This is a genomic window from Pseudomonas saudiphocaensis, assembly GCF_000756775.1.
GTDB lineage: Bacteria > Pseudomonadota > Gammaproteobacteria > Pseudomonadales > Pseudomonadaceae > Stutzerimonas > Stutzerimonas saudiphocaensis.
The window spans coordinates 964176-1077838 of record NZ_CCSF01000001.1 but is presented as its reverse complement, the minus strand read 5'-3'; the positions used below and the strand labels follow the sequence as shown (position 1 = coordinate 1077838).

The following is a 113663-nucleotide window of genomic DNA, read 5'->3' as shown; positions in this document are numbered from 1 at the left end:
ACAGATTCCGGTGGGCAAGAAACAGCGCTTGCGTATCGAGCGTTTGGCCAACGACGGGCGTGGCATTGCCTTTATTGAAGGGCGGACCTGGTTCGTCGAGGGCGCCTTGCCTGGCGAAGAGATCGAGGCGCGCGTGCTGGTGGCGCGCAGCAAGGTGGTCGAGGCGCGCAGCGAGCGGGTCCTGATTGCCAGCGAGCAGCGCCGTATCGAGCCCTGTGCTCATGCTCGCACCTGTGGCGGCTGCAATCTGCAGCACCTGCCGGCTGAAGATCAGCTGGCACTCAAGGAGCGCAGCTTGGCCGATCAGCTCTCGCGGCAAGGGCTGCAGCCGAAGAGCTGGGCACCGGCGCTGACTGGCCCGGAGTTTGGTTATCGTCGGCGCGCTCGGCTGGCGGTGCGCTGGAATGTTGCTGCACGCCGGCTGGACGTAGGCTTTCGGGCCGCAGCCAGCCAGGACATCGTTTCGATCCAGGAATGCCTGGTGCTGGTACAGCCTTTGCAAACGCTGCTGCCGGGCTTGTTGAAGACTCTGCACGAACTGGAAAAACCTCAGGTGCTGGGCCATGTGGAGTTGTTCAGCGGCTTTGCCGAGGCCGTGCTGATTCGGCATACGGCAGCGCTGGCCGATGCGGACCGGGAGCGACTGGCGATCTTCGCGCGGGAGCAGGGCGTTCAGCTTTGGTTGCAGGGCGATGGGCAACCTCAGCCGTTGGAGCCGGATACGGCGCTGGGCTACCGGCTGCCTACGTGGGACCTGGAGCTGGAGTGGCGGCCGGGTGACTTCGTTCAGGTCAACGCTCCGGTCAACGAGGCGATGATCGCCCAGGCCCTGGCTTGGCTGGCGCCACAGGGCGGCGAGCGCGTGCTGGATCTATTCTGCGGACTGGGAAATTTTGCTCTGCCGCTGGCCCGCCTTGGCGCCGACGTTGTTGCGGTCGAAGGTGTTGCGGAAATGGTCGAGCGAGCCCGCACCAATGCGGTGCGTAATGGCCTTGGGACAGCGCACTTTTATCAGGCCGATCTGTCGAAGCCGCTGGTACAGGCCGAATGGGCCAGGGGCGGTTTTGCCGCGGTACTGCTGGACCCACCGCGTGATGGTGCATACGAGCTGGTCGGGCAAATGTCGACTTTAGGCGCACGGCGCGTGGCCTATGTTTCGTGCAACCCTGCAACGTTGGCACGAGATGCGGCCGAGCTGGTTCGTCAGGGTTATCAGCTGGAAAAGGTCGGCGTGCTGGACATGTTTCCGCAGACGGCACACGTAGAGGCCATGGCGTTTTTTACCAAGCCTGGGTAGTAACGATTCCGCTTTAAAGCTGGCGTGTTCGATGCAGTAGATGCAGTAATTGCATAGAGGGAAGATAACAATGGTTCAGGTCAGAGCGCTTCAGCCGATCAATACCGACGGCAGCATCAATCTCGAAAGCTGGCTCGATCATGTGCAGGGCATGCTCCCGGCGCTCGACCGTGACGCACTCAAGAAAGCCTGCGACTACGCCCGTGAGGCCGAACAGCAGGCCAACGCGGCACAGAACCTGTGGAGCGAAGGCACGTCCAGCTACCAGACCGGGCTTGAAATCGCCCTGATTCTTGCCGACCTCAAGCTTGATCAGGAAAGTCTGGTGGCCGGCGTCATCTATCGCGGCGTGCGCGAGGGCAAGATCCAGCTGGCCGATGTGCATCGTCAATTCGGCCCGGTGGTCGCCAAGCTTATAGCCGGGGTGCTGCGCATGGCGGCGATCAGCACCAGTCTGAACCCTCGCGAGTCGCTGGTGCTCGGCCCCAAGACCCAGGTGGAAAACCTGCGCAAGATGCTGGTGGCCATGGTCGATGACGTGCGCGTCGCGCTGATCAAGCTGGCCGAGCGCACTTGCGCCATCCGGGCGGTGAAGAACGCCGATGACGATAAGCGCCACCGCGTCGCCCGCGAGGTATTCGATATCTACGCGCCGCTGGCCCATCGGCTGGGCATCGGCCATATCAAGTGGGAGCTGGAGGACCTGTCCTTCCGCTACCTCGAGCCTGAGCAGTACAAGCAGATCGCGCAGTTGCTGCATGAGCGGCGCGTGGATCGCGAGCAGTACATCGACAACGTGGTGCAACAGCTGCAGGACGAGCTGACCGCAGCCGGAATCGAACCCGAGATCGACGGGCGTGCCAAACATATCTATTCCATCTGGCGAAAGATGCAGAAGAAAGGCCTGCAGTTCAGCCAGATCTACGACGTCCGTGCGGTGCGCGTCCTGGTGCCCCAAGTGCGTGATTGCTATACCGCGCTGGGCATCGTGCATACGCTATGGCGGCACATCCCCAAAGAGTTCGACGATTACATCGCCAACCCCAAGGAAAACGGCTACCGCTCGCTGCACACCGCCGTGATCGGCCCTGAGGGCAAGGTGCTGGAAGTGCAGATTCGCACCAAGGCCATGCACGAGGAAGCCGAGCTGGGCGTCTGCGCGCACTGGCGCTACAAGGGCACCGACGTCAACTCCGGCTCCGATCATTACGAAGAAAAGATCGCCTGGCTACGCCAGGTGCTTGAATGGCACGAGGAACTGGGCGACATCGGCGGGCTGGCCGATCAGCTGCGCGTTGATATCGAGCCGGACCGGGTCTACGTCTTTACCCCCGACGGCCATGCCATCGATTTGCCCAAGGGCGCCACGCCGCTGGATTTTGCCTATCGCGTGCATACCGAGATCGGCCACAACTGCCGGGGCGCCAAGGTCAACGGGCGCATCGTGCCGCTCAACTACACGCTGCAGACCGGCGAGCAGGTAGAAATCATCACCAGCAAGCAGGGCTCGCCGAGCCGTGACTGGCTGAACCCCAACCTGGGCTATATCACCAGCTCGCGCTCGCGGGCGAAGATCGTCCACTGGTTCAAGCTGCAGGCCCGCGATCAGAACGTCGCCGCCGGCAAGGCGATGCTCGAGCGCGAGCTGGCACGTCTGGACCTGCCTCCGGTGGATTTCGACAAGCTGGCGGAAAAGGCCAACCTGAAAGTCGCCGAAGACATGTTCGCCGCCCTGGGTGCCGGCGACCTGCGTCTGGCCTATCTGGTCAATCTGGCGCAGCAACTGGTGGAGCCGGAACGCGGCTACGATCAGCTGGAACTGATTCCCCGGCGCTCAACGCCCTACAAGCCGGGCAAGCGCGGCGACGTGCAGATTCAGGGTGTCGGCAACCTGCTGACGCAGATGGCCGGTTGCTGCCAGCCGCTGCCGGGTGACCCTATCGTGGGCTACATCACCGTTGGCCGTGGTGTCAGTATCCACCGCCAGGATTGCGCATCGGTACTGCAGCTTGAGGGCCGCGAGCCGGAGCGGATTATTCAGGTCAGCTGGGGTCCGATTCCGGAGAAAACCTATCCGGTGGATATCGTCATCCGCGCCTACGACCGCGCCGGGCTGCTGCGTGACATCTCCCAGGTGCTGCTCAACGAGCGGATCAACGTCCTCTCGACCAACACCCGATCCAACAAGGAAGACAGCACCGCGCAGATGTTGCTGACCATCGAAATTCCTGGGCTGAACGCGCTCGGGCGGCTTCTAAGCCGGATCTCGCAGTTGCCGAATATTATCGAGGCCAAGCGCCAGCGCGCCTCCTGACCTGCTGCGCTCGGCCATACTGCCTTTCGCCTTGTCTGGCCATCGCTCGCGACGGTCAGGCATTTGCACAGAACGCCTGATTTATAGGGTGGATGTCGCTTTTTACATCCACCGGAACGCCGTTACGATTGCCCCGGTCCGAGGAATCCCATGTACCAACTCAACGACCTCCTGCACCTGATGGCGCGGCTGCGTGACCCGCAGCATGGTTGCCCCTGGGACCTGCAGCAGGATTACGCCAGCATCGTCCCGCATACCATCGAAGAGGCCTACGAGGTGGCGGATGCCATCGAGAACGGTGATTTCGAGCATCTGCCGGGAGAGCTGGGCGATCTGCTGTTTCAGGTGGTGTACTACAGCCAGCTGGCGCGGGAGGAGGGGCGCTTCGAATTTGCCCAGGTGGTGGATAGCATTACCCGCAAGCTGGTGCGTCGGCATCCCCATGTCTTTCCCGACGGCGACCTGTATGGCTCGACCGATATTCCGCGCCTCGACGAAGCGGCGGTCAAGCGTCGCTGGGAAGAGATCAAGGCCGAGGAGCGTGCCGAGAAGGCCGCCGCGCCGGAACAGTTGTCGCTGCTCGATGACGTGCCTTCGGCACTGCCGGCGCTGAGTCGCGCGGTGAAGCTGCAGAAGCGCACCGCCCAGGTTGGTTTCGACTGGCCGGAGGCCTTGCCTGTGGTCGACAAGGTGCGCGAGGAGCTGGATGAAGTGCTGGTGGCCATGAGTGAGAACGATGAGCAGGCCATCGCCGAGGAAATTGGGGACCTGCTGTTCGTCACGGTCAATTTGGCCAGGCATCTGAAAGTCGACCCGGAAAACGCCCTGCGCGCAGCCAACCGCAAGTTCGAACGACGCTTCCGTTACATCGAGCAGGCCCTGCGCGACGCCGGGCGGCCTATCGAAGCCTGCGACCTCGAAGAGCTTGATGCGCTTTGGGATGCGGCCAAGAAAGCCGAACAGTCGCCTTCCTGCAGCTAGCGCGCTGAACCCCGGAGGGTGGATGTTGCCTTGCACATCCACGACAATTCCCGAAAGACGAGCGAGCAGGGTGGATGTCGCTTTTTACATCCACCACCATCCGCTCGGTGAAGCACCACCCGGTGGATCGATAAAGCGTGATCCACCCTACGCCCATTTGATGAAGAGACGAACCGACACATGAGTCTTTCCCTTCGCGATCAGCTGCTCAAAGCCGGGCTGGTCAATGAGAAGCAGGTCAAACAGGCCGGCAAGCAACAAAAGAAACAGCAGCGTCTGGTGAACAAGGGCCAGGCCGAAAAGGATGATTCGCAGCGCGAAGCGGCCCTCAAGGCGCAGGCCGAGAAGCTGGCACGTGATCAGGAACTCAACCGTCAGCAGCAGGAAAAGGCTGAGCAGAAGGCGCGCGCCGCACAGATCAAACAACTGATCGAAACCAGCCGTTTGCCGAAGTTGACCACCGACGATTACTACAACTTCGTCGACGACAAGAAGGTCAAGCGCCTGTCGGTGAACAAGCTGATGCGCGACAAGCTCTCCAGCGGCTCGCTGGCCATCGTCCGCCACGGAGGTGGTTACGAGGTGATTCCGCGTGAGGCCGCGCTGAAGATTCAGGAGCGCGATCCGCGTCGTATTGTCCAGCTCAACACCCAGACCGAAGCGCCGGACGCTGACGATCCCTACGCGGCCTACCAGATCCCCGATGACCTGATGTGGTGAGTCGCCGACGGAAGGACGGATAGAAAGCCCGACGCTGGGCCTCTACAGATAGGCCTGACCGGGTCGAATCCGGTTGGATCCCGATTCAGCAGTGGAGGGTCAACGACATGGGGAATGCTTTTAGCCGTCATTCCGAGATACTCGACAGAATTAGCCTGCAGGCCAATGGCGTGCCGGGTGACCCGGAAGAACCCGGCGTGCCAGACCAGCCCGCCGAGCCGGGCGTGCCAACGGTGCCGGATCAACCGCCGCCCGCGCCGGTGGCCTGATTGGGTGTGGCAGCGAGCTTGCTCGCGATCTGAGCGCTTCTGATCGCAAGCAAGCTCGCTCCTACAAAGAAGCATCGCCTATGGCGGAGCTCTCGGCTCGTCGCAGCAGCTCTATCACTTCCTCGTCACTGGTCTGTTCGAAATTCTCGTAATGCCGGCCGACGCCAATAAATGGCTCGGGCATGGCCAGACAGATCAGCTCGTCCACATCGTTTTGCAAAGCCTCGATGACATCACGCGGGCCCACGGGGACTGCCAGCACGATCCGCCTTGGTTGGGCCTGATGCAGGCCCTTCAATGCTGCCCGCATGGTCGCGCCGGTGGCGATACCGTCGTCTATGACGATCACGCAGCGGCCGGCCAGTGAAGGTGCCGGTCGATCACCGCAATAATGCTGGCGTCGCCGCTCCAGCTCGGCCAACTGGCGCTGCATTTCTTCCTCGAACCAGCCCGGCGGCGGATTAATCTGTTGCAGCAAGGCCTGGTTGATTACCGTTTGCGGGTTGGCGCCGTCGATCACTGCGCCCAGGGCCAGCTCCTCGTCGCCCGGCGCGCCGATCTTGCGCACCAGCACAACATCCAGGGGGGCGGTGAGCAGGGTGGCTGCTTCGAAAGCAATCGGCACTCCACCACGCGGGAGGGCAAGTACCACTGGCTGTTCGCTTTTCAGGTGCAGCAGGGCTTTGGCCAGCTCCTGGCCGGCATGGGCACGGTCGCGGAACAGATTCGATTCAGAAACGAACATGCGCATGGCTCATTCTCCGAATGTAGGTGTCGGGCACGGCGGCTCGTTGCTGCAGCGCAGCCAGATCAGGAAAACGCCGTGGTTTCGTCAGCCGAACATCGTCGAACTGCTTGGCTGAATGACCCTAGCCTATTAGGGCTGTTCATTCAGCTCGACGGAAGGGAGATGTAAACCGGGCCACCGAACTGAAACGAGCGACCGAGCCTCTAACAGGTAGACGTCGAAGTCGGCGGACTGTTTCCGTCCGAAGGCGCTTTTTAGAGAGGGGCTGCCCATGACCACCTGGATCATCGCTTACAACAAAGACGGTAATACAGCGACCTTGAAAACCGAGTCTGACCATCAGCCGGATATCGATGAGGCGGTAGAGCTGGTAACTCAAATGGCACGCCGCGAATTTGGTGAAGGGGATGTGGAACACGAGCATGACCCCGATCTGGAAAGTACGCCTGCAACCCGGTTGGCCGAGCGCTACGGCATTACCATTACGGGCATTTCCGAAGCCTGAGTCGAACCAGTCCAATACGCCCTCAGCGTACCTGCCAGATACCACCCTGACCTGTCACATAAACACGCTGGGCGGAGTCAGCCTCTATATCCATCATCCCGGTGAAGCTGCCGAAGGCCGGCAGCAGGCTGACCCGCTCGCCAATACAGAAGCAGGGCAGGCGCAGGCGCTGCCGGCCGCGTCCGTGCAGGCGAAAGGCCGGGTGTAGATGGCCGGCCAAAACGTGATGTGTTGGGTGCGGTTCGGGTTCGTGCTGCAGCGCGAAGGGGCCGAGCAGCAATGGTTCGGAGACCACCCTGATGCCCAATTCCACGGGTGGATCGCCTGCACGCCGGTCGTGGTTGCCGCGTATCAGGATAACTTCCAACTGTGGATTTCGGGCGCGCCAGGCGAGCAACTGTTCGTGGGTCGCAGTCGTCTGGGATTCCGGTGCATGGAGAAAATCTCCGAGGAAGATCAGGCGCTGGCTGGGGTACTGTTCCAACAGTCCATCGAGGCGCTGCAGATTCGCCTGGGTGGTTCCCTTTGGCACCGGCTGGCCAAGTCGGCGATAGGCAGCGGCCTTGCCGAAATGAATATCGGCGACCAGCAGCGCCCGCTGGGCCGGCCAGTAGATGGCCTTTTCGGCGAGTAGCCAGAGCTCGGTTTGTTTCAGTTCGATGGAGAGGTGAGGAGTCATCATCATTCTGGGTTAAGCAACTGGCCGGCCTCCAATTCGTATGGAGCCAAAATCGAGGCACCATACTTGTGTAGTAGCGGGCCATGCCCGCGAACAAGGCTGGCCACAGATACCACGCCTGAGTTGCAAAAGCTTTGCGAGCAAGCTCGCTCCTACCGGGGCTGGGCGTCTGGCTTGTTCAACGGCCCGTCTCTTTTCGTGGCTTCGGTGTGCCGTCCTTGCGCGGGCGGGGTTTGCGTGCCGGGCGGGTTTCCTTTTCGACGGCGATGGCAGCGTTCCGTTCGGGCTGATAGCCGCCAGGGCCGGCGGCCTTGTCCAGCTCGGCGACCATGCGCCGGATACGGTCGGCGAGCCTCTCCGAGCTCATGCTTTCGCGAAAGCGTTCCACCATCAGCGGAAAGGCAAGTGGAGCGGTGCGTTTGACCTGGTGGACGTCCAGCTGCCGCCGTTGCAGGCGCGCCAAGGTCTGCTCCAGCCGGCCGACCTCCAGCTCCTGCCGCAGTACTTCTTCTTCGGCCTGGGTCAACAACAGGTTGGCCGGGTCGTATTGGCGGAAGACATCGAAGAACAAACCGCTGGAGGCTTGCAGCTGCCGTGCGCTTTTCTGCGCACCGGGATAGCCGGAAAATACCAACCCGGCGATACGGGCGATTTCGCGAAAGCGTCGTCGCGCCAGCTCACCGGCATTGAGGCTGGCCAGCACGTCGTGCAGCAGGTTGTCCGCACTGAACAGGTCGGTCGTAAGCCAGCTCAGCCAGTCCACTTCGGTTGCCGATAGCAGTTCCAGGCCGTAGTCGTTTACCGCGATGGAAAAGGTCAGCGGCTGGTGCTGGCCCATGCGCCAGGCCAGCAGGCTGGCCAACCCCAGATGTACGTGGCGGCCGGCGAAGGGGTAGAGGAACAGGTGCCAGCCCTCGCGGGACTTCATCACTTCGGCCAGCAATGTGGTTTCGCTGGGCAGGGCCGACCAGCTCATCTGCACCTGCAGCAGTGGTTGCACCAGGCGCAGCTCGGCGCTGTCGAAGTGGCCTCGGGAGGCAGCGCCCAATTGCTCCACCACCGCATCGGCAAGTTCGCTGGATAGCGGCATGCGTCCGCCATTCCAGCGTGGAACTGCGGCCTTCTTGCTGGTAGCGCGGTTGACGTAGACGGTCATGTTCTCCACCCGCACCAGCTCCAGCAGGCGTCCGGCAAAAAGAAAGCAGTCACCGGGCCGCAGCCGCGCAATAAAGCCCTCTTCCACGGAACCCAGCGAGCGCCCGCTGCCCCCTCTGGCCCAGAACTTCACCGTCAGGCTGGCATCGCTGACGATGGTGCCGATAATCATGCGGTGGCGCATCGCAACGCGGCGGCTGGGCACTTTCCATAAGCCGTTCTCGTCGGGTTCGACGCGCTGATAGTCCGGGTAGGCGGTAAGCGACTCGCCGCCGTGGCGGACGAAGGCCAGCGCCCATTGCCATTGGTTCTCGGAGAGGTCGCGATAGGACCAGGTCTGGCGGATTTCGGCAAGCAGCTCCGGCGGGCGAAAGCCACCGCTCAGGGCCATGCTGACCAGGTGCTGGACCAGCACATCCAATGGTTGCTGCGGCGCCTCACGGGCCTCGACACGCCGCTCGGCAACGGCTACCTGAGCAGCCGCGGCCTCGATCACCTCCAGGCTGTGGGTTGGGACCAGTGTCACTCGGGAAGTACGCCCTGGCGCGTGGCCGGAGCGGCCGGCACGTTGCATCAGCCGTGCGACGCCCTTGGGCGAGCCGATCTGCAGCACCCGTTCCACCGGCAGAAAGTCCACGCCCAGATCCAGGCTGGAGGTGCAGACCACCGCTTTCAGCGCACCCTGTTTCAGCCCCAGTTCGACCCAGTCGCGCACCTCGCGCGCCAGCGAGCCGTGATGCAGCGCGATCAGCCCGGCCCAGTCCGGTCGAGCTTCGAGCAGCGCCTGATACCAGCGTTCGGCCTGGGAACGGGTATTGGTGAATACCAGCGAGGTGGCTGCCGATTCAATTTCCTCGACCACCTGCGGCAGCATGCGCAGCCCAAGATGGCCAGCCCAGGGGAATCGCTCGATGCTGGGCGGCAGGAGGCTGTCGACGACCAACGGCTTGTCGATACGGCCTTGCACCAGCCGGCCCTTGGCCGGGTACAGCAGCACATCCCGCGCATGCTCCAGGTTGCCCAGCGTGGCGGACAACCCCCAGACGATCAGCTCCGGCATCCAGTGACGAAGCCGTGCCAGCGCCAGCTGCAGTTGCACGCCGCGCTTGTTGCCCAACAGCTCGTGCCATTCATCGACGATGACCATGCGCAACTGGCCGAAGGCCTGCTGCGCGTCCGCTCGGGTCAGCAACAGCGTCAGACTTTCCGGCGTGGTCACCAGTGCACTGGGCAAGCGCCGTCCCTGACGTGCCCGCTCGGCACTGCCGGTATCACCGGTGCGCAGGCCGATGCTGCAATTGATACCCAGCTCATCCACTGGCGCCTGCAACGCGCGCGCGGTGTCGGCGGCCAGGGCCCGCATGGGCGTAATCCAGAGCACCGTCAACGGGGCAGGCTTGTCGTTACCGGTGCTGTGGCTGGCGAAGCGTTGCATGGCGCCGAGCCAGACCGCGTATGTCTTGCCCGAGCCAGTAGTGGCATGCAGCAGCCCGGATTCGCCCTGGCTTACCGCTTGCCAAACTTCCTGCTGGAAGGGAAAGGGCTGCCAGCCGCGGCGAGCGAACCAGTCTTGCGCCAGCGTGGCGTGGTGAGGTGGAGCCTCGTTCATGGGGCTTTCCGTCAGATGGACGAAGGCCTGCCGGTGGCCCATGAATCGATCGGGGCAGACTTCCGGCAGGCGTTATCCGTTCTGACAGCAGCGCGTTGGAGTCGATCTTGCGAAGGGGGCCTCAGATGGCGACCAGCCCGCGTACGCCCTCGGCTTCCATATTCCGACCGAGGCCCTGCTGGATCACTTCGCCACGGCTCATCACCAGGTACTGGTCCGCCAGCTCTGCGGCGAAGTCATAGAACTGTTCCACCAGCAGGATGGCCATGTCGCCGCGTTCGGCAAGCTTCTTGATCACCGCGCCGATCTCCTTGATGACCGAGGGCTGGATGCCTTCGGTGGGCTCGTCGAGGATCAGCAGGCGTGGGCGGCTGGCCAGCGCACGGCCAATGGCCAGCTGTTGCTGCTGGCCGCCGGAAAGGTCGCCACCGCGACGGTGTTTCATTTGCTCCAGCACGGGGAACAGCTCGTAGATGAATGACGGTACCTCGCGTGCTTCGCGCGCACTGAAGCGCGACAGGCCCATCAGCAGGTTTTCTTCCACGGTCAGCCGACCGAAGACATCCCGACCCTGGGGCACGTAGGCGATGCCGGCGTGCACGCGCTGGTGCGGCTTCAGCGTCGTGATTGGCTTGCCTTCCCAGCTAACGCTGCCTTCCTTGGCGGGGATCAGGCCCATCAGGCACTTGAGCAATGTGGTTTTACCCACGCCGTTGCGCCCGAGCAGGCAGGTCACTTCGCCGATCTTCGCCTCGAACGACAGGCCGCGCAGGATATGGCTACCGCTGTAGTACTGATGCAGTTGCTGGACTTGCAGCATGGGAATGTCCTTCTGATTCTCGGTGGGCGCCTTTTTCGGTGGATAAGCCTGCGGCGTTTCCCACCCTGTGTTCGGCTGGGTAGGGTGGATGGCCGAAGCCATCCCCCTCGGGCTCAACGCCCCAGATACACTTCGATCACCCGTTCATCGGCCTGGACCTTCTCCAGCGATCCTTCGGCCAGCACGCTGCCCTGGTGCAGCACGGTGACGTGGTCGGCAATGGAGCCGACGAAGCCCATGTCGTGTTCCACCACCACCAGCGAATGCTTGCGGGCCAGCGACTTGAACAGCTCGGCGGTGAATTCGGTTTCGGCGTCGGTCATGCCGGCCACCGGCTCGTCGAGCAGCAGCAGATGGGGCTGCTGCACCAGCAGCATGCCGATCTCCAGGAACTGCTTCTGGCCGTGGGAAAGCAGCCCCGCTGGGCGATGCCGTGAGTTTTCCAGGCGGATGGTGGTCAGCACTTCGGCGATGTGGTCTTTCTGCTCGCCGGAGAGCCTGGCCTTCAGGCTGGCCCACACCGATTTGTCGGTCTTCTGCGCCAGCTCCAGGTTATCGAACACCGAGAGGGCTTCGAACACCGTCGGTTTCTGGAACTTGCGCCCGATCCCGGCCTGGGCGATCTCGACTTCGCTCATGCGCGTCAGGTCGTACTGTTCGCCGAACCACGCTTTGCCGGTGTCGGGTCGGGTCTTGCCGGTGATCACGTCCATCATGGTGGTCTTGCCGGCGCCGTTGGGGCCGATGATGCAGCGCAGTTCACCAGCACCGATGTAGAGGTTCAGATCGGTCAGGGCGCGAAAGCCGTCGAAGCTGACGTTGATGCCTTCGAGGGTAAGGATGGTGCCGTGCCGTACGTTGACGGTCTTGCCGATCACCTGGCCCTTGTCCAGCGGCAGATCGGCCTGGTAGGTGGCAGCGTTCATTGTTCTTTCTCCTTGCGCAGCAGGCCGATCACACCCTTGGGCAGGTACAGGGTGACAACGATGAACAGTGCACCGAGCGCGAACAGCCAGTACTCGGGGAAGGCCACGGTGAACCAGCTTTTCATGCCGTTGACCAGACCGGCGCCCAGCAGCGGCCCGATCAGCGTGCCGCGCCCGCCCAAGGCGACCCAGACTGCGGCCTCGATGGACTGGGTGGGTGCCATCTCGCTGGGGTTGATGATTCCCACCTGTGGCACGTAAAGCGCGCCGGCCAGGCCGCAGAGCACGGCGGACAGCGTCCAGATGAACAGCTTGTAGCCACGCGGATCGTAGCCGCAGAACATCAGGCGGTTTTCCGCATCGCGCAGGGCGGTCAGCACCCGGCCGAACTTGCTGCGTGCCAGACACCAGCCGAGGTACAGGCTGCCCACCAGCAGCGCCACGGTAGCGAGGAACAGCGCGGCGCGGGTCGCCGGTGCGGAGATGGAAAAGCCGAGGATGGTCTTGAAGTCGGTGAAGCCGTTGTTGCCACCGAACCCGGTCTCGTTACGGAAGAACAACAGCATGCCGGCGAAGGTCAGCGCCTGGGTCATGATCGAGAAGTACACGCCCTTGATCCGCGAGCGGAAGGCGAAGAAACCGAACACGAACGCCAGCAGACCCGGCACCAGCACCACCAGGCACAGCGCCCAGAGGAAGCTGGACGTGCCGTACCAGTACCAGGGCAGCTCGTTCCAGGCGAGGAAGCTCATGAACGCGGGCAGGCTGTCGCCGGCCGACTGGCGCATCAGGTACATGCCCATGGCGTAGCCGCCGAGGGCGAAGAACAGGCCGTGACCCAGCGACAGCAGCCCGGCATAACCCCAGACCAGATCCAGCGCCAGGGCGACGATGGCGTAGCAGAGGATCTTGCCTACCAGTGTCAGCGTATAGGCCGAAACATGCAGGGCATTGTCCGCCGGCAGCAGGTGTAGCAGCGGCAGGGCGACAAGGACGGCCAGCACCACGCCGAGGATGACGACAGTGACTTTCGGGCCGGCTTTTTGCGCAGCGGTGATGGTAAGTGGCTGGTTCAATCGATGACCCTCCCCTTGAGGGCGAAGAGTCCCTGCGGACGCTTCTGGATGAAAAGGATGATCAAGGCCAAGATCAGGATCTTGCCCAGTACGGCGCCGATCTGCGGTTCGAGAATCTTGTTGGCAATGCCGAGGCCGAAGGCCGCGAAGATACTGCCGGCCAGTTGACCGACACCGCCGAGCACCACCACCAGGAAGGAGTCGATGATGTAGCTCTGGCCGAGGTCGGGGCCGACGTTGCCGATCTGGCTCAGGGCCACGCCGCCCAGGCCGGCAATGCCCGAGCCCAGGCCGAATGCGAGCATGTCCACCCGGCCGGTCGGCACGCCGCAGCAGGCGGCCATGTTGCGGTTCTGGGTGACGGCGCGCACGTTCAGGCCCAGGCGCGTCTTGTTCAGCAGCAGCCAGGTCAGTAGCACCACGAACAGCGCGAAGCCAATGATCACCATGCGGTTATAGGGCAGCACCAGGTTGGGCAGCACCTGCCAGCCGCCGGACAGCCAGGCGGGGTTGGCCACTTCCACGTTCTGCGCGCCGAAGGTCACGCGAACCAGCTGGATCAGGATGAGGCTGATACCCCAGGTGGCCAGCAGGGTTTCCAGCGGGCGGCCGTAGAGATGGCGGATTACCGTGCGCTCCAGCGCCATGCCGATGGCTGCTGTGACGAGAAAGGCCACGGGCAAAGCCACCAGCGGGTAAAACGCCAGCGCTTCGGGGGCCAGCCGTGCCATCAGCACCTGCACCATGTAGGTGGTGTAGGCGCCAAGCATCAGCATCTCGCCGTGGGCCATGTTGATCACGCCCAGCAGGCCGAAGGTGATGGCCAGGCCGAGGGCGGCCAGCAGCAGGATAGAGCCCAGCGACAGGCCGCTGAAGGCCTGGCCGAGCAGTTCGCCAAAGAGCAGCTTGCGCTTGATCTGCGTGAGGCTGGTTTCGGCGGCCTCGCGCACCTGCGCATCGGTTTCGTTTTCGCTGGCCAGCAGGTTCTCCAGGCGAACACGGGCCATGGGGGCGCCGGTTTCGCCGAGCAGACGCACCGCCGCCAGGCGGATGGCCGGATCGCTCGCGGTCAGCTGCAGGCTGGCCAGTGCCAGGGTCAGTGCTTCGCTGACAGCTGTGTCTTCTTCGGCTTCCAGGCGTTGCTCCAGCAGCGTCAGCTGTTCGGCCGAGGCACTGCGCTGCAGGCGCCGGGCAGCCTCAAGGCGTTCGGCGGGGTTGTCGGCGAACAACTGGTGACTGGCCAGAGCTGTATTCAGCAAACCGCGCAAACGGTTATTCAGGCGCAGGGCCTTCGGCGTGCCGACGGGTTCGGCAGTGTCTTCAAGAGAGCGATAGTCGCTGTTGTCTTTGGTAAAGGGCGTCTTGTTCTGGTCGATGACGACGCGGTTGGCGCGCAGCGCTTCGAGCAAGGGCAGGCGTTGCGGTGCGGGTGCGGCGGCCCAGTCTTCCAGCAGTTTCGCCTGTTTGGCCGGGCTCGCCTGGGCGAAGTCAGCCGCGTCTCCCGCATGGGCGGCCCAAGGAAGTGCGAAAAGAAGTAGCAGCAATATTCGGTGCAGGGCAGTGGTCATCTGTACATTCCCATGTGAGGGCCGCGTGCTCTCTTGACGGAGCTTGCGGTGTGAAAAGGTGGATGAAAAAAGCGTCGACTCCGCGTCCCGATCCACCCTATGAAAGGTCGAGTTAGCGCAGGGTGGATGACGCTTTACCCATCCACCGCAACCGTTACGATCAGTTCGACTTCACCGCGTAGTCCGGCTTGGCGTCATTGCCCGGGATGTAGGGGCTCCACGGTTGGGCGCGGACCGGGCTCTCGGTCTCCCAGACCACAGAGAACTGGCCGTCCTCCTGGACCTCTCCGATCATCACCGGCTTGTGCAGGTGGTGGTTGGTCTTGTCCATGGTCAGGGTGTAACCGCTCGGCGCGGCGAAGGTCTGGCCGTAGATGGCTTCGCGGACCTTGTCGACCTCGGTGGTGCCGGCCTGCTCGACCGCCTGTGCCCACATGTGGATACCAACGTAGGTGGCTTCCATCGGGTCGTTGGTCACCACCTTGTCGGCGCCCGGCAGGTTCTTGGCCTTGGCGTAGGCCTTCCACTTGCTGACGAACTCGGTGTTGACCGGGTTCTCCACCGACTGGAAGTAGTTCCAGGCGGCCAGGTGGCCCACCAGCGGCTTGGTGTCGATGCCGCGCAGCTCTTCTTCACCCACGGAGAAGGCCACCACAGGCACTTCGGTGGCGTCCAGGCCCTGGTTGGCCAGTTCCTTGTAGAAGGGCACGTTGGAGTCGCCGTTGATGGTCGAGACCACGGCGGTCTTGCCGCCGGCGGAGAATTTTTTGATGTCGGCAACGATGGTCTGGTAGTCGCTGTGGCCGAACGGCGTGTACACCTCTTCGATGCTGGATTCCGGCACGCCCTTGCTGATCAGGAAGGCGCGCAGGATCTTGTTGGTGGTGCGTGGGTAGACGTAGTCGGTGCCCAGCAGGAAGAAGCGCTCGGCGCTGCCGCCGTCCTCGCTCATCAGGTATTCCACTGCCGGGATGGCCTGCTGGTTTGGCGCGGCGCCGGTGTAGAAGACGTTGGGCGACAGCTCCTCGCCTTCGTACTGCACGGGGTAGAACAGCAGGCCGTTCAGCTCTTCGTAGACCGGCAGCACGGATTTACGCGACACCGAGGTCCAGCAACCGAAGGTCACAGCCACCTTGTCCTGGGTTAGCAGCTGACGGCCGCGTTCGGCGAACAGCGGCCAGTTGGAGGCCGGATCGACCACCACCGGCTCGAGCTGCTTGCCGAGCACGCCACCCTTGGCGTTGATCTCGTCGATGGTCATCAGCGCCATGTCCTTGAGCGACGTCTCGGAGATGGCCATGGTGCCGGACAGCGAATGCAGGATGCCGACCTTGATGGTCTCGGCGGCCTGTAGCGTGAAGGGGAACAGGCCGGTCAGCATCAGGGCGCTGGCAGCGAGGCTGGACTTCAGTAGGGGACGACGTTTCATGGTGGGCGGCTCCTTGGCTGTCCGTAGTAGCAATGAGTTGGTCCATCGGGACGCCAGGACTAATGGCAGCATCCGTGCCAATTTGCTGGAAGCCTTGTGGGGCAAGGGTTTGAGAGGGATTTGGCGAGTGCGGTGCGAGGAGCGGCACACGGGAAAGGGAAGAAAATAGGGCGGCGAAACCGTCCTGGAGCAGCGCTCTGCTCGCTCATGGTGCGCGAGCAGAGGCGGGAGGGGTTAGGTGTGACTTAGCTTGCCAGCATCCACGCACCGGCCACGGCCGAGACGAGACCGGCGACACGAACCAGCGATGCGGCGGCAAGTGGCAGGCTGCGCGCCAGGCCGTAGCCGGCTGCATGCAGGGCGGCGGTGGCGAGAATAAAGCCGGCGGCATAGGCCCAGGGGCTGGCGAGGTCGGGCAGTTCCAGTCCGTGGGCCATGCCATGGGCGAGGGCAAACAGCGTGGTCAGGCCCAGTGCCAGCGGCAGCACCGGGCGTACCGCGAGGGCGACCAGCAGGCCGAGCGCCAGCACCGAACCGGCAATGCCCGTTTCCATGAGAGGCAGCTCGATGCCGGCAAAGCCCAGCAGGCTGCCGAGCAGCATGGCCGCTACGAAGCTCAGTGGCAGGGCCAGGCGTGCGCTGCCTTGTTGCTGAGCTGCCCACAGCCCGACGGCCAGCATGGCCAGCAGATGGTCCAGTCCGAGGACCGGGTGCGCGATACCGGACACCAGGCCGGAATGCTCGTGGCCCGGGTGAGCGAAGGCCAGGGCCGGTGCGAGCAGCAGAGTCGTTACGGCGAGAGGCGTGCGAAGGTTCATCAGTGGATCTCCTGTATTGAATGGCGGTATCAGGCAGCGCGCAGCATTCCCTGTGTCTCGATGAAGGCGATGATCTCGTCCAGGCCCTGGCCGACCTTCTGGTTGCTGAATACGAAGGGCTTGTCGCCGCGCATCTTGCGAGTATCGCGCTCCATCACTTCCAGCGAGGCGCCGACCATGGGTGCCAGGTCGATCTTGTTGATCACCAGCAGGTCGGACTTGCAGATTCCAGGACCGCCCTTGCGCGGCAGCTTGTCGCCGGCGGAAACGTCGATCACGTAGAGGGTCAGGTCGGACAGTTCGGGACTGAAGGTGGCCGACAGGTTGTCGCCGCCGGACTCGACGATGATCAGGTCCAGCCCGGGAAAGCGGCGATTGAGCTGTTCCACGGCTTCCAGATTGATGGAGGCGTCTTCGCGGATCGCCGTGTGCGGACAGCCGCCGGTTTCCACACCGATGATGCGCTCGGGGGCCAGAGCCTCGTTGCGTACCAGAAACTGGGCATCTTCCTGGGTGTAGATATCGTTGGTCACCACGGCCAGGTTGTAGCGCTCACGCAGGGCCAGGCAGAGCGCGAGGGTTAGCGCGGTCTTGCCGGAGCCGACCGGGCCGCCGATGCCGACGCGCAGGGGTTGGGTATTCATGGTGTTCTCCTGTGTAAGGCGGTGCGCTCGCCTTGATTGATACGAAAGAGGGAGCAGAGGCTCATGATCTGAACAGCCGGCTGTACTGGCGCTCGTGGGCCATGCTGGTCAGCGCCAGGCCGAAGGGGGCGCTGCCCCAGTGTTGCGGGCTGAGGGCCTGTGCCTCGCGCTGGGCCCGCTGCAGTGTCGGCAGGAGTTCGGAGGTCAGCCGCTGTGCAGCCTGCTGCCCCAGTGGCAGGGTCTTCATCAGCACCGCCAGCTGGTTTTCCAGCCACGCCCAGAGCCAGGCGCCGAGAGCATCGGCCGGTGCAATGGCCCATGCCCGTGCTGCCAGCGCCCAGCCCAGGGCAAGGCCGGGTTCTTCGATGCGGTCGAACAGGTCACGGGCGTCTTTATCCAGCTCCGGCAGGTTTTGCAGGAGCTGTTGGAGCGAATAGCCCATCTGGCGGTTTTCCAGGTGCAGTTCACGCGTCTCGCGACTGGCGCGGTGGCAGCCGACCAGACGCAGCAGCTCCGTCCAGTTTTCTGCGGCTGCGGCTTCGCAGTGCGCCAGCAGCAACGGCATTTCGAAACGCGCCAGATTCAGCAGCATCTGGTCGGCCAGCCAGCGCCGGGCACTGGCTTCATCGCCAACCAGCCCCCGCTCCACTGCCATCTCCAGCCCTTGGGAATAGCTGTAGCCGCCGATGGGCAGTTGCGGGCTGGCCAGGCGCAGCAGGGCGAAGGCTGCCTGGTTCACTTGCGCGCACCGAACTGATGCAGGCGCGGCGCGTAGCTGAATTCGGCCTCGCCGGCATGTGAATGATGGTGGCCACCGCCATAGGCGCCATGCTCTGGCTGAAAACCGGCTTCGATGGTCTCGACGCTGGCGCCGAGCTGCAGCAGCATGTCCTTGAGCACGTAGTCGTCCAGCAGGCGCAGCCAGCCGTCGCCTAGTTGCAGGGCGACGTGGCGATTGCCCAGGTGATAGGCCGCACGCATCAGCTCGAAGCTGTTGGCGCAGGTGACGTGCAGCAGTTTTTCCGCGCGAGCCCGCACGATGACGATGCGACCGTCATTGGCCAGCAGGGTGTCGCCGTCTCGCAGGGGAGGCTGACCGCGTTCGAGAAACAGGCCGACTTCTTCGCCGCTGGTGGTGAAGCAACGCAGGCGCGATTTGCTACGCGCCTCGTAGGTCAGCTCCAGCTCGGCGTCGCCAGCGGATTGAGAGGTACTACGTTGATGAATGACCAGCATAGGGATTTCCGCTTTCAGGATGCGGACAGGCAGAGCAAGGGCCTTGCCAACCCAAGGCTGTTACCGGTGCGAGCGGATTTGCAGGTCTGGTGAGCGATAAACGCGCATGACCGTCGCCCCCTCTTGGTGCGCCATCATGCGGTGTGCTTATCATTGGTGCGTGTGTTGCCTGGCGCCCGCGTTGTGAATTTCGAGCGGCAAGAGAACGGCCAGGCGTCCTGTCGTTCCAATCAAGGGTCTGCCGTCGCTTCATCGCGGGTTGCGCTGAAACGGCAACAGACCCTATTGAGCCGTAAGTTGCCTTAAGGCAGGAGGTTGCAATGGCCACAGGGTGGGCGAAGGAAGGTGCTGTGCAAGAGCAGATCGACAGCACCATCGAAGATGCGGTGCAGCGCGCCCGCAGTCGTCTGGCGCAAGGTGAAAGCCTGACGCATTGCGAAGAATGTGAAGCGCCGATTCCTGAAGCGCGGCGCAAGGCGGTGCCGGGCGTGCGCCTGTGCGTGCAATGTCAGACCGAACAGGATCGGCAGGAGGCGAGCTTTACCGGCTACAACCGTCGGGGCAGCAAGGACAGCCAGCTACGCTGAGATGCAGGGTGGCACTGAAAGCGCAGCGTGAGGTCCAAGCGCAGGTCATAAAACGGAAACAGGGAAAGGCTGATGACCATATTTGAAGCACTGCGCCAAAGCCATGAAATCCAGCGTGATCTGGCAGATAAGCTCCTGCAGACCTCCGGCGATTCCGCGGAACGCCGCGATATCTTCGAACAGTTCAAGACCGAGCTTTTAGCCCACGAAACGGCTGAGGAGCGCCATTTCTACGTCCCGCTGATGCAGGACGACCTGGGGGTGGACCTGTCGCGCCATGCTATCGCTGAGCACCATGAGATGGATGAGATGGTCGAGGAGTTGGAGTCGATGGAGTTCAGCAGCTCGGCCTGGCTGCGACTTGCGAAAAAGCTCTGCGAAACCGTTGAGCACCATCTGGAGGAAGAGGAGCACAAGTTCTTCCAGATGGCGGGCAAGCTGCTCGACGACAACCAGAAGGAGCAACTGGCCAAGACCTATCTGGAAGAGTACGCCGGGCTGAAGGAGCGCGTCTGAGGCAATGACGCCCTGCGTCGCGCAGGATCACGCGCAGGGCGAAGCACCTGGAACAGACGCTCAATAGTCAGAATAGAAAGTACCGCTGCGCCATCGGCAGCACCTCGGCCGGCTCGCACCAGAGCAGCTGGCCGTCGGCGCGCACCTGATAGTTCTGCGGGTCGACTTCGATGGTCGGCGTGTAGTCGTTATGGATCAGGTCCTTCTTCTGCACCGAGCGGCAGCCCTTTACCACACCAATCTTCTTTTTCAGCCCCAACTGCTCGGGCACCCCGGCATCGAACGCCGCCTGGCTGATGAAGGTAAAGCTCGACGCATGCAGCGAGCCGCCGAAACTGGCGAACATCGGCCGGTAGTGCACCGGCTGAGGCGTTGGGATCGAGGCATTGGCATCGCCCATCAGGCTCGCCGCAATAGCGCCGCCCTTGAGGATCAATGAAGGCTTTACGCCAAAGAAGGCCGGGCGCCAGAGCACCAAATCGGCCCATTTGCCTACTTCCAGGGAACCCACTTCATGGCTGATGCCGTGGGTGATCGCCGGGTTGATGGTGTATTTGGCGACGTAGCGTTTGGCGCGGAAATTGTCGTTGCCGGCGCCGTCTCCCGGCAGGGGGCCGCGCTGTTTCTTCATCTTGTCGGCGGTCTGCCAGGTGCGAGTGATGACTTCGCCGACACGGCCCATGGCCTGGCTGTCGGAGCTGATCATGGAGAATGCACCGAGGTCGTGCAGGATGTCTTCGGCAGCAATGGTTTCACGGCGAATGCGTGATTCGGCGAAAGCCACGTCCTCGGCAATGCTCGGGTCCAGGTGGTGGCAAACCATCAGCATGTCCAGATGTTCGTCGATGGTGTTGCGGGTAAACGGCCGGGTCGGGTTGGTCGAAGAGGGCAGCACGTTGGCGAAGCCGCAGGCTTTGATGATGTCCGGCGCGTGGCCGCCCCCTGCGCCCTCGGTGTGGTAGGTGTGGATGGTGCGCCCCTTGAAAGCCCCGAGGGTCGTTTCGACGAAGCCGGACTCGTTCAGGGTGTCGGTGTGGATGGCCACCTGCACGTCGTAGTCATCGGCCACGCTCAGACAGTTGTCGATGGCTGCCGGGGTGGTGCCCCAGTCTTCGTGGAGCTTGAGGCCGATGGCGCCGGCCCGGATCTGCTCGATCAGCGGTTCGGGCAGCGACGCATTGCCCTTGCCGGTGAAGCCGATGTTCATGGGGAAGGCGTCGGCGGCCTTGAGCATCATCGCCATATGCCAAGGCCCGGGCGTCACCGTGGTGGCGTTGGTGCCGGTGGCCGGGCCCGTGCCGCCACCGATCATGGTGGTCACGCCGCTCATCAGGGCTTCTTCGATCTGTTGCGGGCAGATGAAGTGAATATGCGAGTCGATCCCGCCGGCGGTGAGAATCATGCCTTCACCGGCGATGACCTCGGTGCTGGCGCCGATGGCGATGGTCACATCCGGCTGGATGTCAGGATTGCCGGCCTTGCCGATGGCGGCGATCCGACCGTCCTTGAGGCCCACGTCAGCCTTGACGATGCCCCAGTGGTCGAGGATCAGTGCGTTGGTGATCAGCGTATCGACCACCTCCGCCGCGCACAGCTGGCCTTGGCCCATGCCGTCGCGGATCACCTTGCCGCCGCCGAATTTCACTTCCTCGCCGTAGGTGGTGAAGTCCTGCTCGACCTCGATCCACAGGTCGGTGTCGGCCAGGCGTACCTTGTCTCCGACGGTGGGGCCGAACATGTCGGCGTAGGCGGCGCGGGAAATCTTCATCGGTGTCGTCTCGCGTAGGGTGGATGGCCGAAGCCATCTACCGATCGGTTTCATGGTGGAAAAGCCTGCGGCGTTTTCCACCCTACAAAATCGCGGTGTCAGAGGGTGCCCATCACCCGCCCGGCAAAGCCGAACACGCGTCGCTGGCCGGCCAGCTCCACCAGTTCAACCTCGCGGCTCTGCCCCGGTTCGAAGCGCACCGCGGTGCCGGCCGGGATGTTCAAGCGCATGCCGCGTGCGGCTGGCCGGTCGAAGGCGAGCGCGTCATTGGTCTCGAAGAAGTGGTAGTGCGAGCCGACCTGAATTGGGCGGTCGCCGCGGTTGGCCACGGACAGGGTGAGGGTGCGGCGACCGGCATTGAGCTCGATCTCGCCGTCCTGGATCTGGTATTCGCCGGGAATCATGGCGTGCTGCGCTCCGGGTTGAGGATCAGTTGCATGAAGGTCAGGTCCAGCCAGCGACCGAACTTGAAACCTACCTGGCGTAGGTGGCCCGCGTGGAAAAAGCCCAGTTGCTGGTGCATGTGGATCGAGGCACGGTTCTCGCTCTCGATCGCGCCGACCATCACGTGGAGATTCGCAGCACGCGCCCGCCCGAGGAGTTCGAGCATCAGGCTTCGGCCAATGCCCACGCCGCGCTGGCTGTCGCAGACGTACACCGAGTGCTCGACGGTATGGCGATAGCCCTCATGGGGGCGCCACGGGCCGTAGCTGGCATAGCCCGCGACCTGGCCGCCGTCGTCGATGGCCACCAGTACCGGGTTCCCCTGCCGCTGGCGTTCCTCCAGCCAGGCGCGGCGGTTGGCCAGATCGACAGGGTTGTTGTTCCAGATGGCGGTGCTGTTGAGTACGGCGTCGTTGTAGATGTCGAGAATGCCAGCGAGGTCGTTCTCTTGAGCGTCACGTATCTGCACGGTCTGATCCTTCAATGCGGTGGGTAGAAAGGCGCAATGACATCGACCTGTTTTCAAGCAATTGGTTGATGAACGGTGACCAGTTTGGTGCCGTCCGCAAAGGTGGCCTCGACCTGGATGTCCGGAATCATCTCCGGCACCCCCTCCATGACCTGCTCGCGGGTCAGCAGCGTGGTGCCGTAGTGCATCAGCCCGGCGACCGTCTGACCGTCGCGGGCACCCTCCAGCAATGCAGCGGAGAGGTAGGCCATCGCTTCCGGGTAATTGAGCTTCAGACCCCGCGCCAGGCGGCGTTCGGCCAGCAGGCCGGCGGTAAAGATCAGCAGTTTGTCCTTCTCTCGGGGTGTCAGGTCCATAACGGCTCCGTTCGTTGGGCGTGGCGTTTGGCTCGGTCGGCGTTACGGCGCGGCGGTACGCATCCGCGGCTGACGGCTTGGCTTATCCGCCACGGGCAGTGATCAGGTATTCCATATTCGCGGCGGCATCGCCTCGCGTTCCAGCAGCTCGGGGCGCAGCAGTTGCCACAGTGCAATCAGCCAGCTGCGCGCATGCAGGGCTTCGTTCGCCAGGCAACGTCCGACCAGGAGGCCAGGCAGTTGGGTCAGGTCGCCCCGCACGCGTCCGGGCAGCTCGCGGCAGCGTTCCAGCAGGTCGGCGTCGATTTCCCCGGTGGCAATAAGCGTGGCGAACACCGGGTACCCGTTTAGACCAATCGGTGAATCCAGTAGGCCGTCCGCGCCGCTGATGCGTTGGCGCTCGTGCCAGAGCAGCTTGCCGTCACGGCGGATATCCAGTTGCGCCTGGAAATAGCCATCGTCGAACCGCTCGGTGGCGGCAGGGCGCCCCAGCGCGACCATGTCCCAGTAGAACAGCCGGGCATCGGCTTCCAGGTCGATGCAGGTTTTGAGCTCGGCCTGCGCGGCGGAATAGACGATGGTTTCCTGCGGCAGCCATTCCAGCGTGCCGCCGGCTTCGACGTGAAGGTTCAAGGTCTGGCTGGCGGGCCCACTGGAGCGGTACCACTTGGCAGCACCGGGACTGGTGAGTTGCACCCAGGCATTGCGGCCGGCGTGTGCGCTGATATCCAGGCGATCGCCGCCGGCGATCCCGCCCGGCGGATGGACGATGATGTGCTGGCACACCTCCGGTCCTTCGGCGTAAAGGTGCTTCTGCACCCGCAGCGGCCCGCTGTGGCGGCGCTGCACCGGGCGAGTGCAGTCACCGAAGCGCGCATAGCCGAGTTCAAGCTCGGCGTGCCACTCTGGGGTGAAGGGTGAGATCAGTGCGGTCATCGCAAACAGAGTTCTTCGATAGATGAACCGCCATTCAGCAATAGTCGTGCCTTGTGGGCTTTCTACCCTGGATGGTTGCCGTGCCTTATTTCAAGCCAGGGCTGGACGATTTCGGAATTGAGCGGTTGCACCAGGGTGGTGCTGAATGCGTGCAGCTTCGTGATTGCGCACCGGAGTGGTGCGGTCATGTGCCGTACTGTAGCTGCGTCGTAGGACCTACCTTGTTCGGCCGGCGCTGGTGGGATGCGGTCTGGTTGTAACGGTTGGCCGAATAAATTCGGCCCTACGTCGGGGCGAGCGGCTGTCTTGTAGGGCCGAACTTGTTCGGCCATGGAACTGCGGGCGTGCCGTCAGCCCAATAGCTGCTTGAGCGTTTCCAGCGTATCGGCCTCGTCCACCGGCTTGTCCTGACGCCAGCGCAGCATGCGCGGGAAACGTACGGCGATGCCGCTCTTGTGCCGGCTGCTGGCGGCGATGCCTTCGAAGCCCAGCTCGAATACCAGCGTCGGCGTCACGCTGCGTACCGGGCCGAATTTCTCCACGGTGGTCTTGCGGATGATGGCGTCTACCTTGCGCATTTCCTCGTCGGTCAGGCCTGAATAAGCCTTGGCGAAGGGCACCAGCCTGCGCTCGGGATCGCCTGGCTCTCCAGCCCATACGGCGAATGTGTAATCAGTATAGAGGCTGGCACGGCGGCCGTGGCCGCGCTGGGCGTAGATCAGCACGGCATCCACGGCGTAGGGGTCGATTTTCCATTTCCACCAGAGGCCGACGTCCTTGGTGCGGCCAACACCATACTGCGCGGCGCGGGCCTTGATCATCATCCCTTCGACGCCGTAGGCGCGGGAGGACTCGCGTTGACGGGCCAGATCCTGCCAGTCCGTTCCGCTAACCACAGGCGAAATCATCAGTCGCGGGTCGCTGCATTGCCTGACCACCTCTTCGAGCTGCTGCCGACGTTCGTGGAGCGGTTGCTGCCGCCAATCCTCACCCTGCCATTCCAGCAGGTCGTAGGCGAGCACGGAGACGGGGGCGTCCTGCAGCACCTTGGCGGTAAGGTTCTTGCGGCCTATGCGCTGTTGCAGCAGGGCGAAGGGCTGCACGCCATAACCTTCCGAGGCGGGCGCGGGAGTATCAATGCCCGGCAGGGCAGCGGCTGGCTGCTTGGGCGGGTGCTTCCAGACCAGGATTTCGCCATCGATCACGGTGCCGTCCGGCAGGCAACCGGCCAGCTCGCACAGCTCGGGAAAGCGCTCGCTGATCAGCTCCTCGCCCCGTGACCAGATCCAGATCTGCCCATCGCGCTTGACCAGCTGCGCGCGGATGCCGTCCCACTTCCATTCGATCAGCCAGTTCTTCGGGGCGCCAAGTAGCGTCTGGAATTCCTCGGCTGGCGCCTGCAGTGGATGGGCAAGGAAGAACGGGTAGGGCTGGCCGCCACGTTGGGCATGCTCGTGTTCCGATTCGTCGGCAATCAGTGCCAGATAGCCTTTGGCGCTGGGGCGGTGGGAAAGGTCGGTGTAGCCTACCAGACGCTGTGCTACCCGCTTGGGATCGAGGTCGGCAAGTGAGGCCAGGGCGCGGGTGACCAACAATTTGGAGACCCCTACGCGGAAGGCGCCGGTGATCAGCTTGATGCTGACCATCAGGCTCAGCCGGTCCAGTTGCGTCCAGTATTCAGCCAGGCGCGATGCCTGCTCCTGCGGCGGCAGACCACGCAGGGGCAGTAGTTTTTCCTCCAGCCAGATGGCCAGGCCGTCGTCGGAGTTATGGGTGCTTGGCGGTACCAGCAGAGAAATGGTCTCGGCCAGATCGCCGACGGCCTGATAGCTTTCCTCGAATAACCATTCGGGCAACTGTGCCACCTGCATCGCCGTTTCCCGCAGCACGCGGGTTGGCACCAGCTGGCGTGGCCGCCCGCCGGCCAGGAAGTACACGGCCCAGGCAGCATCGACCGGGTCCGCTTCGCGGAAGTAATCCCGCATCGCGGCGAGCTTGGCATTGCTCGATGTGGTGGCGTCGAGGCGGCTGTAGAGGGTGGCGAAGGCTTTCAACTCGTATAGCCCCCATTGCCCGGTGAGTATTGTTCGCGAGCAAGCTCGCTTCTACGGGAGATTGAATGGGGGATCATCCGGCCTCCGGTGTGGCTGCGTCATCCTCGTCGCCGTACTCGGTTTCGAATGCCTGGGCATCGAGGCCTTGTTCGCGCAGATAACGCACCAGAATCGGAACTGAGCCGTGGGTCACCATCACCCGTTCGGCGCCGGTCTGTTCGATGGCCCAGAGCAGTCCGGGCCAGTCGGCATGATCGGAGAGCACGAAGCCGCGATCCACGCCGCGCCGACGGCGAGTGCCGCGCAGCATCATCCAGCCGCTGGCGAAGGCATCGGCATAGTCACCGAAACGACGCATCCAGGTGCTGCCACCAGCCGAAGGCGGGGCCAGGACGATGGCCTGCTTCAGGCGTGGATCCGCCTTTTTCAGGTCGCCGGCATAGAGCGTGGGTGGCAGGTAGATACCGGCATCACGGTAGACCCTGTTCAGCGGCTCGACCGCGCCATGCACCACGATGCTTCCGATAGTTTCATCGAGACCGTGGAGAATCCGCTGTGCCTTGCCGAAGGCGTAGCAGAGCAGCACGCTGGTACGGCCTACAGCGGCGTTGGCGCGCCACCAGTCATTGATGTCGCGAAACACTTCGCTTTGCGCGGGCCAGCGATAGATCGGCAGGCCGAAGGTGGATTCAGTGATAAAGGTATGGCAGCGCACGGGCTCGAAGGGGGCGCAGGTGCCGTCTGGCTCGACCTTGTAGTCACCGGAAGCCACCCAGACCTCACCGCGATATTCCAGACGCACCTGCGCCGAGCCGAGCACGTGCCCTGCGGGATGAAAGCTGAGCCGTACCCCGTGATGCTCGATGGACTCGCCATAGGCCAGCGTTTGCAGCGGCATATCTGCAGAGATACGTGAGCGCAAGATGCCTTCGCTGTCGGCAGAGGCCAGGTAATGGCCCATGCCCCAGCGCGCATGGTCGCCATGGGCGTGGGTGATGACCGCGCGCTCCACAGGGCGCCAGGGGTCGATATAGAAATCACCGGGTGGGCAATAAAGACCTTCAGGGCGAGCAACGACAAGATCCATGGGCGCGGGCTTTCGGAGGGCTTGCAGGTTGGAGCCTGTCGGGGCTACCGGAGTTCGTTTGTCGCCGCTACCCGATAGCAGCCGAAGCCAGGGCGGAAATTATTCCGCCATTGCATAGGTTTGTCAGAGCTTCGGCTTGGTGGATTGAAAACAGCCCTACAGCTCAGTGGCTACAGTCAATCCACTAACTTCAAGTGCGAGGTATCCGGCGCCGGAGTATCGCTGGCACGGCGACGTTCGCTCATATCGCTGCCGACAGGGGCCAGGCTGAACTGAGACAGATCCAGCGCCGGCGCCTGGGTGGCGGGGCGACTGTCCTGAAGATCCGCGCCGGTTGGGGCGAGACCGAAATCAGGTGCTTCGACATCGGCGAAGGCGGCCATATATTCGTCGCGCGGTGTGACATTCAGCAGTGCGGGAGTCGCGCCGGGCTGGCGTGCTGGGGCAGACGTGGGCGCTTCGGCAGGCGGCGGCGCCAGTTCGATCTCTTCGACCTCCACCGGCATGGGCCGAACCTCGGCCACCGCTCCGGCACGCGCCATGGCCTGCCGGTATTTCTCGACGCTGTCGTAGTCGAGCCCCTGCTTGATGACGATGCGGCGCCCGGAAAACAGCAGTGCGATGCGTTGAGCGTCCGCCTGGAACAGTCGCGCCAGATTAGCCTCGACCTGCTCCAGCGTGGCACCGGGGGCCAGCTCCCCGGAAAAGGCGATTTCGTAGCGGCTCATGGATATCTCCTTTGTTCGGGTAAGAGTCTAGCCAAGCGGTCCCAGCAGTGCGTCGATATCACTTTCTTCCAGAGTCCAGTCGGTTTCGCCGATGCCTTGTAGCACGCTGGCGGCCAGCTCGGCCTTGCGCGCCTGCAGTTGGCGGATCTTCTCTTCCACGGTGCCTCGGGCGATCAGCTTGTAGACGAATACAGGCTTGTCCTGACCGATGCGGTAAGCACGGTCGGTGGCCTGATTTTCCACTGCCGGGTTCCACCAGGGATCGTAATGGATCACGGTGTCGGCGGCTGTGAGGTTGAGCCCGGTTCCACCCGCCTTGAGGCTGATCAGGAACACCGGTACTTCGCCGTTCTGGAAGCGCTGGACCGGAGTGCGGCGGTCGCGGGTGTCGCCGGTTAGTGTCACGTAGTCGATGCTGCGCTGCTGCAGGCTGTCCTCGATCAGCGCCAGCATCGAAGTGAACTGGGAGAAGATCAGCACCCGGCGACCTTCTGCCAGTAGTTCCTGCAGCATTTCCAACAGGCTCTCAAGCTTGCCGGAGTTGCCGCCACGAACCGTGCGGGTGCCTTCTCCCTTGATCAGGCGCAGATCGCAGCAGACCTGGCGCAGTTTGAGCAGCGCTTCGAGGACGATGATCTTGCTGCGTGCCAGGCCTCGGCGATCGATTTCCTCGCGCACCTTGCGGTCCATGGCCAGGCGTACCGTCTCGTAGAGGTCGCGCTGCGCCGGGCTCAGCTCCACCCAATGGATGATTTCGTTCTTCGGCGGCAGCTCGTGCGCCACTTCTTCCTTGTGGCGGCGCAGCAGGAAGGGGCGAATGCGCTCGTTCAGATGCTGCAGTCGCAACGGGTCGCCGTGCTTTTCGATAGGCGTGCGGTAGCTGCGGGTGAAGTCTCTGGCACTACCCAGCCAGCCGGGCATCAGGAAGTTGAACAGCGACCAGAGCTCACCCAGGTGGTTTTCCATCGGCGTACCGGTCAGGCACAGGCGTTGGCGTGCTTGAAGCTGGCCTGCCGCCTGGGCGGCCTTGCCGGCGGCGTTCTTGATGTTCTGCGCTTCATCGAGAACCAGCACGTGCCATTGCTGTTTGGCCAGGTGATCGATATCTCTGGGCAGCAGGGCATAGGTGGTCAGCAGCAGATCGTAGTCGGCCAGTTCGGCGAAGTGTTTCTGCCGGTTAGGGCCGTGCAGGGTAAGCACGCGAAGATCAGGAGTGAAACGCGCGGCTTCGTCCTGCCAGTTGGGAATCAGGCTGGTGGGCAATACCACCAGCGCTGGATGATCGAGACGACCGGCCGTTTTCTCGACCAGCAGGTGGGCCAGGGTCTGCAGGGTTTTCCCCAGTCCCATGTCGTCGCCAAGAATACCGCCCATTTCCAGCTCGCGCAGGGTCTGCATCCAGCACAGGCCCTGCAGCTGATACGGCCGCAGTGTGGCCTGCAGGCCGGCAGGCGGCTGACAGGGAAACTGTTGATAGTCATGCAGGCGCTGGGCGAAGTCGCGCAGGTTGTCGCCGCCGTGCCATTTGAACGGAAGTCGATCGAGCAAAGCCAGGCGTGCGGCATCAGCATGGTCCAGACGCAGGCTGTCGCCCGAGGGTGGTTGCAGATAGAGATCGCCGAGGGTCGCGAGGATCGGCTTGAGCCGGCCGAAGGGCAGCAGCACTTGCAGCGGGTATTCCTTGTTACGGCGCTTGAGGCTGACCCGCAGCACTTCCTCGTCACCCCGCTGGGCCAGTTGTTCCGGAGCGAGCAGTAGCGGAGTCCTGCGGATCACATCCAACAGTACCGGCAACAGGCTGATGCGCTCATTCTCGACAACGATGCCAAGTTCCAGCTCAAACCAGGTGTGTTCCGGTGATTCCTCGATTTCGGCATACCACTGCTCGACCTCGCGCAGGTCGTAGGCGAAGCCGGGCTGGATCAGGATTTCCCAGCCTTCATCACGCAGTTCCGGCAGGTGTATCTGCACGAATTGCAGCCAGGCGCTCTCGTTGGGCAGCTCGTACATCTCGCCCGAGTCATTCGGCAGCGCCAGGCTCTGACGCAGGGCAGGCCGCAGGCCCAGTTGCTGCAGACGCCGGCGCAGGGCCTGCTCGGCTGCCGGCTGGCGGGCGATGCTGAGAACCTCCGGCCCGTCGAGCTGACGCAGGCGCTCATCGGTCCGGTTCTTGCCGTGCACCTCGGTCCGATCGTAGACGAAGCAGAGACCGGCGCGGTGCTGCTGCTCGTTGACCATCCGGCCGCTGCCGAGGTGGTAGTTCATCGACTGATGGCTGCCGAGCCTCAGGCGCGGGCGCGGTGCCAGATCATCGATACGCCTTGTCCGCGAGCCGCCCGGTGTGCCGGGCTGCGCCGCGGCATCACCGGCTGCGGCCTTCTTCACGATTCGGCTGCCGGTGCCAGCCGCTCAAGCAGTGCTTCAAGCGTGTTGAAACGCTCTTCCGGCCGTTCCATGGGAACCTGGAATTTGAACACCGTCGCGCCCTCGAACTTGTAGCGCTTGGGCTGGCTCTGGATCAGCTTGATCAGCACCATCGGGTCGACACTGGTGTCGGCCGAGAACTCGATACGGCCGCCTTGCGGGCCGGCATCGATCTTGGTGATGCCGAGCTTCTCCGCCTGCAGCTTGAGTAGCGTCAGGCGGATCAGGCTCTTGGCCGGGTCAGGCAGCAGACCAAAGCGGTCGATCATCTCCACCTGCAATTCGTTCAGGCCGTCCTGGTCGGTGGCGTTGGCGATGCGCTTGTAGAGGATCAGTCGCGCGTGCACGTCCGGCAGATAGTCTTCGGGGATCAGCGCCGGGATGCGCAGGTTGATCTCCGGGCCACCGCCCAGCGGCTGGTCCAGGTTCGGCTGTTCGCCTTTCTGGATGGCCTTGACCGCACGTTCGAGCATTTCCATGTAGAGGGTGAAGCCGACCGCCTGGATCTGCCCGCTCTGGCCTTCGCCGAGCAGTTCGCCAGCGCCGCGGATTTCCAGGTCGTGGGTGGCCAGGACAAAGCCGGCCCCCAAGTCCTGCGCGTTAGCGATGGCTTCCAGACGTTTTTCCGCATCTGGCGTCATCTGCTTGCGCGGCGGCGTCAGCAGGTAGGCATAGGCCTGGTGGTGGCTACGGCCGACGCGACCCCGTAGCTGGTGCAGCTGAGCCAGACCGAACTTGTCGGCGCGCTCGATGATGATGGTGTTGGCGCTGGGCACGTCGATACCGGTCTCGATGATGGTCGAGGCCACCAGCACGTTGAAGCGCTTGTGGTAGAAGTCGCCCATCACCTGTTCCAGCTCGCGCTCGCGCATCTGCCCGTGGCCAATGCCGATACGCGCCTCGGGCACCAGTTCGGCGAGGTCTGCGGCGCACTTCTCGATGGTCTTCACATCGTTGTGCAGGTAATAGACCTGGCCGCCGCGCAGCAGCTCGCGCAGCAGCGCTTCCTTGATGGTCGGCTTGTTGGCCTCCATGACGAAGGTGCGCACCGAGAGGCGGCGTGCCGGCGGTGTGGCAATGATCGACAGGTCGCGCATGCCGGCCACGGCCATGTTCAGGGTGCGCGGAATCGGCGTGGCGGTGAGGGTGAGGATGTCCACCTCGCTGCGCAGCGCCTTGAGCTGCTCTTTCTGGCGCACGCCGAAACGGTGTTCCTCGTCGATGATCACCAGCCCCAGGTTGGTGAACTTCACATCGTCCTGCAGCAGCTTGTGGGTGCCGATGAGGATGTCCACCTTGCCTTCGGCGAGTTCGTTTACCGCCGCTTGGATTTCCTTCGCCGACTTGAAGCGGCTCATCACCTCGACCTTTACCGGCCAGTCGGCGAAGCGGTCGCGGAAGCTGTTGTAGTGCTGCTGGGCGAGCAGGGTGGTGGGCACCAGTACGGCGACCTGCTTGCCGCTGTGAACGGCGATAAAGGCCGCGCGCATGGCCACTTCGGTCTTACCGAAGCCGACATCGCCACAGACCAGGCGATCCATGGGTTTCGGCGCGAGCAGGTCGGCGCGCACCGCGTCGATGGCCGCCTGCTGGTCCGGTGTCTCCTCGAAAGGGAAGCCGGCGCTGAAGGTGTCGTAGTCCAGCTGCGGGTCCTGGAAGGCATAGCCTTGCCGGGCGGCGCGGCGGGCATAGATGTCCAGCAGTTCGGCGGCGACGTCGCGTACCTGTTCGGCGGCCTTGCGCTTGGCTTTCTGCCATTGCTCGGAGCCGAGTCGATGCAGCGGCGCCAGGGCATCATCGCTGCCGGTGTAGCGGGCGATCAGGTGCAGGCTGGCCACCGGCACGTAAAGCTTGGCGTCCTCGGCGTACTGCAACTGGAGGAATTCGGCAGCCTGGCCGTCGAATTCCATGGTGACCAGGCCCTGATAGCGGCCGACACCGTGGTCGATATGCACCACCGGCGCACCTTCGCGCAGCTCGGTGAGGTTCTTGATGACGTTCTCGCCGGCATCGCGGATCTTCTCGCGGCGGCGGCGCTGCATGACGCGCTGACCGAACAGGGGGCTCTCGGCGATCAGCGCCAGTTCCGGTTGCTGCAGCAGCAGGCCGTCATCCAGCGGGGCGATAGTGATGGCCAGACGCTCATCGCTGGCGAGGAAACCTGGCCAGCCTTCGACTTCCTGAGGCCGCAGTTTCAGGCGCGCGAGCAACTCCAGCAGCACTTCACGACGGCCGGCGGTTTCCGCGGTAAACAGAACACGGCCGGGGAACTCGTCGAGAAAGCGCCGTAGTGCACCCAGGGGCTCGCTGGCGCGGGCTTCGATGGCCAGCTCCGGTAGCGCGCTGGCGGGAAAGCGTTCGCGGCCAATGCCGGATTCTAGATCTTCCTGGCTGGCGACCACGCGCGGCCAGAGCTTCAGACGGGCGAAGCAGTCCTCCACCGGCACGAATAACTCAGCCGGCGGCAGCAGCGGCCGCTCGGGGTCGACGCGGCGTTCCTCGTAACGGTTGCGCACATCCTTCCAGAAATTCTCGGCGGCCTGCTCGATGCCGGGCAGGGAAAATACCTGGGTGTCGTCGGGCAGGTAGTCGAACAGCGTCGAGGTTTCGTCGAAGAACAGCGGCAGGTAGTACTCGATGCCCGCCGGGGTGATGCCGGTGGAGAGATCCTGATAGACCGGGCAACGGCGGAAGTCCACGTCGAAGCGCTCACGGAAGCGCGCGCGAAAGCCGGTGACCGATTCCTTCTTTAGCGGAAACTCGCGGGCTGGCAGCAGACGTACCGAGTCCACCTTGTCGATGGAGCGCTGATTCTCCGGGTCGAAGGTGCGCAACGTCTCGATCTCGTCGTCGAACAGATCGATGCGGTAAGGCAGGGCGCTGCCCATCGGATAGAGGTCGATCAGCGCGCCGCGTACGGCAAATTCGCCGTGCTCGTAGACGGTGTCCACGCAGCGGTAGCCCGCAGCCTCCAGACGCGAGCGCATCTGCTCGACATCGAGCTTCTGCCCGATATCCAGCACCAGGCTGCTGCCCAGCAGGAAGCGCTTGGGGGCCAGGCGGTGTAGCGCCGTGGTGATCGGAACTACCAGTACGCCGTGGGTCAGCTCGGGCAGCTGGTAGAGGGTGGCGATACGCTGGGAAATGATGTCCTGGTGCGGCGAGAACACATCGTAGGGCAGCGTTTCCCAGTCGGGGAAATGCAGCACCGGCAGCTCCGGGGCGAAGAAGGCGAGTTCTTCCTTGAAGCGCTCGGCGCTCTGGCTGTCGGCGGTAAGAAGAAGGGTGAAGCGCTTGGCGCTGCTGGCGGACTCGGCGATGGCCAGGCTCAGCGCGGCTCCGGGAAGGTTGCCCCAGGTTTGCTTGCCGCTGGCGGCGGGCATGGGCGGAAGGCGCAATACGGACACGAGTGGACGTGACTCCGGACGGAAAATGAATCGCAGGATTGTAACTATCGCGAAGCGCGAGTGTCAGTGTTTCGTCCGTTGCAATTGCCCGAGTTGGGGCAGAACGGCATAATGTAGCCCTTTTTCTCAGCCCCTACATGTTGGAAGGAACTGCCCGTGACTCAGAAGCCCGACCAGTGTCTTGGTGAATGGATTGACCGCGAAGCGCTCGCCGAAGCAATGATTCCGCTGATTGGCCAGCTGTACCGCAACAACAACGTGGTTACCTCCATCTATGGCCGTGGCCTGATCAACCGCTCGACGATCGCCATTCTCAAGGCGCACCGCTTCGCTCGCCATCGCCAGGCCGATGCGGCGGAACTGTCCGTCCATGAAACCCACCAGATCCTGACCACCATGACCGACATGAACCTGGGCGCCGCTTCGGTGGACCTGGGCAAGCTCGTGGGCAAGTTCAAGGCTGAAGGTAATGGCCGTACGCTTGATCAGTTCGTCCGTGACGAGCTGGCCGAAGTCGCTGGCAAGCGCACTACGGTCTCCGGCCACAAAGGCACCGACGTGGTGCTCTACGGCTTTGGCCGTATCGGTCGCCTGCTGGCCCGCATCCTGATCGAGAAGACCGGTGGCGGCGACGGCCTGCGCCTGCGTGCCATCGTTGTGCGCAAGGGAGCTGACAACGATCTGGAGAAACGCGCCAGCCTGCTGCGCCGCGACTCGGTACACGGTCCTTTCGATGGCACCATTCATATCGATGCCGAGAACAACACCATCACCGCCAATGGCAACCTGATTCAGGTGATCTACTCCAACGATCCGGCCTCCGTGGACTACACCCAGTACGGCATCGAGAACGCGCTGCTGGTGGATAACACCGGCAAGTGGCGTGATGCTGAAGGTCTCGGCCAGCACCTCAAGTGCCCGGGTGTTGCCCGCGTCGTCCTTACCGCACCTGGCAAGGGCGAGCTGAAGAACATCGTGCACGGCATCAACCATGGCGAGATCACCGCTGACGACAAGATCATCTCCGCCGCTTCCTGCACCACCAACGCCATCGTGCCGGTGCTCAAGGCAGTGAATGATGAGTACGGCATCGTCAACGGACACGTCGAGACCGTTCACTCGTACACCAACGACCAGAACCTGATCGACAACTTCCACAAGGGCAGCCGTCGTGGCCGCAGTGCGGCGCTGAACATGGTCATCACCGAAACTGGCGCTGCCACCGCCGCCGCCAAGGCGCTTCCGGTACTGAAAGGCAAGCTGACCGGCAACGCCATTCGCGTACCGACGCCCAACGTCTCCATGGCCATCCTCAACCTGAACCTGGAGAAGGCCACCACCCGCGACGAGATCAACGAGTACCTGCGCCAGATGGCCATGCACTCGGACCTGCAAAAGCAGATCGACTTCGTCAACTCGCAGGAAGTGGTTTCCACCGACTTCGTCGGCTCGCGCCATGCCGGTGTTGTCGATGCCGAGGCGACCATCTGCAGCGACAACCGCGTCGTGCTCTACGTCTGGTACGACAACGAGTTCGGCTACAGCTGCCAGGTCGTACGCGTGATGGAAGACATGGCTGGGGTCAACCCGCCCGCTTTCCCGCGCTGAGTCTGCGCTGAATAAAAACGGGAGCCTCGGCTCCCGTTTTTTTTGCCTGGGTTTTGTTAGACCAGCTCTTCAGCTTTCCAGGGAAAGAATGAACGCGCGAATCCGCTCGGCGGCTTCGATGCAGTCGGCCAGGGGAGCGACCAGGGCCAGGCGTACACGGCTGGCGCCAGGATTGAAGCCATCGACTTCGCGAGACAGATAGGAGCCCGGCACCAGGGTGACGTGTTCATGCGCATAGAGCTCGCGGGTAAAGCGCTGATCGTCGATGGGCGTCTTCGGCCATAGATAGAAACCGCCGTCAGGAAGCTGCACATCCATGACCGGCGCGAGGATATCCAGCACCGCAGCAAACTTTTCCCGATACATGTCCCGGTTGGCACGGACATGGCTTTCGTCCTTCCAGGCAGCGATGCTTGCCAGCTGGGTCGGTACCGACATGGCGCAGCCGTGGTAGGTGCGGTAGAGCAGAAAAGCCTTGAGCACCCGCGCATCGCCGGCGACAAAACCAGAGCGCAGTCCCGGCAGGTTGGAGCGTTTGGACAGGCTGTGGAAAACCACGCAGCGCTTGAAATCGTTGCGACCCAGGGCAGCGCAGGCAGTCAGGAGCCCGGGTGGTGGCTGATCTTCATCAAAGTAGAGTTCGCTGTAGCATTCGTCGGCGGCGATGATGAAGTCGTGTTCGTCAGCCAGAGCGATCAGCTTCTTCAGCGTTTCCAGTGGCACCAGCGCGCCGGTGGGGTTGCCGGGAGAGCAGAGGAACAGGATTTGCGTGCGCTTCCAGATATCTTCGCTAACCCGGTCAAAATCCGGATTGAAACCGTTCTCTGCCGTACACGGCAGGTAATGCGGTGTGGCACCGGCCAGCAGCGTGGCGCCTTCATAGATCTGATAGAACGGGTTGGGGCTGAGCACCAATGCATCGGGCAGCCGGTTGACCATGGCCTGGGTAAAGGAGAACAGCGCCTCACGGGTGCCGTTGACCGGCAACACATGCTGCGCCGGGTCGACGGCACCCTGGTTCAGGCCAAAGCGACGCTCGCACCAACCGGCGATGGCTTCACGCAAGGCGGGAATGCCCAGGGTAGTCGGATACACGGACAGTTGATCGAGATTGTCTGCCAGTGCCTTGGCGACGAAGTCCGGTGACTGATGTTTCGGCTCGCCGATGGATAGCGCTATGGGGCGCTTGTCGCTGGGCGGCTGGGCATCTGTAAGCAGGGCGCGGAGTTTTTCGAAGGGGTAGGGCTGCAGCAGGTTCAGGGCGTCATTCATTTTGTGTCTTCGAGACGTCGGGAAATAATCGCAAGGGTGCTTGTAGAAACGCAGCGATGGCAATGCAGCTCGTTCTTTTAGTGCCCTTCAGTCGTTGCGCGCACCACCATAGTAGGCGCAGCCAAGCAGGGTCTGGCCATCATTGAGCCGCAGTTCGGCGCTCAGATGGCTGACGGCTCCGGAGGCGCTGTCCACGCAGCGTTGCGGTGCCACCCAGAGGTTGAGGCGCTGGTCGTCGGCTTCGCTGCTAAAGCTGGTCTGGCCCCCGGGCAACTGCTCTTCGAGATAAGGCAGTGCCAATGGAGGATGCTCAGGGCGTTCGAGCAGCATGCCCTGGCGAGTGATGCGCAGGCTCCAGAACGGCTCGTTGCCGCTGGCGCGCAGCATCAGCTGTTGGAAATTGTCGGCACTGCAGCCATGCCCTTCGTTCTGCAGGCGATAGACACGGGTCAGCTTTAGCTGGCCGCTGCCGTCAGGTCGGGAAATCAGTTCACCGCGGACATCGGCGAAAAGGTTCTGCGCGCCGTCGCTGAACAGGGCCTGGGCATCGTCTGGCAGTCCGGTTGCGGCTGTATCGATAAGCTCCAATTGGCGCTGACCCTGGCAGGTACGTAGCAACAGCTGGCCTTGGCTCTGGCTGATTACACCTTGCAGGCGTTCAGTGGGCTGGGTTGTAGCGCGCTCACTCCCGCCGAGCATCTGGCAGCCGGCAAACAGGGGCAGCAAGGCAAACAGCAGGATGCGATGACAGGTCATGGGAAAACTCGACGTGGAAGCAGAAGGATTGCGCCAGCCCAGCAAGCTGGCGCGATGAGATCATTCGCCCTTTACGGCCTTACCGGCGACGATGCCGTCTTCGAGCATGATCTGGTATTCCTTGCCGTCTTTTTCCACCTGATGCAGGCGCACCAGCAGGTAGTCCCAGTCAGTGGCAAACCAGAGGATGGTCTGGCGCTTGCTCTGCGTAGGGTCGCGTACGCGCTCGACCTTGATTGCATCGACCTGGCCGGCCTTGGTGCTGACCCGTTCCTCACCCAGTACTCGGAAGTCGTAGGTTTCGATTTCGTCGCCATCGACGACCTGGTAGCTCATGCTCTTCTCGCCAGCTGCCACGGCATGTTGCAGCGCGACCTGGTAAGTCGACTTGTCGAGCAGGCCGCGATTGAGCGGCAGCTTGACCGGATCTCCACGGTCCTCGCCGACGACCTGTTTGGCTTCCCAGTCGAAGTTGTGCTTGATGGCCTTGCCTTTGCCAAGACCGCTGCGCTTGAGACGGTAGCTTTGCGGCAGGAAGGTTTCCCCTTCGAGGCTGAAGGTGCTGCGCTCGTTGAGGCTGGCCACCAGCATGGAGGCTTCGAAGTCGAGCCTCCAGTTTCCATCGTCGAGCTTTTCCAGGCTGCGCTTGGCGGTGCCGCTGACTGGCACCTGTTTCCAGTCGGCCGTGTAGGTGGCAGAGAAGGGCTTGAGGTCCAGGGCGTGAGCCGGCAGGGCCAGTACGGCTAGAGCAAGCAGCAGGGCGCGACGCATTCAGAGTCTCCTAGATTCTTATCAGGTGGCCGGTAACCGGTAGCAGTACGCCATCCAGCATCGCGCCCTCGGAGGCAAGGCGCAAGCGTCCTTCGGCAAACCAGCGAACGGCCAAAGGGTAGATGACATGCTCGGCAGCATGCACGCGACTGGTCAGCGCGTCGATGCTGTTCTCATTACCGATGGTGAACACGGCTTGTAAGGCTACGGGGCCGCCATCAAGCTCTTCAGTGACGAAGTGCACGCTGCAACCGTGTTCGCTGTCCCCGGCATCGAGAGCACGGCGATGCGTATCCAGCCCCTTGTGCTTGGGCAACAGCGATGGGTGGATGTTAAGCAGGCGACCCTGATAATGACGCACAAAGCCAGGTGTCAGGATGCGCATGAAGCCCGCCAGCAGCACCAGATGCGGGGAGTACTCGTCGATGATCGTTTTCAGCGCTGCGTCGAACGCCTCGCGATCACTGAAGTCCTTGTGTTGCACCACGTGGGTGGGAATGCCGGCGGCGCCTGCGCGCTGAAGCCCGAACGCCTCGGCGCGATTGGAGATTACCGCGCGGATGCAGGTCGGATTGTCCTCGCCGAGGCTATCGATCAGGGCCTGGAGGTTGCTGCCAGACCCGGAAATCAGCACGACGACATTGCAGGGTGCGCTCATCAATGGCTTTTCAGGTTGTTCAGTACGACACGCTCGGCGCCCGCCTCAGCGGCTGCGATCTCGCCGATGACCCACGGCGATTCACCGCTTGCACGGAGGTTGGCAAGCACTGCTTCGACTTGATCCTGTGCAACGCAGATGACCATGCCGACGCCGCAGTTGAGGACGCGGTGCATTTCATGCTCGTCGACGTTGCCTTGCTGCTGCAGCCAGTCGAACACAGCCGGGCGCTGCCAGCTGGCGATATCGATGATGGCCTGGCTGCCTTCGGGCAGTACGCGCGGGATATTGTCCAGCAGGCCGCCGCCAGTGATGTGAGCCATGGCCTTGACCGCGGCGGTGTCCTTGATCAGCTTGAGCAGCTGCTGGACGTAAATGCGTGTCGGGGCCATCAGCAGGTCGGTCAGCGGCTTGCCGTCCAGTTGGACCTGCTCGATATCGGCACCGGCGACTTCGATGATCTTGCGGATCAGCGAATAGCCGTTGGAGTGCGGGCCGGAAGAGGGCAGCGCGATCAGGGCGTCGCCAGCCGCGACTTTGCTGCCATCGATGATTTCGCTCTTTTCCACCACGCCTACGCAGAAGCCGGCCAGGTCGTAGTCCTCGCCTTCATACATGCCAGGCATCTCGGCGGTCTCACCACCGACCAGCGAGCAACCAGCCAGCTCGCAACCGGCACCGATGCCGGTGACTACGGTGGCGGCAATATCAACGTTGAGCTTGCCGGTGGCGTAGTAATCGAGAAAGAACAGCGGCTCGGCGCCGCACACCACCAGATCGTTCACGCACATGGCGACCAGGTCCTGGCCGATGCTGTCGTGCTTGTTCAGGTTCAGCGCCAGACGCAGCTTGGTACCGACACCGTCGGTGCCGGAGACCAGTACCGGCTGCTTGTAGCCGGCAGGAATTTCGCAGAGCGCGCCGAAGCCGCCGAGGCCGCCCAGGACTTCAGGGCGTGCGGTGCGCTTGGCAACACCTTTGATGCGTTCGACCAGCGCTTCGCCCGCATCGATATCGACGCCAGCGTCCTTGTAGCTGATGGAGGGTTGCTTGCTCATAGAGAATCTGGACCTGTGAAGGGAATGCGGGGCGACCAGGTCGGACGAGGCTGCGCCTCGATTTGGCGTGGTGCCTGACCGGTCTGCGGAAAGCGCGAGATTTTATCAGGCTTGCTGCATAGCGACCATCCCGCGCATGATTCGTGGTCGATGAGTTTTGTGCCTCCATCGTTGTTTGACGCCCAAGCTGTAGCGCAGCGGTTGCTCTGTTACTGGGGCCTGTTTAAGGTAGTGGCCAATTCCTACAGCCTGCTGCACCGTGCCTTTCCTGTCTGCCCAGCCAGCGAGTAACTTCATGCATCTCATACCCCGCCTTTTGACCTTTTGTTGCGCATTGGTGGCAGCTTCTTCGGGCATGGCCGCATCGCTTCCCGATCTGTACAAGGTACGCGAGGCGGTTGCCACGCAGCAGCCGAGTGAACGCGAGGAGGCGCTGCGACAGGCTTTCGATACGTTGCTGCTGCGCCTGACCGGCGATACGGATACGCAGAATAAGAATGTGGCACAACTGCGCCAGGACCCTCAGCAGCTGATCAGCAAGTACGTTTATGAAGAGGGCGCGGTGGTGGTGGATTTCGATCCGCTCACGACCGAGCGTGCGCTGCGCTCTGCAGGCCTGTCGCTATGGGGGGCGGAGCGTCCCGGCATTCTGGCCTGGTGGCTGACTGAAACCGTTGAGGGCTCGCAGCTGGTAGGTGATACGCGCGACGGCACCGCCGATCTGCAAGCGGCCGCGCAGCACCGCGGTTTGCCTCTGCGGCTGCCGCTGGCTGATCTGAGCGAGCAGCTTGCCGTTACCGCCGAAACCCTCGCAGCAAAGGACCCGCAGGAGCTTCGAGAATTGTCCGAGCGCTACGATGCGGACGGGCTGCTGGCAGTGCGGGCGCGAAAATCCGGGGAGCGTTGGGAAGCTGACTGGAAGTTCTGGCTGGCAGACAAACAGACCCAGGGCAAGGCCACGGGGACTGACCGCGGCGAGCTGGCCGATGCGGTGATGCGAGCTGTCAGCGTATTCCTGGCACCTCATTATCGGGTTGAGCCTGGAGCGATCGAGGAAATTACCTTGGAAGTTCTGGGCGCCGATGTTGAGCGCTTTGCCGAGCTGGACCGTCTTCTGGAGCCCTTCGGCGCACGCTTGTTACGAGTGGAAAGTGATCGGCTGGTCTATCAGCTCAACGCCAGTCCCGACCAGTTGCGGGCCCAGCTTGCCCTGGCGCGACTGCAGGAAGTACCGGCCGATGAGGTTGCAGCCCCAACGCTGCTTCCAGAGACGGAGGTGTCGGCGGATGCTGACTCGCCGGTGGATGCCGGCGCGTCGTTAGAAGAGCCAGAGCAGCCTGTCTCCGAGCAGCCACAACAGCCCGACCAGGGCGAAGTGTTGCGCTATCGCTGGTGACGGGCGTTAGCTCGTCGTATACCGCTGCGCACGCCTGACTTGCGGCTGCGATGACGCCGCAGGCCTGCGATCTATCTGAACAAGGCATAAATATGACGATTACGCATAACAACCGCTGGCTATGGCTGGCGGCACTTGTGTTGCTTGGCTGGCTGGTCTATCGGCTTTCTCCGATTCTTTCGCCATTTCTGGTTGGCATACTGCTGGCCTATCTGGGTGACCCGCTGGTGGATCGTCTGGAGCGCAGAAACCTGTCACGCACCTGGGGCGTGATTGTGGTGTTCGCGCTGTTTACCTTGTTGTGCATGTTGCTGCTGTTGGTGCTGTTGCCGATGCTTGGCAAACAGCTGATGCATTTGTACGCGCTGGCACCGCAGGGGCTCGATTGGTTGCAGGTTACGGCGCTGCCATGGGTGCAGGCGCAGTTCGGTCTGGAAGATGACTTCTGGCGTCTCGATCAGCTCAAGAGCGCATTCACTGCCAATCTGGGCAGTACCAAGGACGTACTGGCGGTGGTGATCAGCCAGGCAACGGCCTCGAGCCTGGCATTGGTGACCTGGCTGGCAAATCTGCTGCTGGTGCCGGTCGTGTGCTTCTACCTGCTACGCGATTGGGATCTGATCATGGCCAAGCTGCGCGGGCTACTGCCGCGCCGGCGCGAGGAAACCATCATGCTCCTGATGCGCGAATGCCACGAGGTGATCGGCGCCTTCCTCCGTGGCCAGCTGCTGGTGATGCTGGCGTTGGCCGTCGTGTATTCCATCGGCCTGATGCTGGTCGGCATCGATTTGGGGTTATTGATCGGCGTGCTGGCAGGGCTTGCCAGCATCGTGCCCTATATGGGCTTCGTGGTCGGCATCGGTGCGGCGATAGTGGCTGTGCTGTTCCAGTTCGGCCTTGATCCTTATCCTTTGCTGGGTGTTGCCGCTGTGTTCACCGTAGGGCAGATGCTTGAAGGCATGCTGTTGACGCCACTCTTGGTGGGCGACCGGATCGGTCTGCATCCTGTGGCGGTGATCTTCGCGATACTGGCCGGAGGGCAGCTGTTTGGCTTCGCTGGGGTTTTGCTGGCGTTGCCGGTGGCGGCAGTGATCATGGTTCTGCTGCGACATGTGCATGATCTCTATAAACTCTCCGACCTTTACGCCGAGCCCGCTGCCGAGCCCCCCGCACCGATCGAGCCACCAAGTCAGCCATGAAACCCATTCAGCTTCCCCTGGGCATCCGTCTCCGTGACGACGCCACCTTCGCCAACTTCTATCCAGGCGCCAATGCTGCGGCGATGGGCTACGTCGAGCGCATCTGCTCACCGGAAGCTGGCTGGTCGGACGAGTTGGTCTACCTCTGGGGCAATGTCGGAGTAGGGCGCAGCCACCTTCTGCAGGCGGCCTGTCTGCGAGTCGAGCAGCGCGGTGAGCGGGCCGTCTACTTGCCACTTGCCGATGTGGCTGAGTACGGCCCGGCACTGCTGGACAATCTTGAGCAGTGCGAGCTGGTGTGCCTGGATGATCTGGATGCGGTTGCCGGTGATTCGCTGTGGGAAGAGGCGCTGTTCCATCTGTTCAACCGCCTGCGCGACGCCGGGCGCCGCCTGTTGCTCGCGGCCAGTGCCTCGCCGCGCGAGATTGCCGTGCAGCTGCCCGATCTCAAGTCCCGGCTGAGCCTGTCACTGGTGTTCCAGTTGCAGCAGCTTTCCGACGAGGACAAGCTGCGTGCGCTACAGCTACGCGCCTCGCGCCGAGGGCTGAACCTGCCGGATGATGTGGGCCGTTTCATCCTTACGCGCGGCGCACGCAGCATGAGCGCATTGTTCGAGCTGCTTGACCGCCTCGATCAGGCTTCTCTGCAGGCCCAGCGCAAGCTGACCATTCCCTTTCTCAAGGAAACCCTCGGCTGGTAAACGCAAGTTCGTGAATGCGTCTGCCTGCAGTCTGTTTCATCGGGCAGGTGAAATGAAAAAGGACCCCGAAGGGCCCTTTTTCAATGTCGCGGAGCTTACTTGCTCAGCTTCATGGTGCCGTGCTCGGCCAGGTGGGTGTGCCAGGAGAAGGCCTTTTCCAGCACGTGCGGGGTGTGGCCGCCGCGCGCCTTGGCTTCTTCCAGGTAGTCCAGAGCCTGCTGCTTGTAGTCCGGGTGCATGCAGTTGTTGATGATGCGCTCGGCTGCTTCGATCGGCGCCAGGCCACGCAGGTCCGCATAGCCCTGCTCGGTGATGATGCAGTCCACGTCGTGGTTGGTGTGGTCCACGTGGGTGACGAACGGAACGATGGAAGAAACGTTGCCGTTCTTGGCCGTCGAGGTGGTCACGAAGATGCTGATGCGAGCGTTACGGGCGAAGTCACCCGAACCGCCGATGCCGTTCATCATGTGGGTGCCACTGACGTGCGTAGAGTTCACGTTGCCGTAGATGTCGGCTTCCAGTGCGGTATTGAAGGAGATGATGCCCAGGCGGCGGATGACTTCCGGATGGTTGGATATCTCCTGCGGACGGAACACCACCTTGCCGGCGTACTTGGCCATGTCGGAAGCCAGGTTGTCCACGCGCTTCTTCGACAGGGAGAAGGCGGTACCGGCGGCGAACTTCACCACACCAGCGTCGATCAGATCGAACACGCCGTCCTGCAGTACTTCGGAAGCCACTACCAGGTCCTTGAACTCGGAAGTGCGCATGCCGTTCAGTACGGCGTTGGCAACGGAGCCTACGCCGGACTGCAGTGGTGCCAGGCTGTTGGTCAGACGACCGGACCTAACTTCTGCACGCAGGAATTCGAGCAGGTTGTCGGCGATCTTCTGAGTTTCTTCGTTCGGCTCGAACAGCGGCGAAGGAATGTCCGGCTGGCTGGAGAGGACGATGCCGCGGACCTTGGCCGGATCCACCGGGATGCCAACGGTGCCGATGCGGGTGCTGATGTCGTAGACGGGGATGTCTTTACGTGCATTTTCGCCAGCAGGGCCAGGCACGTAGATATCGTGCATGCCTTCGTATTCGCGCGGAGCAGAGGTGTTGAGCTCGATGATTACGTGCTTGGCGGTCTGAACGAAGATCGGCGAGTTACCTACCGAGCCGGTCGGAATGATCTGGCCGTCTTCGGTGATGGCTGCCGCTTCGATGATGGCGTAGTCGACCTGGGGCAGTACGCCCTGGCGGATCAGTTCGGCCATGTGGGACAGATGCTGGTCGATGTAGAGGACTTCACCGGCGTTGATTTTCTTACGCTGAACCGGGTTGCCCTGGTAAGGGATACGCTTGTTGATGATGCCGGCTTCAGCCATGGACTGGTCAGCGGCAGGGCCCATGGAGGCGCCAGTGAAGAGGTTGACCTTGAACTTCTCTTTTTGGCCGCGCTCAGAAAGTGCTCGGGGAAATTCTTTGGGCTCACCGAAAAGAGTGAAGCCACTCATGCCCAGTGTCATGCCATCTTCGATCCACGATGCAGCTTCTTCTGCGGAAACGACTTTATCCAGGAATGCAGCATTGCGAATGTATTTGTTCAAGTCCGTTGTCATGAAGTCACCGTAGAATTCGTCTCATGAATGTCTGTCGAGTCCTGCGCCCTTGATCAAGCGTTCTGAAGGATCAGGGTGCAGCTGTCTTCCACTCTGGAAGGCCAAAACTCGACTCTTTTACCACCCGGACTTCTAGAAGTCCATGAGGGTGCCTTGCCTGCAAACTTGCATTCCCCAAGGGCTACTCCCGTTTCGTCGAGTCACGAAGGAACGGGAGCAGGCCCTGTTGGCTCGCAACATTCTAGGGGGCCACGCTTTTTTGGCTGTTATACGAAAGTCGATTGTTCAGATCGATCCAAAGGCTTAGCTGGCGGCCAGATAATTAGCTCTCGCCCGAAGCTTTTCGTTCGTATTGATAGCCCCAGCGGGTGTAAAGCAGTGCGCTGATGAACAGGGTCAAGCTAATGATGGCTTCCAGCCAGCCATAGATCATCCGGGCCGGGTCGATGGCAGCAAGCACACCCTGGATAAAGTATAGATTGACTATGAAGCAGGTCCAGGCATGCGCACGTGGGCTGCCGGCAATCATCCCGGGGGCGACCAGCAACAGTGGAACAAGCTGAATGCTGATCACTACCCAGGTACGCGCCCCATAAAGCTCGGCAAATACCAGATTCCAGACCAGCAGCAATACGGCGAGGCCAATGAAGCTCGCCATGCTGATTGCGCGGCTGATCTTGACCCGTGGCTTCAGCCATTCCAGGGATGGCAGCGGCTTTTTCTTTCTAGCCACGTTTGCTCTCCAGCGCGTTAGCAGTGCGGGCAAGGCGTTCGCCAAAGGCGCGGCACAGGGTTTTCTCGTGCTCATCCAATGCGCGCTTGCCGTCCGCTCCGGCGAAGTGGCTGGGGCCGTATGGCGTGCCGCCGCCGCTGGTTTCCAACAGGGAGCTTTCGCTGTACGGCAGACCCATCAGGAGCATGCCGTGGTGCATCAGTGGCAGCAGCATGGAGAGCAACGTGCTTTCCTGGCCGCCGTGCAGGCTGGCAGTGGAGGTGAAGACGCCTGCCGGTTTGCCGACCAGCTCGCCGGTCAGCCAGAGGCCACTGGTGCCGTCGAGGAAGTATTTCAGTGGGGCGGCCATGTTGCCGAAACGGGTCGGGCTGCCCAGCGCCAGGCCAGCGCAGTTCTTCAGGTCCTCAAGCGTCGCGTAGATCGCGCCCTGTTCGGGAATGCCCGGCGCTACCGCCTCACATTCGGTGGATACGGCTGGCACAGTGCGTAGCTTTGCTTCCACTCCGGCCTGTTCGACGCCGCGGGCGATCTGGCGTGCCATTTCCGCCGTGGCGCCGTGGCGGCTGTAATAGAGCACCAGGATGTAGGGCGCACTCATGGCAGAAGCTCCAGCACTTTCTCCGGTGGCCGACCAATCACCGCGCTGTCGCCGGCAATGAGGATCGGGCGCTCGATAAGGCGGGGATGGGCGGCCATTGCTGCGATGAGCTGCGTATCGCTAAGTGTCGGGTCGGCCAGGTTGAGACTGCGGTACTCCTCTTCGCCAGTCCGTAACAGCTGCCGCGGGCCGATGCCCAAGCGGGCAAGGATCGCCTGGAGTTCGTCACCCGTAGGCGGTGTCTCTAGATAGAGGACGATACTCGGTTGCAGACCGCGCTCTTCGAGCAACGCCAAGGCCTGGCGTGACTTCGAGCAGCGCGGATTGTGGTATAGGGTGAGTTCGGTCATGGGGCTGGCTTAGGTTTTCCGAGGTTGCTTCATGTCTGTGTAGTTGGCCATTCTAACCCTCAATCTGGTGATGCTTGAAACGTCAGGGCCTGCGCTGCGTTGTCAAAGACGTAAACAGGGGACTTTCTAGGGAGAAGGAATGCAGCAGCGGATCAACGACTTCATGGAATTCTGCCGTTTTCTGGTGCAGCGCTTTCTCGTTGATCGCGGGCCGCAGAGCGCGGCGGCATTGACCTACACCACGCTGTTCGCGGTGGTGCCGTTGATGACCGTCACCTTCGCCATGCTGTCGGCCATCCCGGCGTTCCATGGGGTGGGCGAGCAGATCCAGATGTACATTTTCAACAACTTCATCCCCTCCACGGGCGCAACCATCCAGCAATACCTGGTTGCCTTCACCATGCAGGCACGGCAACTGACCTGGTTTGGCGTCGGCTTCCTGATGGCTACGGCGTTGATGATGATGCTGACCATCGAGAAGGCCTTCAATCTCATCTGGCGTGTGCGCCAGCCGCGCCGAGGCATGTCGAGCTTTCTTTTGTACTGGGCGATTCTCAGCCTCGGTCCGCTGCTGCTGGGAGCGGGGTTTGCGATGAGCACCTATATCGCTTCGTTGTCGCTGTTATCCGGCCCCTATGCGCTGCTTGGCGCTGGCACCCTGCTCAAGGCAATGCCGCTGCTGCTGAGTGTTGCTGCCTTTACCCTGATCTATGCCGCAGTTCCCAACACCCGAGTGCCGCTGCGCCATGCGCTGGTTGGTGGGCTGTTCACTTCGGTGCTGTTCGAGGCAGCCAAACAGGGGTTCGGCTTATATGTCAGTTACTTCCCAAGCTATCAGCTGATCTACGGGGCCTTCGCCGCCGTGCCGCTGTTTCTGCTGTGGATCTATCTGTCGTGGATAATCGTATTGTTCGGAGCTGAACTGGTCTGCGGTCTGTCGTCTTCGCAACAGTGGCGGCGCCAGCCGGCGCCCCGTTTGCTGGTGATGCTGGCGCTGCTGAGGATTTTCTATCAGCATCAGCAGGCGGGCCGCGAAGTACGGCTCACTGATGCCCATCGCAACGGCTGGATGCTGCCCGAGGATGAATGGGACGAAATACTCGAGTTCTTCGAGCGTGAACGCCTGGTCTGTCGCACCAGTGCGGCTGGCTGGGTCTTGTCACGGGATCTGCATCATTACAGCTTCGATCAGCTGCTGCGCAGCAATCCCTGGCCGGTTTCCGATTATCAAACGTTACCCGAACATGTGGATGAGCCTTGGTACCCGGCCTTGCGGCAGGCCCTGGAGGCGTTGCAGGGAGAGCGCTCGAAGCTGTTCGGGGGTAGTGTTGCCGTCTGGCTGCAGGCTGAACCAGCAGTTAAATCCGAGTTTGGTGGTGTGAGGAGTCAAGAATGAACAAGAAATCCCTGATGGGATTCGGCCTGCTGGCCTGCCTGGTGCTGGCAGGTTGTGGTGCGGATTGGGGGACGGACCAGCACGGGGCGCAGGTGACTTCGCAGCAACTGGATGGACAGTGGCTGGTGATCAATTATTGGGCAGAATGGTGCGGGCCTTGCCGCACCGAAATTCCCGAGCTGAATGCGCTGGATAAGGCTCATGGCGACATCACCGTATTGGGCGTCAATTTCGACGGCTTGCAAGGCGAGGAACTGGCGGCAGCCTCAACTGATCTGGGGATCGCTTTCCGCGTGCTGAGCCTCGATCCAGCCGAGCGCCTGGACCTGCCGCGTAGCGCGGTATTGCCGGTGACTTACCTGGTCGACAGGGAAGGGAAGGTGCGTCAGCAGTTGGTTGGCGAGCAGACCCTGGAGGGGCTACAGGAGCATCTGGCGCGGCTAGGAAGGTAGTCACTTCTGCAAAAGCGAAACCTCAGCTTTCCAGACCAAATCCTGAAGATCGGAAAGCTTGCTGTCAGGGTTTGACGTACCAGAAGTCCTGCCAAAAGCCGATGACCTTGCTTGGATAGCGAGTCTGGCCGAGGCTGCCGTTGTAGCGAGCCAAGGCGCGGCTGATATCACCGTTTTCGCGCTTGAGGTAATAGCTGAGGATGGTGCAGCCGTAGCGCAGATTGGTTGCGTTGTCGGTGAGATTGTCCTGCGGGCGACCTAGCTCAGCCTTCCAGAAGGGCATGACTTGCATCATGCCTTGAGCGCCTACGCTGGAAATGGCGAAGCGATCGAAATGACTTTCGGCATGAATCAGTGCGAGGACGAGTTCAGGCGAGAGGCCGGCCTTGCTGGCCTCCTGGTGCACCAGGCGCAGCAAGGACAGGCGCTCCACGGGATCAGGTACATAACGCTTGAGCCGAGCGGACATGTCTACCAGCCAGACTTCGGCATCAAAGCGGTCCTGGAAGCTTTCCGCTTCGGCAACGGTTTGCTGTAGGAGGTCGCGCAGTTCAGGCTCGGGCGCCTGACGAAGACTCGCCGAAGCCGGCAGCACGATTGCGATCAGCAGCAGCGAGAGGCAAGCGCGCAGCGTCATCATTATCAGTCATCTTCACCAGCGGCGCTGGCCTGGCGACCGGCCTCCTGCAGCAGACTGTGTAGAAATGACTGCTGCAGCTCGGGGTCATTGTGTGTCAACTCGATCAGGCTCTGTTCGAGCTCGCTGGCCTCCTCTTCCAGCCCCAGCTCTGAAAGCCGTTTAACGCGGTGCACCCACTGGCTTACATCATCATCTTCAAGGTCATCGAAAATTAGCTCGTGGGCCTCGAGAAGCTTGCTGCGCAGGTTGCGGCTGACCATTAGGGTGGCATCTGCGCGGGTGGAGTCCTGTGGATCTTCGACCTGCAGCTGCAGTTTGCCGACCAGGCTGATGTTCTGCTCGGTGAAAGGGCCGTCGAGCAGGTTCAGGCGCAGCACACCGTTGCGATCGGTATTCAGTTCATGCACCTCGGTGCCGGCTATGACCCTAACTGGGCGCTCTGCCCAAGGCAGGCTGGAATATTCCAGGCGTGCGTCCTGGCGCTGTTCTTCCAGGCTCGCCAGGTTCTGTTGCGAACGGCCATTGGACTCAACGTTGATAAAGGGGTTGAGCCCGGCAAAGCCGTAGTTGATCCAGCCACGGGTAGCGCTTTCCGGCAGTTTGCCGAGCATCACGACATTGAGCACATTGGCGCCCACGCCAGCGACCACTGCTACGGCGCCCAACGGCATTTCGTAAAGTTTGCGCCATGCCTGATAAGGCGTGTAGCGGTCGTATCGGCGCGTCACTTCGATATCAACGACTTCCCAGGTTTTCTGGTCGACCACCCGAATGCGTCGCTGGGGCAACTCTAACAAAGGTTCGCCGAGCTCTATGCGCAGACTGTGATCGAGCAGTTTGCGCTCGGTGCGAGCCTCCTGCTCGCTGCGTTGCGGTAGATGATTGGCGCAGCCGCCAAGCAGAAGCGCCACGCAGAGCGTGGCGCTGGTTGAAGCAAGAATACTTCGGTTGAGCATGATATCCGTCAGCGACTGACACGCGAATTGATGAACTCAAGGATGTCGGCGACAGCAACGGCCTGGCTCTCGGCATCGCGGCGATGCTTGTACTCCAGGGTGCCTTCAGCAAGCCCGCGATCGCCGATGACAATGCGATGTGGGATACCGACCAACTCCATATCCGCGAATTTGACGCCCGGACTGGTCTTCTTGTCACGGTCATCAAGCAGAACGTCGAAGCCGGCAGCGGTGAGTTCGGCGTAGAGCTTGTCGGTTGCCTCGCGAACCGCTTCGTTCTCGTATTTCATTGGTACCAGCGCGATCTGGAAGGGTGCCAGGGCGTCCGGCCAGAGAATGCCGCGATCATCGTAGTTCTGCTCGATCGCAGCGGCAACCACCCGGGAAACGCCGATCCCATAGCAGCCCATGGTCAGGGTGACCGGCTTGCCATTCTCACCCATGACACTGCAGTTCATGGCCTGGCTGTACTTGGTGCCAAGCTGGAAGATATGTCCAACCTCGATGCCGCGCTTGATCACCAGCGTGCCTTGGCCGTCCGGGCTTGGGTCGCCAGCCACCACGTTGCGCAGGTCGGCGATTTCCGGCAACGGCAGGTCGCGTTCCCAGTTGAGGCCGAAGTAGTGCTTGTCGTCCTGGTTAGCGCCGGCGGCGAAATCGCTCATCAGCGCCACGGAACGGTCGATGATGCAGGTGATCGGCATGTTCAGCGGGCCCAGCGAGCCAGGACCGGCACCGATGACAGAGCGGATTTCGGCTTCGCTAGCGAACACCAGAGGGTTTGCTACCTGGGCCAGGTTGGCCGCCTTGATCTCGTTCAGCTCATGATCGCCACGGACGATCAGGGCCACCAGTTGGCCTTCTTCGGAGCCATGGACCACCAGGGTCTTGATGGTTTTCTCGATGGCGAGCTGGAATTGCTCGACCAGGTCGGTGATGGTGCGGGTGTTGGGCGTATCGACCAGGCGCAGTTCTTCAGTGGCTGCACCACGCTCTGTCTCGCGTGGAATCGCCTCGGCCTTTTCGATATTGGCTGCGTAATCGGAGCTGTCGCTAAATGCGATATCGTCCTCGCCTGACTCGGCCAGCACGTGGAATTCATGGGAGCCGGTACCGCCGATGGAACCGGTATCGGCCTGCACTGGGCGGAAGTTCAGACCCAGACGGGTGAAGATATTGCAGTAGGCCTGATGCATCCGGTCATAGGTCTGCTGCAGGGATTCCTGGTCGAGATGGAAGGAGTAGGCGTCCTTCATCAGGAATTCGCGGCCGCGCATCAGGCCAAAGCGCGGGCGGATCTCGTCGCGGAATTTGGTCTGAATCTGGAAGAAGTTGATCGGCAGCTGCTTGTAGCTATTAAGCTCGTTGCGGGCCAGATCGGTGATGACTTCCTCGTGGGTTGGGCCGACACAGAATTCGCGGTCGTGGCGATCCTTGAGGCGCAGCAGCTCAGGGCCGTACTCTTCCCAGCGACCGGACTCCTGCCAAAGCTCAGCAGGCTGGATGGCGGGCATCAGCACTTCCAGAGCGCCGGCCTTGTTCATCTCGTCACGTACGATGGCTTCTGCCTTGCGCAGTGCGCGCAGGCCCATGGGCATCCAGGTATACAGACCCGAGGCCAGTCGGCGGATCATGCCGGCACGCAACATCAGCTGGTGGCTGATGACCACGGCATCGGATGGAGTTTCTTTCAGGGTCGAAAGCAGGAACTGACTGGTGCGCATGGGGGCCGATATGTCCTTGCAAGAGCGTGAATTTGGCCGAGCATTGTACGGCGCAGGGGAGGCGTCGTACAGGAGCGGCAGGGCGCTGGCTAAGGCTGTTGCTGGAAACGAAAGAGCCCGGCTTTCGCCGGGCTCCGTTTTACTTCGAATAGCCTGAGATAACCTGAGTTACAGGATGCTCAGTGGGTATTCGACGAAGACACGAATTTCGTTCATGTCGTTCCAGTAAGTGTTGCTGGTTCTGAGAATCGAGTTGCGTAGCTTCAGAGAAAGGTCCTTGGCTGGGCCATCCTGCACTACGTAGGAGACCTGGTTGAAGATTTCCCGCTCACTCGCGTCGCCCATACCCGTATCGATATTGGTTCCTCGAATGTAGGCAGTTTTCCAAGCAAGCCCAGGAACACCGTATTCGCTGAAGTCCAGCTCATAGCTGGCCTGCCAGGAGCGCTCGTCCTTTCCGTTGAAGTCGGAAAGGAAAGAGTTGGCCAGGTAAATACCGTTGCCGCCATCACCGATGTCGTAAGCGTAACCAACCTGCTGGATATTGCCCTCATCGTCAACGTAGTTAAAGCCACCGTGGGAGCGCTGGTGGGCTACGATAAACGAGTGCCCGCCAACGCTGTACGTGGCTGCCAGGCTCCAAATGGTGTTGTCTTCATCCTTGCCGGTGCCGGTGAACTCGCTGTCGTAATCGCTTTTGTAAATGTTGAAATCAAAGCCCAAGGATTGTGAATCCGAGAGCGGGAAGATGTAGTTCACATTAGCGTATTTCTTCTCTGCGACATCTTTAATATCGGAGAAATACAGCGAGGCGCTGAGGTTGTCTGTAAAGCTATAGGTGCCGCCGAGTACGTCAATGGACTTTAGGCGGCCATTATCATGAGCGGTCTCGGTTAGGTTGTTCTGGCCAGTGAAGCGGCCGACATTGAGCTCCAGTCCTTCTATCTCATGGCTGGTGATCAAAGTACCTGTGAAGGTTTGTGGCAGGAGTCGGGTGGTGTCATGAGCCAGAACAGGCAATGATGGCATTTGATCGCCGTATTTCAGTACGGTGTTGGAGGCACGAAACTTAATCGCTACGCCTGCCTCCGACAGATCATCTTGTGTTTTGCCGCTGCTATCCGTGCCAAAGAACGCGATGCCGCCATCTTCACGGCTCTTGCCGGTGTCCAACTTAACGCCCAACAGGCCGTAAGCATCTACTCCGACCCCGATAGTGCCTTGGGTGAAGCCGGACTCGAAGGTGGCAATAAAGCCTTGACCCCAGCGAGACTGGTCTTGAACTCCATCCTTGTGGTCGCGGTGGAAATAGGCATTGCGCAGCAACAGATCCAGCTTCGCATCTTCGACGAATCCCTTGGATTCGGATTGCTGGCTGGCGAAAGCCATTTGGGATGTGCCCGCGGCGACTGCCAGGGCGATGACGCTCCACTTCATCACGCTCATTGTGATTGCTCCTCGGTTTCAAACTGGCCCTGCTTCCTGAGAGGAAGAAGGCATCTTATTTTTACTCTTAGGTCGATCCTTGTTTGCACCTGCCGATGTAGCTTAGGCAGAGCCGGAACACATTTCCTTAAAGCTATGGTTTAGCTGGGGAAAGCGCTGACAGCAAGCTTAACCCAGAGGTTCTTCCTTTCTCCTTTCCGATTTAAGTCTTTAATGACTCAAAGCAATAACCATGCACAAAATCACAAGGACGGATTTTGTGCCTTACAAGCGCTGTCGTCCATCCTCTGATCGCGCCAAAGCGGAGCGTTTTTGAGCCATCCGTGTGCCGATCTGGTGCGCGCCGCTATAGCGCCCCGTGGAGTATTCTTCACATGATTGTTTAAACGTAGCCTGGGAGCTGCGTTGAGAACCCGATTTGAACAGGAGTGCGGTTATGTTCGTTCTTGATTCACGCTTAGAGCAGGACACTCTGTTGTTGGGGGACTTTCCGTTGTGCAGGCTGTTGTTGATGAATGACTCCAGCTATCCCTGGTTCATCCTCGTGCCGCGCCGCGAAGAGGTGAGTGAGCTGTTTCAGCTTGATAGCGCCGACCAGCAATTGCTCTGGCGCGAAACGACCGCATTGGCTGAAAAGCTGAAAGATACCTTTGGCGCAGACAAGATGAATGTCGCGACGTTAGGAAATGTCGTAAGCCAGCTGCACATGCACGTCATCGCTCGTCGGCGGGGCGATGCCGCCTGGCCTGCGCCGGTATGGGGGCATCGGCCTGCGCAGCCCTACACTGACGAGCAGGTCGAGGCCATTCGGCAGAAGCTCAAGCTTGTGCTGACCGATGATTTTCGTTTTGCGGAGCAGTGAGATGGAGCTGGAACAGCGTATCGCCGATCTCGAAACTCGCCTGGCTTTCCAGGACGATACGATTCAGGCACTGAACGATGTGTTGGTTGCGCAGCAGGCTGCTATCGATCGGCTGCAGGCTCAGCTAAAGATTCTGGCCAGGCGCCAGGAAGACATGCAAAGCGGTATCGGAGTGGAGGGGGATGAAGCGCCTCCGCCACATTACTGACGACCTTGTGGCGGAGGTTGGCAAAGGTGCAGGTCAGTGGTTGGTCTGCACCACATCTTCAGCCTGAAGACCTTTGTCGCGCATCATGATGGTGAACTCCACGCGTTGGCCTTCTACAAGAATGCGATGGCCATCGCCGCGAATGGCGCGGAAGTGGACGAACACGTCATCACCGCTATCGCGGGAAATAAAGCCGAAACCCTTGGAAGTGTTGAACCACTTGACTGTCCCGGTCTCGCGACCGGCGGAAGGGGCGGCAGTGTTCACGGGAGCGCTTTTGCTCCGTGGAGTCGTGGGTGCGCCACGATGAGCAGGTCGTGCTTGCCCGCTCTGGGCGGTGGCCAGATGCAGCACCACAGCGACAACGGCCAGCAGCAGGCTGGCGAGCGTTGCCGGCAGGCCGGCGATGGCGACTATCGGGATCAGCAGTACCAGTGCCTGAATAACGGCCGCAGCAATCAGTAGAGCGGATACGGCAATCATCATCGGGCGATGGTGATGGCCGTTGCGTGGCTGAGTGAAGCAGGCGAACTGAGCGTTCAGCAGACCTAACAGCAGCAGGCAAAGCGCTTCGGGTTGAACCAGGGGTGACAAACCGCCGGAGAGTGAAGGGACGAATGACAGAACAAGGGCGGCAACGCCCGTCAATACATGAACGATCTTAAGCATTGTTATGACTCACAGTTGAATAACGCGGTAGAAAAAAGCGTCTGCAGATGGGCAACGGCGGTAATGGATAGACGAATCTTGCCCGGTTGAAGTGCCCAGGCTGCGGCGCGGGCGTATTTAACAGTAAAGGTGGGCGCTGCTCAAATCGTGTGTCAGGCGGAGCGGGAGTATTAGGCGGGGAGGCGTTGGCGGAGGATCGAAGTCGGGAGGCTATGGTGGGGCTCTGGACAGCCGCTTGCGCAACTGTCCAGGAGGGGCGTGACCTTGACTCAGGCAGCCAGCAGGCTGCGCAGCATCCAAGCGGTTTTTTCGTGCACCTGCATACGCTGGGTCAGCAGATCCGCAGTCGGTTCGTCGCTGACTTTCTCAAGCAGCGGGAAGATGCCCCGTGCAGTGCGTACGACCGCTTCCTGGCCTTCCACCAGCAGGCGGATCATGTCTTCGGCAGCAGGGACGCCTTCCTGCTCCTTGATCGAGGACAGCTTGGCGTATTCGGCATAGGTGCCGGGAGCGGGGAAGCCAAGGGCGCGGATGCGCTCGGCGATATCATCCACGGCTAGTGCCAGCTCGGTGTATTGCGTCTCGAACATGGTGTGCAGGGTGTTGAACATCGGCCCCGTCACGTTCCAGTGAAAGTTGTGTGTCTTCAAATATAGGGTGTAGGTGTCGGCCAGCAGGCGCGACAGGCCCTCAGCAATGGCGGCGCGATCCTGCTCGGCGATACCGATATCGATTTTCATGATGTTCTCCTGGTCGATGTAGTCAGCGGCTAGTTATGCCAGAAAGACGGAATGCTGCATATGATCCTTGACGGGTTCGTTCCTTGGAAGCCATCCAGGCAAATCGGTTTCATTTATGGTGCGCGGTGGTAAGGCTGTCGTCGGCGGCTGCGTCGAAAGGATTATGTGGATATAATCTCGCGCTTGTGTCTGGCGACCCGTAGGTTTTGTCGGCGACGCCAGTGCTTGATCACGCTTTTCCGCATTGATCCGTATGACGATTGATGCGGTTTGACAGGATGCTTGTGAGGTGTCCTGTACCCAGTCGCACTTCGCGCGACCCGATGAATTTCAAGATACGAGAAGCGAACCCCACCATGATGCGCAGCCACTATTGCGGCCAGTTGAACGAAAGCCTGGACGGCCAGGAAATCACTCTTTGCGGTTGGGTGCACCGCCGCCGCGACCACGGCGGGGTTATCTTCCTCGACGTGCGTGACCGCGAAGGCATGGCCCAGGTTGTGTTCGATCCCGACCGTGCCGAAACCTTCGCTGCCGCTGACCGGGTGCGCAGCGAATATGTAGTCAAGATCACCGGTAAGGTGCGCCTGCGTCCTGAGGGCGCGCGCAACCCGAACATGGCCTCCGGCGCCATCGAGGTGCTGGGCTACGAGCTGGAAGTGTTGAACGAGGCGGAAACACCGCCGTTCCCGCTCAACGAATACAGCGACGTGGGTGAAGAAACCCGCCTGCGCTATCGCTTCATTGATCTGCGCCGCCCGGAAATGGCCGAGAAGCTCAAGTTGCGCTCGCGCATCACCGCCAGCATCCGCCGCTACCTGGACGAGCAGGGCTTTCTCGACGTTGAAACCCCGATCCTGACCCGTGCCACCCCAGAAGGCGCCCGCGACTATCTGGTACCCAGTCGTACCCATCCCGGCAGCTTCTTCGCATTGCCGCAGTCGCCACAGCTGTTCAAGCAGCTGCTGATGGTTGCCGGTTTCGACCGCTACTACCAGATTGCCAAGTGCTTCCGTGACGAAGACCTGCGTGCCGACCGTCAGCCGGAATTCACCCAGATCGACATTGAAACCAGCTTCCTCGATGAGGCCGACATCATCGGCATCACCGAAGGCATGGTTCGCAAGCTGTTCAAGGAAGTGCTGGGTGTCGAGTTCGGCGAGTTCCCGCACATGCCGTTCGAAGAGGCCATGCGCCGTTATGGTTCGGACAAGCCCGACCTGCGCATCCCGCTGGAGCTGGTCGACGTCGAAGACCAGCTCAAGGAAGTGGAATTCAAGGTCTTCGCGGGCCCGGCCAATGATCCCAAGTGTCGGGTTGCCGCGTTGCGTGTTCCGGGCGGGGCGAGCATGCCGCGCAAGCAGATCGACGACTACACCAAGTTCGTCGGTATCTACGGCGCCAAGGGGCTGGCTTATATCAAGGTCAACGAACGCGCCAAGGGCGTGGAGGGCCTGCAGTCTCCGATCGTCAAGAACATCCCCGAAGCCAATCTCAACGCCATTCTGGATCGCGTCGGTGCGGTCGATGGCGATATCGTCTTCTTCGGTGCGGACAAGGCCAAGGTCGTCTCCGAAGCCCTGGGTGCGCTGCGCATCAAGCTGGGCCACGACCTCAATCTGCTGACCTGCGAGTGGGCGCCGATGTGGGTCGTAGATTTCCCGATGTTCGAAGAAAATGACGACGGTTCGCTGTCGGCGTTGCACCATCCCTTCACCGCGCCCAAGTGCACGCCTGAAGAGCTGGAAGCCAATCCGGGTGCGGCGCTGTCGCGTGCCTATGACATGGTCCTCAACGGGACCGAGCTCGGTGGCGGTTCCATCCGTATTCACCGCAAGGAGATGCAGCAGACAGTGTTCCGTATCCTCGGCATCGACGAGGCGGAGCAGGACGAGAAGTTCGGCTTCCTGCTCGATGCGCTCAAGTACGGTGCGCCGCCGCACGGTGGCCTGGCCTTCGGCCTGGATCGTCTGGTGATGCTGATGACCGGCGCGCAATCGATTCGCGAGGTCATCGCCTTCCCGAAAACCCAGAGTGCAGCGGACGTCATGACCCAGGCACCGGGTGCGGTGGATAGCAAGGCACTGCGCGAGTTGCACATTCGCCTGCGTGAGCAGCCGAAAGCCGAATAACGGCGAAGCCGGAGCCCAGGGAAACCTGGGCTTTTGCGTTACAGCTAGCAGGCTGTTGAAAACGTAGGCGAGGCAGGCAAGACGAGGCAAAAACAGCCGAAGAAGCGGAGTTTAGTGGTCTAAATGAGCATTCTGAGGCTGTTTTTAACGACGTATTGCCAACGCAGATAGTTTTTCAATGGCCTGCAAGAAGAAAGTTGATCAAAGAGGGAGACAGTTATGGCTGGTCATTCCAAATGGGCCAACATCAAGCACCGCAAGGGGCGCCAGGACGCCAAGCGTGGCAAGATTTTCACCAAGATCATTCGTGAGCTGACCGTCGCCGCCAAGAGCGGCCCAATCCCGGCGGACAACCCGCGTCTGCGTCTGGCCGTGGACAAGGCGCTGACCGCGAACATGTCGCGCGATGTGATCGATCGCGCCATCGCTCGCGGCGCCGGCACCAACGATGCCGACAACGTCGTCGAGTTGACTTACGAAGGCTACGCGCCCAGCGGCGTGGCCATCATCGTCGAGGCCATGACCGACAACCGCAACCGCACCGCCGCAGAAGTGCGTCATGCGTTCAATAAGCATGGCGGCAATCTGGGTACCGACGGTTCGGTCGCCTACATGTTCGATCGCAAGGGGCAGATCAGCTTTGCTGCCGGTGTGGATGAGGATGCACTGATGGAGGCCGCATTGGAGGCGGGTGCCGACGATGTGGAAATGGGCGACGATGGCTCGGCGCTGGTGTCTACCAGCTTTACCGATTTTCATGCGGTCAACGAAGCGCTGAGCGCTGCAGGCTTCAAGGGTGAGGAGGCGGAAATTGCCATGATTCCGTCTATCGCCGCTCCGCTCACCGATGTCGAGACTGCCCAAAAGGTATTGCGCCTGATCGATGCGTTGGAAGATTTGGATGACGTACAGAACGTCTATCACAACGCGGAAATCTCTGACGAGATATTGGAGCAGCTGGACTGACGCTTCGCTGCAAACCGAAGCCGGAAGCATCCGAAATGCTTCCGGCTTTTTTCGCTCTGTATTACTGGGCGCGGTCGGCCAAGCCTCAAGCGGGCGGAGCGGTCCTGTGACAGGCGCGGAATTGTGGCTAGCCGCCGTTTGGTGACCTCCCTATACTTGTCGCTGGATAAATAGACAGTACGGCAGGCGCATGACACTCATCCTCGGTATAGACCCCGGTTCCAGAATCACGGGTTATGGTGTGGTGCGCGATACGGGTCGTAGCTGCGAGTATGTGGCTTCCGGCTGCATTCGTACCGGAAGTGGTGAGTTGCCTGATCGGTTGCGTGCGGTGTTTGCCGGTGTCAGCGAGGTGATTCGCCTTCACGGTCCGGTAACCATGGGCATCGAGCAGGTATTTATGGCGCGCAATGCCGACTCGGCGCTAAAGCTCGGCCAGGCGCGTGGCGCAGCCATTGTGGCCGCTGTCGAGCAAGGGTTGGAGATCGCCGAGTACACCGCCACACAGGTCAAGCAGGCCATCGCCGGCACTGGGGGCGCCGACAAGCAGCAGGTGCAGATGATGGTGATGCATCTGTTGAAGCTGGTGAAGAAACCGCAAATCGATGCGTCCGATGCGTTGGCGATAGCCCTGTGTCATGCCCATCATCGTCAGAGCTTGATTCCCCACGGTCTGGCTGGCGCCAAGCGCAGGGCGGGGCGACTGCGTCTGTAATCCGAATTTAGCGAAGCGAGTTGTCAGGAAGTTCAGGCTGGCTGAGTCGATCACTCAGCCCAGAGAGGATGAAATAACGTGATTGGACGTTTGCGCGGCACCCTGGCGGAGAAACAGCCTCCGCATCTGATTCTGGATGTGAATGGCGTTGGCTATGAAGTCGAGGTGCCGATGACCACCCTTTACCGGCTTCCCGCACTGGGTGAGCCGGTGACGCTGCACACCCATCTGGTAGTGCGCGAGGACGCCCAGCTGTTGTATGGCTTTGCCGACAAACGAGATCGCGAGCTGTTTCGTGAGCTGATTCGTCTCAATGGTGTTGGGCCGAAGCTGGCGTTGGCACTGATGTCCGGGCTGGAGGTGGACGAGCTGGTGCGTTGCGTTCAGGCGCAGGACACCTCGGTGCTGGTGAAGATTCCAGGTGTGGGCAAAAAAACCGCTGAGCGTTTGTTGGTGGAATTGAAGGGGCGTTTCAAGGCCTGGGAAACCATGCCATCCATTGCGCCTCTGGTGGTTGAACCTCGCGCCAATATGGCAGTCTCAAGCGCCGAGAATGATGCGGTGAGTGCGCTGATTTCCCTTGGCTTCAAGCCGCAAGAGGCCAGCCGTGCCGTATCAGCAGTACAGGAAGACGATTTGAGCAGTGAAGATCTGATCCGCCGTGCCCTCAAGGGAATGGTGTAAGCCCATGATCGAAGCCGATCGTCTGATTACCGCCACCGGTCGTGACCGTGATGAGCAAATCGACCGCGCCATTCGCCCGCTAAGCCTGGCCGAGTACATCGGCCAGCCGGCGGTCCGCGAGCAGATGGATCTCTTTATCCGCGCTGCGCGCAAGCGAAATGAAGCTCTTGATCACACCCTGATTTTCGGGCCTCCCGGTCTGGGCAAAACCACCCTGGCCAATATCCTGGCCCAGGAAATGGGCGTTTCGATCAAAAGCACGTCCGGCCCGGTGCTGGAGCGGCCTGGTGACCTCGCCGCGTTGCTGACCAACCTGGAAGAGGGTGATGTGCTCTTTGTCGATGAGATACATCGACTGTCGCCCATCGTTGAGGAAGTGCTGTATCCGGCGATGGAAGATTTCCAGCTGGATATCATGATCGGTGAAGGCCCGGCGGCGCGCTCAATCAAACTCGACCTGCCACCTTTTACCCTGGTCGGGGCGACCACCCGGGCAGGCATGCTGACCAATCCGCTGCGTGATCGCTTCGGTATCGTGCAGCGGCTTGAGTTTTACTCAACCGCGGATCTGGCGACCATCGTCACCCGCTCGGCCGGCATCCTCGGTTTGCCGATCGAAGCCGAAGGCGCCTTCGAAATCGCTCGCCGTGCTCGGGGTACGCCGCGTATTGCCAACCGGCTGCTGCGCCGGGTGCGAGACTTTGCCGAGGTGCGGGGCAATGGCGAGATCACCCGGGCCATCGCCGATCTTGCATTGAACATGCTCGACGTCGACGAGCGCGGGCTGGATCACCAGGATCGACGACTGTTGCTGACCCTGATCGAAAAATTCGACGGCGGTCCGGTTGGCATTGATAGCCTGGCCGCGGCCATCAGTGAAGAGCGCCACACCATCGAGGATGTTCTGGAGCCCTATCTGATCCAGCAGGGCTACATCATGCGCACGCCGCGCGGCCGTGTGGTCACTCGCCATGCTTATCTGCACTTCGGCCTGAACCTGCCTAAACGCATGGACGATTCGCCAGTAGGTGACCTCTTCGATGGCGACACAATGTGATGAAAATATTCTTGTTTGAGCCAATTGGAATTTGCTGTGTCTGGCACTAGTATGCGCGCGGAATCACCTGTTCAGCCGTTTACCCATCGTTGTCGTGTCTATTACGAAGACACCGATGCAGGCGGCATCGTTTATTACGTCAACTACCTCAAATTCATGGAGCGGGCCCGTACCGAACGGTTGCGCAGCCTGGGTTTTGCCCAGTCGCAGCTGGCCGGTGAAGACCTGCTGTTCGTCGTCCATTCCAGCGAAGCGCGTTATCACGCACCAGCGCGGTTGGACGATGAGTTGCTGGTAACCGCCGAGGTGACTGAAATAAAACGCGCCAGCCTGCGTTTCAGGCAGCAGGTGAGGCGTGCCAAAGATGATCTGCTGCTCTGCGAGGGGCAGTTTCTGGTGGCCTGTGTACGCGCCGAGAGTTTGAAACCCCGCCCCATTCCCGAAGCGCTGCGTTCAGCCTTCGCCGGGTCGGGTCTACCCCCTGCAGGAGAGTAAGCGTGGAACCCAACGTCGATCATATGTCCATGTGGAGCCTGATCAGCAACGCCAGCTTTGTGGTTCAGCTGGTCATGCTGATCCTGGTGGCGGCTTCGGTGATGTCCTGGATCATCATCTTCCAGCGCGGCAACATGTTGCGCGCTGCCAAGCGTGCACTGGATACCTTCGAAGAACGTTTCTGGTCTGGCATCGATCTGTCCAAGTTATACCGCCAGGCGGGTAGCAACCCGGACCCGGATTCCGGCGTTGAGCAAATCTTTCGTGCAGGTTTCAAGGAGTTTTCCCGCCTGCGCCAGCAGCCGGGCGTTGATCCCGATGCCGTGATGGATGCAGTCAACCGGGCCATGCGCGTAGCCATCTCACGGGAAGAGGAGAAACTCGAGCAGAGCCTGCCGTTCCTGGCTACGGTCGGTTCCACCAGCCCCTATATCGGTCTGTTTGGCACTGTCTGGGGCATCATGAACTCGTTCCGTGGACTGGCTCAGGTGCAGCAGGCGACATTGGCCACCGTTGCTCCGGGTATCGCTGAAGCGCTGATCGCTACGGCCATCGGCCTGTTCGCGGCGATCCCGGCTGTTATCGCCTACAACCGCTTCTCCGCACGCGGCGAAATGCTCATCGCTCGGTATTACACCTTCGCCGACGAGTTCCAGGCGATTCTCCACCGTAAAGTTCACACCACCGAAGATTGAGGCCACAGGCCATGGCCAGAATTCGCAACAGACGCAAGCCGGTCGCCGAGATGAACGTGGTGCCCTACATCGATGTGATGCTGGTGCTGCTGGTGATCTTCATGGTGACCGCGCCCATGCTCAACCAGGGCGTCAAGGTTGATCTGCCTCAGGTCAGCAGCGAAGTGCTGCCGCAGGATAACGATGCCCAGGTTTTGACCATCTCGATCAAAGCCGACAAGACCTATTACTGGAACATGGGCAACGAGGTTGATACCGAGACGGTCCAGGACCAGGCGCTGACTCTCGACGAGATGACCCGTGCGGTCACGGCGATCATGAGTCAGAACCGCAGCCAGGGAAAACAGGTCCAGGTGTTCGTTCGTGGTGACAAGGCGGTCGACTACGGCTCGGTCATGAACGCCATGGGCGGCCTGCAACAGGCCGGTGTGGGCAACGTCGGCCTGATCACCGAGGCACCTTGATGCGGCAGGCCGAGCGTTCTCCCTCTCAGAGTTACTTCTGGCCCACCGTTCTGGCTGTGGGCCTGCATGTCATCATTTTCGGCATGCTTTTCGTCAGCTTCGCCATGACGCCCGAGTTGCCGCCGTCCAAGCCTATTGTCCAGGCGACTCTGTATCAGCTGAAGTCACAGAGCCAGGCCACCACGCAGACCAACCAGAAACTTGCCGGCGAGGCGGAAAAAACAGCCGCCAAGCAGTACGAGGCCGAGCAGCTGGAACAGCGCAGGATCGAGCAGCAGAAGCAGGCCGCAGCGGCTGCGGAACAAAAGAAGACCGAGGACGCTCGAAAGGCCGAAGCAGAAAAGGCGGCAGCGGCAAAAAAGGCGGCTGACGCGAAGAAGGCCGAGGAGGCACGCAAAGCGGCCGAGCAGCAGAAGCAGGCAGAAGTTGCCAGGAAGAAGGCGGCGGACGAGGCGGCGAAGAAAAAGGCTGCCGAGGAAGCCGCTAAGAAGAAGGCGGCTGAGGACGCCAAGAAGAAAGCTGCGGAAGAAGCCAAGAAAAAAGCTGCTGCCGAGGCCGCAAAGAAAAAAGCGGCGGAAGAGGCGAAGAAGAAAGCGGCCGCGGAGGCTGCACGCAAAGCGGCTGAAGACAAGAAGGCGCAAGCCCTTGCCGAGCTGCTTGCCGAGGACACTCAGCGCCAGCAGGCTATGGCCGATACGCAAGGCAGCCAGGTTGCAGGTGACTTCGACGATCTTATTCGCATGCGAGCAGCGCAGGGCTGGACTCGTCCGCCTTCGGCGCGCAACAACATGTCGGTAACGCTGCGCGTGAACATGCTGCCAGACGGCACCATCACCGCAGTAAACGTTTCACGGTCGAGCGGCGATGCTCCGTTTGACAACTCCGCGGTTGCCGCGGTCAAGAATATTGGTCGGCTGACCGAGATGCAGGGGCTTTCCGCTCAGGAATTCCAGCCGTACCGCTCGTTCACGATGACCTTTACGCCTGAGGACCTTGCGTTGTGATCAACTACCTTCGAGGTTTTATCGTCCTTCTGTCGCTGGTGCTGGGAAGTGCCGTCGCGCAGGAGAAAAACATCGTTGTCACCAGCGGGAGCGATCGTGCAATTCCGATTGCGGTCGTTCCGTTCGGCTGGCAGGGCGGCAGCGTGCTGCCGGAAGACATGGCCGAGATCATCGGTAACGACATGCGCAATTCCGGGATATTCCAGCCTATTCCCAAGCAGAACATGATCAGCATGCCGACCAAGGCCAGCGAAGTCATTTTCCGCGACTGGAAGGCGCTCGGAGCACAGTATCTCGTGGTTGGCGATATCCAGCCTTCCGGCGGCCGGCTGCAGGTGCAGTTTGCAGTATTCAACGTGACTACCGAGCAGCAGGTCATGACCGGTAGCGTCGGCGGCACGCCTGATCAGTTGCGGGACATGGCTCACTACGTCGCTGACCAGTCGTTCGAAAAGCTTACCGGCATCAAGGGTGCGTTCTCCACACGCCTGCTCTACGTGACCGCTGAGCGCATGGGTGCCAACAACACTCGCTATACGCTGCAGCGCTCAGATTACGACGGCGCGCGTGCTGTAACCTTGTTGCAGTCGCGCGAACCGATTCTGTCGCCGCGTTACTCGCCCGATAGCCGTCGCATTGCTTATGTTTCGTTTGAACAGAAACGCCCGCGTATCTTCATCCAGCACATCGATACGGGTCGGCGCGAGCAGGTCACCAATTTCGAGGGGCTTAATGGCGCGCCGGCGTTTTCTCCTGACGGCAACCGCCTGGCGTTTGTGCTGTCCAAGGATGGCAACCCGGAAGTCTATGTGATGGATCTGAATTCGCGTCAGTTGCAGCGGCTGACCAATCACTATGCGATCGACACCGAGCCTTTCTGGGGGGCAGATGGCCAAACCATCTATTTCACCTCTGACCGGGCGGGTAAGCCGCAGATCTACAAACAGCGCTTGGGTAGCAATAATGCCGAGCGAGTTACGTTTGTAGGTAACTACAACGCCAACCCCAAACTGTCAGCAGATGAAAAGACTCTGGTCATGATTCATCGCCAGGAGGGCTATACCAATTTCAAGGTGGCAGCACAGGACCTGCAGCGTGGCAATTTGCGGCTACTCTCTGATACAAGTTTAGATGAGTCGCCCACTGTTGCGCCTAATGGCACTATGCTAATCTACGCGACCCGCCAGCAGGGCCGGGGAGTCTTGATGCTCGTATCAATTAATGGTCGAGTTAGGCTCCCGCTTCCTACTGCTCAAGGCGAAGTCCGTGAGCCATCGTGGTCCCCTTACCTGAACTGATGCGGTATCAACGCTTTAAACTAACCATTAAACACACTGGGGTTGTTACACATGGAAATGCTGAAATTCGGTAAGTTTGCTGCTCTGGCACTGGCCATGGCTGTTGCTGTTGGTTGTTCCTCTAAGGGCGGCGATGACTCCGGTGAAGGTTCCACCGCCATCGATCCGAACGCTGGTTACGGTGCTGATAGCGGTGCTGTTGACGGCAGCATGAGCGAAGAAGCCGCTCTGCGCGCCATCACCACCTTCTACTTCGAGTACGACAGCTCCGACCTGAAGCCTGAAGCCATGCGCGCACTGGACGTTCATGCCAAGGATCTGCAGTCCGCCGGCAACCGTGTTGTGCTGGAAGGCCACACTGACGAGCGTGGTACCCGTGAGTACAACATGGCTCTGGGCGAGCGTCGTTCCAAGGCCGTTCAGCGCTACCTGGTTCTGCAGGGCGTTTCCCCGGCTCAGCTGGAGCTGGTTTCCTATGGCGAAGAGCGTCCAGTTGCCATGGGTAACGACGAGCAGTCCTGGGCTCAAAACCGCCGTGTAGAGCTGCGCAAGTAATAAGCCATGCTTAAGCACCGTTATGCTCTGATGCTGTTCGCGCTTGGGCTGCCGCTTACTGCGGCGGCTCAGGTTCCGATTGTGGAATATGACTCGCGCAGCGGTAATGCTGCACCCGGGTCGGGCTATTCTGCCGGCGCAGATACAGGCGGTGCCTATGCCGGAGGCGGAGCGGCTGCTCCGTCTTCGGCGCAGGGCATGCTCTTTATTCAACTGCAGCAGATGCAGGAAGAAATAGCGCAGCTGCGCGGCATGCTCGAGATGCAACAGAATGATATCCAGCGCCTGCAACAGGAGGGGTTGGAGCGTTACCAGGATCTGGATCGTCGCTTGTCGCAAGGTGCGGCTGGTGGGGCGGTCGGTCAGAATTCTTCAGCCGCTGGCGTAACCGATGCTGGCGGAGCAGTGCAGACCCCTGCGGGTGCGTCGACGCAGGGCGGTGCGAGTGCCGATCCTGAAAAAGAAAAGTTGTACTACGATGCAGCCTTCGACCTGATCAAGGCCAAGGATTTTGATAAGGCCGCTCAGGCCTTTGCCGCGTTTCTGCGTAGGTATCCTGAGAGCGTCTACGCCGGCAATGCTCAATATTGGTTGGGTGAAGTGAACCTTGCCAATGGTGATCTTCAGGCTGCCGGTCAAGCCTTTGCCAAGGTCAGTCAGGCCTACCCGCAACACAGCAAGGTGCCGGATTCGCTATACAAGCTGGCTGATGTCGAGTTGCGGTTAGGTAACCGGGACAAGGCCCAGGGGATATTCCGCCAGGTTGTTGCTGACTACCCCAACAGCTCAGCTGCGCAGTTGGCGCAGCGTCAATTGAATCGTTAATCAGCGGCATGACTGACAAACCCGCCCAACGGCGGGTTTTTTCGTTAGAATCGCTGCCCCTTTACCCGCAACGGAGGCGGACGGCCTGTTTAGCCGTTACGCCCGTGGCTGATATGCAAAATACCCTGCGAATAACCGAGATTTTTTACTCGTTGCAGGGGGAAGCGCGCACAAGTGGCCTGCCCACAGTGTTCGTTCGCCTGACCGGCTGTCCCCTGCGCTGTCAATATTGCGATTCCGCTTATGCATTCAGCGGCGGCGAAATCATGTCGCTTCAGGCAATTCTGGAGCGCGTTGCATCCTTCAATCCCCGTTACATCTGCGTCACAGGCGGTGAGCCTCTTGCTCAGCCGGGCTGTTTGCCGTTGCTGCAACAGTTGTGTGATGCCGGTTATGAAGTATCGCTTGAGACGAGCGGGGCGCTGGATATTTCCGCTGTCGATGAGCGAGTGAGTCGGGTTGTCGATCTGAAAACGCCGGGCTCAGCTGAAGTGGGGCGCAATCTCTACGAGAACATCAACTGGCTGACTTCCAATGATCAGGTGAAGTTTGTCATCTGCTCACGGGAAGACTATGACTGGGCGGCTTCCAAACTGATCGAGTATCGCCTGCACGAACGTGCCGGCGAAGTGTTGTTCTCGCCCAGCTATGGGCAGGTTGATGCGCGCGCACTGGCTGAATGGATTATCAGTGACAATCTTCCGGTACGCATGCAGCTTCAGCTGCACAAGATTCTTTGGGACGATGCCCCAGGGCACTGATCGCTCCGGTATTCATCGCTTACAGCCAAGGTATTTGCAATGACTGAAAAGAAAGCTGTAATTCTGCTCTCGGGCGGGCTGGATTCCGCGACCGTCGTCGCCATGGCCAAAGCCCAGGGTTATGCCTGCTACAGCATGAGTTTCGACTATGGTCAGCGGCATCGTGCAGAGCTGCATGCTGCTGAGAGAGTTGCCAAGCAGCTGGGTGTGGTCGAACACAAGGTGATCGGCATGAACCTCAACGGTATTGGTGGCTCGGCGCTCACTGACAGCAGCATGGATGTTCCGGAGGAGCAGGTTGAAGGCATCCCCGTCACCTATGTGCCGGCGCGCAATACGCTGTTCCTTTCCCTGGCGTTGGGGTGGGCTGAAGTGCTGGGTGCGCGTGATATTTTCATTGGCGTTAATGCGGTCGATTACTCGGGTTATCCCGATTGTCGCCCCGAATTTGTAGAGGCATTCGAGCGGCTGGCCAATCTCGCCACCAAGGCGGGTGTCCAGGGGCAGGGCTTTAGAATCCGTGCGCCATTGCAGGATCTCAGCAAGGCTCAGATCATTCAGGAGGGCATTCGCCTGGGTGTTGATTATGCGATGACGGTGTCATGCTATCAGGCCGATGACTTGGGCCGCGCCTGTGGCAAGTGCGACAGCTGCCGTTTGCGTGCGGCTGGCTTCGAGGCGGCGGGTATTGAAGACCCGACTCGATATCACTGAAACTTTTTTCAAAAAAAACTTTGATTTAATCAATCAAATCAGTATCATGCGCTCCGCATCGGGTCGTTAGCTCAGTTGGTAGAGCAGTTGGCTTTTAACCAATTGGTCGTAGGTTCGAGTCCCACACGACCCACCATATTCTCCTTGTGAGATTAGAAGCCGGATACCGAGAGGTATCCGGCTTTTTTAATTTCCTGGATTTTCACGTGGGCAGCGCCGAGCATCGCTTGCTAACGCAAAGTGCCGGTCAAACCGCTCTGGCATCGGCCTCGCTTTCCCTTTTGTCGATGCTTCGGCTAGTATTCCTGCCCCTTTAGCCGGCCAAAGTATGCCGCGTGGCGCTTGCTCGCATGCTCTTCCCAGAGCGGCTCCCTTGGCCGGGTTATACTCGGCGCTTCATGCCATAACGTGCTTGCAGGACCTGTGAACATGACGCACATCCCCGAACGCATTCTTGTGCAGGCCCATCTGGCTGCCAGGCAGACTGTGCCACTGACGCCTGAACAGGAAGCGCAACTGTGTAGCGAGATCGCTGCCGAGCTGAAACGGCAGGATGCGGTTCTCGTCGCGCATTACTACACCGATCCGGTTATTCAGGCGTTGGCCGAGCAAACCGGAGGCTGTGTCGCCGATTCGCTTGAAATGGCGCGCTTTGGCAATGAACACCCGGCGCAGACCGTAGTGGTTGCCGGAGTTAGATTCATGGGTGAAACCGCCAAGATCCTCAACCCCGAAAAACGCATATTGATGCCAACCCTTGAGGCGACCTGTTCGCTGGATCTCGGGTGCCCGGTCGAGGAGTTTTCAGCTTTCTGCGACCAGCATCCAGAGCGCACGGTGGTGGTCTACGCCAATACCTCGGCTGCGGTGAAGGCGCGCGCAGACTGGGTAGTCACTTCCAGCTGTGCACTGGAGATTGTCGAGAGCCTGATGGATAACGGCGAGACGATCATCTGGGCGCCGGACAAGCACCTCGGTAGCTATGTGCAGCGCGAAACAGGTGTAGACATGCTGCTCTGGGACGGTGCCTGTATCGTTCATGAAGAGTTCAAGTCGAAGCAGCTTCAAGATATGAAGGCGCTATATCCAGATGCAGCTGTACTGGTGCATCCAGAGTCGCCGGAAGCGGTGATTGGATTGGCTGACGTGGTCGGCTCCACCAGTCAGCTGATCAAGGCGGCGCAAGAGCTGCCTAACTCGACATTCATCGTCGCCACCGACCGAGGCATCTTCTACAAGATGCAGCAGCTATGCCCGGAGAAGACCTTTATCGAGGCGCCTACGGCCGGCAGCGGCGCAACCTGCCGCAGTTGTGCGCATTGCCCGTGGATGGCCATGAACACCCTTGAGCGGACCTTGCAGAGCCTCCGCACGGGCAGCAATGAAATACTGGTTGATCCGGCGCTGATTCCGCGAGCGGTCAAGCCGCTCAAGCGCATGCTGGACTTCACCAAGGCGGCGCGTATCAGGCAGGCTGGCAACGCCTGATACCGTGCTGGATGGCGAGATGCATGCTGCGCTGATACTCAGCGCAGCATGTCCTCGATCATGCGCTTCTCCTCAGCCAGCTGCTGCTGGCGTGCGTCGATTCGAGCGGACATCTGGAAGTTGCTGGCTCGCCGCTTGGCGAAGTCCAGCTGCTCAATGGCCTGAGTGTAATCGCCGACCAGCGCGAAGAACTCTGCGCGGGCTTGATGCAGGCCGAGGATGTTGCCGGTCAGACCGCGCACCTCCGATACCTGGTACCAGACGTCAGGGTCTCTGGGGCGCGCTTCGACCAGCTTGTCCAGCTCGCTTTCAGCCTCCTGCAGACGGCCCTGCTTGACCAGTAGATCGATGCTTGCCTGCCTTACCGGGTAGCTGCCGGGATAAAGGGCGAGTAGCTGCTTGATGCGCCTGTCCGCTTCGCCCATGCGGTTTGCAGTGATATCGAGTTCGACCTGGGCCAGGTTGTAGGCCACTTCATCGGGTGCCTTTTGCAGCAGCGGCTGTAGCGTGCTTGCCGCCTCCTGCAGCTGGGCACTCCTGATCTGCGCCAATGCCAGGCCGTACCGAGCTGAATCAAGGCTTTCGTCTTCACTGAGCATGGCCCGGAAACGCTTGGCACTGAGGCCGGGCGTGCTTTCAAACTGCAAGTTGACCCGCGCGCGCATCAGCTGATAACGCAGACTGTCCTGCACGCCGCCCGGAGGGTATTGCTCGGCGCGGTTGCGGGTGTCGGCGATGCGGGATTCGCTGACCGGGTGGGTCAGCAGAAACTCGGGTGGTTTCTGGTCGTATCGATACTGGCGCATCAAGCGGCCGAACATGTCCGGCATCGCACGCGGATCATAGCCGGCCCGCTGAAGATTCAGGATGCCGATGCGATCAGCTTCCTGTTCGTTCTGCCGGGAGAAGCGTCGTTGCGCCTGAATCGCAGCAGCCTGGGTCGATACGATAGCTGCAATACCCGCATCGCCAGCACCGGCAGCGGCAGCTACCACGCCAGCCAGCATGGCGGCCATCACCGGCAGCTGCATACGCTTCTGTGCTTCCAGCCCGCGTGCGAAGTGACGCTGGGAAAGGTGTGCCAGTTCGTGAGCCATCACCGAAGCGTATTCGGCCTCGGTCTGCGCATGAATAAACAGCCCGCCATTGACCCCGATAATTCCTCCAGGCGCGGCAAATGCGTTTAGCTGAGGGCTGCGAAGCAGTACAAACTCCAGGCGGCGATCCTGTAGTTGGCTGGTTTCGGCCAGGCGGTAAACGCTGCGCTCCAGATAATCCTTTAGCAAGGGGTCGGACAGCTGCGGAACCTGGCCACGCAACAGGCTCAGCCAGGCGCGCCCTAGCTGATACTCCTGCTCCGGGGAGACGATTCCGGAGCTGGAATCACCCAGGGAAGGCAGGTCGTTAGCCATTGCCGGCTGCCCGATCAGGACGGCGAGTGACAGCAGGGTGGGGCGCAGCAATTTCATCAGGGTGGGGCTCACTGAGTCGGGGGATTGCTACTGTAGCCTTGAGCTCGGGTGGCTGGCCAGAGCTGCTTAAGGCTCGGTATTCTGCAGCCCTTTCGAGGAGATGATCAATGACTGAACAGGCTGCGTGCGCCATTGCTTATGACGCCGAACTGGATGCTAGTGGGCTTGCCTGCCCCATGCCCTTGCTCAAGGCCAAGCTGGCACTCAATGGGCTGGGCAGTGGGCAGGTATTGAAGGTAACGGCAACCGATCCGGGCTCACAGCGGGACTTCCATAGCTTCGCCCGGCTTGCAGGTCATGCGCTGCTGCATGAAGAGACGGAAGGGGAGGTTTATCGCTACTGGCTGCGCAAGGCCTGATTGGCAGCGCAAGAAATAGAGCACAGGGCCGGAAGCTCCGGCCCGCTTGTTACTCTTGGTTCAAAGCTTGGGCGGCCTGTAGTACGGCCTCGACGTGGCCCGGAACCTTAACGCCCCGCCATTGCTGGCGAAGAACCCCGGCGCTGTCTATGAGGAAGGTGCTGCGGTCGATGCCCATGTATTCCTTGCCATACAGCTTCTTTAGCTTGATGACGTCGAACAGCCTGCACAGCTGCTCATCCTTGTCGGAAATGAGCTCAAAGGGGAAGTTGTGCTTGGCCTTGAAGTTCTCGTGGGTTTTCAGACTGTCGCGTGAAATGCCGAACACCCGCGTGTTGGCCGCTTCGAAAGCTTCGTACAGATCACGGAATCCCTGGCCCTGGGTAGTGCAGCCCGGCGTATTGTCTTTGGGATAAAAATAGAACACCACCTGCTTACCCTTCAGGGTTTCGGGGGTAATCAGCTGGTCGCTGGTCGCCTGGGCCTGGAAGGCGGGGAGTGGGCGATCAATCTCGACGGACATAATGGGCTCCTTTATGGATTCTGCGGGCGCCAGGGTTCGATCAGGGCATCCAAATTCAAAGCGTCGGCGAAGTCGAGGAACTGGTCGCGCAGCCAGCTGATCTGCGTGCCGGCCGGCAGGGTGACGGTCAGAGTGGCGTTAAGCATGGTGCCGCCGGTTTGTGGCGCCTGGTAGGTGTCGCAAGTCAGGCTTTCCAGCTCGACGCGATGATCGATGAAGAACTGGCAAAGCTCATTGAGAATATCCGGGCGATAGTCGGAACTGACATAGGCCACGTATGGCAGTGCCTGCGGGCGGGCGTCCAGAGCTTCGCTACGGACCATCTGGGCAGTGAAATCATGTTTTTTTGCCAGGCCCGGCAATACGGTTTCCATGCGAGCCAGCGCGTCCCAGGTCCCGCTGATTTCCAGTGCCAGCGCACAGTATTCGCCGTGCCGGGTAAGTCGGGTGTTGACTACAGCGCAACGGTTCTCGTTGCTGGCCCTGCAAAGCACATTGGTGAGCTCCATTGGATTGCGGCCCAAAGCGCTGATGACAAGAAACTGTTCGCGGGGTACTGGAGGGGTGGACATGCAGCATTCCTGGCGGTAGTGAATCGGGCGGCCAGCCAAGCCGAAAACAGGTTAGGGTAGCGAAAAGCGCTGCAAGAGGGAAATCCGCATCGACGCTGCAGGTCGGATGGCGCCGATCCGGGTGCTATTTTCGTTGCTCCAGATGCCTCCGGTGTACTCGCAAAGCGTAAAGGAGCCTTGTACCATTACGCCTCTCTTTTTCGGCAGGAGCGGTTGCATGATTGCGGGCAGTATGGTGGCACTGGTCACGCCCATGGATGCGCAGGGTGGTCTTGATTGGGACAGCCTTAGCAAGCTGGTGGACTTCCATTTGCAGGAAGGCACCGATGCAATCGTTGCGGTCGGCACTTCGGGTGAATCGGCGACCCTCGATTACAGCGAAAACATTGAAGTGATTCGGCGCGTTGTCGATCAGGTAAATGGTCGTATCCCGGTAATCGCCGGCACGGGCGCCAACTCTACCCGTGAGGCCCTTGAGCTGACCGAGCAGGCCAAGGCCGTGGGTGCTGATGCCTGTCTGCTGGTTACTCCGTACTACAACAAGCCGACCCAGGAAGGCCTCTACCTACACTTCCGCCATATTGCCGAAGCGGTAGCCATTCCCCAGATCCTCTATAACGTGCCGGGCCGTACTGCCTGCGACATGCTGCCGGAGACTGTGGAGCGGCTGTCCAAGGTGCCGAACATTATCGGCATCAAGGAAGCCACCGGTGACCTCAAGCGTGGGCAGGAAGTGCTCGACCGTGTTGGCAAGGACTTCCTCGTCTACTCCGGCGACGACGCTACGGCAGTGGAACTGATTCTGATGGGAGGCAAGGGCAATATTTCCGTCACCGCCAACGTCGCGCCCCGTGCGATGAGTGATCTGTGCCGCGCCGCGCTCGCCGGTGACGCGGAAAAGGCACGCGCAATCAACGCCAGCCTGATGCCCTTGCACCAAGCGCTGTTCATCGAAGCCAACCCGATACCGGTCAAGTGGGCGCTACACGAAATGGGTTTGATTCCCGAGGGCATTCGCCTGCCTCTGACCTGGCTCAGCCAGCGTTGCCATGACCCACTGCGTCAGGCCATGCGGCAGACTGGTGTGCTGGCCTGAACCAATCCGGTGTACCGGTTTTAATAATGTAAGGAACACGCATGAAGCGACTGGCCGGACTCTCGACCCTTGCCCTGATCATCTCTGGAACTAGCGGCTGTGGCTGGTTGTGGGGCGAAGATGGATACTTTCGCGACCGTGGCAGCGACTATCTGCAAGCGCATCAGGTCGCTCCCATGCAGGCCCCGGCTGGCAGCGAGCTGCGTTCGATCGAGCCGTTGCTGCCTATTCCCCAGCACATCCCCGATATGCGCTCGACCGGCGAATATGAAGTGCCGCGGCCGCAGCGGTTGGTGGTAGTTGAGGAGGCCAGTGAATTCAGCCTGCAGACCTCGGAAGAGGCTCGCTGGCTGGTTGCGCTCCGTGCGCCGACGCAAGTCTGGACTGCGGCGCGCCAGTACTTCGTCAACAATGGATTCCAGATTGCTGAAGAGCGTCCGCAGACTGGCGAGTTCACCACGGCTTGGCAAACGCGTGACCAGCTTTCTCCAGCCCTGGTGCGCAACCTGGGGCTGGGGCAAGACGAAACCCGAGTGCGTGTACGCATTGAGCCAGGCGTCCAGCGTGATACCAGCGAAATCTTTCTGCTCAGCGTTCAGCGTCCCGCCGGAAGTAGCGAGGATATAGGCTGGCCTGAAAAGACCGTCAATGCCGAGCTTGACCGAGTATTGCTCGATGAACTGCAGGTTGGCTTGACCAGCAGTGCGGAGCAGGGCAGTTCGACTTCCCTGTTGGCTGAGCGTGCGTTCGACGCGCCGAGCCGGGTAACCCTCAGCGAAGCAGGCAGTGGCAGCCCGGTATTGCAGCTCGATACTGACTTCAACCGCGCCTGGTCCAGTGTTGGTCGCGCACTTGCCGCCAGCGACATCCTTGTCGAAGATTTGGATCGTAGCTTGGGTGTGTACTACATCAACCTGGCCGAAGGCGCAGCGAACCCGGATGACAAGCCAGGATTCTTCTCTCGGCTGTTCGGCGGTGCGCCGAGTCGTAAGGAAATCGAAGCCCGGGCCGAGCGCTACCAGGTTCGCGTGATGGAGGTGAGTGGCAACGTACAGGTCACTCTGGACAAAGACCTCGACACGGTGGCTCCCGCGGACGTTGCGCGGCGCGTGCTGAACATGCTCAAGGACAGCCTGGGCTGATTGTCTCGGCAGTCCGGCGATCCGAAACAGGCGAAACCATCGGTTTCGCCTGTTTCGTTTAACCACAGACCTTATTTGATATGGCTTGCCGCTGACGCAGCGTATCGGAATTCAGAGAATCAACATGACTACTCCAAGTGCTCTCAGTCTGAAAAAAATCTACTCCGGCAAGGTTCGCGACCTTTACGAAATTGATGACAGACGCATGCTCATGGTTGCCACCGACCGGCTTTCAGCGTTCGATGTGATTCTCGCCGAGCCGATTCCGGAGAAGGGGAAGATTCTTACTGCCATCTCCAATTTCTGGTTCGACAAGCTTCGGCATCTGGTGCCCAACCACTTCACCGGTGATAGGGTCGAGGACGTCGTAAGTCCCGCCGAACTGCCGCTGGTAGAAGGGCGTGCGGTGGTTGCCAAGCGCCTCAAGCCGGTTGCTGTGGAGGCGATCGTGCGTGGCTATATCGCAGGTTCCGGCTGGAAGGAATACCAAAGGAGCGGCACCGTCTGTGGCATTCAATTACCCGCAGGCCTTAAAGAGGCTGCAAAGTTGCCGGAGCCGATCTTTACTCCCTCGACCAAGGCTGCAGTAGGTGACCACGACGAGAACATCTCCTTCGAGCAATGCGAGGCCATCATCGGCAAGGAGTTGGCTGCTCAGGTGCGTGACGTCTCCGTGGCGCTCTACAGTGCTGCTGTGGAGTACGCAGCAACTCGCGGCATCATTATCGCCGACACCAAATTCGAGTTCGGCCTCGATGAAAACGGCACTCTTACCCTTATGGATGAAGTGCTGACTCCCGACTCCAGCCGTTTCTGGCCGGCAGACAGTTACTGTGAAGGCAGTAATCCTCCTAGTTTCGATAAGCAGTTCGTGCGTGACTGGCTCGAGTCCACTGGCTGGAACAAGGAGCCACCTGCTCCCGCAATTCCCGCAGACGTTGCGCAGAAAACCGCCGACAAGTATCGCGAAGCTCTGACGCGACTTACGGTTTGATGTGGAAGCTACGAGAGCTTTGTAGTCGTAATAAGTTGAAAAACGGACAAAAAAGCCTGTAGCGGGGTTCGACAATAGCGCATGAACTGATATCATGCGCGCCGCTGGAGAGATGCCGGAGTGGCCGAACGGGACGGATTCGAAATCCGTTGAACAGGCAACTGTTCCTAGGGTTCAAATCCCTATCTCTCCGCCACTATTAAAAAGCCCCGTAACTCGTTGAGTTACGGGGCTTTTGCTTTCTCGAGTTACTACTCTGTTTGACTACTCTGAACAGAGCTTGCTGGTGGTGATTGGCTTTTCCCTTTGTTGGGCTTGAGCTTACACAGGGAGCGAGAGCAGGCATCGCCCCAGCGATAGCCTCTGCCGTTGACACCATCTGCTTTCAGGCATTCAGCAACGCCAGCAAGAGTCTTCGTGACGCGAAGGGTGATGCAGCTCTATCGTGCCGCGGATGCCTGCAGCGAAGGCGTCGGTCTATTCTCTGCCTTAGCCTGATCGGCTTCTTGTACGGCGCTTGCCATCGCTTAGCGACGGTCTGTCTTCGCAATTCCGGTTGCCTCCCTGCCCGAGCACTCTTAGCACGTACTTGTAGATTATGTTCGAATAAATCGAGCGCTTTGTTCTAAATTAGACGGCTATTTAGTTAAGTGGGGTCGGTGCATGATTTTCTCACTGCAGCTCACCAGGGTGGTGGCACATACAGAGGAACACCCCAACGGCGATCATTTCTAATTCCTTGAACGTTTTGACGCATATTACCTAGCTATTACTGAAAAGCGCGCGTCGTTAGAGTGTGAGCACAACTTGAATCAGCTGCTCAGCGAGATCGCCATGACCATTCAGACCCAACACTCGTTGATCGAGCAGGTCGTTCTGCCTAACGTTCGCGACCTAGGCGGTTTCGATGTATGTCGGGCGCTGCCTTCGAAGCAGCGGCGCATGGGCGGCCCCTTCGTGTTTCTAGGCAGCTTCGGACCGGTGGTTTTCGGCGTAGGCGGGCACCTGGGTACCCGCGCGCACCCACACATTGGCCTGGCGACCATCAGCTACCTGCTCCAAGGCGAAATGCTGTATCGAGACAGCGCAGGGCATACCCAGCAGCTTCAGGCCGGGGAGATTAACCTGATGGTTGCCGGCCGCGGCATCGTCCATTCCGAGCGCTCCGGCAAGCCCGAGGGGGCAAGTGCCGGCTCGCTCATGGGGCAGGCATGGGTGGCATTACCGGATGCGCACGAAGAAACGGAGCCGGGCTTCCAGCACCTAGCGGCACCCACTCTCCCATCCACTGACGGTGACGGTCTTACCTTGCGCTTGCTGGCCGGATCCTTGAGGGGCAGGTCGCATCGACCCGGACGTTCTCAGATCTCTTCTACGCCGACCTGCAATTGGAAGCTGGGGCCTCTTATCGCCTTTTGGGGAGCATATCGAACGTGCGGTTTATGTGGTCGCTGGCGAAGTCGAGGTGGTGGGCAGATGGGCCGTTTCGGTGCCGATCAACTGGTGCTCCTGCGCCCGGGCGGCGACATCATTATCCGCGCGCTCAAAGGCGCTCGGCTGGTACTGCTCGGTGGCGAGCCGCTTGAGGGGTCGCGCCATATCTACTGGAACTTCGTCTCCAGCAGCCGGCAGGAGCGCATCCTTCAGGCCGCTGAGACTGGCGCACGCGCCGTTTTCCCAGGATGCCCGCTGAAGACTGCCTCCCACTACCGGATACAGCGCGCTGGCGGTCCAAGTAATAACCGCCGTAACGCGCTCACGACCTCAGCTTGAACATTCGACTCGCGACCCAGCGACCCAGCGACCCAGCGACCCAGCGACCATGCGTCATTAACATAGGTTTATTGTTATCGCGGCTGCAGCGTTGCTCACCAACGGTATGTCGCTGCTAGGTGTCGCTGAAGGCTCTGCCGGTGGCATCGCTCGAGCGTTGGAGTGTAAAAGCTGTCTTAATCGCAGATCCGAAATCGCTGGGGCAATTGAGGGCGCAGGCCAGCGGCTTTCGTCTGAGTGCCCTCCAGCCGTGGGCCCGTTATGGGGGGCGCGCAGGGCGTCGTTCAAGTGCAGCAGGCTGCAGCTTTTTCCGCTAGTTTCAATATGTCGTCGGCATTCACAGGGCGTGGCGGCTATGTGCGTTGTTTCAGCATGGGCAGGAATGCAAAAGCCCCGGCCGAAGGCCAGGGCTTTTAGGCTGATCTGAAAGCCTTAAAGCGCTTTCAGAGGCTGGTCAGCATCAGTACGGCAGATCACGCTTGGCATGACCGGTGTAGAGCTGACGCGGGCGACCGATCTTCTGGCCGCTGGCGATCATTTCTTTCCAGTGCGAGATCCAGCCGACTGTCCGCGCCAGGGCGAAGATTACGGTGAACATGCTGGTCGGAATGCCAATGGCCTTGAGGATGATGCCCGAGTAGAAGTCTACGTTCGGATACAGGTTGCGCTCGGCGAAGTAGGGGTCCTTCAGCGCAATTTCTTCAAGCTTCATGGCCAGCTCAAGCTGCGGGTCGTTGATGCCCAGCTCGCCAAGTACCTCGTCGCAGGTCTGCTTCATGACCTTGGCACGCGGATCGAAGTTCTTGTAGACGCGGTGGCCGAAGCCCATCAGTTTGAATGGATCGTTCTTGTCCTTGGCCTTGGCAAGGAATTTCTCGATGTTGGAAACGTCGCCGATCTCATCCAGCATGGTGAGTACGGCTTCGTTTGCACCGCCATGCGCCGGGCCCCAGAGCGCGGCGATACCGGCAGCGATACAGGCGAAGGGGTTGGCGCCGGTGGAGCCAGCCAGGCGAACGGTGGAGGTCGAGGCGTTCTGCTCGTGATCGGCATGGAGGATAAAGATGCGATCCATAGCCTTGGCCAGCACCGGGCTGATCGGTTTGATCTCGGCCGGAGTGTTGAACATCATGTGCAGGAAGTTTTCCGCATAGTTCAGGTCATTGCGCGGATACATCAGCGGCTGACCCATGGAGTACTTGTAGACCATTGCGGCTATGGTCGGCATCTTGGCGATCAGGCGGTGTGCGGAGATCTCGCGATGCTTGGGGTCGTTGATATCAAGCGAGTCGTGGTAGAAGGCGGACAGGGCGCCAACGATGCCGCACATCACGGCCATCGGGTGAGCGTCACGACGGAAGCCGTGGAGGAAAGACTTCAACTGCTCGTGGACAATGGTGTGGTTCTTGATGGTGTCAACGAACTTGGCTTTCTGCTCGGTAGTAGGCAGTTCGCCATTGAGCAGAAGGTAGCAAGTTTCCAGGTAATCGGATTTCTCGGCCAGCTGTTCGATGGGGTAGCCGCGGTGCAGCAGGATGCCCTTGTCACCGTCGATGTAGGTGATCTTTGACTCGCAAGAGGCTGTCGACATGAAACCGGGGTCGAAGGTAAAACGACCTGTGGAGGTCAGGCCTCGTACGTCGACTACATCAGGTCCCATGGTACCGGTTAGAACGGGCAGTTCGACGGCATCAGAACCCTCGATGATCAACTGCGCTTTGGTGTCAGCCATGTATGGCCTCCTGTTTTATGCTTGGAATCATCATGGCCCCCCACGCAGGGCCCGCATCACTATAGTGAGATAAATCACAAAGTCAATTTGCGCGGAAGCCTTTCGTAGAGGGCGTTACCGGGGTGAATTCGCAATACAAGAAACCTGTTTACGGCATTTATATATGGGTCGCCATCCACCTTTAGTGGCACTTCACCACATTGTCATTAGCGCCCTAACTGTTTATAATCGGAAACCGACCGGCAGGGGCCTAACGGGCAGTTTCTGCGGGTTGTCACTCGTGGGTGGCGGGTGCCACTGAGCGCTCTTCCCAACAACTTTGCCCTGCGTCTTGGGGCCTCAAGTGTGAAAAAAGCCGTGAAAAGCCAACGACCTGTAAACCTAGATCTTAGGACAATAAAACTCCCAATCACTGCCTACTCGTCGATCCTTCATCGTATCTCCGGTGTCATTCTGTTCTTTGGTGTGGCCATTTTGCTGTTTGCGCTGGATACGTCACTTTCTTCTGCGGAAGGTTTTGAAGAGGTGAAGGCGTGCTTCGGCAGTCCGCTGGCCAAGCTGGTGGTCTGGGGGTTGTTGTCAGCGCTGCTGTATCACTTGGTGGCCGGTACACGTCACCTGATTATGGATGCGGGGCATGGCGAGACGCTGGAAGGCGGTAAGCTGGGCTCGAAAATCGTTCTGGCCGTTTCGGCGGTGCTGATCGTTCTGGCGGGAGTGTGGATATGGTAACCAACGTCACGAACTTTTCGCGTTCGGGTCTCTATGACTGGATGGCTCAGCGCGTTTCGGCAGTTGTCCTGGCAGTTTATTTCCTCTTTCTGATCGGATACCTGATTGTCAATCCGGATCTGGAGTTCGAGCAGTGGCATGCGCTGTTCTCTGCGACCTGGATGCGCATCTTCAGTCTGCTGGCACTGGTTTCTCTGGCTGTCCATGCGTGGGTTGGTATGTGGACCATTTCCACTGACTACCTGACCAACATGGCCATCGGCAAGTGGGCTACCAGCGTACGTTTCCTGTTCCAGGCAGTGTGTGGCATCGCCATGTTCACACTCTTCGTCTGGGGTGTGCAGATTCTTTGGGGTATCTGATTCATGGCTAGCATTCGTACTCTTTCTTATGACGCCATCATTATCGGTGGTGGTGGCGCGGGCATGCGCGCAGCGCTGCAACTGGCTCAGGGTGGTCATAAGACTGCCGTAGTGACCAAGGTGTTCCCGACTCGCTCTCATACGGTTTCCGCTCAGGGTGGCATCACCTGTGCCATCGCATCGGCTGACCCGAACGATGACTGGCGCTGGCATATGTACGATACCGTCAAAGGTTCCGACTATATCGGCGACCAGGACGCTATCGAATACATGTGCTCCGTTGGTCCCGAGGCTGTGTTCGAACTTGAGCACATGGGCCTGCCATTCTCGCGTACTGAGCAGGGCCGCATTTATCAGCGTCCGTTCGGTGGTCAGTCCAAGGACTACGGAAAGGGTGGTCAGGCTGCTCGTACCTGCGCCGCTGCGGACCGTACTGGTCACGCCCTGCTGCACACTCTGTACCAGGCCAACCTGAAGGCCGGCACCTCCTTCCTCAACGAATGGTATGCCGTCGATCTGGTGAAGAACCAGGATGGCGCCATCGTTGGTGTGATTGCGATCTGCATCGAGAACGGCGAGACCGTCTACATCCGCTCCAAGGCCGTTGTTCTGGCGACCGGTGGTGCCGGTCGTATCTATGCGTCGACTACCAATGCTCTGATCAATACGGGCGATGGTGTTGGCATGGCCCTGCGTGCTGGCGTACCGGTGCAGGATATCGAGATGTGGCAGTTCCACCCGACCGGTATCGCCGGTGCTGGTGTGCTGGTTACCGAAGGCTGCCGCGGTGAGGGTGGTTACCTCATCAACAAGCATGGCGAGCGCTTCATGGAGCGTTACGCTCCGAATGCCAAGGACCTTGCCGGTCGCGATGTGGTCGCACGCTCCATGGTCAAGGAAATTCTCGCCGGCAACGGCTGTGGTCCGAATGGCGACCACGTCATGCTCAAGCTCGATCACCTGGGCGAAGAAGTCCTGCACAGCCGTCTGCCCGGCATTTGTGAGCTGTCCAAGACGTTTGCACACGTCGATCCGGTTACTGCTCCGGTTCCTGTTGTTCCGACCTGCCACTACATGATGGGTGGTGTTGCAACCAATATTCATGGCCAGGCGATCAGTCAGGATGCCAATGGCAACGATAAGATCGTTGAAGGTCTGTTCGCTGTGGGCGAGGTTGCTTGTGTATCGGTTCATGGTGCCAACCGTCTGGGCGGTAACTCGTTGCTCGACCTGGTAGTGTTCGGTCGCGCCGCAGGCCTGCATCTTGAGAAGGCGCTGAAGGACGGTGTTGAGCACCGTGGTGCCAGCGAAACCGATCTGGATGTGGCACTGAGCCGTCTTGCAAACCTGAACGAGCGCACCACCGGTGAAGACGTCGCGCCGCTGCGTAAGGAACTGCAAAGCTGCATGCAGAACTACTTCGGCGTGTTCCGTACTGGCGAGTACATGCAGAAGGGCATCGCTCAGCTCTCCGAGTTGCGCGAGCGTATCGCCAACGTGAAGATTTCCGACAAGAGCCAGGCGTTCAATACTGCCCGTATCGAAGCTTTGGAACTGCAGAACCTGCTGGAAGTCGCTGAAGCTACCGCCATCGCTGCCGAGGCCCGCAAAGAGTCGCGCGGCGCGCATGCCCGTGAAGATTTCGAAGAGCGTGACGATGAGAACTGGCTGTGCCACACCCTGTACTTCCCGGGTGAAAAGCGCGTAGCCAAGCGTGCCGTCAACTTCTCTCCGAAAACAGTTCCGACTTTCGAACCTATGGTTCGGACTTATTGAGGTCGCCGATATGTTGCAAGTGAGCGTCTATCGCTACAACCCGGACAAAGATGAAAAGCCGTACATGCAGGATTTTCAGGTCAATACCGATGGTAAGGATCTGATGGTTCTGGACGTGCTGGCCCTCATCAAGGAACAGGATCAGGGTTTCTCCTATCGTCGTTCCTGCCGTGAAGGTGTCTGCGGTTCGGATGGCATGAACATGAACGGCAAGAACGGCCTGGCCTGCATCACGCCGCTGTCAGCAGTGGTTTCGGGTGGCAAGCTGGTAGTTCGTCCGCTGCCGGGTCTGCCAGTCATTCGTGACCTGGCCGTCGATATGAGCATCTTCTACAAGCAGTACGAGAAGGTTCGCCCTTATTTGATGAACGATACCCCGGCACCGGCTATCGAACGTCTTCAGAGCCCGGAAGATCGCGAGAAGCTGGATGGTCTGTACGAGTGCATTCTGTGCGCTTGCTGCTCGACCAGCTGCCCGTCCTTCTGGTGGAACCCGGACAAGTTCCTCGGTCCCGCGGCGTTGCTGCAGGCCTATCGTTTCCTGGCCGATAGCCGCGATACCGAAACTGAAGAGCGTCTGGCTGCTCTGGATGATCCGTTCAGCGTGTTCCGTTGCCGGGGCATCATGAACTGCGTCAGTGTCTGCCCTAAGGGTCTGAACCCCACCAAGGCAATTGGGCACGTGCGCAACATGCTGTTGCAGAGCGCAACCTGATGAGCGTCAGGGGCTTGGGGCTATTCGCGTAGCCGCTGCCTCGCTGTGTTTTACCGCGACACCTACGGCGCTGAGTTCAACTCGGCGCCGTAGTTTTAGTAGGAATTCCAGCCCACAAAGCCGGAGTTTCACTCTGAATATTTGATGACCAGCCGGAGCATCTGGGGTGGTACCCCGGAAACTATCTGCGCGGTCCGTAGTGGCTTTACCTGGGTCGCTGCTTCAGAACTGGGAAAGTCATGCTGCGGTCTCCACGCTGGTGGTGTCTCCTTATCGAAGGTGACCAGACATGCAAGAAAGCGTAATGCAGCGCATGTGGGACAGTGCCCACCTATCCGGTGGTAACGCTGCCTATGTGGAAGAACTCTATGAGCTCTACCTGCACGATCCCAACGCTGTGCCCGAAGAGTGGCGCACCTACTTCCAGAAGTTGCCCGTAAGCGGCAGCGCTACAGCCGATGTCTCGCACGCTACGATTCGCGATCATTTCGTGCTACTGGCCAAGAATCAGCGTCGTGCGCAGCCTGTGTCCGCAGGCAGTGTGAGCAGTGAGCACGAGAAGAAGCAGGTCGAAGTGCTGCGTCTGATTCAGGCATTCCGGATGCGTGGTCATCAGGCTGCACAGCTCGATCCGCTTGGGCTGCAGCAGCGCAAGGCTCCTGCCGATCTGTCAATCAATCACTACAACCTGACCGATGCAGATCTGGATACGGTTTTCCGTACCGGTGATCTTGCCATTGGCCGGGACGAAGCAACCTTGCGTGAGATTCACCAGGCGTTGCAAGAGACTTACTGTCGCACCATCGGTGCCGAGTTCACCCATATCGTCGATTCCGAGCAGCGCAACTGGTTTATCCAGCGCTTGGAAAGCGTCCGTGGGCGTCCGGGCTTCACCCCCGAAATCAGAAGCCATCTGCTTGAGCGTCTGACCGCTGCCGAGGGTCTGGAAAAGTACCTGGGCACCAAGTATCCAGGCACCAAGCGTTTCGGTCTGGAGGGCGGTGAGAGTCTGATTCCGCTGCTGGACGAAATCGTTCAGCGCTCCGGCTCCTATGGCGTCAAGGAAATTGTCATCGGCATGGCCCACCGTGGTCGCCTCAACGTGCTGGTGAACACCTTCGGCAAGAACCCGCGTGATCTGTTCGACGAGTTCGAAGGCAAGAAGGTCGAAGGGCTGAGTTCCGGTGATGTGAAATACCACCAGGGCTTCTCCTCCAACGTGATGACGCCCGGTGGCGAAATTCACCTGGCCATGGCTTTCAACCCGTCCCACCTGGAAATTGTTTCTCCGGTGGTAGAGGGTTCGGTGCGTGCACGCCAGGACCGTCGTTGCGACCCGGTCGGCGACAAAGTGCTGCCTGTGACCATCCATGGTGACGCGGCTGTTGCCGGTCAGGGCGTGGTCATGGAAACCTTCCAGATGTCGCAGACCCGTGCCTACCGTACCGGTGGCACCATCCGCATCGTGGTCAACAACCAGGTTGGCTTCACTACCAACAAGCAGGAAGACGCGCGCTCGACAGAGTACGCCACCGATGTGGCGAAGATGATTCAGGCGCCGATCTTCCACGTAAACGCCGATGATCCGGAAGCCGTGCTGTTCGTCACCCAGCTGGCTGTCGATTACCGCATGCAGTTCAAGCGCGACGTCGTCATCGACCTGGTCTGCTACCGTCGTCGTGGCCACAACGAGGCCGACGAGCCAAGCGGCACCCAGCCGCTGATGTACCAGAAGATCGCCAAGCAGCGCACCACACGCGAGCTGTATGCCGATTCGCTGATGCAGTCCAAGATCCTCGACGAAGCCAGCGTACAGGCGAAGGTCGATGAGTACCGCACCGCGCTGGACAACGGTCTGCACGTGGTCAAGAGCCTGGTCAAGGAACCCAACAAAGAGCTGTTTGTTGATTGGCGTCCTTATCTGGGCCATGCATGGACGGCGCGTCACGACACCCGCTTTGATCTGAAAACCCTGCAGGAACTGTCGAGCAAGATGCTCGTGGTACCCGAAGGCTTTGTGGTCCAGCGCCAGGTCTCGAAGATTCTCGAAGACCGCGCGAAGATGGGTGCCGGCGCACTGGCGATCAACTGGGGCTATGCCGAGACACTGGCCTACGCGACCCTGCTGTTCGAAGGTCATCCGGTGCGCATCAGCGGCCAGGACGTGGGACGTGGAACCTTCTCGCATCGCCATGCCGCGTTGCACAACCAGAAGGACGGCAGCACACACATTCCGTTGCAGCACCTGTACGAGGGTCAGCCACGCTTCGATCTGTATGACTCCTTCCTCTCGGAAGAGGCGGTACTGGCGTTCGAATATGGCTATGCCACCACCATGCCTAACGCACTGGTGATCTGGGAAGCTCAGTTCGGTGACTTCGCCAACGGTGCTCAGGTTGTGATCGACCAGTTCATCACCAGTGGCGAGCACAAGTGGGGCCGACTCTGCGGTCTGACCATGCTGCTGCCACATGGTTATGAAGGGCAGGGCCCGGAACACTCTTCGGCGCGCCTGGAGCGCTACCTGCAGCTCTGTGCTGAGCAGAACATCCAGGTATGCGTACCGACCACGCCAGCGCAGGTCTATCACATGCTGCGCCGCCAGGCGATCCGGCCGCTGCGCAAGCCTCTGGTTGCACTCACGCCGAAGTCGCTGCTGCGCCATAAGCTGGCCACCTCGACTCTGGAGGACCTGACCGAAGGCTCGTTCCAGACTGTGCTTGGCGAAATCGATCAGATTGATCCAGCCAAGGTCGAACGCCTGATCATGTGTAGCGGTAAGGTCTACTACGACCTGCTGGAAAAGCGTCGCAACGAAGGCCGCGAAGACATTGCCATCGTGCGTATCGAGCAGCTGTATCCGTTCCCTGAGGACGACCTGGCTGAGGTGCTTGCCCCTTACCAGAACCTCAAATCCATCATCTGGTGTCAGGAAGAACCGATGAACCAGGGCGCGTGGTATTGCAGCCAGCATCACATGCGTCGTGTCGCCGTCGCGCACAAGAAGGAGCTGTTCCTGCAGTACGCTGGGCGTGAAGCTTCTGCTGCACCGGCTGTCGGCTATGCCTCCATGCATGCTGAGCAGCAGGAAAAGCTGCTTCAGGACGCCTTTACCGTTTAAACACTCGAGGAAGGGGCCGCGATCGTTCGCGGCCTCGCCGTAGAAACCGAATTAATAGGACCCAGCTAATGGCTATCGAGATCAAAGCCCCCCAATTTCCCGAGTCGGTCGCGGACGGCACCGTTGCCACCTGGCACAAGCAGCCGGGTGAAGCAGTCAAGCGCGACGAGCTGATCGTCGACATCGAGACCGACAAGGTCGTAATGGAAGTTCTCGCCGAAGCTGATGGCGTGCTGACCGAAATCCTCAAAAACGAAGGCGATACCGTACTCAGCGGCGAGCTGCTCGGTAAGCTCGAGGCCGGCGCAACTGCCACCGCAACCGCAGCACCTGCAGCTGCCCCATCCGCAGCGCCGGAAGCTGCTCCAGCCGCTGCTGCCGACGATGCGATTCTGGCTCCGGCTGCGCGCAAGCTGGCTGAAGAAAATGGTATCGACCCCAACAGTGTCAAAGGCACTGGCAAGGACGGTCGCGTCACCAAGGAAGACGTGGTTGCCGCCATTGAAGCCAAGAAATCCGCTCCGGCTGCCAAGCCTGCCGCGGCTGCCGCTGCGCCTGTCGTTACCGCGGCTGGTGATCGCACAGAGAAGCGTGTGCCGATGACTCGCCTGCGTGCCAAGGTTGCCGAGCGTCTGGTCGAAGCGCAGTCGAACATGGCTATGCTGACCACCTTCAACGAAGTCGACATGACTGAAATCATGGCCCTTCGCTCGAAGTACAAGGAACTGTTCGAGAAGACCCATAACGGCGTACGCCTGGGCTTCATGTCGTTCTTCGTCAAGGCTTCCGTTGAGGCACTGAAGCGCTTCCCGGCAGTCAACGCTTCCATCGACGGCACCGACATCGTTTACCACGCGTATCAGGATATCGGCGTTGCCGTTTCCAGCGATCGCGGCCTGGTAGTTCCGGTCCTGCGCAATGCTGAGCTGATGAGCCTGGCGGAAGTTGAAAATGGTATCGCGACCTTCGGCAAGAAGGCCCGTGACGGCAAGCTGTCCATCGAAGAGATGACTGGCGGCACCTTCACCATCACCAACGGGGGTACTTTCGGTTCGATGATGTCGACTCCGATCGTCAACCCGCCGCAGGCCGCTATTCTGGGCATGCACAACATCATGCAGCGTCCGATGGCGATCAATGGTGAAGTTGTCATTCGCCCGATGATGTACTTGGCTCTGTCCTACGATCATCGCTTGATCGACGGCAAGGAAGCGGTCAGCTTCCTGGTTACCATCAAGAACCTGCTCGAAGATCCGGCCCGCCTGCTGCTGGACATCTAAAAAAGCAGCGGCAAGCTGCAAGCGGGAGCTGCCTTGCGCTAGCTTCGCTTGTGGCTTGCCGCTTTTCGCTTGAAGCAAGAGAGGATATGCAATGAGTCAGAAATTTGACGTCGTCGTCATCGGTGCCGGTCCTGGCGGCTATGTGGCTGCCATCCGCGCAGCGCAGCTGGGCTTGAAGACTGCCTGCATCGAAAAATACCAGGGCAAGGATGGCAAGACTGCTCTGGGTGGCACCTGCCTGAACGTGGGTTGCATTCCGTCCAAGGCGCTGCTGGATAGCTCCTACAAATTTCATGAAGCCCAAGAGAGCTTCAACGTTCACGGCATCAGCACTGGCGACGTCAAGATGGACGTGCCGACCATGGTGGCGCGCAAGGACCAGATCGTTAAGAACCTCACCGGTGGTGTGTCAGCACTGCTCAAGGCCAACGGCGTGACCGTTTTCGAAGGCCACGGCAAGCTGCTGGCCGGCAAGCAGGTCGAAGTCACCAAGCTCGACGGCAGCACTGAGACCCTGGCGGCCGAGAACGTCATTCTCGCTTCCGGCTCCAAGCCAGTCGACATTCCGCCGGCTCCGGTCGATCAGAAGGTCATCGTCGATTCCACTGGTGCATTGGACTTCCAGACCGTTCCGGCGCGTCTGGGCGTGATCGGTGCAGGTGTCATTGGCCTCGAACTCGGCTCGGTATGGTCGCGCCTGGGTGCCGAAGTTACCGTTATTGAGGCAATGGACAAGTTCCTGCCGGCTGCCGATGAGCAGATTTCCAAGGAAGCCTTCAAGGTGCTTTCCAAGCAGGGCCTGAAGATCCTGCTGGGCGCTCGTCTGACCGCCTCCGAAATCAAGGGCGAGGAAGTCACCGTCAGCTTCACTACTGCGGAAGGCGAGCAGCAGCTGACTTTCGACAAGCTGATCGTTGCGGTCGGCCGTCGTCCGGTGACCACTGATCTGCTGGCTTCCGATTCCGGTGTGGACATGGATGAGCGCGGCTTCATCTTCGTCAATGATCAGTGTGCGACCAGCGTTCCGGGCGTTTATGCCATTGGTGACGTAGTGCGTGGCGCGATGCTCGCCCACAAGGCTTCGGAAGAAGGCGTGATGGTTGCCGAGCGCATCGCCGGTCACAAGTCGCAAATGAACTACGACCTGATTCCGTCGGTCATCTATACCCATCCGGAAATCGCTTGGGTCGGCAAAACCGAGCAGGCGCTGAAGGCTGAAGGCGTTGAAATCAACGTTGGTACCTTCCCGTTCGCCGCAAGTGGCCGCGCCATGGCAGCCAACGACACTGCCGGTCTGGTCAAGGTCATCGCTGACGCCAAGACCGACCGTGTCCTGGGTGTGCACGTGATGGGCCCGGCGGCCGCCGAGCTGGTTCAGCAGGGCGCCATCGGTATGGAATTCGGCACCAGTGCCGAGGACCTGGGCATGATGGTGTTCTCACACCCAACCATGTCCGAAGCGCTGCATGAGGCGGCGTTGGCGGTAAACGGTCATGCTATCCACATCGCCAACCGCAAGAAGCGCTAATGGCCTTGTGAGCTGACCAAGCCCGCCGTGTTCAATGAACACCGCGGGCTTTTTTGCAGGTCGTTGAAAGGTATCCAGGATAGTTTTCAGCGACTTGGGGTGGCGCGGCGAACAGCCCGTGCCTGGTTCATCTCAACCTGAACGGTAGTCAGCATGAATCTTCACGAGTATCAAGGTAAGCAGCTTTTTGCCGAGTACGGTTTGCCGGTTTCGGCAGGCTATGCGGTAGACAATCCTCGCGAGGCAGCCGAGGCATGCGACAAAATCGGTGGCACTGAATGGGTGGTCAAAGCCCAGGTGCACGCCGGTGGTCGTGGCAAGGCTGGCGGCGTAAAGCTGGTGCGCAGCAAGGACGAGGCCCGAGCGTTCGCACAGCAATGGCTTGGAGAACGTCTGGTGACCTACCAGACCGACGCTAATGGCCAGCCGGTCAGCAAGATTCTGGTCGAATCCTGTACCGAGATCGAGAAAGAGCTCTATCTGGGGGCAGTGGTTGATCGCTCAACGCGGCGGATCGTCTTTATGGCATCCACCGAAGGTGGCGTGGATATCGAGAAGGTCGCCCATGACACTCCGGAAAAGATCCTCAAGGCTACCGTCGATCCGCTGCTGGGCGCGCAACCCTTCCAGGGCCGCGAGCTGGCTTTCCAGCTGGGGCTCAAGGGCGATCAGGTCAAGCAGTTCGTTCATATCTTCGTCGGCCTGGCCAAGCTGTTTGTCGACTACGATCTGGCGCTGCTGGAAGTCAATCCGCTGGTGATCAAGAAGGACGGCAATCTGCATTGCCTGGATGCCAAGGTCAACATAGACAGCAATGCCATCTACCGCCAGCCAAAGCTGCGTGATATGGCCGACCCGTCCCAGGACGATCAGCGCGAAGCTCATGCGGCGCGTTGGGAACTCAACTATGTGGCGCTCGACGGCAATATCGGCTGCATGGTCAACGGTGCAGGTCTGGCCATGGGCACCATGGACATCGTCAATCTGCATGGCGGCAGGCCGGCCAACTTTCTCGATGTCGGTGGTGGCGCCACCGAGGAGCGGGTGGCCGAAGCCTTCAAGATCATCCTTTCCGATCAAAACGTTGCAGCGGTGTTGGTGAATATCTTCGGCGGCATCGTGCGTTGCGACATGATCGCCGAAGGCATCATTGGCGCGGTGAAGGAAGTGGGCGTGAAGGTGCCGGTGGTGGTGCGCCTTGAAGGCAACAATGCCGATCTTGGAGCCAAGATGCTGAGCGAAAGCGGACTGAATATCATCGGTGCGATCAGCCTCACCGATGCAGCTGTGCAGGTTGTCAAAGCTGCGGAGGGCAAGTAATGAGCATCCTTATCAACAAGGACACCAAAGTCATCTGCCAAGGCTTTACTGGCTCACAAGGCACGTTCCACTCCGAGCAGGCCATTGAGTACGGCACACAGATGGTCGGTGGTGTTACCCCGGGCAAGGGCGGCACCACGCATTTGGGCCTACCGGTGTTCAACACCGTACGCGAAGCGGTGGAGGCCACCGGCGCAGATGCTTCAGTGATCTACGTGCCGGCGCCGTTCTGCAAGGACTCGATCATCGAGGCGGCGATGAGCGGCATCAAGTTGATCGTCTGTATCACTGAAGGCATTCCGACGCTCGATATGCTGGAAGTGAAGATCAAGTGTGACGAGCTAGGTGTGCGACTCATCGGCCCGAACTGCCCGGGCGTAATTACTCCCGGCGAGTGCAAGATCGGTATCCAGCCAGGGCATATTCATTTGCCAGGGAAAGTGGGCATCGTCTCGCGCTCAGGGACCCTCACTTATGAAGCGGTCAAGCAGACCACCGACGCCGGCTTCGGCCAGTCAACCTGTGTGGGCATCGGCGGTGACCCGATTCCGGGCTCAAGCTTCATCGATATCCTCGCGATGTTCCAAGAGGACCCGCAGACCGAAGCGATTGTCATGATCGGCGAAATCGGTGGCTCTGCCGAGGAAGAGGCCGCGGCATATATCAAGGCTAATGTCACCAAGCCGGTGGTCTCTTACATCGCAGGTGTGACCGCGCCGCCTGGCAAGCGCATGGGCCATGCGGGTGCGATCATCTCTGGGGGTAAGGGCACTGCGGATGAGAAGTTCGCCGCGCTGCAGGATGCCGGAGTGAAAACCGTGCGTTCCCTGGCCGACATAGGCAAGGCGCTGGCCGAAGTGACGGGCTGGGAAACCCGCTAAACCTCATCGATGAATAAAAATGCCGGTCAGCTTTGCTGACTGGCATTTTTCGTTGGGGCCTAAACACGGCAGGCTTGCCGGCTTCAGTGGGTGAAAGACAATTTTCGTCGCAAGAAACTCGTCTCCAGCCGGCAATTCCAGTAAGGTGCCACGTCTTTTTTTGCGAGCGGCACATCGCCGCGATTGAACAGCCAGGGCGCTTGCGTCTTTAGCAGTGGTATCCCCAATGACTCGATTGAAAGGCCAGGACGTCCTGGCACTTGGTTTCATGACGTTCGCGCTATTTCTTGGCGCGGGCAACATCATCTTTCCCCCTAGCGCCGGTATGGCTGCCGGTGATCGCATCGTGCCCGCTTCAATCGGCTTCCTGCTGACCGGCGTCGGCCTGCCGTTGCTGACAGTAGTGGCACTGGCTCGTGTGGGCGGCGGTATGGATCGGCTGACTGCACCGCTGGGGCGTTGGGCAGGCCTAGCGCTGGCCGTGGCCGTTTATCTGGCCATCGGTCCACTGTTCGCGACGCCGCGTACGGCAACAGTTTCGTTCGAAATGGGCATTGCGCCCTTTACCGGTAATACGGCCGCCCCGTTGTTCATCTATACCTCCGTGTTCTTCCTGGCGGTGTTGTTTCTGGTGCTCAACCCCGGACGACTCATCGACCGAGTCGGCAAATTCATTACCCCCGTCCTGCTGGCTGCACTGGCTGTTCTGGGTTGCGCCGCATTATTCGCACCCGCTGGTGCGATTGGTGAGACCGCCGAAAGCTATCGGGCCAGTCCGCTACTCAAGGGATTCCTGGACGGGTACCTGACCATGGACGCACTGGGGGCGTTGGTGTTCGGCATCGTGATTGCCACTGCGATTCGTGATCGCGGTGTCACCGAAGCGGCACTGGTGACCCGTTACTCGATGATTGCGGGCGTAATTGCGGCAATTGGACTTTCGCTGGTGTATTTGGCGCTGTTCTATCTCGGTGCTACCAGCCATAGCATCGCCGGTGATGCCTCCAATGGCGTGCAGATCCTGACGACATACGTTCAACACACCTTCGGCAGTACTGGCAGCCTGTTGATGGCCGTGGTCATCACGCTGGCTTGCCTGACGACCGCTGTTGGGCTGACGGCGGCTTGTGGAGAGTTCTTCAGCGGTGTGCTGCCGGTGAGCTATCGCACAGTAGTAGTGGTATTCACCGGGTTCAGCCTGCTGGTTTCCAACCAGGGGTTGACCCAGCTGATCAGCGTCTCCGTTCCGGTTCTGGTGGGCCTTTATCCGCTGGCGATCGTGCTGGTCGCCCTCAGCTTGCTGGATCGCTTGTGGGTATCAGCGCCTCGCATTTTTATCCCGACGATGGCGATCACGCTGATCTTCGGCGTGGTGGATGGCTTGGCTGCGGCAGGCTTCGATCAACTGGTGCCGGAGCTGTTCAAGCAGTTGCCGTTTGCCCAGCAGGGCATGGGTTGGCTGGTGCCGGTACTGGTGACGCTGTTGGCCGCGATCATCGTGGACCGAGTGGCGGGCGCACCCAGGGCCGCCTGACTCCCAGGGCGCTCCGGCAATAGCCAGCAGGCTCGACAGAGCGTCAAGCCTGCTGGCTATAATGCGGCACAGCGCCAGAAGGAGGAGGCCTGATGTCCATTCCTGAACATTTGCTGCCGCATGTGATTGCGGTGGTCTGGTTTGTTGCCTGCTGGGTCGGTTACACCCACTATGCCATCTGGCGCGGTCGGGACACGGCCTGTCTGGCCAGTGTGCTGCATCTATATCGCAAGGACTGGATGCAGCGCCTGATGTTGCGCGACAACCGTATCGCCGACGCCAACGTGATCGGCAATCTTGAACGCAACGCTTCGTTCTTTGCCTCAAGTACGCTGATTATTCTGGCCGGTGTTCTGACTGCACTGGGTGCCTCCGATCGCGCGGTGACCCTGCTGGCTGAATTACCTTTCGCACAGCCCGTAAGCCGGGAACTGTCCGAGGTCAAGCTGCTCGCCCTGGCGGTGGTCTTCGTCTACGCCTTCTTCACCTTCAGCTGGTGCATGCGCCAATACAATTTTGCCGCCGTGCTGGTGGCGTCGGCGCCCATGGTGGGAGAACGTAACGTCAGTGATCAGGAGCGAAAGTCCTTTGCTGAGCGTTCCGCGCGTGTCATTTCAATGGCTGCCAATCAGTTCAACTTTGGGTTGCGCGCGTACTACTTCGGCATGGCGACTTTGTCCTGGTTCATCAATCCCTGGTTTTTCATGGTGGTGACAGCAGGCGTGGTACTGATTCTTTACCACCGTGAGTTCCATTCCTCTGTGCTCGACGTGATGGTATTCACGCCAACCTTGCCGAGCGAAGCGCCCAAGGAATAGGTAGCCCGGCAGCGAGGCGTTACCATGCGCGGCTTGTTTTACCGTCGAGACTTCGCCCATGAGCGACCCTGTGATTCTGGAGCGTACCCAGCGCTTCCTTTCCTTCCTGCGGCATTGCCAAGTTCTGGGTATGAGTGTTGAGCGGGCCGACCGAAGCGGACTGACCCTGCGCCTTCCCTACAGCGACCATATCGTCAGCGACCCTGAAACCCGGATCATCCACGGTGGCGCCATCACGACGTTGATGGATACCACCTGCGGCATTTCCACGGCCTGCGCATTGCCTGAACTGGAAATATGCCCAACGCTGGATCTGCGTATCGATTACATGCATCCCGCCGAGCCGGATCATGATGTGTTCGGTTTCGCTGAATGCTATCGCGTGACTCCGACCGTGATTTTTACCCGTGGCGTCGCCTATCAGCGAGATATCAACGAACCCATCGCCCATGTCGTCGGTGCATTCATGCGAATGGGTAAAACTGGCGTGGTGGGGATGAAAGCATGAGCGAGAGAAATTTGAATGACTGGGTGCGCCAGGCCCACGAAACCAATAACTATGATCCGCTGCTACAGATGGTTCCCTACGCACGGCTCATCGGTATCGAATGCCTGCGTCTGGGGGACGAAATGGTCTTTCGCCTACCTAGCAACATGGACAACATCGGCAATCCCACGCTGCCGGCACTGCATGGCGGAGTGATTGCCGGATTCATGGAACATGCGGCGATGCTGCATTTGTTGATGTTCATGGGCAGCCCGCATTTGCCCAAAATCATCGACTTCTCGATAGATTATCTGCGAGCCGGTCATTATCGTGACACCTTTGCCGCTTGCCAGGTCTGGCGCCAAGGGCGTCGTGTAGCCAATGTCGCAGTCACGGCCTGGCAAACCAATCAGAGCGAGCCCATTGCCACTGCACGTTGCCACTTCAAGGTGGATGAGCCCTAACAGGCCGGGTTCTGCACGGCAAGGCAAGTTGCTGAAGTTTGCCGTCAGGGGGCTTAACGACCTGCCAAGGCGAAAGCGGCTACCACCACAGATGCCACAAGGATATTGAATGGATGCGTTGCTGATACTCGGCGGATTGCTGCTGATGGTCGTCGCTGTCGTCTGGCTGGTAGTACTGGCCTTTGGTACCAGCCTGCTATGGGGTGTCGGCGCGCTGCTCCCGCCGATTACGCCTATCTATGTCGTTGCTCATTGGAAGACGGCACGCAAGGCGATCGGGCTTTTCGGATTAGGCGTTATCCCACTTGTGGTGGGGCTTTCTCTGCTGGCCAGTCAGGCACCGGAGCGATTCGAAACGCTTGTTGGGCTCAAGTGGCTTGAGCCAGGCAAGGCGGCCCAGAATGCCAGGCCGGGTATAGGCCTGCGTGGCCAGCTGTACGGGCGTCCTTTCAACCCGAGTGTCGGAACCCTTACCGGCGATGTACTGACGCTGCGTGAAGGCAGCGATCCCTTCGCTCGACAGGAATTGATCGTCCGGCTTGATAGCGTCCAGCCTGGTGCCGCCTTGAGCCTCGATATCCTGCCGGAAGACGTCGATCCCCCGGCTTTGGTGGAAATCAGCTGGACGCAGCCGGAGCAGGAGCTGCCCGAGGCGCGCAGAGTCGACAACGGCTACACGCTGCACCTCGATCTACAACGAGTATCACCTGACAAGCTGTCTGGTGATTTTCATCTGGTTCTACCCGTGCATCTGCGCACCAGCATCAGTGGCAGTATCGAACTGCTTGTCGACGAGTTGAAAGCTGGCGAAGAACAGCTTGTGCACGCTCCTGAACAGGCCCAGGAAAGCGACAGGCAGAAAAACTCCGTTGAGGAAGATTCTGCAGTCCGGGAGGATCGCCGGCACGGTTTTACCCTGCAGCATCTGCTGCGTGATCCGGCGAGCTATGTCCAGCTGCGAGTGCGTGCCCATACGGAGCGGGGGGCAATGGCCGAAGGGCGCTTCATCGGTATCGACCGGGAGGGCAACCTGGCTATCAGGCATCTGCTCAAAGGTTCGGGGCAGGCGGTCTACAACCTTGCACCGGACGAAATCGTGATGCTCGAACTGCTTGAGCCCTAGCAGTCTGCTGATGCCGCTGCGGGCATAAAACCTTTTGGACTGCAGCGGGCCTTCGGAAGATCTGCCTATAACACTTGAATTCCTGACCACGGCCCCCCATCTGCCTGTCATCGCCGCTTTTGCGGCCCGTGCCATTGATGATGTGGAGTTCGTAGACGATGAGTGCCGTGGAAACTCAAAACAAAGAAACCCTGGGCTTCCAGACTGAGGTGAAGCAGCTGCTTCACCTGATGATTCATTCGCTGTATTCGAACAAGGAAATCTTCCTTCGCGAACTGATCTCCAACGCTTCCGACGCCGCGGACAAGCTGCGCTTCGAGGCGCTGGCCAAACCCGAGTTGCTCGAAGGCGCCGGTGATCTGCGGATTCGTGTCAGCTTCGACAAGGACGCCAAGACCGTTACCCTCGATGACAACGGTATCGGCATGAATCGCGAAGAGATCGTGGCTCATCTGGGCACCATCGCGAAATCAGGCACCGCCGATTTCCTCAAGCATCTGACTGGCGACCAGAAGAAGGACTCGCATCTGATCGGCCAGTTTGGCGTCGGCTTCTACTCGGCATTCATCGTTGCCGACCAGGTTGAAGTCTTCAGCCGTCGCGCCGGCACCCCGGCGGAAGAGGGTGTTTACTGGTCCTCGAAAGGCGAGGGCGAGTTCGAAGTGGCCACCATCGAGAAGGCCGAACGCGGCACCCGTATCGTCCTGCACCTAAAGGCTGGAGAAGAAGAATTTGCTGATGGCTGGCGTCTGCGCAACGTCATCAAGAAGTACTCCGACCATATCGCGCTGCCTATCGAGCTGCCGAAAGAGTTCCACGGTGAGGAGAAAGACAAGCCGGCCGAGCCGGAGTGGGAAACCGTCAACCGCGCCAGCGCGCTCTGGACCCGTCCGCGCACCGAGGTGAAGGACGAGGAATATCAGGAGTTCTACAAGCACGTCGCCCACGACTTCGAGAACCCGCTGGCCTGGAGCCACAACAAGGTCGAAGGCAAGCTGGAATACACCTCCTTGCTCTACGTGCCGGGCCGCGCACCGTTCGACCTGTACCAGCGCGAAGCGCCCAAGGGCCTCAAGCTCTATGTGCAGCGCGTGTTCATCATGGACCAGGCCGACGAGTTCCTGCCGCTGTACCTGCGCTTCATCAAAGGCGTGGTCGATTCCAACGACCTGTCGCTGAACGTCTCGCGCGAGATCCTGCAGAAGGACCCGGTGATCGACTCCATGAAGTCGGCGCTGACCAAGCGCGTGCTGGACATGCTGGAGAAGCTGGCGAAGAACGAGCCCGAGCAGTACGCCTCCTTCTGGAAGCAGTTCGGCCAGGTGCTCAAGGAAGGTCCCGCCGAAGACTTTGCCAACAAGGAGAAGATCGCCAGTCTGCTGCGCTTCGCCTCCACCCAGGACGCCTCCGGCGAGCAGACGGTTTCGCTGGCCGATTACCTGGGCCGCGTGAAGGACGGCCAGGACAAGATCTACTTCCTCACCGGCGAGTCCTACGCCCAGGTCAAGAACAGCCCGCACCTGGAAGTCTTCCGCAAGAAGGGCATCGAAGTGCTGCTGCTCACCGATCGCATCGACGAGTGGCTGATGAGCTACCTGACCGAGTTCGACGGCAAGCAGTTCGTCGATGTTGCTCGGGGCGATCTGGATCTGGGCAAGCTGGATTCGGAAGAAGACAAGAAGGCCCAGGAAGAAATCGCCAAGGCGAAGGAAGGCCTGGTGGAGCGCCTCAAGGGTGCGCTGGGTGACGCAGTGGCCGAGGTGCGGGTTTCCCATCGTCTCACCGACTCCCCTGCGATCCTCGCCATCGGCGAGCAGGACCTGGGGCTGCAGATGCGCCAGATCCTCGAAGCCAGCGGGCAGAAGGTGCCGGAGTCCAAGCCGATCTTCGAGATCAACCCGCAGCACCCGCTGATCGAAAAGCTGGATGCCGAGCCGGACGAAGATCGCTTCGCCGATCTCTCGCATATCCTTTTCGATCAGGCAGCACTGGCTGCGGGCGACAGCCTCAAGGATCCGGCAGCCTATGTGCAGCGCCTGAACCGACTGTTGGTTGAGCTTTCCGCTTAAGCATTTGTGAAAAAGAACAGAAGGCCCGTCGATGACGGGCCTTCTGCGTTTCAGGGAGCGACTGGGTAATTGCAATCGGTGGGAAGTCTGGAGTTGAACAATATTAATGCGCGAGCGGGGCAGATCTTCTTTAAATCCTGAACCCACCTACTGGCCGGTGGTCTATCCGCTTGGCTGTCAGGAGGACATCAGTGTTCAATATTCAGAAGTGTTTCGTCGCGGTCTGTCTGATCGCAACCATCGCGTCAGCTCAGGCGCGTGACTATCGCTACAGTGATGCGCACCTGCATCTGGTGGATTTCTTTCAGGAAAGTGCTGGAGTTTCCAAGCTCATCGAAGCGATGGATGCGGGCAATATCGATCACGCCATGGTCAGTGGCATTCCGGTAGCCAAGAAGTGGCATGAAAACGAGCCGAAGAGACCACGCTACTACGCTGGGGATGATGCTCCGGTGTACTGGTACAGCGCCACCGACGTGATCATCGCCGCCGCCATGGAGGAACTGGACGAGCAACAGCGCAAGCGCTTTCACCCTTTTCTGTCAGGGTTCAACCCCAATGACAAGAATGCCGCTACCCACATCCGCCGGATGCTCGAGCTCAATCCAGGTCTTTGGCAGGGGATAGGCGAGATCTTTACTCGCCACGATGACATCACTGCACTGACCGAAGGGGATACTCCGCGCGCCAATAATGAAGCGCTGGCAAAGGTTTACCACTTGGCTGCCGAGTTCGACCTGCCAGTGATGCTGCATTCCAACCTCACCTCCAAGCGCGAGCGAAATCCACTGTACCTGGCCGAGCTGGAGGAACCGCTGCGCAATCATCCGCACACTCGCTTCATCTGGGCCCATGCCGGTACCAGCATGGAATTGCACCGCCATCAGGAGGAGCTGGATTTTCTGCTGCCGACCGTAACGCGATTGCTCGACGACTATCCCAATCTCTACATCGACCTGTCATGGACCATGCTTCGCCCTTATCTGCTGGATAAGGACGATAAGCCACGCGCCGAGTGGCTTGAATTGGTTGAGCGCCACCCAACCCGTTTCATGCTCGGCAGTGATGTAGTGGGCCGTTTCGACAGTCTTGCTGAAGGTATGCAGGCATTTGATCCTTTTCTCGATGGGTTGTCAGAAAAGGTCGCTCATCGAGTAGCTCGTGAAAACTTTCTGGAGATACTGCCGGCCAAGCGTTAACGCTCGCCCCTTCAGGACTGCCTGATCGCCTTACTCATACCTATCGTCAAACCCGGTCAAGTTGCGTGACTGCGGGCCGATACTGTTTTATCCATTCAGTATTTCGGAAGGTGATGAACTATGTTCAGGCAGATGACTATCGCATTACGAGCCGGGCTTGGCTTCGGTGTAGTTGCCTTGCTGGTGTTTTTGCTCGGTGGTTTCGCCCTGTTGCAAATATCCTCGATGCAAAAAGAAGCGCGTGAAGTGAACGTTCGTTGGTTACCCAGCATCGTTTCGCTGGGCGAGGTCAATCAGGAGTTTCTACGTCTACGTGCGGCAACCCTGCGACTGTTGGTGACCGAACAGGGTGAAGAGTTTCGTCGAGGTGTTACCGCTGTCGAAGACCTGAAGAGTTCGCTTGCATCGGCACGCCAGAGGCTGGACGGCTTGATCACTAGCCAGGAAGGCCGCTCGATTCTGACTCGGTTTGAACAGTCTTTTGCCAATTACGAGCGCCATCAGGTTCAGATCGTTGACCTGGCCGGAAAAGGACGCGTAGAGGAAGCCATTGCGCTTACCAATGGCGAGCTAAACCAGCATGCCCGAGATGCCTCGGCAGCATTGCGAGAGCTCCTCCAGTACAACGGTGGCAATGCCGATCAAGCCTCATTGCGATCAGAAGCAGCTGCGTCCAGTGCGTTCAATGGCGTGATTTTCGCCATGCTGCTTGCAGCCCTGGCAACGGTCATCCTTGCCATGCTGCTTACGCGCAGCATTGTCCGTCCTCTGAATGAAGCAGTGACCATCGCTGAAGTAGTAGCCTCTGGCAACCTCACGCACCGCATCGACGTCGTGGGCCGAGATGAGCCCGCACGGCTGCTGACAGCCTTGAAAACCATGCAGGACAGTCTGCGCAACACCATCCAGAGCATTTCTGACTCCTCCAATCAGCTGGCATCTGCGGCGGAAGAACTGAACGCGGTGACCGAAGATTCGACCCGCGGCCTGCATCAGCAGAACCATGAGATCGAGCAGGCGGCAACAGCGGTAAATGAAATGACCGCTGCGGTGGATGAAGTGGCGCGTAATGCCGTGGCGACTTCCGAGGCTTCGCGTGAGTCGGATGCCACCGCCCAGCAAGGTCGCCAGCAGGTGATCAGAACAGTCGACTCCATCAACTTGCTGGCTGGTGACGTCACGACTACGGCGACGCAGGTGGAGCAGCTGGCAGGGCAGGTGCGCGATATCAGTCAGGTGCTCGAGGTCATTCGCTCGGTGGCCGAGCAGACCAACCTGCTGGCCTTGAACGCAGCCATTGAAGCTGCACGCGCTGGCGATGCCGGTCGAGGTTTCGCCGTGGTGGCCGATGAAGTGCGGGCTCTGGCGCACCGTACGCAGCAGTCCACTCAGGAAATTGAGCAGATGATCGCCGATGTCCACCAGAATACCGACAAGGCTGTGCAGGCCATGCAAGTTAGCAATGAGCGGGCACGCACCACACTGGAAGTCGCCCGCGCTGCCGGGGACGCGTTGGATGAAATCACCGCAGCCATCAGCCAGATCAGTGAGCGCAACCTGGTGATCGCCAGCGCTTCAGAAGAACAGGCCCAGGTCGCCCGTGAAGTTGACCGTAATCTGGTGAACATCCGTGACCTCTCACTGCAATCCTCTGCAGGCGCCAACCAGACCAGCGCGGCCAGCCAGGAATTGTCCCGTCTGGCCATCGATCTGAACAATCTCGTCGCGCGGTTCCGTATCTGACCGGACAGTTGCCGCCTCGGGCAAGCCGAGGCGTCGCACCAGGCGCCTTCAGGTGCTGGGCAGATGAGGCGAGGGGGCGTACCATTCGGCGCTTTTATCGGCTGTTTGGCGCGTCGTATTATCGTCAAACGCCTGACCCCCGAAGCCCTCATGCGCCGAGACTCCCGTCATGTCAGATCTCTCAACCCGTCTTTTCAGAGCCTACAGCCGCATCAGTCTGGTGACGCAAATAATCACCGGCCTGGTCGCTGGCTGTTTGCTTGCCGTGCTGCTACCGGAGGCGGCGCGTTCACTCAGCTGGCTGGGTGATCTGTTCGTTGCAGGTCTTAAGGCTGTAGCGCCGGTACTGGTATTTGTACTGGTTACGACTTCTCTTGCCACTCATAAGCAAGGACAGCCCACGCACATTCGGCCAATCCTGGTTCTTTATGCGCTGGGTACACTTGGTGCGGCAGTGGTGGCCGTTATCGCCAGCAGCCTGTTTCCGACGACCCTGATACTGGTCAGCGAAACGAGCGAGGTGGTAGCACCATCGGGTATCGGCGCGGTATTGAAAACACTGCTGTTCAACATCGTCGACAACCCCGTGCACGCGCTGCTTGAAGGCAACTACATCGGCATCCTGGCCTGGGCCATCGGGCTGGGGGTCGCTCTCCGCTACGCTCGGGACACCACGCGAGAGCTGCTCGGGGATATCTCTGATGGCGTGATGTTCATCGTCAAGGGGGTGATTCGTTTCGCTCCGCTGGGTGTGTTTGGTCTGGTTGCCGGAACACTGGCGCAGTCCGGTTTTTCAGTCCTCGCCAGTTACCTGAAACTCTTGCTGGTGCTGGTGGGCAGCATGCTGTTCGTAGCGTTGTTGCTGAATCCGCTGATCGTGTATTGGAAGATTCGCCGGAATCCCTATCCGCTGGTGCTTACCTGTCTGCGTGAAAGCGGAATAACTGCATTCTTCACCCGCAGTTCGGCCGCGAATATTCCGGTCAACATGCAGCTTTGCGAGCGCCTGGGTCTGCATAAGGACACCTATTCGATCGCGATCCCGCTGGGCGCCACCATCAACATGGGCGGGGCTGCCATCACCATCACGGTGCTGACTTTGGCTGCGGTCAATACGCTGGGTATCGTGGTGGACGTGCCGACTACGATCCTGCTCAGTTTGCTGGCGTCGATTTGCGCCTGTGGCGCTTCGGGCGTGGCTGGCGGCTCGCTGCTGCTGATACCGCTTGCGTGTAGCTTGTTTGGGATCTCCAATGACCTGGCGATGCAGGTAGTTGCAGTAGGATTCATCATCGGAGTCGTGCAGGATTCGACCGAGACTGCGCTGAACTCCTCGACCGATGCGCTGTTCACGGCGGCATCTTGCATTGCCCATGGCGATACTGCCGAAGTGGCGGATGAGCGACTGATCTAATCGGACAGTAACCGGAAGCCTCTGGGCTTGTCTGCAAAGCCACAAACAAAAACGCCCCGACCAAGTCGGGGCGTTTTGTTATCTGCAGCTAACCGATCAGCCTTTCCAACGCTTGAGCACCAGAGTAGCGTTGGTTCCACCGAAGCCGAAGCTGTTGCTCATCACGGTGTCGATCTTGGCATTTTCGCGAGTCTCGCGAACGATCGGCATGTCGGCTACTTCCGGGTCCAGTTCATCGATGTTCGCTGAGCCAGCGATGAAGTTGCCTTCCATCATCAGCATGCTGTAGATCGCCTCATGAACACCTGCTGCGCCCAAGGAGTGGCCGGACAGGCTCTTGGTCGAGCTGATGGCCGGGATCTTGTCGCCGAACATGTTGCGCACAGCCTTGATTTCCGCCACGTCACCTACCGGCGTGGAAGTGCCGTGGGTGTTGAGGTAGTCGATCTCGCCTTCAACGGTGGCCATCGCCTGCTGCATGCAGCGCAGTGCGCCTTCGCCGCTCGGGGCAACCATGTCGTAGCCATCGGAAGTGGCGCCGTAGCCAACGATTTCTGCATAGATCTTGGCGCCGCGCTTGAGGGCGTGCTCCAGTTCTTCGACTACCACCATGCCGCCGCCGCCGGCGATGACGAAACCGTCACGCTTGGCGTCGTAGGCGCGGGACGCTTTCTCCGGCGTCTCGTTGTATTGGCTGGAGAGGGCGCCCATGGCGTCGAACAGGCAGCTCTGGCTGTAGTGCTCCTCTTCACCACCACCGGCGAAAACCACGTCCTGCTTACCCATCTGGATCTGTTCCATTGCATGGCCGATGCAATGTGCGCTAGTGGCGCAGGCCGATGCGATGGAATAGTTGATGCCCTTGATGCGGAACGGCGTGGCCAGACAGGCAGAGACCGTGCTGCTCATGGTGCGTGGCACGCGATACGGGCCAATGCGCTTGACGCCCTTGTCGCGCAGGATATCGATGGCTTCCATCTGGTTGATGGTCGAGGCGCCACCGGAACCGGCAATCAGGCCGACACGTGGATTGGAAATGTCATCGGCGCTGAGGCCCGAGTCTTCCAGAGCCTGTTGCATAGCCAGATAGGCGTAAGCCGCCGCATCGCCCATGAAACGCAGGATCTTGCGGTCGATCAGCTCTTCCAGGTCCAGATTGACTGAACCGGAGACCTGACTGCGCAGGCCCATGTCCGCGTAGGCCTGATTGAAGCGAATGCCGGGGCGGCTGGCACGCAGATTAGCGGAGACGGTGTCTTTGTCATTGCCGAGGCAGGAAACGATACCCAGGCCGGTGATCACGACGCGACGCATGCGGAAGTCCTTCAGAAGCTATCGGTAGAGGTGAACAGGCCGACACGCAAACCTTCGGCGCTGTAGATCTCGCGGCCATCAACGCTGACTGTGCCATCGGCGATACCGAGGATCAGTGAGCGGCTGATGGTGCGCTTGATATGAATGTTATAGGTGACTTTCTTGGCGGTCGGCAGAACCTGGCCGAAGAACTTGACTTCCCCAGATCCCAGAGCGCGACCGCGACCTGGGTTGCCTTGCCAGCCGAGGTAGAAGCCGACGAGCTGCCACATGGCATCCAGACCGAGGCAGCCAGGCATGACCGGATCGCCTTCGAAATGGCAGCCAAAGAACCAGAGGTCCGGATTGATATCCAGCTCGGCGACCAATTCGCCCTTGCCGTACTTGCCACCCACCTCGCTGATATGAACGATGCGATCGACCATCAGCATGTTCGGTGCGGGCAGTTGCGCATTACCGGGGCCGAATAGCTCGCCGCGGCTGCAACGGAGCAGATCTTCCCGAGTAAAGGCCTGTTGTTTGGTCATGCGTATTCCTCAATGGTCCCTTACATGGAAGGGCTTGCTGCTTTTCATTCGACTCGAAAATCAAGAGTCTGATCATAAAAGACTAGTCATAGACTGCCACCCTGCGCCTAAAGTCACAGCACGGGGCTCCTCTGAAGGCAACTGCACCAGACCAGGCTAAGGTTAAAAACTCCATAAAAGGCACAATTATTAGCTGTAAAGTGCGATCTCTGGCCGAATTTCGCCTTGTCTAATCCTCGCTAACTGCGTTTCAAGGTTGCTTACAAACGGCTATGTCGTGCGCTTCCGCCTGCGCTCGAGCGATTTCATGACGGAAACGGGGCGCTACTTTAACACTCCTACGTTCTGACAACGACCTTCTGACACTCGGTTCCCTTATAGACCATGGGGGGATGGTCGGCATAAGGCGGAGCAAGGGACTGTTAGGGCTGGTTGGATCTGTTACCTGATGCTTCAGAGACTGCCAGTCTTTGTTCTGACTGTGCGCCTGCTGCAACGTATAATGCTGGCATCGCCGGTAAATGGCTCGAAACGGACACCTCATGACTGAACAGCAACCCATCGCGGTGCTTGGCGGCGGCAGCTTCGGAACCGCCATAGCTAATCTGCTGGCCGAGAACGGCCACAGCGTGCGCCTGTGGATGCGTGACCCCGAGCAGGCCGAGATCATGCGCACCCTGCGCCAGAATCCACGCTATCTCAAGGACGTAATGCTGCTAGAGCAGATTGATCCGGTCACTGACCTCGGTCAGACACTCGACGACTGCGAATTGATTTTCGTAGCGCTACCATCGATCGCGCTGCGTCAGGCGCTGTCGCCGTTCGCTGAGCGGTTGGCGGGTAAAATCCTGGTCAGCACCACCAAGGGGATCGAAGCTCAGGGCTTTAAGTTGATGAGCCAAATTCTTGAAGAAATTGCTCCGCAGGCCCGTATTGGTGTGCTTTCCGGACCTAACCTGGCGCGAGAAGTTGCCGAGCATGCCCTGACCGCCACTGTGGTCGCCAGCCTTGATGAAGCGGTGTGCCAGCAGGTACAGGCCGTGCTACACGGGCGTACTTTCCGCGTTTACGCGAGTACAGATCGCTTCGGTGTCGAGCTGGGCGGTGCCTTAAAGAATGTCTATGCAATTATGGCCGGCATGGCTGCTGCCCTGGGCATGGGCGAGAATACCCGCAGTATGCTGATTACCCGTGCTCTTGCCGAAATGACCCGTTTCGCTGTCAAGCTGGGCGCCAACCCGATGACTTTCCTCGGCCTCGCCGGGGTTGGCGATTTGATCGTTACCTGTACGTCGGAAAAGAGTCGCAATTTCCAGGTAGGTCACGCGCTTGGCCAAGGGTTGAGCCTCGATGAGGCGGTCTCACGTCTCGGAGAGGTCGCCGAGGGGGTCAATACCATCCGGGTGCTGAAGGCCAGGGCTGAAGAATTACAGGTTTACATGCCATTGGTCGCAGGGTTGCATGCCATCCTGTTCGAGGGCCACACGCTGGAACAGGTGATCGGACTGCTGATGCGTGGCGAGCCAAAAACCGACGTGGATTTCATTTCGACCGACGGCTTTTGAGCCAGAACAGCGGAGATACCGATGAACTCATCCCACACTAATGCCGAGCGCCAGTCGCTGATCATGCGCGCGATATGGATGCTGATTTTCTTTTTCGTCTGGCAGATCGCCGAGGTGGTGTTGCTGGTGGTCGTGGTTGCGCAGCTGGTCATGCGTGCATTGAACGGCAAGGTCAACGAGAGTCTGCGCGGCTTTGGCGATAGCCTCAGCCAGTACGTTGCCCAGATTGGCCGGTTCGCTACCTTCAATACCGATCGCAAACCCTGGCCGATGTCCGACTGGCCGCTGCCGCGTCCTGCTGATATCGAAACACCTCCTCCGGCCGCGTCCGATGTACCGAAGGAGCCGCAAGCATGAAGTTGTGGCTATTGCGTCACGGCGAGGCCGAGCCGAGAGCGCGTACCGATGCCGAGCGCAACCTGAATGATGCCGGCAAGCTTGAAGTGCGGGACAGCGCGGCCCATCTGCGTGGTCGCGAATTGCAGGTCATTCTTGTCAGCCCATACAACCGCGCCCAGCAGACTGCTGAGATCGTACGGCAGGAGCTTGGCTTCAGCGGCGAGGTGGAAACGGTACCCTGGCTTACGCCCGAATCCGATCCGGGCGATGCGCTGCTTTATCTTGGCCGTCGCAGCGAGAAGGAGATCCTTCTGGTGACACACCAGCCGCTGGTTGGGGTGCTGGGTGATCTCCTGATCAATGGCCGTCGTGATACGCCTCTACCCATGGCCACGGCGAGTTTGGCCGAGCTGGAGGGTGAGGACCTGGTGGCTGGGCTGATGCAGCTTGTCAGGCTGCGCCATCCGGCTCGTGACGACAAGCGGAGGCAGCCCCTTTGATCTGGCAACGTCAACCTGATCTCGAGCAGCTCAACTCGAGCGGCAAGAATTCAATTGTTGAACTGCTCGATATCCGCTTCGAAGCAGTCGATGAGCAATCCATCACGGCCAGCATGCCGGTGGATTCACGCACTCATCAGCCCTATGGCCTGCTGCATGGTGGTGCTTCGGTGGTGCTGGCCGAGACTTTGGGGTCAATGGCCAGTCACTACTGCATTGATCCTGGGCACTTCTATTGCGTGGGGCTGGAGGTCAACGCCAACCATTTGCGCGGCCTGCGCAGCGGGCGTGTTACGGCAGTGTGCCGCCCGGTACACCTGGGGCGCTCTACACACGTCTGGGATATTCGCCTGAGCGGCGAAGACGGCAAAGCCAGCTGTATCTCAAGATTGACGGTCGCGGTGGTGCCGCTTGGGGCTGATCGCCCCGGCCAGTAGCCAGCCGGCGTCGCTGGCGCCTTGTTTGGCGCGACTGCCTTTCATTCTGCTCCATGGGCCGATTGCCGCGTGGGGAAGGGCGCCAGACAATGGCTGTCTTTCTCAAGCATCCAGCACCCAATGACGCAGCGCATTTTCTTCGCCCACGCCAACGGCTTTCCTTCCGGCACCTATCGCAAACTGTTCGGTTTGCTGGCGCCTGAATATGACGTTACTCATCTCGAAGTGCACGGCCATGACCCGCGCTTTCCGGTGGACGACAACTGGCAGAACCTGGTCCGGGAACTAGTGGAGCAACTTGAGGCCCTTAAAGAGCCGGTCTGGGGAGTCGGCCATTCGCTTGGCGGCATGCTGCATTATCACGCCGCGCTGCAGCGCCCCGAGCTATACCGCGGGGTGGTCATGCTCGATTCACCCATGCCGACCTGGTTCGATCAGACCGTCATTTGGGTCGCCAAGCGCTGTGGTTTTATTGATCGTCTGACGCCAGCCGGGCGTACTCTTGGGCGACGCGAGGAGTTCGCCAGTGTCGAGGAAGCACGGGAATATTTCGCCAGTCGTGCGCTGTTTCGAACCTTCGACCCAGAATGTCTGGATGCTTATGTAGAGCACGGACTGGAGCCGACGGCCAAAGGGCTGCGTCTGCGTTTTGATCCCGACACTGAAATCAGCATCTACCGCAGCGTGCCGCATATCACTCCCGGCTGGCCCCATGCTCTCAAGATCCCGCTGGCAGTGGTGAGAGGGCAGAAAAGCCGGGTGGTGATGCCGCATCATCTTTATCTGCTGCGTCTGATGGCCCATGGCGAAGGGCATACCTTGCCCGGCGGGCATATGTTCCCGCTGGAGCATCCCCAGGATACGACGCGGCTGCTCCGTCAGTTGTTTACGCGCTGGGCCGATCTGGGGCTGGAAAGAGGTGCTGCATGAGCGTCGTGTTTGAAGAGGTCCGTCTGAGCCTGCCGCACATTGAAGTGGCGGCCCATCTCTATGGACATGAGAACGGCCAGCCGGTTATCGCTCTGCACGGCTGGCTCGACAACGCAGCGACCTTCAGCCGACTTGCGCCTTTGCTAGACGGCCTACGCATCGTTGCGCTGGACCTGCCTGGACACGGTCATTCCGAACATCGCCCCCGGGGCGCTGCGTACAACCTCTGGGACTACGCCCATGATGTTCTGCAGACGGCGGAGCAGTTTGGCTGGCAGCGTTTTTCGCTGCTTGGGCACTCCATGGGCGCCATCGTCGCGGTCTTGCTCGCTGGCGCCATGCCCGAGCGAGTCGAGCGGCTGGCGCTTATCGACGGCGTTATTCCTTTCACCGGGGAGGCCGAAGGTGCGCCGCAGAAACTCGGTGAGGCATTGCGCGCGCTCCTGAAAGTCGAGAAGAAGCGCAAACCGGTCTATGCCACGTTCGAGCAAGCGGTGGCGGCGCGCATGAAAGGTGTCGGTGCGGTCAGTTGGGAGGCTGCGGAACTGCTCGCGCAGAGGGGGCTGATGCCGGTGCCGGGCGGTTATACCTGGCGCACCGATCCCCGGCTGATGTTGCCGTCGCCGCTGCGTCTGAGTCTTGCTCATGCACAGGCCTTTATCCAGGCGGTGGCTTGTCCGACCAGTCTGGTACTGGCCGAGCAGGGCCTGCTGGTGGATGCCGACTTGCGTGAGCGTGTGCACGCCCTGCCGTTTGAGCTCCATCACCTGGCTGGTGGGCATCATCTGCACCTGGACGATCAGGCGGGGGCGGCGGCGGTGGCAGCTGTTTTCAACCCGTTCTTCGCCGCTGCGGCTAGCTAACGGGAGCTTGCGCAAGAATCTGTCGCAAACCCCTGCTTGACACGCTTTTGCCAACTGGTGAGGCTGAGGCCTTCGTCTCAGCAGGAAACATAGTGCAATGACCGATCTCCACAGGGCCGCCGTGGTCAGGGAATCTAGACTTTTCAGAGCCATGGGAATGCTGGGTCTGACCCTGTTTGCCAGCGTGGCAGGCGCCGTGGAGCTTTCCACTGTCGCGAATATCGATGTGATGTCGAGCTACCCCCAAGCGCAGGTCGTCTCCTCCAGGGAGCAGCCGGCGCTGGAACGTACCTACCCAATGGACGGGATACGCCGTATCAGTGGCCGTGTGAGAACGAGTAATCCGATCATTGCTACAGGTCAGTTGTCAGCAGTTACCTACCAGCTGCCGGAAACCCATAGCGGCATCGAAGCGTTCAACAATGCACGCAACCAGCTGATCGAGGCGGGAGCCGAACTGCTGTTCTGGTGCGAGGGGCGTGAATGCGGCTCCAGCAGCCTCTGGGCCAATGACATCTTCCAGCGCGCCAGCCTCTACGGCCCGGAGGCGCAGCAGGCTTATCTTCTGGCCCGCCAGGCGGACGACTCCGGTAACCTGGTAGCTCTATATGGCATCACCCGGGGCAATGGCAGGCCCTATCTGCACGTGGAGCAGTTCAGTCCCGCGCAGCCTTTGGGTGTCATCCTGCCGAATCCGGCTACGCTGCTGCGCCAGCTGAAAAACGCGGGGACCCTATGGCTCCCCCGTCTGGCCGATGAGCCCAGCCAGGAGTGGGCGGCCTTGCTGGCCAATGTCCTGCGTCTGGACAGCACCATACGGGTCGCGCTGGAAGGTGAGGGCGCTGCGGCCTGGCATGAAGCTCTGCTGGCTGAGCGCATCTCCGCTCGCCGTCTGGAGGGCGACACCTCGGCGGAAAAAGGTCTGCGTATCAGGCTATTGCGCTAACGAGCGTTTCAGACTGCAATAGCCGCATAATTTCCGATGCTGCCGTCATGCCACGTTTACACGGATAGGTAATCTGATGCTCAACAACGATCGTCTGCTGGTGCAGATCCTGCTTCTGGCACTGCTCGGTGCGTGCCTGTGGGTGATGGCACCCTTTGCCTCCGCACTATTCTGGGCGGCGGTATTGGCGTTCGCCAGTTGGCCGGTAATGCGCTGGCTGACGCGTCAGCTCAATGGCAACTCAACCCTGGCCGCGACATTGCTTACGTTCGGTTGGATGGTGCTGGTTGCGGTGCCCTTGATATGGCTGGGGCTGAACATTGCCGACCAGATTCGCGAGGTCAATATCCTGCTGCATAACCTTCAGGTTGAAGGATTGCCGGATCCGCCAGGCTGGCTCGAGGAACTTCCGCTGATAGGCGATAGCCTTCTAGAACTCTGGTACACGGTGGATGAGCAGGGAACGGCCTTCTTTGCCACCATCCGCCCCTATATCGGGCAGGTCGGCAACTGGCTGTTGATGCGCAGTGCGCGCATCGGTGGCGGGATGCTGGAGCTGGCCCTGAGTCTGGTGCTGGTGTTCTTCTTCTATCGCGACGGTCCCAAGCTCGCGGCCTTCGTCCACAGCTTGTTGCATCGGTTGATCGGTGGGCGTGCCGACCATTATCTGGAGCTGGTGGCCGGTACCGTGCAGCGTGTGGTCAACGGTGTGATTGGTACGGCAGCGGCTCAGGCGATCCTGGCCTACATCGGCTTCAGCATTGCTGGCGTGCCAGGCGCCTTGCTGCTGGGATTGATGACTTTCGCCTTCAGCTTCCTGATGGTGCCGCCACTGATTTGGGGGCCTGCGACTGCCTGGCTGGTCTGGCAGGGGCAGTACGGAATGGCGGTGTTCCTCGGCATCTGGGGCATGTTCATCATCAGTGGGGTGGACAACGTCCTGAAACCCTATCTCATCAGCCGAGGCGGCAACCTGCCGTTGGTAGTTGTGCTATTGGGTGTGTTCGGCGGAGTGCTGGCCTTCGGCTTTATGGGGCTTTTCCTCGGGCCGACGTTGCTGGCTGTGGCCTACAGCCTGCTGGGCGACTGGGTGCGCAAGGAGGTTCCGCAGATCAGTGCGCCCACAAGTGCGCCGGAAAAGCACGCTGAGTAAAGTCCGCTGGCACGGCGGCAATAGCTCAGCGGCCTCCTAGCACTGCTCCGTCTCGTACTTGTCCATGGCATCGCTGGCCACTATCCGTCCCAGCTTGATCAGCTCCGGGGCCTTGTAAAACTCGTAGAAGCGGCAGGCCCGTTTGGGGATGTTGATCAGTACATTGGGTGGGTAACCGGCGATCTTGTATTGCGTCAGGGAAGACTGCATCACTTCGAAGCTCTGGTTGACCAGCTCCAGCAGCGATGCCGGACCGCTTATATCCGCCACCCTCGAACCCTCGGCCGATTTCGGTGGGCAGTTTCCGGTTGGCGCAGCGGGTGGCCCACTCCGGGCAGCCTCGCCGGCCTGCAGCTCCGCAAGCTGCTCTTCTTCGTCCTTGTTGGGCCAGAAAGGAATGTGAGAAGTGATGGAGGTCATCATCGAGTCGAAACGCCCCGGCCTGAAAATCTCCGGCAAGGGGTATTGCCGATGATTGTTGGCATTGAGATTGACCGCGATGATGAGATCGCTGTGACTGGACACCACAGGTACGATCGGCAGAGGGTTCAGGATGCCGCCATCGACCAGCACCCGGTTGCCCTGAATGACCGGCGTGAACAGGCTGGGAATGGCCGCGGAAGCGCGCATGGCTTGCTCTAGATTGCCCTCCTGAAACCAAATCTCCTGTTGATTGGTAAGGTCGGCGGCAACAGCGGTGAAGGGAATCGGCAGGTCCTCGATATTGAGCGTGCCAAGCATGTCCCGAATGCGCCCGAAGATCTTTTCGCCACGTATCGCGCCAAGGCTGAAGCTTGGGTCCATCAGCCGCAGCAGGTCAAAGTAGTCGAGCGATTCGATCCAGGTGCGGTATTCGTCCAGCTTGCCGGCGGCGTAGATTCCGCCAACCACTGCGCCCATGGAGCAGCCAGCGATACAAGAGATATCGTAACCCCGTTCCGTCAGTTCTTCGATGACCCCGATATGCGCATATCCACGCGCGCCTCCGGAGCCCAATACCAGCGCGACCTTGTTGCTCATGCATTTCTCCTGTGAATCACTAGATTCGGTCCTGGAGCCTCGGCCATCAAGCCTGCGGAAAAAATAATTCGTCGTGTTGCGGCAAGCTTGGGCATGCGTCAGGCCGGAGCCTTCTTGCTACAATCGCCGCCCGTTTTGCGTCCGTCACGAGGCTACCCAGATGAGCGAACCCATTCGCCTAACTCAATACAGCCATGGCGCCGGTTGCGGCTGCAAGATCTCGCCAAAGGTGCTGGATGTGATTCTCGCAGGCAGCGGCGCACAGAATCTTGATCCGCGCTTGTGGGTCGGCAACGCCTCGCGCGACGATGCGGCGGTGTACGGCATTGATGACGAACGCGGTGTGGTTTCGACCACCGACTTCTTCATGCCCATCGTCGACGACCCCTTCGATTTCGGGCGTATCGCTGCAACCAATGCCATTAGCGACATCTACGCCATGGGCGGCAACCCGCTGATGGCCATCGCCATTCTAGGTTGGCCAGTAAATGTACTGCCGCCGGAAGTCGCGCGCGAAGTGATCGCCGGCGGCCGTGCTGTCTGCGATGCTGCGGGCATTCCTCTGGCCGGTGGGCACTCGATTGATGCCCCAGAGCCAATCTTTGGTCTGGCCGTCACCGGATTGGTGGACAGGAACCAGATGAAACGCAATGACACGGCCACGGTGGGCTGCCGGTTGTATCTGACCAAGCCGCTGGGCATTGGCATCCTCACCACTGCGGAGAAGCAGGCCAAGCTGCGCCCCGAGGATGTTGGCCGCGCGCGCGACCTGATGTGCACCCTGAACACACCGGGCAGCCGTTTTGGCAAGCTTGCCGGCGTGCGAGCGATGACGGACGTCACCGGCTTCGGCCTGCTTGGGCATCTGGTAGAAATGGCCGACGGCAGTGGCGTCACCGCGCGTATCGACTATGCCAGCGTGCCGCGCCTCGACGGAGTGGAATACTACCTGGAACAAGGCTGCGTACCCGGTGGCACCGGGCGCAACTTCGACAGCTATGGCGCACGTATTGCCAGCCTGGATGAGGCGCATAAGCAACTGCTCTGCGACCCGCAGACCAGCGGCGGCCTGCTGGTGGCAGTAGCGCCCGAAGGTGAGGTTGAGTTTCTTCAAGTCGCACGCGAGCTTGGCCTGGCCCTGGAGCCGATTGGCGAACTGGTGGAAGCGGGCAACTTCGCGGTAGAGGTTCGCTGATGCGCGAGGATACCTGCGATTATCGTCAGTTGTTTCTCGCTGACATACCCATGGTCGATGTGCGAGCGCCGGTAGAGTTCGCCAAGGGAGCCTTTCCCGGTGTAGTCAATCTGCCATTGATGAACGACCTTGAGCGGCAGAAGGTTGGTACCTGCTACAAGCAGCATGGCCAGCAGGCCGCCATCGAGTTAGGCAACCGGCTGGTAAGCGGGTCGCTCAAAGACGAGCGAATTCAAGCCTGGGCTGATTTCGCCCGTAACAACCCGCAGGGCTATATCTACTGCTTTCGCGGCGGCTTGCGCTCGCAAATCGTTCAGCAGTGGCTGAAAAGCGAAGCAGGTATCGACTATCCGCGGGTGACCGGCGGTTACAAGGCGTTGCGCAATTTTCTCCTCGACTCCCTGGAGCAGGCGGCGGCCAGTCTGGATTTTGTGCTGGTCGGAGGCATGACCGGCACCGGCAAGACCGAGGTGCTGGCTCGACTCGACAACAGCAGTGTGGATCTTGAGGGGCTAGCCAATCATCGCGGATCAAGCTTTGGCAAGCGCGCCACGCCGCAGCCGGCACAGATTGATTTCGAAAACGCGCTGGCGGTCCGTCTGTTGAAAATGCAGGCGGCCAACGTCAGCCAGTTCGTGCTCGAGGATGAGGCGCGCCTTGTGGGCCGCTGCTCGGTCCCGCTGTCACTGTTTCAGGGTATGCAGCGGTATCCGCTGGTATGGCTGGAAGACAGTCTTGAGGGCAGGGTTGAGCGCATCCTCAAGGATTACGTGATCGATCTCTGTGGCGAGTTCATCGCTGAACAGGGCGATTCAGGTTTCAGTGCCTTTGCTGAGCGTTTGCAGCAAAGCCTTGTCAATATTAGCAAGCGCCTTGGCGGTGAACAGTACAAGCGTCTGGCGCTGATCATGGATCAGGCGCTGGCCGAACAGGCCCGCAGCGGTGCTGTGGATCTGCACCGCGACTGGATCAAGGCCCTGCTGACAGGCTATTACGACCCTATGTACGTGTATCAGCGTGAGAGCAAGGCTTCGAGGATTGAATTCGCAGGCGAGCAAGACGCAGTAGTGGAATATCTCCGTGAGCGTTCTACGCGCAAGCACACAGAAGCCCTTTGAAGAGGTATTGGCGATGAAACATCTGATCTGTTTGTCCCTGCTGGCCCTGACTCTGACCGGGTGCGCTGGAAAAACCGCCTACCGTGACAGCTGCGCCTCCAATCTGGATGCTGCCTGGAAGGAGCAAAGCCTGGCTGAGGCGGAAGGCTTTGCCGGTACCGTAAGCTATTCCAAGGCAATGGCGCTGCTTACCGGAGCCAAGACCCAACAGCAGTTCGAGGCTTTCCGAGGCTGCACCAAGAAGGCGAAGAAAGCGCGCTTCTATCTGCGAGAGTCTCGCGCGGGACGCTGATAGTCAGCGAAA

General features: G+C 60.2%; 109 protein-coding genes, 2 tRNA genes and 1 pseudogene (1 of these 112 only partly in view). 68 read left to right on the top strand and 44 right to left on the bottom strand.

Features of this window, described 5'->3' with window-relative positions:
* From rlmD to BN1079_RS17690, 5 genes are all read left to right on the top strand, one after another.
* A protein-coding gene (gene rlmD, locus BN1079_RS05125) for a 23S rRNA (uracil(1939)-C(5))-methyltransferase RlmD (RefSeq protein WP_037022813.1) crosses the window boundary here: on the top strand, nucleotides 1-1297 show its 3' portion. The gene continues 56 nt to the left of window position 1, outside the view; 1297 of the gene's 1353 nt are visible here — the last part of the coding sequence; its start codon lies off the left edge, out of view; it ends in the stop codon at nucleotides 1295-1297.
* Nucleotides 1298-1367: 70 nt separating this feature from the next.
* Nucleotides 1368-3611: a GTP diphosphokinase gene (gene relA / locus BN1079_RS05120; protein WP_037022812.1), complete on the top strand. Its 2244-nt coding sequence runs from the start codon at nucleotides 1368-1370 to the stop codon at nucleotides 3609-3611.
* A 150-nt stretch (nucleotides 3612-3761) separates the two neighbouring features.
* On the top strand, nucleotides 3762-4592 hold the full coding sequence (gene mazG, locus BN1079_RS05115) for a nucleoside triphosphate pyrophosphohydrolase (RefSeq protein ID WP_037022811.1): 831 nt from the start codon (nucleotides 3762-3764) through the stop codon (nucleotides 4590-4592).
* A gap of 180 nt (nucleotides 4593-4772) precedes the next feature.
* On the top strand, nucleotides 4773-5312 hold the full coding sequence (locus tag BN1079_RS05110; RefSeq protein ID WP_037022809.1) for a DUF2058 domain-containing protein: 540 nt from the start codon (nucleotides 4773-4775) through the stop codon (nucleotides 5310-5312).
* Nucleotides 5313-5419: 107 nt separating this feature from the next.
* A complete protein-coding gene (locus tag BN1079_RS17690; protein ID WP_171819285.1) occupies nucleotides 5420-5581 on the top strand; it encodes a hypothetical protein in 162 nt (53 codons plus the stop codon).
* Between the two features lie 61 nt (nucleotides 5582-5642).
* On the opposite strand, the gene BN1079_RS05105 is transcribed toward BN1079_RS17690, so the two are convergent.
* Nucleotides 5643-6332 (bottom strand): phosphoribosyltransferase, encoded by a 690-nt coding sequence (locus BN1079_RS05105; protein WP_037022808.1) that lies wholly within the window; start codon nucleotides 6330-6332, stop codon nucleotides 5643-5645.
* 268 nt (nucleotides 6333-6600) lie between these two features.
* On the opposite strand from BN1079_RS05105, the gene BN1079_RS05100 reads away from it, so the two are divergent.
* On the top strand, nucleotides 6601-6834 hold the full coding sequence (locus BN1079_RS05100; RefSeq protein WP_037022807.1) for a hypothetical protein: 234 nt from the start codon (nucleotides 6601-6603) through the stop codon (nucleotides 6832-6834).
* 22 nt (nucleotides 6835-6856) lie between these two features.
* Here the strand turns inward: BN1079_RS05100 and pdeM are convergent, their stop codons facing one another.
* The 11 genes from pdeM to ureE form a co-directional block, all read right to left on the bottom strand.
* Nucleotides 6857-7513 carry a ligase-associated DNA damage response endonuclease PdeM gene (gene pdeM, locus BN1079_RS05095; RefSeq protein ID WP_037026627.1) on the bottom strand — a complete coding sequence of 219 codons (657 nt, stop codon included), beginning with the start codon at nucleotides 7511-7513 and terminating at the stop codon, nucleotides 6857-6859.
* Nucleotides 7514-7691: 178 nt separating this feature from the next.
* Complete coding sequence (locus BN1079_RS05090) at nucleotides 7692-10277, bottom strand: ligase-associated DNA damage response DEXH box helicase (RefSeq protein WP_037022806.1); 2586 nt, start codon at nucleotides 10275-10277, stop codon at nucleotides 7692-7694.
* Nucleotides 10278-10398: 121 nt separating this feature from the next.
* A complete protein-coding gene (urtE, locus tag BN1079_RS05085) occupies nucleotides 10399-11097 on the bottom strand; it encodes an urea ABC transporter ATP-binding subunit UrtE (RefSeq protein WP_037022805.1) in 699 nt (232 codons plus the stop codon).
* A 113-nt stretch (nucleotides 11098-11210) separates the two neighbouring features.
* Nucleotides 11211-12023, bottom strand: coding sequence for an urea ABC transporter ATP-binding protein UrtD (urtD, locus tag BN1079_RS05080; RefSeq protein WP_037022804.1), 813 nt, complete (start codon nucleotides 12021-12023; stop codon nucleotides 11211-11213).
* On the bottom strand, nucleotides 12020-13099 hold the full coding sequence (gene urtC / locus BN1079_RS05075; RefSeq protein ID WP_037022803.1) for an urea ABC transporter permease subunit UrtC: 1080 nt from the start codon (nucleotides 13097-13099) through the stop codon (nucleotides 12020-12022). Before urtC ends, urtD begins: the two co-directional genes overlap by 4 nt.
* Entirely contained in the window at nucleotides 13096-14667 is a 1572-nt protein-coding gene (urtB, locus tag BN1079_RS05070) for an urea ABC transporter permease subunit UrtB (protein WP_037022801.1), read from the bottom strand. The genes urtC and urtB overlap by 4 nt, the downstream gene beginning before the upstream one ends.
* A 160-nt stretch (nucleotides 14668-14827) precedes the next feature.
* Nucleotides 14828-16096: an urea ABC transporter substrate-binding protein gene (gene urtA / locus BN1079_RS05065; protein ID WP_037022800.1), complete on the bottom strand. Its 1269-nt coding sequence runs from the start codon at nucleotides 16094-16096 to the stop codon at nucleotides 14828-14830.
* Between the two features lie 245 nt (nucleotides 16097-16341).
* Complete coding sequence (locus tag BN1079_RS05060) at nucleotides 16342-16914, bottom strand: HupE/UreJ family protein (RefSeq protein WP_037022799.1); 573 nt, start codon at nucleotides 16912-16914, stop codon at nucleotides 16342-16344.
* A 29-nt stretch (nucleotides 16915-16943) separates the two neighbouring features.
* Nucleotides 16944-17558: an urease accessory protein UreG gene (gene ureG / locus BN1079_RS05055; protein WP_037022798.1), complete on the bottom strand. Its 615-nt coding sequence runs from the start codon at nucleotides 17556-17558 to the stop codon at nucleotides 16944-16946.
* Between the two features lie 61 nt (nucleotides 17559-17619).
* Nucleotides 17620-18297, bottom strand: coding sequence for an urease accessory protein UreF (locus BN1079_RS05050; protein WP_037022797.1), 678 nt, complete (start codon nucleotides 18295-18297; stop codon nucleotides 17620-17622).
* A complete protein-coding gene (gene ureE, locus BN1079_RS05045) occupies nucleotides 18294-18794 on the bottom strand; it encodes an urease accessory protein UreE (RefSeq protein WP_037022796.1) in 501 nt (166 codons plus the stop codon). The genes BN1079_RS05050 and ureE overlap by 4 nt, the downstream gene beginning before the upstream one ends.
* A gap of 320 nt (nucleotides 18795-19114) precedes the next feature.
* Here ureE and BN1079_RS05040 point away from each other — a divergent pair, with 320 nt between their 5' ends.
* Both BN1079_RS05040 and BN1079_RS05035 read left to right on the top strand, forming a co-directional pair.
* Nucleotides 19115-19381, top strand: a complete 267-nt coding sequence (locus BN1079_RS05040; RefSeq protein WP_037022795.1) for a DksA/TraR family C4-type zinc finger protein — start codon at nucleotides 19115-19117, stop codon at nucleotides 19379-19381.
* Nucleotides 19382-19453: 72 nt separating this feature from the next.
* Nucleotides 19454-19897 carry a hemerythrin domain-containing protein gene (locus BN1079_RS05035; RefSeq protein ID WP_037022794.1) on the top strand — a complete coding sequence of 148 codons (444 nt, stop codon included), beginning with the start codon at nucleotides 19454-19456 and terminating at the stop codon, nucleotides 19895-19897.
* Nucleotides 19898-19964: 67 nt separating this feature from the next.
* On the opposite strand, the gene ureC is transcribed toward BN1079_RS05035, so the two are convergent.
* The 10 genes from ureC to mfd all read right to left on the bottom strand — a co-directional run bounded on the left by ureC (nucleotide 19965) and on the right by mfd (nucleotide 33570).
* Nucleotides 19965-21665: an urease subunit alpha gene (ureC, locus tag BN1079_RS05030; RefSeq protein WP_037022793.1), complete on the bottom strand. Its 1701-nt coding sequence runs from the start codon at nucleotides 21663-21665 to the stop codon at nucleotides 19965-19967.
* A gap of 98 nt (nucleotides 21666-21763) precedes the next feature.
* Nucleotides 21764-22069, bottom strand: a complete 306-nt coding sequence (locus BN1079_RS05025) for an urease subunit beta (protein WP_037022790.1) — start codon at nucleotides 22067-22069, stop codon at nucleotides 21764-21766.
* The gene (locus BN1079_RS05020) at nucleotides 22066-22578 is read right to left on the bottom strand and encodes a GNAT family N-acetyltransferase (protein WP_037022788.1); all 513 of its coding nucleotides are present in this window, start codon (nucleotides 22576-22578) and stop codon (nucleotides 22066-22068) included. The genes BN1079_RS05025 and BN1079_RS05020 overlap by 4 nt, the downstream gene beginning before the upstream one ends.
* Nucleotides 22579-22631: 53 nt before the next feature.
* On the bottom strand, nucleotides 22632-22934 hold the full coding sequence (locus BN1079_RS05015) for an urease subunit gamma (RefSeq protein WP_037022787.1): 303 nt from the start codon (nucleotides 22932-22934) through the stop codon (nucleotides 22632-22634).
* A gap of 102 nt (nucleotides 22935-23036) precedes the next feature.
* Nucleotides 23037-23870, bottom strand: a complete 834-nt coding sequence (locus tag BN1079_RS05010; RefSeq protein ID WP_037022786.1) for an urease accessory protein UreD — start codon at nucleotides 23868-23870, stop codon at nucleotides 23037-23039.
* A gap of 350 nt (nucleotides 23871-24220) precedes the next feature.
* The gene (locus tag BN1079_RS05005; protein WP_037022785.1) at nucleotides 24221-25924 is read right to left on the bottom strand and encodes an ATP-dependent DNA ligase; all 1704 of its coding nucleotides are present in this window, start codon (nucleotides 25922-25924) and stop codon (nucleotides 24221-24223) included.
* A 73-nt stretch (nucleotides 25925-25997) separates the two neighbouring features.
* Nucleotides 25998-27011 carry a ligase-associated DNA damage response exonuclease gene (locus BN1079_RS05000; protein ID WP_037022783.1) on the bottom strand — a complete coding sequence of 338 codons (1014 nt, stop codon included), beginning with the start codon at nucleotides 27009-27011 and terminating at the stop codon, nucleotides 25998-26000.
* Between the two features lie 176 nt (nucleotides 27012-27187).
* Nucleotides 27188-27739 carry a hypothetical protein gene (locus BN1079_RS04995; protein WP_037022781.1) on the bottom strand — a complete coding sequence of 184 codons (552 nt, stop codon included), beginning with the start codon at nucleotides 27737-27739 and terminating at the stop codon, nucleotides 27188-27190.
* A 27-nt stretch (nucleotides 27740-27766) separates the two neighbouring features.
* Nucleotides 27767-30004, bottom strand: coding sequence for a DEAD/DEAH box helicase (locus tag BN1079_RS04990; protein WP_037026626.1), 2238 nt, complete (start codon nucleotides 30002-30004; stop codon nucleotides 27767-27769).
* 116 nt (nucleotides 30005-30120) lie between these two features.
* Nucleotides 30121-33570 (bottom strand): transcription-repair coupling factor, encoded by a 3450-nt coding sequence (gene mfd / locus BN1079_RS04985; RefSeq protein WP_037022779.1) that lies wholly within the window; start codon nucleotides 33568-33570, stop codon nucleotides 30121-30123.
* 156 nt (nucleotides 33571-33726) lie between these two features.
* Between mfd and BN1079_RS04980 the strand changes: the two genes are divergently transcribed.
* Nucleotides 33727-35178 carry a glyceraldehyde-3-phosphate dehydrogenase gene (locus tag BN1079_RS04980; RefSeq protein ID WP_037022778.1) on the top strand — a complete coding sequence of 484 codons (1452 nt, stop codon included), beginning with the start codon at nucleotides 33727-33729 and terminating at the stop codon, nucleotides 35176-35178.
* A 69-nt stretch (nucleotides 35179-35247) separates the two neighbouring features.
* Here BN1079_RS04980 and dapC read toward each other — a convergent pair whose 3' ends face one another.
* From dapC to purM, 5 genes are all read right to left on the bottom strand, one after another.
* Nucleotides 35248-36450 (bottom strand): succinyldiaminopimelate transaminase, encoded by a 1203-nt coding sequence (dapC, locus tag BN1079_RS04975; RefSeq protein ID WP_037022776.1) that lies wholly within the window; start codon nucleotides 36448-36450, stop codon nucleotides 35248-35250.
* Between the two features lie 87 nt (nucleotides 36451-36537).
* A complete protein-coding gene (locus BN1079_RS04970) occupies nucleotides 36538-37206 on the bottom strand; it encodes a COG3650 family protein (RefSeq protein WP_037022774.1) in 669 nt (222 codons plus the stop codon).
* A gap of 60 nt (nucleotides 37207-37266) precedes the next feature.
* Nucleotides 37267-37977, bottom strand: coding sequence for a DUF3108 domain-containing protein (locus BN1079_RS04965; RefSeq protein ID WP_037022772.1), 711 nt, complete (start codon nucleotides 37975-37977; stop codon nucleotides 37267-37269).
* Between the two features lie 10 nt (nucleotides 37978-37987).
* A complete protein-coding gene (purN, locus tag BN1079_RS04960) occupies nucleotides 37988-38635 on the bottom strand; it encodes a phosphoribosylglycinamide formyltransferase (RefSeq protein ID WP_037022771.1) in 648 nt (215 codons plus the stop codon).
* A complete protein-coding gene (purM, locus tag BN1079_RS04955; RefSeq protein ID WP_037022770.1) occupies nucleotides 38635-39693 on the bottom strand; it encodes a phosphoribosylformylglycinamidine cyclo-ligase in 1059 nt (352 codons plus the stop codon). Before purM ends, purN begins: the two co-directional genes overlap by 1 nt.
* Nucleotides 39694-39988: 295 nt before the next feature.
* On the opposite strand from purM, the gene BN1079_RS04950 reads away from it, so the two are divergent.
* From BN1079_RS04950 to hda, 3 genes are all read left to right on the top strand, one after another.
* A complete protein-coding gene (locus BN1079_RS04950; RefSeq protein ID WP_037022768.1) occupies nucleotides 39989-41089 on the top strand; it encodes a DUF2066 domain-containing protein in 1101 nt (366 codons plus the stop codon).
* 92 nt (nucleotides 41090-41181) lie between these two features.
* Nucleotides 41182-42288, top strand: coding sequence for an AI-2E family transporter (locus BN1079_RS04945; RefSeq protein WP_037022766.1), 1107 nt, complete (start codon nucleotides 41182-41184; stop codon nucleotides 42286-42288).
* Complete coding sequence (gene hda, locus BN1079_RS04940) at nucleotides 42285-42989, top strand: DnaA regulatory inactivator Hda (protein WP_037022764.1); 705 nt, start codon at nucleotides 42285-42287, stop codon at nucleotides 42987-42989. The genes BN1079_RS04945 and hda overlap by 4 nt, the downstream gene beginning before the upstream one ends.
* A gap of 95 nt (nucleotides 42990-43084) precedes the next feature.
* Here the strand turns inward: hda and BN1079_RS04935 are convergent, their stop codons facing one another.
* The 4 genes from BN1079_RS04935 to arsC all read right to left on the bottom strand — a co-directional run bounded on the left by BN1079_RS04935 (nucleotide 43085) and on the right by arsC (nucleotide 46277).
* Nucleotides 43085-44596, bottom strand: coding sequence for a succinate CoA transferase (locus tag BN1079_RS04935; RefSeq protein WP_037022763.1), 1512 nt, complete (start codon nucleotides 44594-44596; stop codon nucleotides 43085-43087).
* A gap of 322 nt (nucleotides 44597-44918) precedes the next feature.
* On the bottom strand, nucleotides 44919-45329 hold the full coding sequence (locus BN1079_RS04930; RefSeq protein ID WP_037022761.1) for a DUF2069 domain-containing protein: 411 nt from the start codon (nucleotides 45327-45329) through the stop codon (nucleotides 44919-44921).
* On the bottom strand, nucleotides 45322-45927 hold the full coding sequence (gene wrbA, locus BN1079_RS04925) for an NAD(P)H:quinone oxidoreductase (protein ID WP_037022760.1): 606 nt from the start codon (nucleotides 45925-45927) through the stop codon (nucleotides 45322-45324). Before wrbA ends, BN1079_RS04930 begins: the two co-directional genes overlap by 8 nt.
* The gene (gene arsC / locus BN1079_RS04920) at nucleotides 45924-46277 is read right to left on the bottom strand and encodes an arsenate reductase (glutaredoxin) (protein WP_037022758.1); all 354 of its coding nucleotides are present in this window, start codon (nucleotides 46275-46277) and stop codon (nucleotides 45924-45926) included. The genes wrbA and arsC overlap by 4 nt, the downstream gene beginning before the upstream one ends.
* Nucleotides 46278-46416: 139 nt before the next feature.
* Between arsC and BN1079_RS04915 the strand changes: the two genes are divergently transcribed.
* Entirely contained in the window at nucleotides 46417-47673 is a 1257-nt protein-coding gene (locus tag BN1079_RS04915; protein WP_052114429.1) for a virulence factor BrkB family protein, read from the top strand.
* On the top strand, nucleotides 47670-48125 hold the full coding sequence (locus tag BN1079_RS04910; protein ID WP_037022756.1) for a TlpA disulfide reductase family protein: 456 nt from the start codon (nucleotides 47670-47672) through the stop codon (nucleotides 48123-48125). The genes BN1079_RS04915 and BN1079_RS04910 overlap by 4 nt, the downstream gene beginning before the upstream one ends.
* A gap of 64 nt (nucleotides 48126-48189) precedes the next feature.
* Here the strand turns inward: BN1079_RS04910 and BN1079_RS04905 are convergent, their stop codons facing one another.
* The 4 genes from BN1079_RS04905 to BN1079_RS04890 form a co-directional block, all read right to left on the bottom strand.
* The gene (locus BN1079_RS04905) at nucleotides 48190-48762 is read right to left on the bottom strand and encodes a transglycosylase SLT domain-containing protein (RefSeq protein ID WP_037026624.1); all 573 of its coding nucleotides are present in this window, start codon (nucleotides 48760-48762) and stop codon (nucleotides 48190-48192) included.
* 5 nt (nucleotides 48763-48767) lie between these two features.
* A complete protein-coding gene (locus BN1079_RS04900; protein WP_037022755.1) occupies nucleotides 48768-49721 on the bottom strand; it encodes a hypothetical protein in 954 nt (317 codons plus the stop codon).
* A gap of 8 nt (nucleotides 49722-49729) precedes the next feature.
* A complete protein-coding gene (locus BN1079_RS04895) occupies nucleotides 49730-51445 on the bottom strand; it encodes a proline--tRNA ligase (RefSeq protein ID WP_037022754.1) in 1716 nt (571 codons plus the stop codon).
* Nucleotides 51446-51613: 168 nt separating this feature from the next.
* A complete protein-coding gene (locus BN1079_RS04890; protein WP_037022753.1) occupies nucleotides 51614-52891 on the bottom strand; it encodes an OprD family porin in 1278 nt (425 codons plus the stop codon).
* Between the two features lie 436 nt (nucleotides 52892-53327).
* Here BN1079_RS04890 and BN1079_RS04885 point away from each other — a divergent pair, with 436 nt between their 5' ends.
* Both BN1079_RS04885 and BN1079_RS04880 read left to right on the top strand, forming a co-directional pair.
* Entirely contained in the window at nucleotides 53328-53753 is a 426-nt protein-coding gene (locus BN1079_RS04885; protein WP_037022750.1) for an HIT family protein, read from the top strand.
* 1 nt (nucleotide 53754) lies between these two features.
* The gene (locus BN1079_RS04880) at nucleotides 53755-53961 is read left to right on the top strand and encodes a SlyX family protein (RefSeq protein WP_037022749.1); all 207 of its coding nucleotides are present in this window, start codon (nucleotides 53755-53757) and stop codon (nucleotides 53959-53961) included.
* Between the two features lie 33 nt (nucleotides 53962-53994).
* On the opposite strand, the gene BN1079_RS17870 is transcribed toward BN1079_RS04880, so the two are convergent.
* Entirely contained in the window at nucleotides 53995-54630 is a 636-nt protein-coding gene (locus BN1079_RS17870) for a cold-shock protein (RefSeq protein ID WP_037022748.1), read from the bottom strand.
* Nucleotides 54631-54899: 269 nt separating this feature from the next.
* A complete protein-coding gene (locus BN1079_RS04870) occupies nucleotides 54900-55370 on the bottom strand; it encodes a Dps family protein (protein WP_037022747.1) in 471 nt (156 codons plus the stop codon).
* A gap of 356 nt (nucleotides 55371-55726) precedes the next feature.
* Here BN1079_RS04870 and aspS point away from each other — a divergent pair, with 356 nt between their 5' ends.
* From aspS to nadA, 16 genes are all read left to right on the top strand, one after another.
* Nucleotides 55727-57502: an aspartate--tRNA ligase gene (aspS, locus tag BN1079_RS04865; RefSeq protein ID WP_037022746.1), complete on the top strand. Its 1776-nt coding sequence runs from the start codon at nucleotides 55727-55729 to the stop codon at nucleotides 57500-57502.
* A 219-nt stretch (nucleotides 57503-57721) separates the two neighbouring features.
* Complete coding sequence (locus tag BN1079_RS04860) at nucleotides 57722-58468, top strand: YebC/PmpR family DNA-binding transcriptional regulator (protein WP_037022745.1); 747 nt, start codon at nucleotides 57722-57724, stop codon at nucleotides 58466-58468.
* Nucleotides 58469-58658: 190 nt separating this feature from the next.
* Nucleotides 58659-59183 carry a crossover junction endodeoxyribonuclease RuvC gene (gene ruvC, locus BN1079_RS04855; RefSeq protein WP_037022744.1) on the top strand — a complete coding sequence of 175 codons (525 nt, stop codon included), beginning with the start codon at nucleotides 58659-58661 and terminating at the stop codon, nucleotides 59181-59183.
* 78 nt (nucleotides 59184-59261) lie between these two features.
* Nucleotides 59262-59867, top strand: coding sequence for a Holliday junction branch migration protein RuvA (gene ruvA, locus BN1079_RS04850; protein ID WP_037022742.1), 606 nt, complete (start codon nucleotides 59262-59264; stop codon nucleotides 59865-59867).
* Between the two features lie 4 nt (nucleotides 59868-59871).
* On the top strand, nucleotides 59872-60924 hold the full coding sequence (gene ruvB / locus BN1079_RS04845) for a Holliday junction branch migration DNA helicase RuvB (RefSeq protein WP_037022740.1): 1053 nt from the start codon (nucleotides 59872-59874) through the stop codon (nucleotides 60922-60924).
* 51 nt (nucleotides 60925-60975) lie between these two features.
* Nucleotides 60976-61419: a tol-pal system-associated acyl-CoA thioesterase gene (gene ybgC / locus BN1079_RS04840; RefSeq protein ID WP_037022738.1), complete on the top strand. Its 444-nt coding sequence runs from the start codon at nucleotides 60976-60978 to the stop codon at nucleotides 61417-61419.
* Nucleotides 61420-61421: 2 nt separating this feature from the next.
* Nucleotides 61422-62114, top strand: coding sequence for a protein TolQ (gene tolQ, locus BN1079_RS04835; protein ID WP_037022737.1), 693 nt, complete (start codon nucleotides 61422-61424; stop codon nucleotides 62112-62114).
* Between the two features lie 11 nt (nucleotides 62115-62125).
* Nucleotides 62126-62578, top strand: a complete 453-nt coding sequence (gene tolR / locus BN1079_RS04830; RefSeq protein ID WP_037022736.1) for a protein TolR — start codon at nucleotides 62126-62128, stop codon at nucleotides 62576-62578.
* Entirely contained in the window at nucleotides 62578-63582 is a 1005-nt protein-coding gene (gene tolA, locus BN1079_RS04825; protein WP_037022735.1) for a cell envelope integrity protein TolA, read from the top strand. The genes tolR and tolA overlap by 1 nt, the downstream gene beginning before the upstream one ends.
* The gene (tolB, locus tag BN1079_RS04820) at nucleotides 63579-64880 is read left to right on the top strand and encodes a Tol-Pal system beta propeller repeat protein TolB (protein ID WP_037022732.1); all 1302 of its coding nucleotides are present in this window, start codon (nucleotides 63579-63581) and stop codon (nucleotides 64878-64880) included. The genes tolA and tolB overlap by 4 nt, the downstream gene beginning before the upstream one ends.
* 51 nt (nucleotides 64881-64931) lie before the next feature.
* Nucleotides 64932-65435 (top strand): peptidoglycan-associated lipoprotein Pal, encoded by a 504-nt coding sequence (gene pal / locus BN1079_RS04815; protein ID WP_037022731.1) that lies wholly within the window; start codon nucleotides 64932-64934, stop codon nucleotides 65433-65435.
* 6 nt (nucleotides 65436-65441) lie between these two features.
* Entirely contained in the window at nucleotides 65442-66260 is an 819-nt protein-coding gene (gene ybgF / locus BN1079_RS04810; protein WP_037022729.1) for a tol-pal system protein YbgF, read from the top strand.
* A 113-nt stretch (nucleotides 66261-66373) separates the two neighbouring features.
* Nucleotides 66374-67021: a 7-carboxy-7-deazaguanine synthase QueE gene (gene queE, locus BN1079_RS04805; protein ID WP_037026622.1), complete on the top strand. Its 648-nt coding sequence runs from the start codon at nucleotides 66374-66376 to the stop codon at nucleotides 67019-67021.
* A 39-nt stretch (nucleotides 67022-67060) separates the two neighbouring features.
* Nucleotides 67061-67735 (top strand): 7-cyano-7-deazaguanine synthase QueC, encoded by a 675-nt coding sequence (queC, locus tag BN1079_RS04800; RefSeq protein ID WP_037022728.1) that lies wholly within the window; start codon nucleotides 67061-67063, stop codon nucleotides 67733-67735.
* A gap of 60 nt (nucleotides 67736-67795) precedes the next feature.
* Nucleotides 67796-67871 (top strand) — tRNA-Lys (locus BN1079_RS04795).
* A 293-nt stretch (nucleotides 67872-68164) separates the two neighbouring features.
* Entirely contained in the window at nucleotides 68165-69223 is a 1059-nt protein-coding gene (gene nadA, locus BN1079_RS04790; RefSeq protein ID WP_037022725.1) for a quinolinate synthase NadA, read from the top strand.
* 38 nt (nucleotides 69224-69261) lie between these two features.
* Here the strand turns inward: nadA and BN1079_RS04785 are convergent, their stop codons facing one another.
* Nucleotides 69262-70692: a M48 family metalloprotease gene (locus BN1079_RS04785; protein WP_037022723.1), complete on the bottom strand. Its 1431-nt coding sequence runs from the start codon at nucleotides 70690-70692 to the stop codon at nucleotides 69262-69264.
* A gap of 110 nt (nucleotides 70693-70802) precedes the next feature.
* Here BN1079_RS04785 and BN1079_RS04780 point away from each other — a divergent pair, with 110 nt between their 5' ends.
* The gene (locus tag BN1079_RS04780) at nucleotides 70803-71054 is read left to right on the top strand and encodes a sulfurtransferase TusA family protein (protein ID WP_037022721.1); all 252 of its coding nucleotides are present in this window, start codon (nucleotides 70803-70805) and stop codon (nucleotides 71052-71054) included.
* 49 nt (nucleotides 71055-71103) lie between these two features.
* Here BN1079_RS04780 and BN1079_RS04775 read toward each other — a convergent pair whose 3' ends face one another.
* Both BN1079_RS04775 and BN1079_RS04770 read right to left on the bottom strand, forming a co-directional pair.
* Complete coding sequence (locus BN1079_RS04775; protein WP_037022719.1) at nucleotides 71104-71577, bottom strand: peroxiredoxin; 474 nt, start codon at nucleotides 71575-71577, stop codon at nucleotides 71104-71106.
* Nucleotides 71578-71588: 11 nt separating this feature from the next.
* Nucleotides 71589-72149 carry a glycine cleavage system transcriptional repressor gene (locus BN1079_RS04770; protein WP_037022718.1) on the bottom strand — a complete coding sequence of 187 codons (561 nt, stop codon included), beginning with the start codon at nucleotides 72147-72149 and terminating at the stop codon, nucleotides 71589-71591.
* A 217-nt stretch (nucleotides 72150-72366) separates the two neighbouring features.
* Between BN1079_RS04770 and dapA the strand changes: the two genes are divergently transcribed.
* The 5 genes from dapA (at nucleotide 72367) to BN1079_RS04745 (ending at nucleotide 77154) form a co-directional block, all read left to right on the top strand.
* Nucleotides 72367-73245 (top strand): 4-hydroxy-tetrahydrodipicolinate synthase, encoded by an 879-nt coding sequence (dapA, locus tag BN1079_RS04765; protein ID WP_037022716.1) that lies wholly within the window; start codon nucleotides 72367-72369, stop codon nucleotides 73243-73245.
* A gap of 41 nt (nucleotides 73246-73286) precedes the next feature.
* On the top strand, nucleotides 73287-74387 hold the full coding sequence (bamC, locus tag BN1079_RS04760; protein WP_037022714.1) for an outer membrane protein assembly factor BamC: 1101 nt from the start codon (nucleotides 73287-73289) through the stop codon (nucleotides 74385-74387).
* A 124-nt stretch (nucleotides 74388-74511) separates the two neighbouring features.
* The gene (locus tag BN1079_RS04755) at nucleotides 74512-75381 is read left to right on the top strand and encodes a phosphoribosylaminoimidazolesuccinocarboxamide synthase (protein ID WP_037022713.1); all 870 of its coding nucleotides are present in this window, start codon (nucleotides 74512-74514) and stop codon (nucleotides 75379-75381) included.
* Between the two features lie 106 nt (nucleotides 75382-75487).
* A tRNA-Ser gene (locus BN1079_RS04750) sits at nucleotides 75488-75577 on the top strand.
* Between the two features lie 638 nt (nucleotides 75578-76215).
* Nucleotides 76216-77154 carry a pirin family protein gene (locus tag BN1079_RS04745; RefSeq protein ID WP_197538852.1) on the top strand — a complete coding sequence of 313 codons (939 nt, stop codon included), beginning with the start codon at nucleotides 76216-76218 and terminating at the stop codon, nucleotides 77152-77154.
* Between the two features lie 460 nt (nucleotides 77155-77614).
* On the opposite strand, the gene gltA is transcribed toward BN1079_RS04745, so the two are convergent.
* The gene (gene gltA / locus BN1079_RS04740) at nucleotides 77615-78886 is read right to left on the bottom strand and encodes a citrate synthase (protein ID WP_037022712.1); all 1272 of its coding nucleotides are present in this window, start codon (nucleotides 78884-78886) and stop codon (nucleotides 77615-77617) included.
* Nucleotides 78887-79231: 345 nt separating this feature from the next.
* Here gltA and sdhC point away from each other — a divergent pair, with 345 nt between their 5' ends.
* The 19 genes and pseudogenes from sdhC (at nucleotide 79232) to sstT (ending at nucleotide 101452) form a co-directional block, all read left to right on the top strand.
* Nucleotides 79232-79618: a succinate dehydrogenase, cytochrome b556 subunit gene (gene sdhC / locus BN1079_RS04735; RefSeq protein ID WP_171819284.1), complete on the top strand. Its 387-nt coding sequence runs from the start codon at nucleotides 79232-79234 to the stop codon at nucleotides 79616-79618.
* Nucleotides 79612-79980, top strand: coding sequence for a succinate dehydrogenase, hydrophobic membrane anchor protein (gene sdhD, locus BN1079_RS04730; protein WP_037022709.1), 369 nt, complete (start codon nucleotides 79612-79614; stop codon nucleotides 79978-79980). The genes sdhC and sdhD overlap by 7 nt, the downstream gene beginning before the upstream one ends.
* 3 nt (nucleotides 79981-79983) lie before the next feature.
* Nucleotides 79984-81756 carry a succinate dehydrogenase flavoprotein subunit gene (gene sdhA / locus BN1079_RS04725; protein WP_037022708.1) on the top strand — a complete coding sequence of 591 codons (1773 nt, stop codon included), beginning with the start codon at nucleotides 79984-79986 and terminating at the stop codon, nucleotides 81754-81756.
* 10 nt (nucleotides 81757-81766) lie between these two features.
* Nucleotides 81767-82471 carry a succinate dehydrogenase iron-sulfur subunit gene (locus BN1079_RS04720; protein WP_037022706.1) on the top strand — a complete coding sequence of 235 codons (705 nt, stop codon included), beginning with the start codon at nucleotides 81767-81769 and terminating at the stop codon, nucleotides 82469-82471.
* A gap of 289 nt (nucleotides 82472-82760) precedes the next feature.
* Nucleotides 82761-85592, top strand: a complete 2832-nt coding sequence (locus BN1079_RS04715; RefSeq protein ID WP_037022703.1) for a 2-oxoglutarate dehydrogenase E1 component — start codon at nucleotides 82761-82763, stop codon at nucleotides 85590-85592.
* A gap of 68 nt (nucleotides 85593-85660) precedes the next feature.
* Nucleotides 85661-86872 carry a 2-oxoglutarate dehydrogenase complex dihydrolipoyllysine-residue succinyltransferase gene (odhB, locus tag BN1079_RS04710; protein ID WP_037022701.1) on the top strand — a complete coding sequence of 404 codons (1212 nt, stop codon included), beginning with the start codon at nucleotides 85661-85663 and terminating at the stop codon, nucleotides 86870-86872.
* A 91-nt stretch (nucleotides 86873-86963) separates the two neighbouring features.
* A complete protein-coding gene (gene lpdA, locus BN1079_RS04705) occupies nucleotides 86964-88400 on the top strand; it encodes a dihydrolipoyl dehydrogenase (protein ID WP_037022700.1) in 1437 nt (478 codons plus the stop codon).
* Nucleotides 88401-88553: 153 nt separating this feature from the next.
* Nucleotides 88554-89720 carry an ADP-forming succinate--CoA ligase subunit beta gene (gene sucC, locus BN1079_RS04700; protein WP_037022699.1) on the top strand — a complete coding sequence of 389 codons (1167 nt, stop codon included), beginning with the start codon at nucleotides 88554-88556 and terminating at the stop codon, nucleotides 89718-89720.
* Entirely contained in the window at nucleotides 89720-90601 is an 882-nt protein-coding gene (sucD, locus tag BN1079_RS04695) for a succinate--CoA ligase subunit alpha (protein ID WP_037022696.1), read from the top strand. Before sucC ends, sucD begins: the two co-directional genes overlap by 1 nt.
* 226 nt (nucleotides 90602-90827) lie before the next feature.
* Complete coding sequence (brnQ, locus tag BN1079_RS04690; RefSeq protein ID WP_037022695.1) at nucleotides 90828-92135, top strand: branched-chain amino acid transport system II carrier protein; 1308 nt, start codon at nucleotides 90828-90830, stop codon at nucleotides 92133-92135.
* 92 nt (nucleotides 92136-92227) lie between these two features.
* Nucleotides 92228-92953 carry a DUF599 domain-containing protein gene (locus BN1079_RS04685; protein ID WP_037022693.1) on the top strand — a complete coding sequence of 242 codons (726 nt, stop codon included), beginning with the start codon at nucleotides 92228-92230 and terminating at the stop codon, nucleotides 92951-92953.
* A 58-nt stretch (nucleotides 92954-93011) separates the two neighbouring features.
* Nucleotides 93012-93461, top strand: a complete 450-nt coding sequence (locus BN1079_RS04680; protein WP_037022691.1) for a PaaI family thioesterase — start codon at nucleotides 93012-93014, stop codon at nucleotides 93459-93461.
* Nucleotides 93458-93904, top strand: coding sequence for a PaaI family thioesterase (locus BN1079_RS04675; protein ID WP_037022688.1), 447 nt, complete (start codon nucleotides 93458-93460; stop codon nucleotides 93902-93904). Before BN1079_RS04680 ends, BN1079_RS04675 begins: the two co-directional genes overlap by 4 nt.
* Before the next feature lie 109 nt (nucleotides 93905-94013).
* A complete protein-coding gene (locus tag BN1079_RS04670; RefSeq protein ID WP_037022686.1) occupies nucleotides 94014-95027 on the top strand; it encodes a hypothetical protein in 1014 nt (337 codons plus the stop codon).
* 158 nt (nucleotides 95028-95185) lie between these two features.
* Nucleotides 95186-97096, top strand: a complete 1911-nt coding sequence (htpG, locus tag BN1079_RS04665; protein WP_037022685.1) for a molecular chaperone HtpG — start codon at nucleotides 95186-95188, stop codon at nucleotides 97094-97096.
* A 191-nt stretch (nucleotides 97097-97287) separates the two neighbouring features.
* Nucleotides 97288-98295: an amidohydrolase family protein gene (locus BN1079_RS04660; protein WP_037022682.1), complete on the top strand. Its 1008-nt coding sequence runs from the start codon at nucleotides 97288-97290 to the stop codon at nucleotides 98293-98295.
* A 120-nt stretch (nucleotides 98296-98415) separates the two neighbouring features.
* Nucleotides 98416-98901, top strand: a pseudogene (locus BN1079_RS17945) (MCP four helix bundle domain-containing protein); the annotation flags it as partial.
* Between the two features lie 96 nt (nucleotides 98902-98997).
* A complete protein-coding gene (locus BN1079_RS17940; protein WP_408581875.1) occupies nucleotides 98998-100038 on the top strand; it encodes a methyl-accepting chemotaxis protein in 1041 nt (346 codons plus the stop codon).
* Between the two features lie 169 nt (nucleotides 100039-100207).
* Nucleotides 100208-101452: a serine/threonine transporter SstT gene (gene sstT / locus BN1079_RS04650; RefSeq protein WP_037022680.1), complete on the top strand. Its 1245-nt coding sequence runs from the start codon at nucleotides 100208-100210 to the stop codon at nucleotides 101450-101452.
* A 96-nt stretch (nucleotides 101453-101548) separates the two neighbouring features.
* On the opposite strand, the gene fabB is transcribed toward sstT, so the two are convergent.
* Nucleotides 101549-102766, bottom strand: coding sequence for a beta-ketoacyl-ACP synthase I (fabB, locus tag BN1079_RS04645; RefSeq protein WP_037022677.1), 1218 nt, complete (start codon nucleotides 102764-102766; stop codon nucleotides 101549-101551).
* 11 nt (nucleotides 102767-102777) lie between these two features.
* Complete coding sequence (gene fabA, locus BN1079_RS04640; protein ID WP_037022674.1) at nucleotides 102778-103293, bottom strand: 3-hydroxyacyl-[acyl-carrier-protein] dehydratase FabA; 516 nt, start codon at nucleotides 103291-103293, stop codon at nucleotides 102778-102780.
* 542 nt (nucleotides 103294-103835) lie between these two features.
* Here fabA and BN1079_RS04635 point away from each other — a divergent pair.
* The 8 genes from BN1079_RS04635 (at nucleotide 103836) to BN1079_RS04600 (ending at nucleotide 110026) form a co-directional block, all read left to right on the top strand.
* Nucleotides 103836-104858 (top strand): NAD(P)H-dependent glycerol-3-phosphate dehydrogenase, encoded by a 1023-nt coding sequence (locus tag BN1079_RS04635; RefSeq protein ID WP_037022671.1) that lies wholly within the window; start codon nucleotides 103836-103838, stop codon nucleotides 104856-104858.
* A 21-nt stretch (nucleotides 104859-104879) separates the two neighbouring features.
* Nucleotides 104880-105215 (top strand): DUF4389 domain-containing protein, encoded by a 336-nt coding sequence (locus tag BN1079_RS04630; RefSeq protein ID WP_037022668.1) that lies wholly within the window; start codon nucleotides 104880-104882, stop codon nucleotides 105213-105215.
* Nucleotides 105212-105697, top strand: coding sequence for a phosphohistidine phosphatase SixA (gene sixA, locus BN1079_RS04625; protein ID WP_037022666.1), 486 nt, complete (start codon nucleotides 105212-105214; stop codon nucleotides 105695-105697). The genes BN1079_RS04630 and sixA overlap by 4 nt, the downstream gene beginning before the upstream one ends.
* Nucleotides 105694-106134 carry a hotdog fold thioesterase gene (locus tag BN1079_RS04620; protein ID WP_037022661.1) on the top strand — a complete coding sequence of 147 codons (441 nt, stop codon included), beginning with the start codon at nucleotides 105694-105696 and terminating at the stop codon, nucleotides 106132-106134. The genes sixA and BN1079_RS04620 overlap by 4 nt, the downstream gene beginning before the upstream one ends.
* A 120-nt stretch (nucleotides 106135-106254) precedes the next feature.
* Nucleotides 106255-107064: an alpha/beta fold hydrolase gene (locus BN1079_RS04615; protein WP_037022659.1), complete on the top strand. Its 810-nt coding sequence runs from the start codon at nucleotides 106255-106257 to the stop codon at nucleotides 107062-107064.
* On the top strand, nucleotides 107061-107927 hold the full coding sequence (locus BN1079_RS04610) for an alpha/beta fold hydrolase (RefSeq protein WP_037022657.1): 867 nt from the start codon (nucleotides 107061-107063) through the stop codon (nucleotides 107925-107927). The genes BN1079_RS04615 and BN1079_RS04610 overlap by 4 nt, the downstream gene beginning before the upstream one ends.
* Nucleotides 107928-108084: 157 nt before the next feature.
* Nucleotides 108085-108873: a DUF4892 domain-containing protein gene (locus BN1079_RS04605; protein ID WP_037022655.1), complete on the top strand. Its 789-nt coding sequence runs from the start codon at nucleotides 108085-108087 to the stop codon at nucleotides 108871-108873.
* A gap of 76 nt (nucleotides 108874-108949) precedes the next feature.
* Nucleotides 108950-110026 (top strand): AI-2E family transporter, encoded by a 1077-nt coding sequence (locus tag BN1079_RS04600; protein ID WP_037022654.1) that lies wholly within the window; start codon nucleotides 108950-108952, stop codon nucleotides 110024-110026.
* Between the two features lie 36 nt (nucleotides 110027-110062).
* Here BN1079_RS04600 and BN1079_RS04595 read toward each other — a convergent pair whose 3' ends face one another.
* A complete protein-coding gene (locus BN1079_RS04595) occupies nucleotides 110063-111046 on the bottom strand; it encodes a patatin-like phospholipase family protein (RefSeq protein WP_037022653.1) in 984 nt (327 codons plus the stop codon).
* 160 nt (nucleotides 111047-111206) lie between these two features.
* Between BN1079_RS04595 and selD the strand changes: the two genes are divergently transcribed.
* From selD to BN1079_RS04580, 3 genes are read left to right on the top strand one after another with little or no spacing between them, the layout of a single operon-like run.
* Nucleotides 111207-112241 (top strand): selenide, water dikinase SelD, encoded by a 1035-nt coding sequence (gene selD / locus BN1079_RS04590; RefSeq protein ID WP_037022652.1) that lies wholly within the window; start codon nucleotides 111207-111209, stop codon nucleotides 112239-112241.
* On the top strand, nucleotides 112241-113359 hold the full coding sequence (gene mnmH, locus BN1079_RS04585; RefSeq protein ID WP_037022651.1) for a tRNA 2-selenouridine(34) synthase MnmH: 1119 nt from the start codon (nucleotides 112241-112243) through the stop codon (nucleotides 113357-113359). The genes selD and mnmH overlap by 1 nt, the downstream gene beginning before the upstream one ends.
* Before the next feature lie 13 nt (nucleotides 113360-113372).
* A complete protein-coding gene (locus BN1079_RS04580; protein WP_037022650.1) occupies nucleotides 113373-113651 on the top strand; it encodes a lipoprotein in 279 nt (92 codons plus the stop codon).
* The last annotated feature ends 12 nt before the right edge of the window (nucleotides 113652-113663 follow it).

Coding starts and splice junctions, on each gene's coding strand:
- relA (WP_037022812.1), top strand. CDS start 1,368: ATGGTTCAGGTCAGAGCGCTTCAGCCGATCAATACCGACGGCAGCATC.
- mazG (WP_037022811.1), top strand. CDS start 3,762: ATGTACCAACTCAACGACCTCCTGCACCTGATGGCGCGGCTGCGTGAC.
- BN1079_RS05110 (WP_037022809.1), top strand. CDS start 4,773: ATGAGTCTTTCCCTTCGCGATCAGCTGCTCAAAGCCGGGCTGGTCAAT.
- BN1079_RS17690 (WP_171819285.1), top strand. CDS start 5,420: ATGGGGAATGCTTTTAGCCGTCATTCCGAGATACTCGACAGAATTAGC.
- BN1079_RS05105 (WP_037022808.1), bottom strand. CDS start 6,332: ATGCGCATGTTCGTTTCTGAATCGAATCTGTTCCGCGACCGTGCCCAT.
- BN1079_RS05100 (WP_037022807.1), top strand. CDS start 6,601: ATGACCACCTGGATCATCGCTTACAACAAAGACGGTAATACAGCGACC.
- pdeM (WP_037026627.1), bottom strand. CDS start 7,513: ATGACTCCTCACCTCTCCATCGAACTGAAACAAACCGAGCTCTGGCTA.
- BN1079_RS05090 (WP_037022806.1), bottom strand. CDS start 10,277: ATGAACGAGGCTCCACCTCACCACGCCACGCTGGCGCAAGACTGGTTC.
- urtE (WP_037022805.1), bottom strand. CDS start 11,097: ATGCTGCAAGTCCAGCAACTGCATCAGTACTACAGCGGTAGCCATATC.
- urtD (WP_037022804.1), bottom strand. CDS start 12,023: ATGAACGCTGCCACCTACCAGGCCGATCTGCCGCTGGACAAGGGCCAG.
- urtB (WP_037022801.1), bottom strand. CDS start 14,667: ATGACCACTGCCCTGCACCGAATATTGCTGCTACTTCTTTTCGCACTT.
- urtA (WP_037022800.1), bottom strand. CDS start 16,096: ATGAAACGTCGTCCCCTACTGAAGTCCAGCCTCGCTGCCAGCGCCCTG.
- BN1079_RS05060 (WP_037022799.1), bottom strand. CDS start 16,914: ATGAACCTTCGCACGCCTCTCGCCGTAACGACTCTGCTGCTCGCACCG.
- ureG (WP_037022798.1), bottom strand. CDS start 17,558: ATGAATACCCAACCCCTGCGCGTCGGCATCGGCGGCCCGGTCGGCTCC.
- ureE (WP_037022796.1), bottom strand. CDS start 18,794: ATGCTGGTCATTCATCAACGTAGTACCTCTCAATCCGCTGGCGACGCC.
- BN1079_RS05040 (WP_037022795.1), top strand. CDS start 19,115: ATGGCCACAGGGTGGGCGAAGGAAGGTGCTGTGCAAGAGCAGATCGAC.
- BN1079_RS05035 (WP_037022794.1), top strand. CDS start 19,454: ATGACCATATTTGAAGCACTGCGCCAAAGCCATGAAATCCAGCGTGAT.
- ureC (WP_037022793.1), bottom strand. CDS start 21,665: ATGAAGATTTCCCGCGCCGCCTACGCCGACATGTTCGGCCCCACCGTC.
- BN1079_RS05025 (WP_037022790.1), bottom strand. CDS start 22,069: ATGATTCCCGGCGAATACCAGATCCAGGACGGCGAGATCGAGCTCAAT.
- BN1079_RS05015 (WP_037022787.1), bottom strand. CDS start 22,934: ATGGACCTGACACCCCGAGAGAAGGACAAACTGCTGATCTTTACCGCC.
- BN1079_RS05010 (WP_037022786.1), bottom strand. CDS start 23,870: ATGACCGCACTGATCTCACCCTTCACCCCAGAGTGGCACGCCGAGCTT.
- BN1079_RS05000 (WP_037022783.1), bottom strand. CDS start 27,011: ATGGATCTTGTCGTTGCTCGCCCTGAAGGTCTTTATTGCCCACCCGGT.
- BN1079_RS04995 (WP_037022781.1), bottom strand. CDS start 27,739: ATGAGCCGCTACGAAATCGCCTTTTCCGGGGAGCTGGCCCCCGGTGCC.
- BN1079_RS04990 (WP_037026626.1), bottom strand. CDS start 30,004: ATGAACTACCACCTCGGCAGCGGCCGGATGGTCAACGAGCAGCAGCAC.
- dapC (WP_037022776.1), bottom strand. CDS start 36,450: ATGAATGACGCCCTGAACCTGCTGCAGCCCTACCCCTTCGAAAAACTC.
- BN1079_RS04970 (WP_037022774.1), bottom strand. CDS start 37,206: ATGACCTGTCATCGCATCCTGCTGTTTGCCTTGCTGCCCCTGTTTGCC.
- BN1079_RS04965 (WP_037022772.1), bottom strand. CDS start 37,977: ATGCGTCGCGCCCTGCTGCTTGCTCTAGCCGTACTGGCCCTGCCGGCT.
- purN (WP_037022771.1), bottom strand. CDS start 38,635: ATGAGCGCACCCTGCAATGTCGTCGTGCTGATTTCCGGGTCTGGCAGC.
- purM (WP_037022770.1), bottom strand. CDS start 39,693: ATGAGCAAGCAACCCTCCATCAGCTACAAGGACGCTGGCGTCGATATC.
- BN1079_RS04950 (WP_037022768.1), top strand. CDS start 39,989: ATGCATCTCATACCCCGCCTTTTGACCTTTTGTTGCGCATTGGTGGCA.
- BN1079_RS04945 (WP_037022766.1), top strand. CDS start 41,182: ATGACGATTACGCATAACAACCGCTGGCTATGGCTGGCGGCACTTGTG.
- hda (WP_037022764.1), top strand. CDS start 42,285: ATGAAACCCATTCAGCTTCCCCTGGGCATCCGTCTCCGTGACGACGCC.
- BN1079_RS04935 (WP_037022763.1), bottom strand. CDS start 44,596: ATGACAACGGACTTGAACAAATACATTCGCAATGCTGCATTCCTGGAT.
- wrbA (WP_037022760.1), bottom strand. CDS start 45,927: ATGAGTGCGCCCTACATCCTGGTGCTCTATTACAGCCGCCACGGCGCC.
- arsC (WP_037022758.1), bottom strand. CDS start 46,277: ATGACCGAACTCACCCTATACCACAATCCGCGCTGCTCGAAGTCACGC.
- BN1079_RS04915 (WP_052114429.1), top strand. CDS start 46,417: ATGCAGCAGCGGATCAACGACTTCATGGAATTCTGCCGTTTTCTGGTG.
- BN1079_RS04910 (WP_037022756.1), top strand. CDS start 47,670: ATGAACAAGAAATCCCTGATGGGATTCGGCCTGCTGGCCTGCCTGGTG.
- BN1079_RS04905 (WP_037026624.1), bottom strand. CDS start 48,762: ATGACGCTGCGCGCTTGCCTCTCGCTGCTGCTGATCGCAATCGTGCTG.
- BN1079_RS04900 (WP_037022755.1), bottom strand. CDS start 49,721: ATGCTCAACCGAAGTATTCTTGCTTCAACCAGCGCCACGCTCTGCGTG.
- BN1079_RS04895 (WP_037022754.1), bottom strand. CDS start 51,445: ATGCGCACCAGTCAGTTCCTGCTTTCGACCCTGAAAGAAACTCCATCC.
- BN1079_RS04890 (WP_037022753.1), bottom strand. CDS start 52,891: ATGAGCGTGATGAAGTGGAGCGTCATCGCCCTGGCAGTCGCCGCGGGC.
- BN1079_RS04885 (WP_037022750.1), top strand. CDS start 53,328: ATGTTCGTTCTTGATTCACGCTTAGAGCAGGACACTCTGTTGTTGGGG.
- BN1079_RS04880 (WP_037022749.1), top strand. CDS start 53,755: ATGGAGCTGGAACAGCGTATCGCCGATCTCGAAACTCGCCTGGCTTTC.
- BN1079_RS17870 (WP_037022748.1), bottom strand. CDS start 54,630: ATGCTTAAGATCGTTCATGTATTGACGGGCGTTGCCGCCCTTGTTCTG.
- BN1079_RS04870 (WP_037022747.1), bottom strand. CDS start 55,370: ATGAAAATCGATATCGGTATCGCCGAGCAGGATCGCGCCGCCATTGCT.
- aspS (WP_037022746.1), top strand. CDS start 55,727: ATGATGCGCAGCCACTATTGCGGCCAGTTGAACGAAAGCCTGGACGGC.
- BN1079_RS04860 (WP_037022745.1), top strand. CDS start 57,722: ATGGCTGGTCATTCCAAATGGGCCAACATCAAGCACCGCAAGGGGCGC.
- ruvC (WP_037022744.1), top strand. CDS start 58,659: ATGACACTCATCCTCGGTATAGACCCCGGTTCCAGAATCACGGGTTAT.
- ruvB (WP_037022740.1), top strand. CDS start 59,872: ATGATCGAAGCCGATCGTCTGATTACCGCCACCGGTCGTGACCGTGAT.
- ybgC (WP_037022738.1), top strand. CDS start 60,976: ATGCGCGCGGAATCACCTGTTCAGCCGTTTACCCATCGTTGTCGTGTC.
- tolR (WP_037022736.1), top strand. CDS start 62,126: ATGGCCAGAATTCGCAACAGACGCAAGCCGGTCGCCGAGATGAACGTG.
- tolA (WP_037022735.1), top strand. CDS start 62,578: ATGCGGCAGGCCGAGCGTTCTCCCTCTCAGAGTTACTTCTGGCCCACC.
- pal (WP_037022731.1), top strand. CDS start 64,932: ATGGAAATGCTGAAATTCGGTAAGTTTGCTGCTCTGGCACTGGCCATG.
- ybgF (WP_037022729.1), top strand. CDS start 65,442: ATGCTTAAGCACCGTTATGCTCTGATGCTGTTCGCGCTTGGGCTGCCG.
- queE (WP_037026622.1), top strand. CDS start 66,374: ATGCAAAATACCCTGCGAATAACCGAGATTTTTTACTCGTTGCAGGGG.
- queC (WP_037022728.1), top strand. CDS start 67,061: ATGACTGAAAAGAAAGCTGTAATTCTGCTCTCGGGCGGGCTGGATTCC.
- nadA (WP_037022725.1), top strand. CDS start 68,165: ATGACGCACATCCCCGAACGCATTCTTGTGCAGGCCCATCTGGCTGCC.
- BN1079_RS04785 (WP_037022723.1), bottom strand. CDS start 70,692: ATGAAATTGCTGCGCCCCACCCTGCTGTCACTCGCCGTCCTGATCGGG.
- BN1079_RS04780 (WP_037022721.1), top strand. CDS start 70,803: ATGACTGAACAGGCTGCGTGCGCCATTGCTTATGACGCCGAACTGGAT.
- BN1079_RS04775 (WP_037022719.1), bottom strand. CDS start 71,577: ATGTCCGTCGAGATTGATCGCCCACTCCCCGCCTTCCAGGCCCAGGCG.
- BN1079_RS04770 (WP_037022718.1), bottom strand. CDS start 72,149: ATGTCCACCCCTCCAGTACCCCGCGAACAGTTTCTTGTCATCAGCGCT.
- dapA (WP_037022716.1), top strand. CDS start 72,367: ATGATTGCGGGCAGTATGGTGGCACTGGTCACGCCCATGGATGCGCAG.
- bamC (WP_037022714.1), top strand. CDS start 73,287: ATGAAGCGACTGGCCGGACTCTCGACCCTTGCCCTGATCATCTCTGGA.
- BN1079_RS04755 (WP_037022713.1), top strand. CDS start 74,512: ATGACTACTCCAAGTGCTCTCAGTCTGAAAAAAATCTACTCCGGCAAG.
- BN1079_RS04745 (WP_197538852.1), top strand. CDS start 76,216: ATGACCATTCAGACCCAACACTCGTTGATCGAGCAGGTCGTTCTGCCT.
- gltA (WP_037022712.1), bottom strand. CDS start 78,886: ATGGCTGACACCAAAGCGCAGTTGATCATCGAGGGTTCTGATGCCGTC.
- sdhD (WP_037022709.1), top strand. CDS start 79,612: ATGGTAACCAACGTCACGAACTTTTCGCGTTCGGGTCTCTATGACTGG.
- sdhA (WP_037022708.1), top strand. CDS start 79,984: ATGGCTAGCATTCGTACTCTTTCTTATGACGCCATCATTATCGGTGGT.
- BN1079_RS04720 (WP_037022706.1), top strand. CDS start 81,767: ATGTTGCAAGTGAGCGTCTATCGCTACAACCCGGACAAAGATGAAAAG.
- BN1079_RS04715 (WP_037022703.1), top strand. CDS start 82,761: ATGCAAGAAAGCGTAATGCAGCGCATGTGGGACAGTGCCCACCTATCC.
- odhB (WP_037022701.1), top strand. CDS start 85,661: ATGGCTATCGAGATCAAAGCCCCCCAATTTCCCGAGTCGGTCGCGGAC.
- lpdA (WP_037022700.1), top strand. CDS start 86,964: ATGAGTCAGAAATTTGACGTCGTCGTCATCGGTGCCGGTCCTGGCGGC.
- sucC (WP_037022699.1), top strand. CDS start 88,554: ATGAATCTTCACGAGTATCAAGGTAAGCAGCTTTTTGCCGAGTACGGT.
- sucD (WP_037022696.1), top strand. CDS start 89,720: ATGAGCATCCTTATCAACAAGGACACCAAAGTCATCTGCCAAGGCTTT.
- brnQ (WP_037022695.1), top strand. CDS start 90,828: ATGACTCGATTGAAAGGCCAGGACGTCCTGGCACTTGGTTTCATGACG.
- BN1079_RS04685 (WP_037022693.1), top strand. CDS start 92,228: ATGTCCATTCCTGAACATTTGCTGCCGCATGTGATTGCGGTGGTCTGG.
- BN1079_RS04680 (WP_037022691.1), top strand. CDS start 93,012: ATGAGCGACCCTGTGATTCTGGAGCGTACCCAGCGCTTCCTTTCCTTC.
- BN1079_RS04675 (WP_037022688.1), top strand. CDS start 93,458: ATGAGCGAGAGAAATTTGAATGACTGGGTGCGCCAGGCCCACGAAACC.
- BN1079_RS04670 (WP_037022686.1), top strand. CDS start 94,014: ATGGATGCGTTGCTGATACTCGGCGGATTGCTGCTGATGGTCGTCGCT.
- htpG (WP_037022685.1), top strand. CDS start 95,186: ATGAGTGCCGTGGAAACTCAAAACAAAGAAACCCTGGGCTTCCAGACT.
- BN1079_RS17940 (WP_408581875.1), top strand. CDS start 98,998: ATGCTGCTTGCAGCCCTGGCAACGGTCATCCTTGCCATGCTGCTTACG.
- sstT (WP_037022680.1), top strand. CDS start 100,208: ATGTCAGATCTCTCAACCCGTCTTTTCAGAGCCTACAGCCGCATCAGT.
- fabB (WP_037022677.1), bottom strand. CDS start 102,766: ATGCGTCGCGTCGTGATCACCGGCCTGGGTATCGTTTCCTGCCTCGGC.
- fabA (WP_037022674.1), bottom strand. CDS start 103,293: ATGACCAAACAACAGGCCTTTACTCGGGAAGATCTGCTCCGTTGCAGC.
- BN1079_RS04635 (WP_037022671.1), top strand. CDS start 103,836: ATGACTGAACAGCAACCCATCGCGGTGCTTGGCGGCGGCAGCTTCGGA.
- BN1079_RS04630 (WP_037022668.1), top strand. CDS start 104,880: ATGAACTCATCCCACACTAATGCCGAGCGCCAGTCGCTGATCATGCGC.
- sixA (WP_037022666.1), top strand. CDS start 105,212: ATGAAGTTGTGGCTATTGCGTCACGGCGAGGCCGAGCCGAGAGCGCGT.
- BN1079_RS04615 (WP_037022659.1), top strand. CDS start 106,255: ATGACGCAGCGCATTTTCTTCGCCCACGCCAACGGCTTTCCTTCCGGC.
- BN1079_RS04610 (WP_037022657.1), top strand. CDS start 107,061: ATGAGCGTCGTGTTTGAAGAGGTCCGTCTGAGCCTGCCGCACATTGAA.
- BN1079_RS04605 (WP_037022655.1), top strand. CDS start 108,085: ATGCTGGGTCTGACCCTGTTTGCCAGCGTGGCAGGCGCCGTGGAGCTT.
- BN1079_RS04600 (WP_037022654.1), top strand. CDS start 108,950: ATGCTCAACAACGATCGTCTGCTGGTGCAGATCCTGCTTCTGGCACTG.
- BN1079_RS04595 (WP_037022653.1), bottom strand. CDS start 111,046: ATGAGCAACAAGGTCGCGCTGGTATTGGGCTCCGGAGGCGCGCGTGGA.
- selD (WP_037022652.1), top strand. CDS start 111,207: ATGAGCGAACCCATTCGCCTAACTCAATACAGCCATGGCGCCGGTTGC.
- mnmH (WP_037022651.1), top strand. CDS start 112,241: ATGCGCGAGGATACCTGCGATTATCGTCAGTTGTTTCTCGCTGACATA.
- BN1079_RS04580 (WP_037022650.1), top strand. CDS start 113,373: ATGAAACATCTGATCTGTTTGTCCCTGCTGGCCCTGACTCTGACCGGG.